The organism is Streptomyces sp. NPDC001220 (assembly GCF_053597895.1).
In genome coordinates this window covers 348,362-460,718 of record NZ_JBSFJE010000001.1, presented here as the reverse complement: position 1 = coordinate 460,718, position 112,357 = coordinate 348,362, and the positions used below count along the sequence as shown (strand labels likewise).

At 71.8% G+C, this 112,357-nt stretch carries 102 protein-coding genes, 3 pseudogenes and 2 riboswitches (1 of these 107 only partly in view); of the genes and pseudogenes, 36 read left to right on the top strand and 69 right to left on the bottom strand.

The window, feature by feature from the left end; genetic code table 11:
- Both sdhA and ACWDGI_RS02225 read left to right on the top strand, forming a co-directional pair.
- Nucleotides 1–775, top strand: the 3' portion of a protein-coding gene (sdhA, locus tag ACWDGI_RS02230) for a succinate dehydrogenase flavoprotein subunit (RefSeq protein ID WP_450754458.1). 980 nt of this gene lie to the left of the window's left edge; only the last 775 of its 1,755 coding nucleotides appear in the window; the start codon falls outside the window, past its left edge; it ends in the stop codon at nucleotides 773–775.
- Nucleotides 775–1,554 carry a succinate dehydrogenase iron-sulfur subunit gene (locus tag ACWDGI_RS02225; protein WP_450754456.1) on the top strand — a complete coding sequence of 260 codons (780 nt, stop codon included), beginning with the start codon at nucleotides 775–777 and terminating at the stop codon, nucleotides 1,552–1,554. The genes sdhA and ACWDGI_RS02225 overlap by 1 nt, the downstream gene beginning before the upstream one ends.
- A 16-nt stretch (nucleotides 1,555–1,570) precedes the next feature.
- Here the strand turns inward: ACWDGI_RS02225 and ACWDGI_RS02220 are convergent, their stop codons facing one another.
- Complete coding sequence (locus tag ACWDGI_RS02220; protein ID WP_450754454.1) at nucleotides 1,571–2,047, bottom strand: hypothetical protein; 477 nt, start codon at nucleotides 2,045–2,047, stop codon at nucleotides 1,571–1,573.
- Between the two features lie 135 nt (nucleotides 2,048–2,182).
- Between ACWDGI_RS02220 and ACWDGI_RS02215 the strand changes: the two genes are divergently transcribed.
- The 4 genes from ACWDGI_RS02215 to ACWDGI_RS02200 all read left to right on the top strand — a co-directional run bounded on the left by ACWDGI_RS02215 (nucleotide 2,183) and on the right by ACWDGI_RS02200 (nucleotide 4,327).
- The gene (locus ACWDGI_RS02215; protein ID WP_450754452.1) at nucleotides 2,183–2,593 is read left to right on the top strand and encodes a VOC family protein; all 411 of its coding nucleotides are present in this window, start codon (nucleotides 2,183–2,185) and stop codon (nucleotides 2,591–2,593) included.
- 94 nt (nucleotides 2,594–2,687) lie between these two features.
- Nucleotides 2,688–3,095, top strand: a complete 408-nt coding sequence (locus ACWDGI_RS02210; protein WP_450754450.1) for a hypothetical protein — start codon at nucleotides 2,688–2,690, stop codon at nucleotides 3,093–3,095.
- Entirely contained in the window at nucleotides 3,092–3,586 is a 495-nt protein-coding gene (locus tag ACWDGI_RS02205) for a thiol-disulfide oxidoreductase DCC family protein (RefSeq protein ID WP_450754448.1), read from the top strand. The genes ACWDGI_RS02210 and ACWDGI_RS02205 overlap by 4 nt, the downstream gene beginning before the upstream one ends.
- A 9-nt stretch (nucleotides 3,587–3,595) precedes the next feature.
- On the top strand, nucleotides 3,596–4,327 hold the full coding sequence (locus ACWDGI_RS02200) for a TetR family transcriptional regulator (protein WP_450754446.1): 732 nt from the start codon (nucleotides 3,596–3,598) through the stop codon (nucleotides 4,325–4,327).
- Between the two features lie 21 nt (nucleotides 4,328–4,348).
- On the opposite strand, the gene ACWDGI_RS02195 is transcribed toward ACWDGI_RS02200, so the two are convergent.
- A complete protein-coding gene (locus ACWDGI_RS02195) occupies nucleotides 4,349–6,757 on the bottom strand; it encodes an MMPL family transporter (RefSeq protein ID WP_450755262.1) in 2,409 nt (802 codons plus the stop codon).
- A 175-nt stretch (nucleotides 6,758–6,932) separates the two neighbouring features.
- On the opposite strand from ACWDGI_RS02195, the gene ACWDGI_RS02190 reads away from it, so the two are divergent.
- A complete protein-coding gene (locus tag ACWDGI_RS02190) occupies nucleotides 6,933–7,622 on the top strand; it encodes a response regulator transcription factor (protein ID WP_450754444.1) in 690 nt (229 codons plus the stop codon).
- On the top strand, nucleotides 7,619–9,055 hold the full coding sequence (locus ACWDGI_RS02185) for a sensor histidine kinase (RefSeq protein WP_450754442.1): 1,437 nt from the start codon (nucleotides 7,619–7,621) through the stop codon (nucleotides 9,053–9,055). The genes ACWDGI_RS02190 and ACWDGI_RS02185 overlap by 4 nt, the downstream gene beginning before the upstream one ends.
- Before the next feature lie 75 nt (nucleotides 9,056–9,130).
- Here the strand turns inward: ACWDGI_RS02185 and ACWDGI_RS02180 are convergent, their stop codons facing one another.
- From ACWDGI_RS02180 to ACWDGI_RS02170, 3 genes are all read right to left on the bottom strand, one after another.
- On the bottom strand, nucleotides 9,131–9,532 hold the full coding sequence (locus ACWDGI_RS02180; protein WP_450754440.1) for an ATP-binding protein: 402 nt from the start codon (nucleotides 9,530–9,532) through the stop codon (nucleotides 9,131–9,133).
- 61 nt (nucleotides 9,533–9,593) lie between these two features.
- Nucleotides 9,594–11,150 (bottom strand): ABC transporter substrate-binding protein, encoded by a 1,557-nt coding sequence (locus ACWDGI_RS02175; RefSeq protein ID WP_450754438.1) that lies wholly within the window; start codon nucleotides 11,148–11,150, stop codon nucleotides 9,594–9,596.
- A 251-nt stretch (nucleotides 11,151–11,401) separates the two neighbouring features.
- A complete protein-coding gene (locus ACWDGI_RS02170; protein WP_360487833.1) occupies nucleotides 11,402–11,641 on the bottom strand; it encodes an SCO4848 family membrane protein in 240 nt (79 codons plus the stop codon).
- Nucleotides 11,642–11,732: 91 nt separating this feature from the next.
- Between ACWDGI_RS02170 and ACWDGI_RS02165 the strand changes: the two genes are divergently transcribed.
- Complete coding sequence (locus ACWDGI_RS02165; protein WP_450754436.1) at nucleotides 11,733–13,025, top strand: D-alanyl-D-alanine carboxypeptidase family protein; 1,293 nt, start codon at nucleotides 11,733–11,735, stop codon at nucleotides 13,023–13,025.
- On the opposite strand, the gene ACWDGI_RS02160 is transcribed toward ACWDGI_RS02165, so the two are convergent.
- From ACWDGI_RS02160 to ACWDGI_RS02145, 4 genes are read right to left on the bottom strand one after another with little or no spacing between them, the layout of a single operon-like run.
- Entirely contained in the window at nucleotides 12,973–13,878 is a 906-nt protein-coding gene (locus ACWDGI_RS02160; protein ID WP_450754434.1) for a YihY/virulence factor BrkB family protein, read from the bottom strand. The two genes, ACWDGI_RS02165 and ACWDGI_RS02160, sit on opposite strands and share 53 nt — an antisense overlap.
- Entirely contained in the window at nucleotides 13,866–14,291 is a 426-nt protein-coding gene (locus ACWDGI_RS02155) for a GtrA family protein (protein WP_450754432.1), read from the bottom strand. The genes ACWDGI_RS02160 and ACWDGI_RS02155 overlap by 13 nt, the downstream gene beginning before the upstream one ends.
- Nucleotides 14,288–15,442 carry a decaprenyl-phosphate phosphoribosyltransferase gene (locus ACWDGI_RS02150; RefSeq protein ID WP_450754430.1) on the bottom strand — a complete coding sequence of 385 codons (1,155 nt, stop codon included), beginning with the start codon at nucleotides 15,440–15,442 and terminating at the stop codon, nucleotides 14,288–14,290. The genes ACWDGI_RS02155 and ACWDGI_RS02150 overlap by 4 nt, the downstream gene beginning before the upstream one ends.
- Entirely contained in the window at nucleotides 15,439–15,963 is a 525-nt protein-coding gene (locus tag ACWDGI_RS02145) for a phosphatase PAP2 family protein (RefSeq protein WP_450754428.1), read from the bottom strand. Before ACWDGI_RS02145 ends, ACWDGI_RS02150 begins: the two co-directional genes overlap by 4 nt.
- A 150-nt stretch (nucleotides 15,964–16,113) precedes the next feature.
- Here ACWDGI_RS02145 and ACWDGI_RS02140 point away from each other — a divergent pair, with 150 nt between their 5' ends.
- Nucleotides 16,114–17,514, top strand: a complete 1,401-nt coding sequence (locus ACWDGI_RS02140) for an FAD-binding protein (RefSeq protein ID WP_450754426.1) — start codon at nucleotides 16,114–16,116, stop codon at nucleotides 17,512–17,514.
- Between the two features lie 15 nt (nucleotides 17,515–17,529).
- Nucleotides 17,530–18,285 (top strand): decaprenylphospho-beta-D-erythro-pentofuranosid-2-ulose 2-reductase, encoded by a 756-nt coding sequence (locus ACWDGI_RS02135; protein ID WP_450754424.1) that lies wholly within the window; start codon nucleotides 17,530–17,532, stop codon nucleotides 18,283–18,285.
- A 117-nt stretch (nucleotides 18,286–18,402) separates the two neighbouring features.
- Here ACWDGI_RS02135 and ACWDGI_RS02130 read toward each other — a convergent pair whose 3' ends face one another.
- From ACWDGI_RS02130 to ACWDGI_RS02120, 3 genes are all read right to left on the bottom strand, one after another.
- Nucleotides 18,403–18,981, bottom strand: coding sequence for a 2'-5' RNA ligase family protein (locus ACWDGI_RS02130; RefSeq protein WP_450754422.1), 579 nt, complete (start codon nucleotides 18,979–18,981; stop codon nucleotides 18,403–18,405).
- A 266-nt stretch (nucleotides 18,982–19,247) separates the two neighbouring features.
- Nucleotides 19,248–20,261: a tryptophan--tRNA ligase gene (gene trpS / locus ACWDGI_RS02125; protein ID WP_450754420.1), complete on the bottom strand. Its 1,014-nt coding sequence runs from the start codon at nucleotides 20,259–20,261 to the stop codon at nucleotides 19,248–19,250.
- 141 nt (nucleotides 20,262–20,402) lie between these two features.
- On the bottom strand, nucleotides 20,403–21,881 hold the full coding sequence (locus ACWDGI_RS02120) for a glycine hydroxymethyltransferase (protein WP_450755260.1): 1,479 nt from the start codon (nucleotides 21,879–21,881) through the stop codon (nucleotides 20,403–20,405).
- A riboswitch (ZMP/ZTP riboswitch) is annotated at nucleotides 21,881–21,970 on the bottom strand. (Overlaps the previous gene by 1 nt.)
- A 102-nt stretch (nucleotides 21,971–22,072) precedes the next feature.
- On the opposite strand from ACWDGI_RS02120, the gene rocD reads away from it, so the two are divergent.
- Nucleotides 22,073–23,278, top strand: a complete 1,206-nt coding sequence (gene rocD / locus ACWDGI_RS02115; protein ID WP_450754418.1) for an ornithine--oxo-acid transaminase — start codon at nucleotides 22,073–22,075, stop codon at nucleotides 23,276–23,278.
- Between the two features lie 120 nt (nucleotides 23,279–23,398).
- On the opposite strand, the gene ACWDGI_RS02110 is transcribed toward rocD, so the two are convergent.
- Together ACWDGI_RS02110 and ACWDGI_RS02105 are read right to left on the bottom strand one after the other, a co-directional pair.
- On the bottom strand, nucleotides 23,399–24,607 hold the full coding sequence (locus tag ACWDGI_RS02110; protein ID WP_450754416.1) for a glutathionylspermidine synthase family protein: 1,209 nt from the start codon (nucleotides 24,605–24,607) through the stop codon (nucleotides 23,399–23,401).
- A 7-nt stretch (nucleotides 24,608–24,614) separates the two neighbouring features.
- A complete protein-coding gene (locus tag ACWDGI_RS02105) occupies nucleotides 24,615–24,965 on the bottom strand; it encodes a hypothetical protein (protein WP_450754414.1) in 351 nt (116 codons plus the stop codon).
- 334 nt (nucleotides 24,966–25,299) lie between these two features.
- Here ACWDGI_RS02105 and ACWDGI_RS02100 point away from each other — a divergent pair.
- The 4 genes and pseudogenes from ACWDGI_RS02100 to ACWDGI_RS02085 all read left to right on the top strand — a co-directional run.
- Nucleotides 25,300–26,226, top strand: a pseudogene (locus ACWDGI_RS02100) (hydrolase); the annotation flags it as partial.
- A gap of 115 nt (nucleotides 26,227–26,341) precedes the next feature.
- Entirely contained in the window at nucleotides 26,342–27,169 is an 828-nt protein-coding gene (locus ACWDGI_RS02095; protein WP_450755258.1) for a DMT family transporter, read from the top strand.
- Between the two features lie 67 nt (nucleotides 27,170–27,236).
- On the top strand, nucleotides 27,237–27,728 hold the full coding sequence (locus ACWDGI_RS02090; protein WP_450754412.1) for a DUF2975 domain-containing protein: 492 nt from the start codon (nucleotides 27,237–27,239) through the stop codon (nucleotides 27,726–27,728).
- Nucleotides 27,728–27,949, top strand: a complete 222-nt coding sequence (locus ACWDGI_RS02085; RefSeq protein ID WP_450754410.1) for a helix-turn-helix domain-containing protein — start codon at nucleotides 27,728–27,730, stop codon at nucleotides 27,947–27,949. The genes ACWDGI_RS02090 and ACWDGI_RS02085 overlap by 1 nt, the downstream gene beginning before the upstream one ends.
- A 75-nt stretch (nucleotides 27,950–28,024) precedes the next feature.
- On the opposite strand, the gene pdxR is transcribed toward ACWDGI_RS02085, so the two are convergent.
- The gene (gene pdxR / locus ACWDGI_RS02080; RefSeq protein WP_450754408.1) at nucleotides 28,025–29,455 is read right to left on the bottom strand and encodes a MocR-like pyridoxine biosynthesis transcription factor PdxR; all 1,431 of its coding nucleotides are present in this window, start codon (nucleotides 29,453–29,455) and stop codon (nucleotides 28,025–28,027) included.
- 46 nt (nucleotides 29,456–29,501) lie between these two features.
- Between pdxR and ACWDGI_RS02075 the strand changes: the two genes are divergently transcribed.
- Entirely contained in the window at nucleotides 29,502–29,999 is a 498-nt protein-coding gene (locus ACWDGI_RS02075) for a carboxymuconolactone decarboxylase family protein (protein ID WP_450754406.1), read from the top strand.
- Between the two features lie 97 nt (nucleotides 30,000–30,096).
- On the opposite strand, the gene ACWDGI_RS02070 is transcribed toward ACWDGI_RS02075, so the two are convergent.
- From ACWDGI_RS02070 to ACWDGI_RS02060, 3 genes are all read right to left on the bottom strand, one after another.
- Nucleotides 30,097–30,708, bottom strand: a complete 612-nt coding sequence (locus ACWDGI_RS02070) for a chaplin (protein WP_450754404.1) — start codon at nucleotides 30,706–30,708, stop codon at nucleotides 30,097–30,099.
- 264 nt (nucleotides 30,709–30,972) lie between these two features.
- Entirely contained in the window at nucleotides 30,973–31,248 is a 276-nt protein-coding gene (locus ACWDGI_RS02065; RefSeq protein WP_450754403.1) for a hypothetical protein, read from the bottom strand.
- Between the two features lie 74 nt (nucleotides 31,249–31,322).
- Entirely contained in the window at nucleotides 31,323–31,979 is a 657-nt protein-coding gene (locus ACWDGI_RS02060; protein WP_450754401.1) for a hypothetical protein, read from the bottom strand.
- 464 nt (nucleotides 31,980–32,443) lie between these two features.
- Here ACWDGI_RS02060 and ACWDGI_RS02055 point away from each other — a divergent pair, with 464 nt between their 5' ends.
- The 3 genes from ACWDGI_RS02055 (at nucleotide 32,444) to ACWDGI_RS02045 (ending at nucleotide 33,945) form a co-directional block, all read left to right on the top strand.
- Nucleotides 32,444–32,929, top strand: coding sequence for a hypothetical protein (locus tag ACWDGI_RS02055; RefSeq protein WP_360487770.1), 486 nt, complete (start codon nucleotides 32,444–32,446; stop codon nucleotides 32,927–32,929).
- Nucleotides 32,930–33,135: 206 nt separating this feature from the next.
- On the top strand, nucleotides 33,136–33,423 hold the full coding sequence (locus ACWDGI_RS02050; protein ID WP_360487767.1) for a hypothetical protein: 288 nt from the start codon (nucleotides 33,136–33,138) through the stop codon (nucleotides 33,421–33,423).
- Nucleotides 33,424–33,657: 234 nt separating this feature from the next.
- Nucleotides 33,658–33,945, top strand: a complete 288-nt coding sequence (locus ACWDGI_RS02045; protein ID WP_450754398.1) for a hypothetical protein — start codon at nucleotides 33,658–33,660, stop codon at nucleotides 33,943–33,945.
- A 62-nt stretch (nucleotides 33,946–34,007) separates the two neighbouring features.
- Here the strand turns inward: ACWDGI_RS02045 and ACWDGI_RS02040 are convergent, their stop codons facing one another.
- The 17 genes from ACWDGI_RS02040 to ACWDGI_RS01960 form a co-directional block, all read right to left on the bottom strand.
- Nucleotides 34,008–34,352: a hypothetical protein gene (locus tag ACWDGI_RS02040; protein WP_450754396.1), complete on the bottom strand. Its 345-nt coding sequence runs from the start codon at nucleotides 34,350–34,352 to the stop codon at nucleotides 34,008–34,010.
- A 299-nt stretch (nucleotides 34,353–34,651) separates the two neighbouring features.
- A complete protein-coding gene (locus ACWDGI_RS02035) occupies nucleotides 34,652–34,975 on the bottom strand; it encodes a hypothetical protein (RefSeq protein WP_450754394.1) in 324 nt (107 codons plus the stop codon).
- 96 nt (nucleotides 34,976–35,071) lie between these two features.
- Complete coding sequence (locus ACWDGI_RS02030) at nucleotides 35,072–35,437, bottom strand: hypothetical protein (protein ID WP_450754392.1); 366 nt, start codon at nucleotides 35,435–35,437, stop codon at nucleotides 35,072–35,074.
- 7 nt (nucleotides 35,438–35,444) lie between these two features.
- Complete coding sequence (locus ACWDGI_RS02025) at nucleotides 35,445–35,690, bottom strand: hypothetical protein (protein WP_450754390.1); 246 nt, start codon at nucleotides 35,688–35,690, stop codon at nucleotides 35,445–35,447.
- 228 nt (nucleotides 35,691–35,918) lie between these two features.
- Complete coding sequence (locus ACWDGI_RS02020) at nucleotides 35,919–37,331, bottom strand: condensation domain-containing protein (RefSeq protein WP_450754388.1); 1,413 nt, start codon at nucleotides 37,329–37,331, stop codon at nucleotides 35,919–35,921.
- Nucleotides 37,332–37,455: 124 nt separating this feature from the next.
- Complete coding sequence (locus tag ACWDGI_RS02015) at nucleotides 37,456–38,406, bottom strand: ABC transporter substrate-binding protein (protein ID WP_450754386.1); 951 nt, start codon at nucleotides 38,404–38,406, stop codon at nucleotides 37,456–37,458.
- Nucleotides 38,407–38,408: 2 nt separating this feature from the next.
- Entirely contained in the window at nucleotides 38,409–40,343 is a 1,935-nt protein-coding gene (locus ACWDGI_RS02010) for an ABC transporter permease (protein ID WP_450754384.1), read from the bottom strand.
- Nucleotides 40,343–41,683: a betaine/proline/choline family ABC transporter ATP-binding protein gene (locus ACWDGI_RS02005; protein WP_450754382.1), complete on the bottom strand. Its 1,341-nt coding sequence runs from the start codon at nucleotides 41,681–41,683 to the stop codon at nucleotides 40,343–40,345. Before ACWDGI_RS02005 ends, ACWDGI_RS02010 begins: the two co-directional genes overlap by 1 nt.
- Entirely contained in the window at nucleotides 41,683–43,209 is a 1,527-nt protein-coding gene (locus ACWDGI_RS02000; RefSeq protein ID WP_450754380.1) for a GMC family oxidoreductase, read from the bottom strand. The genes ACWDGI_RS02005 and ACWDGI_RS02000 overlap by 1 nt, the downstream gene beginning before the upstream one ends.
- A gap of 115 nt (nucleotides 43,210–43,324) precedes the next feature.
- Nucleotides 43,325–44,836 (bottom strand): aldehyde dehydrogenase family protein, encoded by a 1,512-nt coding sequence (locus tag ACWDGI_RS01995; RefSeq protein WP_450754378.1) that lies wholly within the window; start codon nucleotides 44,834–44,836, stop codon nucleotides 43,325–43,327.
- 164 nt (nucleotides 44,837–45,000) lie between these two features.
- Nucleotides 45,001–45,744: a DUF2637 domain-containing protein gene (locus ACWDGI_RS01990; protein ID WP_450754376.1), complete on the bottom strand. Its 744-nt coding sequence runs from the start codon at nucleotides 45,742–45,744 to the stop codon at nucleotides 45,001–45,003.
- 23 nt (nucleotides 45,745–45,767) lie between these two features.
- Nucleotides 45,768–45,932, bottom strand: coding sequence for a hypothetical protein (locus tag ACWDGI_RS01985; RefSeq protein ID WP_360487727.1), 165 nt, complete (start codon nucleotides 45,930–45,932; stop codon nucleotides 45,768–45,770).
- 190 nt (nucleotides 45,933–46,122) lie between these two features.
- Nucleotides 46,123–46,848 (bottom strand): hypothetical protein, encoded by a 726-nt coding sequence (locus ACWDGI_RS01980; RefSeq protein WP_450754374.1) that lies wholly within the window; start codon nucleotides 46,846–46,848, stop codon nucleotides 46,123–46,125.
- Nucleotides 46,823–47,218 (bottom strand): hypothetical protein, encoded by a 396-nt coding sequence (locus ACWDGI_RS01975; RefSeq protein ID WP_450754372.1) that lies wholly within the window; start codon nucleotides 47,216–47,218, stop codon nucleotides 46,823–46,825. Before ACWDGI_RS01975 ends, ACWDGI_RS01980 begins: the two co-directional genes overlap by 26 nt.
- 52 nt (nucleotides 47,219–47,270) lie before the next feature.
- Nucleotides 47,271–47,621, bottom strand: coding sequence for a hypothetical protein (locus ACWDGI_RS01970; protein ID WP_450754370.1), 351 nt, complete (start codon nucleotides 47,619–47,621; stop codon nucleotides 47,271–47,273).
- Complete coding sequence (locus ACWDGI_RS01965) at nucleotides 47,611–49,365, bottom strand: hypothetical protein (protein ID WP_450754368.1); 1,755 nt, start codon at nucleotides 49,363–49,365, stop codon at nucleotides 47,611–47,613. Before ACWDGI_RS01965 ends, ACWDGI_RS01970 begins: the two co-directional genes overlap by 11 nt.
- A gap of 303 nt (nucleotides 49,366–49,668) precedes the next feature.
- The gene (locus ACWDGI_RS01960) at nucleotides 49,669–49,818 is read right to left on the bottom strand and encodes a hypothetical protein (RefSeq protein ID WP_450754366.1); all 150 of its coding nucleotides are present in this window, start codon (nucleotides 49,816–49,818) and stop codon (nucleotides 49,669–49,671) included.
- A gap of 198 nt (nucleotides 49,819–50,016) precedes the next feature.
- On the opposite strand from ACWDGI_RS01960, the gene ACWDGI_RS01955 reads away from it, so the two are divergent.
- Complete coding sequence (locus ACWDGI_RS01955) at nucleotides 50,017–50,703, top strand: siderophore-interacting protein (protein ID WP_450754364.1); 687 nt, start codon at nucleotides 50,017–50,019, stop codon at nucleotides 50,701–50,703.
- A 9-nt stretch (nucleotides 50,704–50,712) separates the two neighbouring features.
- Here ACWDGI_RS01955 and ACWDGI_RS01950 read toward each other — a convergent pair whose 3' ends face one another.
- From ACWDGI_RS01950 to ACWDGI_RS01915, 8 genes and pseudogenes are all read right to left on the bottom strand, one after another.
- Nucleotides 50,713–51,360: a hypothetical protein gene (locus ACWDGI_RS01950; RefSeq protein ID WP_450754362.1), complete on the bottom strand. Its 648-nt coding sequence runs from the start codon at nucleotides 51,358–51,360 to the stop codon at nucleotides 50,713–50,715.
- Between the two features lie 1,023 nt (nucleotides 51,361–52,383).
- A complete protein-coding gene (locus ACWDGI_RS01945; RefSeq protein ID WP_450754360.1) occupies nucleotides 52,384–53,373 on the bottom strand; it encodes a malate dehydrogenase in 990 nt (329 codons plus the stop codon).
- Nucleotides 53,374–53,748: 375 nt separating this feature from the next.
- Nucleotides 53,749–54,795 carry a DUF2690 domain-containing protein gene (locus ACWDGI_RS01940; RefSeq protein ID WP_450754358.1) on the bottom strand — a complete coding sequence of 349 codons (1,047 nt, stop codon included), beginning with the start codon at nucleotides 54,793–54,795 and terminating at the stop codon, nucleotides 53,749–53,751.
- Between the two features lie 344 nt (nucleotides 54,796–55,139).
- Nucleotides 55,140–55,601 (bottom strand): helix-turn-helix domain-containing protein, encoded by a 462-nt coding sequence (locus ACWDGI_RS01935; protein WP_450754356.1) that lies wholly within the window; start codon nucleotides 55,599–55,601, stop codon nucleotides 55,140–55,142.
- Nucleotides 55,602–55,880: 279 nt separating this feature from the next.
- A pseudogene (locus ACWDGI_RS01930) lies at nucleotides 55,881–56,036 on the bottom strand (LuxR C-terminal-related transcriptional regulator); the annotation flags it as partial.
- Between the two features lie 9 nt (nucleotides 56,037–56,045).
- Complete coding sequence (locus ACWDGI_RS01925) at nucleotides 56,046–56,387, bottom strand: DUF7134 domain-containing protein (protein WP_450754354.1); 342 nt, start codon at nucleotides 56,385–56,387, stop codon at nucleotides 56,046–56,048.
- Between the two features lie 354 nt (nucleotides 56,388–56,741).
- Nucleotides 56,742–57,170 carry a DUF3017 domain-containing protein gene (locus tag ACWDGI_RS01920; RefSeq protein ID WP_450754352.1) on the bottom strand — a complete coding sequence of 143 codons (429 nt, stop codon included), beginning with the start codon at nucleotides 57,168–57,170 and terminating at the stop codon, nucleotides 56,742–56,744.
- Nucleotides 57,160–58,014 (bottom strand): bifunctional methylenetetrahydrofolate dehydrogenase/methenyltetrahydrofolate cyclohydrolase, encoded by an 855-nt coding sequence (locus ACWDGI_RS01915; protein ID WP_450754350.1) that lies wholly within the window; start codon nucleotides 58,012–58,014, stop codon nucleotides 57,160–57,162. Before ACWDGI_RS01915 ends, ACWDGI_RS01920 begins: the two co-directional genes overlap by 11 nt.
- A gap of 230 nt (nucleotides 58,015–58,244) precedes the next feature.
- Here ACWDGI_RS01915 and ACWDGI_RS01910 point away from each other — a divergent pair, with 230 nt between their 5' ends.
- Nucleotides 58,245–58,841, top strand: coding sequence for an RDD family protein (locus tag ACWDGI_RS01910; RefSeq protein ID WP_450754348.1), 597 nt, complete (start codon nucleotides 58,245–58,247; stop codon nucleotides 58,839–58,841).
- 96 nt (nucleotides 58,842–58,937) lie between these two features.
- On the opposite strand, the gene purH is transcribed toward ACWDGI_RS01910, so the two are convergent.
- Both purH and purN read right to left on the bottom strand, forming a co-directional pair.
- Entirely contained in the window at nucleotides 58,938–60,503 is a 1,566-nt protein-coding gene (purH, locus tag ACWDGI_RS01905) for a bifunctional phosphoribosylaminoimidazolecarboxamide formyltransferase/IMP cyclohydrolase (protein WP_450754346.1), read from the bottom strand.
- The gene (gene purN / locus ACWDGI_RS01900) at nucleotides 60,500–61,129 is read right to left on the bottom strand and encodes a phosphoribosylglycinamide formyltransferase (RefSeq protein ID WP_450754344.1); all 630 of its coding nucleotides are present in this window, start codon (nucleotides 61,127–61,129) and stop codon (nucleotides 60,500–60,502) included. The genes purH and purN overlap by 4 nt, the downstream gene beginning before the upstream one ends.
- Before the next feature lie 375 nt (nucleotides 61,130–61,504).
- Here purN and ACWDGI_RS01895 point away from each other — a divergent pair, with 375 nt between their 5' ends.
- A complete protein-coding gene (locus tag ACWDGI_RS01895) occupies nucleotides 61,505–62,254 on the top strand; it encodes a hypothetical protein (RefSeq protein WP_450754342.1) in 750 nt (249 codons plus the stop codon).
- A 431-nt stretch (nucleotides 62,255–62,685) separates the two neighbouring features.
- Here the strand turns inward: ACWDGI_RS01895 and ACWDGI_RS01890 are convergent, their stop codons facing one another.
- Nucleotides 62,686–64,200 carry a cell division protein PerM gene (locus ACWDGI_RS01890; protein ID WP_450755256.1) on the bottom strand — a complete coding sequence of 505 codons (1,515 nt, stop codon included), beginning with the start codon at nucleotides 64,198–64,200 and terminating at the stop codon, nucleotides 62,686–62,688.
- On the opposite strand from ACWDGI_RS01890, the gene ACWDGI_RS01885 reads away from it, so the two are divergent.
- Nucleotides 64,102–65,292, top strand: a complete 1,191-nt coding sequence (locus ACWDGI_RS01885) for an RNA polymerase sigma factor (RefSeq protein WP_450754340.1) — start codon at nucleotides 64,102–64,104, stop codon at nucleotides 65,290–65,292. The two genes, ACWDGI_RS01890 and ACWDGI_RS01885, sit on opposite strands and share 99 nt — an antisense overlap.
- A 297-nt stretch (nucleotides 65,293–65,589) precedes the next feature.
- Here the strand turns inward: ACWDGI_RS01885 and sucD are convergent, their stop codons facing one another.
- The 7 genes from sucD to ACWDGI_RS01850 form a co-directional block, all read right to left on the bottom strand.
- Nucleotides 65,590–66,474, bottom strand: coding sequence for a succinate--CoA ligase subunit alpha (sucD, locus tag ACWDGI_RS01880; protein ID WP_351318330.1), 885 nt, complete (start codon nucleotides 66,472–66,474; stop codon nucleotides 65,590–65,592).
- 27 nt (nucleotides 66,475–66,501) lie between these two features.
- Complete coding sequence (gene sucC / locus ACWDGI_RS01875) at nucleotides 66,502–67,680, bottom strand: ADP-forming succinate--CoA ligase subunit beta (protein WP_351742053.1); 1,179 nt, start codon at nucleotides 67,678–67,680, stop codon at nucleotides 66,502–66,504.
- Nucleotides 67,681–68,107: 427 nt separating this feature from the next.
- Complete coding sequence (locus ACWDGI_RS01870) at nucleotides 68,108–68,248, bottom strand: hypothetical protein (protein ID WP_450754338.1); 141 nt, start codon at nucleotides 68,246–68,248, stop codon at nucleotides 68,108–68,110.
- Between the two features lie 558 nt (nucleotides 68,249–68,806).
- Nucleotides 68,807–69,688, bottom strand: a complete 882-nt coding sequence (locus ACWDGI_RS01865) for a hypothetical protein (protein ID WP_450754336.1) — start codon at nucleotides 69,686–69,688, stop codon at nucleotides 68,807–68,809.
- A 581-nt stretch (nucleotides 69,689–70,269) separates the two neighbouring features.
- Nucleotides 70,270–71,454, bottom strand: a complete 1,185-nt coding sequence (locus ACWDGI_RS01860; RefSeq protein WP_450754334.1) for a VWA domain-containing protein — start codon at nucleotides 71,452–71,454, stop codon at nucleotides 70,270–70,272.
- On the bottom strand, nucleotides 71,451–73,862 hold the full coding sequence (locus ACWDGI_RS01855) for a DUF5682 family protein (RefSeq protein ID WP_450754332.1): 2,412 nt from the start codon (nucleotides 73,860–73,862) through the stop codon (nucleotides 71,451–71,453). Before ACWDGI_RS01855 ends, ACWDGI_RS01860 begins: the two co-directional genes overlap by 4 nt.
- A complete protein-coding gene (locus ACWDGI_RS01850; protein WP_450754330.1) occupies nucleotides 73,859–74,977 on the bottom strand; it encodes an ATP-binding protein in 1,119 nt (372 codons plus the stop codon). The genes ACWDGI_RS01855 and ACWDGI_RS01850 overlap by 4 nt, the downstream gene beginning before the upstream one ends.
- A 132-nt stretch (nucleotides 74,978–75,109) precedes the next feature.
- On the opposite strand from ACWDGI_RS01850, the gene ACWDGI_RS01845 reads away from it, so the two are divergent.
- On the top strand, nucleotides 75,110–76,465 hold the full coding sequence (locus ACWDGI_RS01845; protein ID WP_450754328.1) for an SWIM zinc finger family protein: 1,356 nt from the start codon (nucleotides 75,110–75,112) through the stop codon (nucleotides 76,463–76,465).
- Nucleotides 76,466–76,691: 226 nt separating this feature from the next.
- Complete coding sequence (locus ACWDGI_RS01840; protein ID WP_450754326.1) at nucleotides 76,692–78,284, top strand: DUF5691 domain-containing protein; 1,593 nt, start codon at nucleotides 76,692–76,694, stop codon at nucleotides 78,282–78,284.
- A 239-nt stretch (nucleotides 78,285–78,523) separates the two neighbouring features.
- Here the strand turns inward: ACWDGI_RS01840 and ACWDGI_RS01835 are convergent, their stop codons facing one another.
- Nucleotides 78,524–78,940 carry a cobalamin B12-binding domain-containing protein gene (locus ACWDGI_RS01835; RefSeq protein ID WP_450754324.1) on the bottom strand — a complete coding sequence of 139 codons (417 nt, stop codon included), beginning with the start codon at nucleotides 78,938–78,940 and terminating at the stop codon, nucleotides 78,524–78,526.
- A 316-nt stretch (nucleotides 78,941–79,256) separates the two neighbouring features.
- Between ACWDGI_RS01835 and ACWDGI_RS01830 the strand changes: the two genes are divergently transcribed.
- Both ACWDGI_RS01830 and ACWDGI_RS01825 read left to right on the top strand, forming a co-directional pair.
- Complete coding sequence (locus ACWDGI_RS01830) at nucleotides 79,257–80,111, top strand: esterase/lipase family protein (protein ID WP_450754322.1); 855 nt, start codon at nucleotides 79,257–79,259, stop codon at nucleotides 80,109–80,111.
- 268 nt (nucleotides 80,112–80,379) lie between these two features.
- Nucleotides 80,380–81,900 (top strand): M23 family metallopeptidase, encoded by a 1,521-nt coding sequence (locus ACWDGI_RS01825; RefSeq protein ID WP_450754320.1) that lies wholly within the window; start codon nucleotides 80,380–80,382, stop codon nucleotides 81,898–81,900.
- Nucleotides 81,901–82,039: 139 nt separating this feature from the next.
- Here the strand turns inward: ACWDGI_RS01825 and pcrA are convergent, their stop codons facing one another.
- Complete coding sequence (gene pcrA / locus ACWDGI_RS01820; protein ID WP_450754318.1) at nucleotides 82,040–84,526, bottom strand: DNA helicase PcrA; 2,487 nt, start codon at nucleotides 84,524–84,526, stop codon at nucleotides 82,040–82,042.
- 323 nt (nucleotides 84,527–84,849) lie between these two features.
- A riboswitch (cyclic di-AMP (ydaO/yuaA leader) is annotated at nucleotides 84,850–85,023 on the top strand.
- An 8-nt stretch (nucleotides 85,024–85,031) separates the two neighbouring features.
- On the opposite strand from pcrA, the gene ACWDGI_RS01815 reads away from it, so the two are divergent.
- Nucleotides 85,032–86,189 carry an NlpC/P60 family protein gene (locus ACWDGI_RS01815; protein ID WP_450754316.1) on the top strand — a complete coding sequence of 386 codons (1,158 nt, stop codon included), beginning with the start codon at nucleotides 85,032–85,034 and terminating at the stop codon, nucleotides 86,187–86,189.
- A gap of 217 nt (nucleotides 86,190–86,406) precedes the next feature.
- On the opposite strand, the gene ACWDGI_RS01810 is transcribed toward ACWDGI_RS01815, so the two are convergent.
- A complete protein-coding gene (locus ACWDGI_RS01810) occupies nucleotides 86,407–86,760 on the bottom strand; it encodes a hypothetical protein (RefSeq protein ID WP_450754315.1) in 354 nt (117 codons plus the stop codon).
- 564 nt (nucleotides 86,761–87,324) lie between these two features.
- On the opposite strand from ACWDGI_RS01810, the gene ACWDGI_RS01805 reads away from it, so the two are divergent.
- Complete coding sequence (locus ACWDGI_RS01805; protein WP_450754313.1) at nucleotides 87,325–88,383, top strand: NlpC/P60 family protein; 1,059 nt, start codon at nucleotides 87,325–87,327, stop codon at nucleotides 88,381–88,383.
- A 44-nt stretch (nucleotides 88,384–88,427) separates the two neighbouring features.
- Here the strand turns inward: ACWDGI_RS01805 and ACWDGI_RS01800 are convergent, their stop codons facing one another.
- Nucleotides 88,428–89,141 carry a LuxR C-terminal-related transcriptional regulator gene (locus ACWDGI_RS01800; protein WP_450754311.1) on the bottom strand — a complete coding sequence of 238 codons (714 nt, stop codon included), beginning with the start codon at nucleotides 89,139–89,141 and terminating at the stop codon, nucleotides 88,428–88,430.
- Complete coding sequence (locus tag ACWDGI_RS01795; RefSeq protein ID WP_450754309.1) at nucleotides 89,138–90,430, bottom strand: ATP-binding protein; 1,293 nt, start codon at nucleotides 90,428–90,430, stop codon at nucleotides 89,138–89,140. Before ACWDGI_RS01795 ends, ACWDGI_RS01800 begins: the two co-directional genes overlap by 4 nt.
- A gap of 183 nt (nucleotides 90,431–90,613) precedes the next feature.
- Here ACWDGI_RS01795 and ACWDGI_RS01790 point away from each other — a divergent pair, with 183 nt between their 5' ends.
- Together ACWDGI_RS01790 and ACWDGI_RS01785 are read left to right on the top strand one after the other, a co-directional pair.
- Nucleotides 90,614–92,041: a PspC domain-containing protein gene (locus tag ACWDGI_RS01790; RefSeq protein ID WP_450754307.1), complete on the top strand. Its 1,428-nt coding sequence runs from the start codon at nucleotides 90,614–90,616 to the stop codon at nucleotides 92,039–92,041.
- On the top strand, nucleotides 92,028–92,237 hold the full coding sequence (locus ACWDGI_RS01785) for a hypothetical protein (protein ID WP_450754305.1): 210 nt from the start codon (nucleotides 92,028–92,030) through the stop codon (nucleotides 92,235–92,237). Before ACWDGI_RS01790 ends, ACWDGI_RS01785 begins: the two co-directional genes overlap by 14 nt.
- Before the next feature lie 15 nt (nucleotides 92,238–92,252).
- Here the strand turns inward: ACWDGI_RS01785 and ACWDGI_RS01780 are convergent, their stop codons facing one another.
- Nucleotides 92,253–92,783 carry a DoxX family protein gene (locus ACWDGI_RS01780; protein ID WP_450754303.1) on the bottom strand — a complete coding sequence of 177 codons (531 nt, stop codon included), beginning with the start codon at nucleotides 92,781–92,783 and terminating at the stop codon, nucleotides 92,253–92,255.
- Between the two features lie 201 nt (nucleotides 92,784–92,984).
- Entirely contained in the window at nucleotides 92,985–94,262 is a 1,278-nt protein-coding gene (locus tag ACWDGI_RS01775) for a hypothetical protein (protein ID WP_450754301.1), read from the bottom strand.
- Nucleotides 94,263–94,450: 188 nt separating this feature from the next.
- Here ACWDGI_RS01775 and ACWDGI_RS01770 point away from each other — a divergent pair, with 188 nt between their 5' ends.
- Nucleotides 94,451–95,338, top strand: coding sequence for a DUF4429 domain-containing protein (locus tag ACWDGI_RS01770; protein ID WP_450754299.1), 888 nt, complete (start codon nucleotides 94,451–94,453; stop codon nucleotides 95,336–95,338).
- A 5-nt stretch (nucleotides 95,339–95,343) separates the two neighbouring features.
- On the opposite strand, the gene ACWDGI_RS01765 is transcribed toward ACWDGI_RS01770, so the two are convergent.
- Nucleotides 95,344–96,138, bottom strand: a complete 795-nt coding sequence (locus ACWDGI_RS01765) for a class II aldolase/adducin family protein (RefSeq protein ID WP_450754297.1) — start codon at nucleotides 96,136–96,138, stop codon at nucleotides 95,344–95,346.
- 139 nt (nucleotides 96,139–96,277) lie between these two features.
- Here ACWDGI_RS01765 and ACWDGI_RS01760 point away from each other — a divergent pair, with 139 nt between their 5' ends.
- Entirely contained in the window at nucleotides 96,278–96,781 is a 504-nt protein-coding gene (locus tag ACWDGI_RS01760) for a pyridoxamine 5'-phosphate oxidase family protein (RefSeq protein WP_450754295.1), read from the top strand.
- A gap of 11 nt (nucleotides 96,782–96,792) precedes the next feature.
- On the opposite strand, the gene guaA is transcribed toward ACWDGI_RS01760, so the two are convergent.
- Nucleotides 96,793–98,373, bottom strand: a complete 1,581-nt coding sequence (guaA, locus tag ACWDGI_RS01755; RefSeq protein WP_450754293.1) for a glutamine-hydrolyzing GMP synthase — start codon at nucleotides 98,371–98,373, stop codon at nucleotides 96,793–96,795.
- Between the two features lie 285 nt (nucleotides 98,374–98,658).
- On the opposite strand from guaA, the gene ACWDGI_RS01750 reads away from it, so the two are divergent.
- Nucleotides 98,659–98,964 (top strand): chorismate mutase, encoded by a 306-nt coding sequence (locus ACWDGI_RS01750; RefSeq protein WP_450754292.1) that lies wholly within the window; start codon nucleotides 98,659–98,661, stop codon nucleotides 98,962–98,964.
- Nucleotides 98,965–99,653: 689 nt separating this feature from the next.
- Here the strand turns inward: ACWDGI_RS01750 and ACWDGI_RS01745 are convergent.
- Nucleotides 99,654–100,799, bottom strand: a complete 1,146-nt coding sequence (locus ACWDGI_RS01745; protein ID WP_450754290.1) for a hypothetical protein — start codon at nucleotides 100,797–100,799, stop codon at nucleotides 99,654–99,656.
- Between the two features lie 206 nt (nucleotides 100,800–101,005).
- Between ACWDGI_RS01745 and ACWDGI_RS01740 the strand changes: the two genes are divergently transcribed.
- Nucleotides 101,006–102,037 (top strand): LAETG motif-containing sortase-dependent surface protein, encoded by a 1,032-nt coding sequence (locus tag ACWDGI_RS01740; RefSeq protein WP_450754288.1) that lies wholly within the window; start codon nucleotides 101,006–101,008, stop codon nucleotides 102,035–102,037.
- A gap of 123 nt (nucleotides 102,038–102,160) precedes the next feature.
- On the opposite strand, the gene ACWDGI_RS01735 is transcribed toward ACWDGI_RS01740, so the two are convergent.
- From ACWDGI_RS01735 to ACWDGI_RS01710, 6 genes and pseudogenes are all read right to left on the bottom strand, one after another.
- The gene (locus ACWDGI_RS01735; RefSeq protein WP_450754286.1) at nucleotides 102,161–103,936 is read right to left on the bottom strand and encodes a GMC family oxidoreductase N-terminal domain-containing protein; all 1,776 of its coding nucleotides are present in this window, start codon (nucleotides 103,934–103,936) and stop codon (nucleotides 102,161–102,163) included.
- Between the two features lie 79 nt (nucleotides 103,937–104,015).
- Nucleotides 104,016–105,641, bottom strand: a complete 1,626-nt coding sequence (locus tag ACWDGI_RS01730) for a succinic semialdehyde dehydrogenase (RefSeq protein ID WP_450754284.1) — start codon at nucleotides 105,639–105,641, stop codon at nucleotides 104,016–104,018.
- Between the two features lie 137 nt (nucleotides 105,642–105,778).
- Nucleotides 105,779–106,717, bottom strand: coding sequence for a serine/threonine-protein kinase (locus tag ACWDGI_RS01725; RefSeq protein WP_450754282.1), 939 nt, complete (start codon nucleotides 106,715–106,717; stop codon nucleotides 105,779–105,781).
- A gap of 253 nt (nucleotides 106,718–106,970) precedes the next feature.
- A complete protein-coding gene (locus ACWDGI_RS01720; RefSeq protein WP_450754280.1) occupies nucleotides 106,971–108,575 on the bottom strand; it encodes a serine/threonine-protein kinase in 1,605 nt (534 codons plus the stop codon).
- Nucleotides 108,576–108,663: 88 nt separating this feature from the next.
- Entirely contained in the window at nucleotides 108,664–110,412 is a 1,749-nt protein-coding gene (locus ACWDGI_RS01715) for a serine/threonine-protein kinase (RefSeq protein ID WP_450754278.1), read from the bottom strand.
- A gap of 177 nt (nucleotides 110,413–110,589) precedes the next feature.
- Nucleotides 110,590–112,357: pseudogene (locus tag ACWDGI_RS01710) on the bottom strand (protein kinase); the annotation flags it as partial.

Here is a 112,357-nt window from a genome sequence, read left to right as displayed (position 1 = left end):
GGACATCACCGAGTTCGCGCGCACCTACCTCGGTATCGAGCCGTACACGGACCCGATCCCGATCCAGCCCACCGCGCACTACGCGATGGGCGGCATCCCGACGAACGTCCAGGGCGAGGTCCTCTCGGACAACACCACGGTCGTTCCCGGCCTGTACGCGGCCGGCGAGGTCGCCTGCGTGTCGGTGCACGGCGCCAACCGGCTGGGCACGAACTCCCTGCTGGACATCAACGTGTTCGGCCGCCGGGCGGGCATCGCGGCCGCCGACTACGCGCACACCGTGGACTTCGTCGACCTCCCGGAGAACCCGGCCGAGTTCGTCGTCTCGCAGATCGAGCAGCTGCGCACCTCCACGGGGAACGAGCGGGTCGCCACGCTCCGCCGGGAGCTGCAGGACACGATGGACGCCAACGTCATGGTGTTCCGCACCGAGCAGACGATCAAGACGGCCGTGGAGAAGATCGCGGAGCTCCGCGAGCGCTACCTGAACGTCTCGATCCAGGACAAGGGCAGGCGGTTCAACACCGACCTGCTGGAGGCCATCGAGCTCGGCAACCTGCTGGACCTGGCCGAGGTCATGGCGGTCTCCGCCCTGGCCCGCAAGGAGTCGCGCGGCGGTCATTACCGCGAGGACTACCCCAACCGCGACGACGTCAACTTCATGCGCCACACGATGGCGTACCGCGAGGTGGGCGACGACGGCGCCGAGTCCATCCGTCTCGATTACAAGCCGGTCGTCCAGACCCGCTACCAGCCGATGGAGCGTAAGTACTGATGGCAACCCCCGTTCTGGACAAGGCGGACGCGGCCGGCCGGCCCGAGCCCGGCTTCGCCGACTCCCCGTACATCACGGTCACCTTCCGGATCCGCCGCTTCAACCCGGAGGTCTCCGCGGAGGCCGTCTGGGAGGACTTCCAGCTGGAGATCGACCCGAAGGAGCGCGTCCTCGACGGCCTCCACAAGATCAAGTGGGACGTCGACGGCACGCTGACCTTCCGCCGCTCCTGCGCGCACGGCATCTGCGGCTCTGACGCGATGCGGATCAACGGCAAGAACCGCCTCGCCTGCAAGACGCTGATCAAGGACATCAACCCCGAGAAGCCGATCACGGTCGAGCCCATCAAGGGCCTGACGGTCCTGAAGGACCTGGTCGTCGACATGGAGCCGTTCTTCCAGGCGTACCGGGACGTGATGCCGTTCCTCATCACGAACGACACCAACGAGCCGACGCGCGAGCGTCTGCAGTCCGCCGAGGACCGCGAGCGCTTCGACGACACCACGAAGTGCATCCTGTGCGCCGCGTGCACCTCGTCCTGCCCGGTCTTCTGGAACGACGGCCAGTACTTCGGCCCGGCGGCGATCGTCAACGCGCACCGCTTCATCTTCGACTCGCGGGACGAGGCGGGCGAGCAGCGCCTGGAGATCCTGAACGACCGCGACGGCGTGTGGCGCTGCCGCACGACCTTCAACTGCACGGACGCCTGCCCGCGCGGTATCGAGGTCACCAAGGCGATCCAGGAGGTGAAGCGAGCGCTCATCACGCGCCGCTTCTGATCTCCACGCCCCTGCCTCAGGGCCCGGTTTCCGCTCGGGAAACCGGGCCCTGCGGTGTTCCGGCAGGTCTGTGCCACTCCCTGGCGCCCGCCGCGCGCATCAGGGCCAGCGCCGGGTCCGGGGCGCCGGAGACCAGGGGGTGGACGAGTTCGACGTAGCGGATCTGGCCGGTGAGGGATCTGCGCAGTTGCCGGAGGCTGCGAGCCCCGAAGGAGACGCCGCGCCGGCGGTCCACGACACCCGCCGCGCGGGCCAGTCCCTCGACGCCGACCTTGCACACGGTCGACGCGGTCTCCCGGCAGGCGTGGATCTCGAGGTCGCCCTGCCACAGGCCGAGGACCACCTGGTAGGTCACTCCGGACCCGGTGTAGGTGGCCACCGCGAGATGCCGGTCCGGCTCGCCCGCCCCCGGCCCGTCCAGTCCCAGTCGCTCCGCGACCTCGGCGAAGGCCACCCGCACCTCGCCGAAGAAGGCCTCTGTCCCCGGAGTCATCCCCGCCCCCCTCTACGCAGCCGCCGTGCCGACGGCCGCCCAGCGTAGCGAGGCGGCGGGCGCCGTCTCGGCCCAATGAGTGACCCCGCGGTCTGCCCGCACCGCAAGTGTCATCTCCGCACCTAATCTGATCGCATGTCAGATGACGAGTCGTACGAACTGCTCGGGTTCGACAACGCGCTGTTCCCCGTCGGGGATCTAGCGGATGCCGTCGGCTTCTACGAGCGGGCCGGGTTCACGGTCGGGTTCCGGTTCGACGAGGGCGGGATCGCCCTGCTGAAGGTCGGGGGCGAGACGCCCGGGATCCTGTTGCGGGCCGAGGCCGGACTGGGGCGGCGGACACCGGTGTGGGCCGCGCCGCGGCTGTGGCTGGAGGTGCCGGACGCACGGGTGGCGGCGCGGCGGCTGGCCGAGGCCGGGATCGCCGTGCTCGACGCACCGTTCTCCGTCGCCACCGGATGGACCGTCGAGATCGCCGACCCCTGGGGGAACGTCCTCGGGTTCACCGACTACAGCAAGCGGCCGGAGTTGGCGCGGCGGGCGTGAACGGGGTCACTCCACCCTTGAGTTGAACACGTTCAAAAGCAGGGCTACAGTCATCCCTGTCAGCGTTTTGAACGCGTTCAAGAAGGGGTGGGGCATGGACCGCACGGTCATCGCCTACGTCATCTACCTGCTCGTCAGCATCGGACTGACCATCTGGGTGGCCCGCACACTCAGCCGCAACGGGCGGATCTTCCTCGCCGACGTGCTGCACGGGAACGAACAGCTCGCCGACGCCGTCAACCACCTTCTGGTCGTCGGCTTCTACCTCGTCAACCTCGGCTTCGTCGCGCTGTACCTGCACACCAGCGACAACGTCGACGACACCCGGGGGATCTTCGAGACCCTGTCGGCCAAGCTCGGTGTCGTGCTGCTGGTGCTCGGCGTGATGCACCTCGGCAACGTGTACGTCCTCAACCGGATACGGCGGCGCGGGGCCATGGAGAAGGAACAGCTCCCGCCCGTTCCTCCGCAGGGCTGGACCGCGCCGGCGGCCGGGGCGTGAGCACCGTGCCGGCCACCCACGACCGGGGCGCCGCGCGCGTCCCGGTCCGCGGGCTCACCGTTCTCTACGACGCCGAGTGCACCCTCTGCACCCACCTGCGCGACTGGCTCGGGCGCCAGCCGCAGCTGGTACCGCTCACCCTGGTCCCGGCGGCGTCGGACGAGGCCCGTGCCCGCTTCCCCGGGCTCGACCACTCCGCCACCCTGGACGAGGTCACCGTCGTCGGCGACTCCGGACAGGTCTACCGGTCCACCGCCGCCTGGATCGTCGTCCTGTGGGCACTGCGGGAGCACCGGCCGCTCGCCCACAAGCTGAGCACCCCGGCCGGAGCCCGGCTGGCCCGGGGCGCGGTGCTCGCCGCCGCCCGGTGGCGGGGCGCCCAGTGGGGCGGCAAGGTCTACCGGCGTGAGGACGGGTGGACGTACGACCCCGGGCTCGGGTGGGTGTACGACCCTCCGGGCTGTGCCGGCGGCGTCTGCGCCACTCGTTAGGCTCTGTCCGTGTCCGCGAAGAACGACGGTCCCGTCGAGGCCGATACGCCGAGCAAGTCCGAGCAGACCCGCGCGCTGATCCTGGAGACGGCGATGCGGCTGTTCCGGGAGCGCGGCTACGAGAAGACCACCATGCGGGCCATCGCCACGGAGGCCGGGGTCTCCGTCGGCAACGCGTACTACTACTTCGCCGGCAAGGAACACCTGATCCAGGGCTTCTACGACCAGCTCGCCGCCGAGCACCGGGTGGCGGTCCGCGAGGTCCTGGACCGGGAGACGGACCTGGAGGCGCGGCTCGCGGGCGTCCTCAAGGTGTGGCTGGACATCGCCCTGCCCTACCACGAGTTCGCGGTCCACTTCTTCAAGAACGCCGCCGACCCCGACAGCCCGCTCAGCCCGTTCTCCCCGGAGAGCGAGCACGCGCGCGTGGAGGCGATCAGCGTGCACCGGGAGGTGCTGGCGGGGGCGAAGACCAAGGTCGCCCCGGAACTGCGGGACGTCCTGCCCGAGTTGATGTGGCTCTCGCAGATGGGCCTGGTCCTGTACTGGATCTTCGACCGGACCGAGGGCCGGGAGCGCAGCTACCGGCTCGCCGAGCGGGGGGCCCGGCTGACCGCGCGAGGCGTCTCCCTCGCGCGGTTCCGGGTGCTACGACCGCTCGTGCTGGAGGTGCACGAACTCTTCACGGACTTCCTGCCGGGGATGACCCGGGTGCTGCCGGACCCGTCGGGCAGGCCCTGACGGCGACGAGGTCCCCGGGGGCTAGTTGACCGCGTCCACCTCGTCACCGGTGAGTTCCACGTCGTACACCAGCGGCCCCTCCGCCACCACCACGTGCCGGGCGCGGGAGCCGTACGCCGTCGACGTCACCGCCAGCAGGTAGGAACCCGGCGCCGGGACCGAGAGGATGTAGGAGCCGTCCGCCAGGGACGTCACGCGGTCCAGCTGGCGGCCGCCCTTGGACATCAGGGTCACCGACGCGTCCTCCACCGGGTCACCGTCCGCGGTACGGACGAAACCGTGGACCGCCGTGGCCGGGCCGGCCGGCTCGGCGGGCTCCGGGGCCGCCTCCTCCGACGGCTCCACCGCCAGATGCGGCAGCCGCTTCTCCAGCCAGTCCGGCAGCCACCAGTTGGACGTGCCGAGCAGATGCATCGCCGCCGGGACCAGTGCCGTACGGAGGATGAACGCGTCGAGCGCCACCGCCGCCGCCAGACCCACGCCCGCCATCGCCGCGCCCGAGTCGCCGCTCAGGACGAAGGCCAGGAAGACACAGACCATGATCAGGGCCGCGCTGTTGATGACCCGGCTGGTCTCGGCCAGGCCGACCCGGACCGCCCGCGCGTTGTCCCTCGTGTGCACCCACTCCTCGTGCATCCGGCTCACCAGGAACACCTGGTAGTCCATCGAGAGGCCGAACAGGAGGGACAGCATGATGACGGGGAGGAACGCGTTGATCGGGCCCTCCTTGCCGAGGCCCAGCAGGTCCAGGCCCCAGCCCCACTGGAAGACCGCGACCAGGACGCCGAAGGAGGCGGCCGCCGCGATCAGGTTCATCACCGCCGCCGTCAGCGGGACCACCAGGGAGCGGAAGGCGACCAGGAGGAGCAGGAAGCCCAGGCCGATGATCGTGGCGATGAACAGCGGCAGACGGTCGCCGGTGACCGAGGCGAAGTCCTTGGAGACCGCCGTCACGCCGCCCACGTGGGCCTGGGCGCCCGCCCTCGGGATCACCTGGTCGCGGAGGGTGTCGATGAGGTCGTCGGTCTCCTTGGACTGCGGGGAGGTGGTCGGGATCACCTGGATGACGGTGACGCCCCGCGCGGGCGGCAGCGCGGCGGCCCGGGCGACTCCCGAGGTCGCCTCGATGCCCTGGACCAGCTTCGCCGTGTCACCGCCCGCGCTGACCACCTGGAGCGGGCCGTTGAAGCCGGGACCGAAGCCCTCGGCGAGCAGGTCGTAGGCCTTCCTGGTGGTCGTGGACGCGTCGTCGTTGCCCTGGTCGGTGGCGCCGAGGCGCAGGGACAGGACCGGGATGGCGAGGACCGCCATGACGACCACGGCGAGCGCGGCGATGCGCCTCGGGCGCTTCTCGACGTTCACCGACCAGCGGGCGGCGAGGCCGCTCGCCCTCTCCGGTTCGGGGCCCTCGGCGGCCAGCCTGCGGCGCTGGCGGCGGCTGAGGACGCGCGGGCCGAGGAAGCCGAGCAGGGCGGGCAGCAGGGTGGTCGCGGCCAGCACACTGAGCACCACCGTCAGGGAGGTGCCGATGACCACGCCGTCCAGGAACCGCAGCCGGGTGACCAGCATGCCGGCCAGCGCGATGCAGACCGTGCCGCCCGCGAACAGCACCGCCCGGCCCGAGGTGTTGAGGGCGGTGACCGCCGACTCCTCGGGGTCCATGCCGCGCAGGATGCCCCGGCGGTGCCGGGTGACGATGAACAGGGCGTAGTCGATGCCGACGCCGAGGCCGATCAGGGAGGCGAGCAGCGGGGCGATGTCCGGGATGTTCGTGGTGTGGCTGAGGAGCTGGGTGGAGAACAGGCCCATGCCCACGCCGAAGACCGCGATCGCGATCGGGAGGGTCATCGCGAAGAACGAGCCGAAGGCCAGGAAGAGGACGACCGCGGCCGCGATGATGCCGACCATCTCGGAGAGGCCCTGCGGCGGCTCCTGGACGCGCTGGATGGCCTGGCCGCCCAGCTCGACCTGCAGACCGCCGCGTTCGGCGGCCTGGGCGGTGTCGACGACCTCCTGGACGACGTCCTTGGGGATCTCGTTCGCCCGCTGGACGAAGGTGAGCTGGGCGTAGGCGATCTTGCCGTCCTGGCTGATCTGCGCGGCTCCCCGGGCACCTTCGTACGGGCCGGCGACCGCGCCGACGCCCTTCAGCTTCGCGATCGTGTCCAGGGCCGGCTGGATGCGGCTCTGGACCGCCCGGTCCCTGACCGAGCCGTCGGTGACCTTCCAGACCACGGTGTCCGTGTCGCCCGAGGTGTTCGGGAAGGCCTTCTGCATCAGGTCGTACGCACTCTTGGAGTCCGTGTCGGGGAGGGAGAAGACGTTCGCGTAGTCCGTGCCCGCCGACGAGGCCGAGAAGCCCACGCCGAACAGCGCCCCCACCCACAGCAACAGGACCACCAGCCGGTGCCGATAGCACCACCGTGCCAATGCCGTCACGCTCAACAGCTCCTTGAATCAAGTCGGTTCGGTCGGTTGGTCCCCCAGGTCCTGGGCACCAGGATTGGCGGCGACGGGCACGCCCGGACACGGGGCGCGCATGACTCTCAAGGAACTCCAAAGCTGTGCGCCCCCGGCTGTCGGCGGTCGCGCCGATACTGGGGGCATGACGGCTCCAGGCAGCACCGTGCTGATCGTGGAGGACGAGCCGAGCATCGCGGACGTCCTCGCCATCGCCCTGCGCTACCACCGGTTCGAGGTGATGACGGCCGGTACGGTCCGGGACGCCCTCGCGCTGGCCGAGCGCACCCGCCCCGACGCGGCTCTGCTGGACGTGATGCTCCCGGACGGGGACGGCCGGGCCCTGGCACGTGAACTGCGGGCCCGGCAGCCGGACCTGGCGCTGGTCTTCCTGACCGCGCGGGACGCCCCCGCCGAGATAGTCGGCGCGCTCGGGTACGGCGACGACTACATCACCAAGCCGTTCAACATCGACGAGGTCGTCGCCCGCATCGGCGCGGTGCTGCGCCGCACCCGCCCGGCCGACGTCATCCAGCAGCGCCCGCCGCTGCGCTACGGCGACCTGGAACTGGACGAGACGACGTACTCGGTGCACCGGGCCGGCCGCACGGTCGAGCTGACCCCGACCGAGTACGCGCTGCTGCGCTTCCTGGTGCGCAACGGCGGCCGGATCGTCCCCAAGGAGCAACTGCTCAGACACGTCTGGCAGTACGAGCACGTGCCGTCCGAGTCGACCGTCGTGGAGACCTACATCAGCTATCTGCGGCGCAAGCTGGACACCCTGGGAGCGCCGGTGATCACCACCCGGCGGGGCGTCGGATACGGCCTGGCATGAACGTCGGGAAGCGGCGCCGGCACCGCCACGGCACGCACTCACTGCGCGGCAAGCTGACCCTCGCCAACGTCGGCCTGCTCGCCGTCGGCATCGTGGCGGCGACCACGATCAGCATCATGGGCATGCGGCTGTACCTGCTCGACCAGGTGGACTCCTCGCTGCTCAAGATGCGCACCTCGCTGGGGAGTTCGGGGCTCACCCTGCGGCAGGTCGACTCGCTGGGCACGCTCGGCGTCATCCGCGACCGGGTCGTACCGGCGGAGTCCGACCCGGCACCGGGCTCGATCTTCGCCGTGGTCGACACCGAGGGCAGCGCCGTCGAGGTCTTCGACATGGCGCCGACCGAGGCCCAGCGCGGACTGGCGGCCGCCGTGCACGACCCGCGCGCCCTCGCCGCCGCCCCCGACCCGGACGATGTCACCGTGCACGGCGCGATGTACCGGGTGACGGCGACCCGGCTCGCCGACGGCCCCTACATCCTGCTGGCCACCTCGACCGAGCTGCTGCACGAGGGCATAGCCAAGGCGCTCCGGCTCGACTTCGCCGTCGGCGCGCTGCTGCTGGCGCTGCTGGCCTGTCTGACCATGTTCAGCTCGCGGCGCTGTCTGCTGCCGCTGGAGGACATGGTGGAGACGTCGTCGGCGATCGCCGAGGGCGACCTGACCCGTCGGGTGCCGTCGAGCCAGCATCCGACGGAGGAGGTCGAGCAGCTGCGGCTGGCCCTCAACTCGATGCTGCACCAGGTGGAGACGGCGTACCGGACCCGCGAGCGCAGCGCGGCCCAGCTGCGCCGGTTCGTCGCCGACGCCTCGCACGAGCTGCGGACGCCGCTCGCCGCCATCCGCGGCTATCTCCAGCTGTACGACAAGGGGATGCTGCGCGAGCCCGGGGAGCGGCGGCGGGCCTGGGACCGGATGCACGGCGAGGTGGACCGGATGGGCCGGCTCGTCGACGAGCTGCTGCTGCTGGCGCGGCTCGACCAGCGGCCCGAGATCCGGCTCCGGAACGTCGACGTGAGCCGGCTGGTGCGGGACGCGGCGGAGGATCTGCGGGCCCAGCAGCCGGCGCGGCGGGTCGCGGTGAGCGCCGAGGGGGCGGTGCTGGTGCGGGCCGACGAGTCGGGGCTGCGGCAGGTGCTGGGGAACCTGGTGGCCAACGTCCGTACCCACACGCCGGTCGAGGCGGCGGTACGGCTGGGGGTGGAGCGGTCGGACGGGGTGGTGCGGGTCTGTGTCGCCGACGAGGGGCCCGGGCTGGCGGAGGAGGACGCGGCGCGGATCTTCGACCGGTTCTTCCGGGTGGGGAGCGCGGAGGGGAGCGGGCTGGGCATGGCGATCGTGCAGGGGGTGGTGGACGCCCATGGCGGGGAGGTGGCGGTGAGTACCTCGCCCGGGGAGGGGCTGGCCGTAACGGTGACGTTGAGGTGCGGGTGAGAAGGGGTGAGGCGGGGCGAGGAGCGGGCTAGACGGGGTGGGGAGCGGGTGAGGCGGGGGTGCCGCGCACTGGTTCTAGGAACCGGCCGGCACCAGCGCCCACACCGTCTTCCCGTGGGAGCCCCTGCTCCACACCCCCCACGCCGCCGCGACCGTCTCCACCAGGTGCAGACCCCGGCCTGCCTCGTCGTCCTCCCGGACGATCCGGAGCCGCGGCTCCACCCGGCCCTCGTCGGAGACCTCGATCAGGCACGAGCCGTCCGCCAGTGCCGTCACCGCGACCTCGAACTCCCGCTCGAGCAGCGGGCCGTGCCGTACGACGTTGGTGGCCAGCTCGGACACCAGGAGCACGGCGTCACCGACCGCCGGGTCGTCCGGGCCGTGGCCCCAGTCGGCCAGATGGTCCCGGACCCGGTGCCGGGCCAGCCCCACGGACGCCGGATGCCGGGGCAGCCGGAAGGAGTTGCGTCTCAGCACGTCTGCTCCTCACCCCACGCACACCTCCGTCACATGGTGCCGCGCCGGGTGTCCGCCCCCGTCAGATCCAGTCCAGACTCCACAGGCGGAACAGGCCCGTGCTGTCCGTGAGGTACTGGGTGCCGCCCACGTCCTCGCTGCTGACGACGTAGTCCGTGCGCTGCCAGAGCGGGATCAGCGGAACGTCGTTCGCCACGTCCGTCTGGATGTTGCGGAAGTCCGAGTCGACGCGGGCCCGGTCGGCGTACGTCTGGCTGTGCTTGATGAGCGCGTCGACGGCCTTGTTGCTGTAGCCGGTGCTCATCGTGGAGTCACTGCCGACCAGGGAGGCGCCGAAGGTGTCCGGGTCGGGGTAGTCGGCGACCCAGCCGACCGCCCAGGCGTCCATCTTGCCCGTGGCCCATGACTTCTGGAAATCGGTCCACTCGTATCCCTTGACGTCGACCTTGAACAGGCCGCCCGCCTCCAGCTGCTTCTTCAGCGCGGCGGCCTCCTCGGCGCCCGCGCCGTGGCCGATGCCGTAGCCGAAGGTGAACTCGACCGGGGTGCTGACGCCGGCCTGCTCCAGCAGCGCCTTCGCCTTGTCCACGCTCTGCGTGGGGTACTGGTCGAAGAAGGACGTGGTGTGGCCGGTGAGACCGGCGGGGATCAGCGAGTACAGCGGCTCCACCGTCCCGTCGTACACGGTGGCGGCCAGCTGTTCGCGGTTGACCAGCCAGGCCAGTGCGCGGCGGACCAGGACGTCGTGCAGGGCCGAGTTCTTGCGGGTGTTGAAGTACAGGTTGCGGGTCTCGGCGCTGTCGGACTCCGAGACGCGCTGGTCGGGGTCGCTCGGCGAGAGCTTGGACACCATGGTCGGCGGCAGCGTGCGGGTGGCGACGTCGATCTGCTTCGCCTTGTACGCACTGCTGAGCTTGGCCGAGTCGGTGTAGTAGTCCAGCTTGATGGGACGGCCGGTGCCGTCGAGGCCGCCCTTGTAGTCACCGTTGGGCTGCAGGTCCGCCTGCTTGCCCTTCGTGTACGACGTCAGGCGGTACGGGCCGGTGCCGTCCACCGAGTTGTCGGTGCGCAGGCTGTTCGCCGGGTACTTGTCCCTGTCGACGATCGAACCGGCGCCGGTGGCCACCTTGAACGGGAACGTGGCGTCCCCGTAGGCCAGATGGAAGGTCACGGTCTTGCCGGAGGCGGTGACCGAGGACAGCGTCGAGAACAGCGAGGCCGGACCGGTGTCGGAGTTGATCTTCTTGACCCGGTCGAAGGAGAACTTCACGTCCTCGGCGGTCATCGCCCGCCCGCTCGGGAAGGTGATCCCGTCCCGGAGCACGCAGCGGTACGTCTGCAGACCGGTGTCCGTGAACCGACAGCTCTGGGCCGCGTCCGGGACCGGCTGGACGCCGCCCGGCTCGAAGGTGAGCAGTGACTGGAAGACGTTGTTGAACAACGCCCACGAACCGGCGTCGTAGGCGCCCGCCGGATCGAGCGCGGTGACGGCGTCGGTCGTACCGACGGTGATCGTCTTGTTCTTGTTCTCCTGCGACGGCAGAAGCTGCCAGCCGCCGATCCCCACGATCGCCAGTACGAGAAGCGTCACGAGAATCCGCATGCGAACAGATCGCATGGTTGGTGCCCTCCCCAAGGCCCTCACGGGCCCGTTCCAGGCCCTACCCAGGCCCTCCACAAGTGCCACTCCCCTAAGTGACGCGGCTCACCTAACCACAGGAGTTTCATGTGGGGGAAGAGTGATCTGGCTAGATGAGGAAGAACTTACCCAGCACTTGTTTCCCCGGGATTTCACAGCCTCTCCACAGGCACCCGGAGTTCAGGCCTGCTTCGACGCGGGCTCGACGACCGCGGCAGGCGCCCCTCTTGCTATGACGTTCGGCGCAGTGCGCGTACTCCGCGCAACCCGATGCCCCCGATGACCGTCCCCAATACGAAGGAAACGACGGCCAGCGTCAGGTGGACCCAGAAGTAGGCCGTGGGGTGGCCGTCGTCGAAGGCGAGCCCGCTGCCGTCCTTGACCAAGTTCTTGATGAAAGTGATCCAGATGAACCAAGACCACACTCCGAACGCGAGCAGGAACCAGGACACCGGGCGGCTGAGCTTCATGGGTTCAGTATCGCCTTCGGCTGTCCGGTTCCGTGTCCGGGGTGGGGTCGGTGGCGGGACTTCGCCCTCCGTGCCGGGTACGTTCTCGTCCGTGTCCGCTCCGAAGTCCCATGCCGGCCGGTCTCTGCTGGTCGCCTCCGCCGCCCTGCTGTCCGTGTCGCTCACCGCGCCGGCCGCGCTCGCCGCGCCCAAGCCCTCGACCAGTCCGTCGGCCACTCCCCCGGCGCGCATGTCGTCGGTCGGCGGCACCCGGCTCGGGCAGCCCGGTACCCAGGTCGATCTGGCCGCCGGGGCGCCGGTGCTGCCGAAGGACATCACGGCCCGTTCCTGGATCGTCTCCGACGCCGAGTCGGGCGAGGTGCTCGCCGCGCACAACGCGCACTGGCGGCTGCCCCCGGCGAGCACCCTGAAGATGCTGTTCGCGGACACGGTGCTGCCGCGGTTCCCGAAGTCGACCCCGCACAAGGTGGTGCCGACCGACCTCGCGGGCATGGGCGCCGGTTCCAGCCTGGTGGGGATAAAGGAGGGCCAGACCTACACGGTCCACGACCTCTGGCTCGGTGTCTTCCTTCGCTCCGGCAACGACGCCGTGCACGTGCTGTCCGCGATGAACGGCGGTGTCGAGCAGACCGTCAAGGACATGCAGTCCCACGCCGACGACCTCCAGGCGCTGGACACGCATGTGGTGAGCCCGGACGGGTACGACGCGGCCGGCCAGGTGTCGTCGGCGTACGACCTGTCGCTGTTCGCCCGGTCCGGACTGCAGAAGAAGGACTTCCGGGAGTACTGCTCGACCGTGCGGGCCGCGTTCCCGGGGGACACGACGAAGAACGCCAAGGGCAAGTCGGTGCGTCAGTCCTTCGAGATCCAGAACACCAACCGGCTGCTGAGCGGCGACACCGACGTGCCGGTCTACCAGGGCATCGCGGGTGTGAAGAACGGCAACACCACCAACGCGGGCGCCACCTTCACCGGGGTCGCGGAGCGGGGCGGCAGGGTGCTGCTGGTCACGGTGATGAACCCGGAGAAGAAGGAGCACAACGAGGTCTACAAGGAGACCGCCCAGCTCTTCGACTGGGGTTTCCAGGCGGCCGGCAAGGTGACTCCGGTGGGCGAGCTGGTCCCGCCGAAGGGAGCGGTGGACTCCAGCGCGCAGCCGGGGGCGACCGCCTCGGCCTCCGGGTCCGGTTCCGACTCCGGGTCCGGTTCCGGGAAGAACTCCGGGTCGAAGCCGGTGGCCGCCGCCTCCACCGACGGCTCCAGCGGGGTCGGCGTCGCGCTGGGGATCGCGGGCGGGGCGCTGGTGCTGCTCGTGGGCGCGGCGTTCCTGGTCAACCGCCGTTGGCCGCTGCCGGACCTGGTACGTCGGCGGCCTCGTCCGTGACCTCGGTGCCGCTCTCGGTCGCCGTCCAGGCGGCACAGAACAGGACGAGTTTCGAGGTGAAGTTGATCCACAGCAGCAGGGCGACCGGCACGCCGAACGCGCCGTACATGCTCTTCGTGGCGACGCCCTGGATGTAGCCGCTGAGCAGCAGCTTGAGGAGTTCGAAGCCGACCGCGCCGATCAGCGCCGCGACCAGCAGGCGGCGGCGCGGCGGTTCGACGCCGGGCAGCAGGGTGAGGAGGTAGAGCAGCACCAGGAAGTCGGCGACCACCGCGACGACGAACGCGATGATCCGCAGCAGCAGGCTGCCCCAGCTGTGCCTGTCGATGCCGAGCTGTCCCGCCGTCCAGCCGACGGCCGCCGTGGCGACCGCGGACACGGCGAGGGTGACCATCAGCGCACCGCCGAGACCGATCAGGATGCCGGCGTCCTTGGCCTTGGCGACGATCGGGTTCTGGTCCTTGTCGGGCAGTTCCCACACCGTGCGCAGGCAGTCCCGCATCTGGCCGACCCAGCCGATGCCGGTGAACAGCAGGACGGCACCGGCGATCAGACCGACCGTGCCGGCGTTCTGCACCAGCGAGTTGATGTCCAGCTGGTCGGAGATCCCCGGGAACTGGTCCGCGATCTTGCTTTCGAGAGTGTGCTGCCGTGACTCGCTCAGGGTGGCGGCGGCGATCGCGGCGGCCACGGTCAGCAGCGGGAAGAGCGAGATGAAGCTGATGAAGGTCATGGCGGCGGCCAGCCGGGCCCACTTCACCCGGTCGAGCCGCTCGTACGACCGCCACGCGTGCGTGTGCATCAGCCAGCCGACGAGCGGGCCGACGACGGGAAGTTTTCTCAGCCAGTCCATGATCCGACTCTGCCCTCCGCGCGGAAGACAAATGTACGGGTACCCCAGAAGCGCAGAACCGTGGCAAGCGCCATGCCGACGACCGCGCCGGAGACGGTGTCGGCGCGCTGCGAGGTGAGACCGAGGCCGTAGTGGCTGACAGCGAGGCAGAGCAGCTGGACCAGGGCGCCTGCGAGGTTCACGGCGACGAAGACGGCGTAGGGGCGCAGCCCCGACAGGCGCGCGTTGCGGTAGGTGCCGCGCGCGTTGCCGACGTAGGCGACCGTGCAGCCCGCGAGGAAGGACAGGGCCTTGGCGGTGAGCGGGTCGAGGGCGGCCGGGCCGCGCAGACAGCTGAAGAGGGTGAGGTCGGCGGCGTACGCGAGCAGGCCGACGGCCGCGAAGCCGATCAGCTCGCGCTGGTGCGCGGTCACCAGTGGGCCACCGCGAGCCCGTACATCGCGAGCCAGGCCAGGCCGATCAGGGCGAGGGCCCGGTCGCGCAGGACGACGTCCTCGGGTTCGCCGGCGGTGCCCCGGTCGGCGAAGACGGCGTAGCGCAGGATCGCCAGGATGAAGGCGACCATGGACAGCTGACGCCAGGGCAGCAGGCCCGCGGCCGGGGTGCGGTGGCCTTCCAGGGCCCACAGGCAGTAGGCGAGGACGGCGACCCCGGCGGCGAGCTGCCAGACGAAGCGGAGGTAGCCGGTGGTGTATTCGGTGAGCAACGCGCGCGTGGCGCCCGCCTTGCCTGCCAGTTGCACGGCCTCGGAATAGCGCTTGGCCGACACCATGAAGAGCGCGCCGAAGCCGGTGGTGATCAGGAACCAGCGGGACAGCGGGATGCCGAGCGCGACCCCGCCGATCACCGCCCGCATCAGGAAGCCGGTCGTGACGACGACGAGGTCGACCACCAGGACGTGCTTCAGGGCGACGCAGTACGCCAGTTGCATGCCGAGGTAGGCGATCAGGAGGGCCGGGACGAGGGGCGGGGTCAGCCGAACCGCGAGCAGCGGTCCCAGGACCGCCAGGACGCCTCCTGCCACGTAGGCGACGGGGACCGGGACCTGGCCCGCGGCGACCGGGCGGCGGCACTTGGTGGGGTGGGCGCGGTCGGCGTCCGCGTCCCGGGCGTCGTTGATCAGGTAGACGGCGGCGGCGCAGGCCGTGAAGAGGAGGAAGGTGAGGGTGAGGATGAGGAGCGCGTGCGTCGCGAAGAGCCGGCCGGCGGCGGCCGGGGCGGCGATGACGAGGGTGTTCTTGACCCACTGCTTGGGGCGGGTGGTCTTCAGCAGCCCCTTGAGCAGACCACCGGGGGTGACCCGCGCGCACACCGGCCCGTGCGCCGGTGCGGTCGTCGGCCCGTGCGCCGGTGCGGTCGTCGGCCCATGCGCCGGTGCGGTCGTCGGCCCGTCCGCCGGTCCGGTCGTCGGCCCGTGCGCCGGTTCGTGCGGCCGGGCCGGGTGGCCGCGCTGCTCGTGCAGATTCGTTTCAGCAGTGCCGTCGGCCGTCGCTTCGGTGGCACCGGCCGACGCTGCGATGGAGTCGGCGGTCGCTTCGCTGGCGGCGTGCGCGGTCTCGGTCATCCACGCCTCCCCGCGCCCGCGAAATCCAACACTCCCCCGTGCATCCATCGCGCCCCGGCGCGCGCCGTGAGCGCCCCCAGGGCCGCGCCCGCGGCGACGTCCGACGGGTAGTGCACGCCGACGACGAGCCGGGAGAGGCACATGGCGGCCGCCAGGGGCGCGAGGGCGGGCGCGCCGAGCGCCCCGAAGGCGACCGCGGCGGCCGCGGCGGAGGTGGCGTGCGAGCTGGGGAAGGAGTGCCGGCCCGCGGTACGTACCCGGGGCCGCACATGCGCGGGGCGCGCACGGCGCACGAGCCGTTTGACGCCCATGCTGCCGAGGTGCGCGCCCGCGACGAGCGCCGTTCCGCGCAACCAGGCGCCGCGTCGCGCGCCGTCCACGGCGGCCCCCGCGAGGCCGGCCGCGAGCCAGAGCGCGCCGTGCTCACCGGCGACGGAGAGACCGCGCGCGGCCGACGCGACGCGTGGATCGGCACCGCAGGCGTGCAGCGCGGAGAGGATCCGGTGGTCCATGTCGTCCATTGGACTCACTGTTCACCTTGACCCCGCCAAAGCTACGACCATATTGAGCGACATTCCGATAATCACCCGTTTCGGGGAGTCAGGTGATCTTCCGTAACCAATCACCAATAGCACCCATAACACCCATACGGCAGCGATACGGTCGTCCTCATGCCTGGAAAGCCTGGCGGGCCCGCAGGTCCCGCCGAGTCCGCACCCCCCGGAACCACCGTCTCCGTCACCGGCTGGGGTCGCACCGCCCCGACCGCCGCCCGCCTGATCCGTCCCCGGACGTACCAGGAGGCGGCGAACGCCATCCGGAGCTGCGGGGAACGCGGCGGCATCGCGCGGGGCCTGGGGCGCGCGTACGGGGACGCGGCGCAGAACGCCGGCGGCGCCGTGCTCGACATGACGGGCCTCGACCGCATCCACGCCATCGACGCCGACGGCGGCACCCTCCTGTGCGACGCGGGGGTCTCCCTGCACCGCCTGACGGAGGTGCTGCTGCCGCTCGGCTGGTTCGTCCCGGTGACCCCGGGGACCCGCCAGGTGACGGTGGGCGGCGCGATCGGCGCCGACATCCACGGCAAGAACCACCATGTCTCGGGATCCTTCTCCCGTCACGTGCTGTCCTTCGAACTCCTCACCGCGGACGGCCAGGTCCGTACGGTGAGCCGCGGCACCCCGCTGTTCGACGCGACGGCCGGCGGCATGGGTCTGACCGGAGTGATCCTCACGGCGACCGTCCGCCTCCTCCCGGTCGAGACGTCGTACATGACGGTCGACACCGAACGCGCCACCGACCTCGACGACCTGATGCACCGCCTGACCACCACGGACCACCGCTACCGCTACTCGGTCGCCTGGATCGACCTGCTGGCGCGCGGGGCGGCGACCGGCCGCGCGGTGCTCACGCGGGGCGACCACGCGCCCCGGGAGGCGCTCGGCGAGGACTCGCGCGCCGGGCGTGCACCACTCGCCTTCCGCCCCCGTCAGCTCCCGGCCGCCCCCGCGTTCGTCCCCGAGGGCCTTCTGGGCCGCACCACCGTCGGTCTCTTCAACGAACTCTGGTACCGCAAGGCGCCACGCGCGCGTACCGGCCAACTCCAGCGCATCTCCGCGTTCTTCCACCCCCTGGACAGCGTCCCGTACTGGAACCGCGTCTACGGCCGCGGCGGCTTCGTGCAGTACCAGTTCGTCGTCGGCTACGGCCAGGAGGACGCCCTGCGCCGGATCGTGGCCCGCATCTCCGAGCGCCGCTGCCCGTCCTTCCTGGCCGTCCTCAAGCGCTTCGGAGACGCCGACCCCGGCTGGCTCTCCTTCCCCGTGCCCGGCTGGACCCTCGCGCTCGACATCCCGGCCGCGCTGCCCGGCCTCGGCGCGTTCCTCGACGAGCTGGACGAGGAGGTCGCGGGCGCCGGCGGCCGTGTCTACCTCGCCAAGGACGCCCGGCTCCGCCCCGACCTGCTCGCCGCGATGTATCCACGGCTCCCCGACTTCCGCGCCCTGCGTGCGGAGTTGGACCCGCGCGGGGTGTTCGTCTCCGACCTGTCCCGCCGTCTCGGCCTCTAGGAGCTGATCGCTGTCATGAAGGACGCCTTCGGAATGCCCCAGTCCCTGCTCGTGCTCGGCGGTACGTCCGAGATCGCGCTGGCCACCGCACGCCGGCTGATCGCCCGCCGCACCCGCACGGTCTGGCTGGCCGGCCGCCCCTCCCCCGCCCTCGACCACGCCGCCGGACATCTGCGCACGCTCGGCGCCGACGTCCGCACCGTCCCCTTCGACGCGCTCGACCCCGAGTCCCACGAGGCCGCTCTCGGGAAGGTCTTCGCCGAGGGCGACATCGACATGGTGCTGCTCGCCTTCGGCGTCCTGGGCGACCAGGCGACCGACGAGCGGGAGCCGGTGCAGGCCGTGCGGGTGGCGCAGACCAACTACACGGGCGCCGTCTCGGCGGGCCTGGTCTGCGCGCGGGCCCTGCAGACGCAGGGCCACGGCTCACTGGTGGTGCTGTCCTCGGTGGCCGGGGAGCGGGCGAGGCGCTCCAACTTCATCTACGGCTCCAGCAAGGCCGGCCTGGACGCGTTCGCCCAGGGCCTGGGCGACGCGCTGCACGGGACGGGCGTGCACGTGATGGTCGTACGGCCGGGGTTCGTGCGGTCGAGGATGACGGCCGGGCTGGCGGAGGCGCCCCTGGCCACGACTCCGGAGGCGGTGGCGACGGCGATCGAGACGGGCCTGCGCAGGCGCTCGGAGGTGGTGTGGGTGCCGGGGGCGCTGCGGGTGGTGATGTCGGCGCTGCGCCACGCACCACGGTCGGTGTTCCGACGGCTGCCGATCTAGTACCGGCCGGCTGTCGGTCTGGTTCCGGCGGCTGCCGATCTGATTGGGGCGGCTGCCGGTCTGGTTCCGGTCGGCTGTGACGCCCCTTCAGGGGTGCGGGGCCGTGCCGATGTGCGGCTACCGACTGGCGATGGTCCCGCGCTCCGCGTGCCCCACCTGAGGCGGCACGACGGAGCCCCCGAACACGTAGTCGTGCAGCTTCCGCCACACACCGTCGGAACCCTGCTCGTAGAGCGCGAACCCCATGCAGGGCCACGCGGCCTCGTACCCCGCCAGCTCCGCGAAGGCCCGGTCCATCGCCGCCTCGTCGATCCCGTGCGCGACGGTGACGTGCGGGTGGTACGGGAACTGCAGCTCGCGGTCGAGCGGCCCGGACGCGGCGCGGACCCGCTGCTGGAGCCAGGCGCAGTCGTCCGCCCCCTGGACCACCCGGACGTACACGACCGGCGAAAGGGGCCGGAAGGTGCCCGTGCCGCACAGTCGCATCGGGAACGGCCGGCCCACCGCGGCGACCTCGCCCAGGTGGGCCCGGACGGCGGCCAGCTCGCCCTCGGCGATCTCCGTCGGCGGCAGCAGCGTGACGTGCGTGGGGATGCCGTGGGCCGCGGCGTCGCCGAAGCCCGCGCGCCGCTCCTGGAGCAGGCTGCCGTGAGGCTCCGGGACCGCGATCGAGACGCCGATCGTTACGGTCCCCACGTCATCTCCTGTCGGTCGTGATGGTCGGACGTGTGTCGGGTTCGTACCCGGCCGTCCGGCTATCGACTGTACGGCCACGGCCGCCTTCCGGGCAGCCGTGGCCGAAGTGATGTGCAGCGCTCCCGTGCGCTCCCCGGAGCCCCCCGAGCGCCCCGAGCGCCCCCGGCGCGCCGCTCGGTACCGTCGGCGCCCCGCCCGGTGCTCGGCGGGTCAGCGCTCGGCGGGCCCGGGTCGGTGCTCGGCAGGTCGGTGCTCGGCGGTCCGGGTCAGTGCTTGGCGGGCAGGAAGCCCACCCGGTCGTAGGCCTGGGCCAGGGTCTCGGCGGCGACGGCGCGGGCCTTCTCCGCGCCCTTGGCGAGGATCGAGTCGAGCGTCTCCGAGTCGTCCAGGTACTGCTGGGTGCGCTCCCGGAAGGGGGTCACGAACTCGACCATGACGTCGGCGAGGTCGGTCTTGAGCGCGCCGTACATCTTGCCCTCGTACTCCTGCTCCAGCTCGGCGATCGACTTGCCGGTGAGGGTGGAGTAGATGGTGAGGAGGTTGCTGACGCCCGGCTTGTCCGCCACGTCGTAGCGGATGACCGTGTCGGTGTCGGTGACCGCGCTCTTGACCTTCTTGGCCGTCGCCTTCGGCTCGTCGAGGAGGTTGATGAGGCCCTTCGGCGTGGACGCCGACTTGCTCATCTTGATCGACGGCTCCTGGAGGTCGTAGATCTTCGCCGTCTCCTTGAGGATGTACGGCTTCGGGATCACGAAGGTCTCGCCGAAGCGGCCGTTGAAGCGCTCGGCGAGGTCGCGGGTGAGCTCGACGTGCTGGCGCTGGTCCTCGCCGACGGGCACCTCGTTGGCCTGGTAGAGCAGGATGTCGGCGACCTGGAGGATCGGGTACGTGAACAGGCCGACGCTGGCGCGGTCCGCGCCCTGCCTGGCCGCCTTGTCCTTGAACTGGGTCATCCGGCTGGCCTCGCCGAACCCGGTGAGGCAGTTCATGACCCAGGCGAGCTGCGCGTGCTCGGGGACGTGGCTCTGCACGAAGAGGGTGCAGCGGTCCGGGTCCAGGCCGGCGGCGAGCAGCTGGGCCGCGGCGAGGCGGGTGTTGGCGCGCAGGTCGGCGGGGTCCTGCGGGATCGTGATCGCGTGCAGGTCGACGACCATGTAGAAGGCGTCGTGGGATTCCTGGAGGGCTACCCACTGGCGGACGGCGCCGAGGTAGTTGCCGAGGTGGAACGAGCCGGCGGTGGGCTGGATACCGGAGAGCACGCGGGGTCGATCAGAGGCCATGCCCCCCATTCTCTCAGAGGGTGGGGGTGGGATTGGTCTCCGAGGCGGAGGGTTGTCCGGTGCGCGGGGACTGCGGCGCCGTTGTGGCTGGTCGCGCAGTTCCCCGCGCCCCTCGGGGGGCGCTGCCCCCGACGGCGTCGATCAGCCCAGGTCGATCTCGGGGTACAGCGGGAAGCCCGCGACCAGGTCCGTCGCGCGCTGGGCGATCTCCGTCGACACCTTCTCGTCCAGGACGTGGGAGGCCTTGCTCGGGGCGCCCGACTTCGTCGTGCCCGGCTCGGTCGCCGTCAGGACGCGGTCGATCAGGGCCGCCACCTCGTCCATCTCGGCCGTGCCCAGGCCGCGCGTGGTCAGGGCCGGGGTGCCGATGCGGATGCCGGAGGTGTACCAGGCGCCGTTCGGGTCGGCCGGGATCGCGTTGCGGTTGGTGACGATGCCGGAGTCGAGGAGTGCCGTCTCGGCCTGGCGGCCGGTGAGGCCGTAGGACGACTCGACGTCGATCAGGTTGAGGTGGTTGTCGGTGCCGCCGGTGACGAGCGTGGCACCGCGGCGCGTCAGGCCCTCGGCCAGTGCGCGGGAGTTGTCGACGATCCGCTGGGCGTAGTCCTGGAAGGCCGGCTGCCGGGCCTCGGCGAGGGCGACGGCCTTGGCGGCCATGACGTGCGGGAGCGGGCCGCCGAGGACCATCGGGCAGCCACGGTCGACCTGGTCCTTCAGGGAGTCGTCGCACAGGACCATGCCGCCGCGCGGGCCGCGCAGCGACTTGTGGGTGGTGGTGGTCACGATCTGGGCGTGCGGGACCGGGTCGAAGTCACCGGTCAGGACCTTGCCTGCGACCAGGCCCGCGAAGTGCGCCATGTCGACCATGAGGGTCGCGCCGACCTCGTCGGCGATCTCCCGCATGATCCGGAAGTTCACCAGACGGGGGTACGCGGAGTAGCCGGCCACCAGGATCAGCGGCCTGAACTCACGGGCCTGGACGCGCAGCGCGTCGTAGTCGATCAGGCCGGTCGCCGGGTCGGTGCCGTAGGAGCGCTGGTCGAACATCTTGCCGGAGATGTTCGGGCGGAAGCCGTGGGTGAGGTGGCCGCCGGCGTCCAGGGACATGCCGAGCATCCGCTGGTTACCGAAGGCCTGGCGCAGCTCGGCCCAGTCGGCCTCGGAGAGGTCGTTGACCTGGCGGGCGCCCGCCTTCGCCAGGAAGGGGACCTCGACGCGGTCGGCGAGGACGGCCCAGAAGGCGACCAGGTTGGCGTCGATGCCGGAGTGCGGCTGGACGTAGGCGTGCCGGGCGCCGAACAGCTCGCGGGCGTGCTCGGCGGCGAGCGCCTCGACGGTGTCGACGTTGCGGCAGCCGGCGTAGAAGCGGCGGCCGACGGTGCCCTCGGCGTACTTGTCGCTGAACCAGTTGCCCATCGCGAGCAGGGTGGCCGGGGAGGCGTAGTTCTCGGAGGCGATCAGCTTGAGCATCTCGCGCTGGTCGTGGACCTCCTGGCCGATGGCGTCGGCGACCCTCGGCTCGACCGCGCGGATCACGTCGAGGGCGGCGCGGTACGCGGTCGACTCGGTGGAAAGGGGCTCGGACATTCGGGACCTCCGGACATGGCGTTCGGCGTTCACGGTTCGGCCCAGGCGCACGGCACTCGATCAGACGCGGGCCGCTCCCCGATGGTCGGTCCCATCCCAGCGCGCCAGTCACGGCCCGCTGGTCAGACTACCCGGCACGCCGGGCCCGGGGGCCGTGGCGTCCACCAGTCGGGCAGCGGCAGAGGGTAGTAAGGGGGCACCTCGCCGCGTTCTCTGGAGTCGCCGTGACCACTACGGAAGCCCTCATCGCCGCCGCCGACGCGCACAGCGCGCACAACTACCGGCCGCTGCCGGTGGTGATCGCCACGGCCGAGGGGGCGTGGATGACGGACGTGGAGGGGCGCAGGTACCTGGACTTCCTGGCGGGCTACTCGGCGCTGAACTTCGGGCACGGCCACCCCCGGCTGGTGGCGGCGGCGAAGGCGCAGCTGGAGCGGGTGACACTGACGTCGCGCGCCTTCCACCACGACCGGTTCGCCGCGTTCTGCACGGAACTGGCGGAGCTGTGCGGGATGGAGATGGTGCTGCCGATGAACACGGGCGTGGAGGCGGTGGAGACCGCCGTGAAGACCGCCCGGAAGTGGGGTTACCGGGTCAAGGGGGTGCCGTCGGAGAGGGCGAAGGTGGTGGTCGCCGGCGGAAACTTCCACGGCCGTACGACGACGGTGATCAGTTTCTCGACCGATCCCGAGGCACGGGCGGACTTCGGGCCGTACACCCCGGGCTTCGAGATCGTGCCGTACGGCGACCTGACGGCCATGCGGGCCGCGCTGACGGAGAACACGGTCGCGGTGCTGCTGGAGCCGATCCAGGGCGAGTCCGGGGTGATCGTGCCGCCGGAGGGCTATCTGGCGGGGGTGCGGGAGCTGACGCGCGAGCGGGACGTGCTGTTCGTCGCGGACGAGATCCAGTCCGGGCTCGGGCGGACCGGGCGGACCTTCGCGTGCGAGCACGAGGGGGTCGTACCGGATGTGTATGTCCTCGGGAAGGCGCTGGGCGGCGGGGTGCTGCCGGTGTCGGCGGTGGTGGCGCGCGCCGAGGTGCTGGAGGTCTTCCGGCCCGGCGAGCACGGGTCCACCTTCGGCGGGAACCCGCTGGCCTGTGCGGTGGCGCTGGAGGTGATCGCGATGCTGCGCAGCGGTGAGTACCAGGAGCGGGCGGCCGAGTTGGGGGAGGTCCTGCACCGGCGGCTGGCGGAGATCGCGGGCAGTGGGCGGGTGACCGCCGTGCGGGGGCGGGGGCTGTGGGCGGGCGTGGACGTGGATCCGGGGGTGGGGTCGGGGCGGGTGGTGTCGGAGCGGTTGATGGAGCGGGGGGTGCTGGTGAAGGACACGCACGGGGCGACCGTGCGGGTGGCTCCGCCCTTGGTGGTGGCGGAGGAGGATCTGGAGTGGGGGGTCGAGCAGCTGTGGGAGGTTCTGGGCACCTGAGGGGGAGCCGCCGCCGGACGAGCGCGAGTGCCGGTGCGTGGTGCCTTGCCGCACCCGCGGGCGGTGGCCTCGGATCCGGTACCGCCCCGCGCCCCTAAGGGGGGCTCCTGTGCGCGGCGTTCAGAGAATCACGTGCGGCAGGAAGCGCGCGTAGTCGTCCGTCACCAGGCCCGCCGACTCCCTGATGCCCAGGCCCGCCGGCTCGTCCCCCACCACCCACGCGCCCAGCACCACGTGGTTGCCGTCGAAGACCGGCAGGGGGGCCAGCTCCTGGTAGCAGCAGGCCTCGTCGCGTGTGCCTGACGGCATTGCTTCGTTGCCGGCGGCCGCCGCGCCCGGCGGGTGCACCCGCACGCCGGCTCCCTCCCGGCCCAGCAGCGGCTTGCTGACGTACCCCTTGCCGGCCGCCAGCTCCCGCGGGCCGTCGACGTAGGCCGGCAGCAGGTTCGGGTGTTGCGGGTACAGCTCCCAGAGGATCGCCAGCAGGGCCTTGTTGCTCAGGAGCATCTTCCAGGCCGGCTCTATCCACATCGTGGTGCCCGTACCGCCGCCGTTGTCCAGGGTGTCGAGGACGTGGCCGGCGAAGGCGTCGGTGGTGAGCCATTCCCAGGGGTAGAGCTTGAAGCAGCTGCGGATGAACCGCAGCCGGTTGTCGACGAAGCGGCCGGAGAGGGTGTCCCAGCCGATCTCCTCCATGGAGATCCACTCGGTGTCCAGGCCCGCCTGCTCGGCGGTCTCCTTCAGGTACGCGACCGTCATCAGGTCCTCGCCGAGTTCGTCGGCGGAGGAGTGGGCGAAGTGGAGGGGGATGCCGGGCGGGAGCAGCCGGGCCTGGCGCCGCCAGGCGTCGACGAGGCGTTCGTGGAGGCTGTTCCACTGGTCGGCGCCGGGGAAGCGGTCCTCCATCCAGAACCACTGGGCCGAGGCGGCCTCCACCAGTGAGGTGGGGGTGTCGGCGTTGTACTCCAGGAGTTTCGCCGGGCCGGTGCCGTCGTGGCGGAGGTCGAAGCGGCCGTAGAGGGAGGGGAGTTCGGAGCGGCGGTGCCAGGACTCGGCGACGGCGGCGCGGATGCGGGGGTCGGTGATGCCCAGTTCGCCGAAACGATCCTGCGCCACGATGTGGCCGGCCGCGGCCAGACACATGGCGTGCAGCTCCTCGACCACCTCCTCCAGCGCCTCCACCTCTTCCAGGGTGAAGACGTAGTACGCGCTCTCGTCCCAGTACGGGCGCAGGACGCCGTCGGGATGGCGGGTGAGGGGGTAGATCAGGCCCTGCTCCTCGACGGTCCGCTGCCAGTCGGGGCGGGGTGCGACGGTACGGCGCTCCATCGCGGGGTCAGCCGCCGGAGCTGCCGTGGCCGCCGCCGTGCCCGAACCCGCCGCGGTGGACGCTGTGGCCGCCGCTGGACGCGCCGCCGGAGCCCTTGGCCGGCTTGGTGAACGAGCCGCCGCTGACCCAGCCGCTCTTCTTCTTGCCGCCGTAGTAGTAGACGCCGTTGACAGCGGTCTTGGTGGAGCCGCAGTTCTTGTCGGAGACGACCTGGTAGCCCTTGGTGGCGGTGTAGCTGTTGCGGTCGACGCAGCGCTTGTCGGGGTCGGAGGAGCAGGCGGTGAGGGCGGCGGCCAGAAGGCCCATGCCGCCGAGGATCACGGTGCCCGAGCGGAGTTGTCGGCGTGCGTCAGCCATGTTCGTGTTCCCCCGTGTGGTGTGCGGCGGGCCGACGGCAGTCGAGTGATCGTCGGCCGGGTGTCCGGCGACAGCTTAGACGAACGGCCCCAGCCACCCTCGGCTTGTCATGTCCCGGTAAGAAAATCCTGTGAAGCCACCGGGAATCCTGCCGCGCGCCGGGCGCCACGGGTACCGTCCAGCCGTTCACAGGTGAACGATCAACTGCGGACTCTACGCGCGCAGAACCACGGACCAACCCCACCGCACCACACCCGTGTCCACGCGCGAAGACAACCGCCGCAACACCCGCACCGCCATCCCTCTCGCACCCCCACCGATGGAGGAATGACAGATGCCCGGCATCGCCACCTCGCGCCGCACACTCACCGCGGCCCTGACCGTGCTCGGCCTGCTCACCGCAGGAGCCGCGCTCCAGGCCGCCCCCGCCCATGCCGCCACCACCTACCGCGTCCTGTTCGACGACGGCCACGCCGAGGAGGCCGGCAACGCGGACTGGATCATCTCCACCGGCAAGCCCGACCCGCTCTCCCAGGACTCCTCGCCCTCCTCGGAGACGGACTGGACCGGCGCGCTGTCCTCGTGGGGCGTCGCCCTGCAGCAGACCGGCGACTACAGCCTGAAGACGGCCACCAGCGCGCTGACGTACGGCGGCTCGTCCTCGACCGACCTGTCGAAGTTCGACGCGCTGGTGCTGCCCGAGCCCAACACCAGGTTCACCACCGCCGAGAAGACGGCGATCATGAACTTCGTGAAGGCCGGCGGCGGGCTGTTCATGATCTCCGACCACACGGGCGCCGACCGCAACAACGACGGCTACGACGCGGTCGAGATCCTCAACGACCTGATGACGAACAACAGCGTCGACTCGACCGACCCGTTCGGCTTCTCGATCGACTCCCTCGACATCGGCTCGGGCTACCCGAAGGCCGTCAGCGACAGCGGCGACGCCGTGCTGCACGGCGGCTTCGGCACGGTCACCAAGAGCCTGATCGCCGACGGGACGACGGCGACCCTCAAGCCCGCCGACAACGCGAACGTCAAGGGGCTGGTGTACCGCAGCGGTTACTCCGGCAACACCGGCGCCTTCTTCGCCACCAGCACCTTCGGCAGCGGGCGGGTCGCCTTCTGGGGTGACAGCTCGCCCATCGACGACGGCACCGGCCAGTCCGGCAACACGCTCTACGACGGCTGGAACGACAGCGGAGCCACCAACGCCGCCCTCGCCCTCAACGCCACCGCCTGGCTGGCCGGCGCCAGCTGACGCACCGGGTGCGGCGGCGGGTCCGGGCACCGTCCCGGGCCCGCCGCCCTGCCGTCCCCCGATCACTTCACTCCTCACCCCCCTCCCCTACAGTCCCTTTGTGCTCTTTGGAATGGTGTGCGCGCTCGCCGCGGCGCTCTGCTTCGGTACCGCGACGGTTCTGCAGGCGGTGGCCGCCCGGGCGGCGGGTGACGGTACGGGCGGGGAGGCCGCGCTGCTGCTACGGGCCGTCCGGCAGTGGCGGTACCTCGTCGGGCTGGGGCTGGACGGGCTGGGGTTCGTGTTCCAGATCCTGGCGCTGCGCTCGCTCCCCATCTACGCGGTGAGCGCGGCGCTGGCGTCCAGCCTCGCGGTGACCGCGGTGGTCGCGGCCCGGCTGCTGCGGGTGCGGCTGAGCGGGCTGGAGTGGGGCGCGGTGGGGGTGGTGTGCGCGGGGCTCGCGATGCTGGGGCTGGCGTCGGGCCCGGAGGGCGACCGGGCCGGGTCCGACGCGCTGAAGTACGCGATGCTCGCGACCGCGGTGGGCGTGCTGCTGCTCGGGCTCGTCGGCGGTCGGCTGTCCGGTCGGTGGCGGGCGCTGCTGCTGGGCCTCGGGGCGGGGTTCGGGTTCGGGGTGGTGGAGGTGTCGGTGCGGCTCATCGACACCCTGTGGCCGGGCGGGCTGCTCACCAACCCGGCGGCCTACGCCCTGCTCGTCGGCGGCGGCGGCGCCTTCCTGCTGCTGACCTCGGCGCTGCAGCGCGGCTCGGTGACCACGGCGACGGCCGGGATGGTGATCGGCGAGACGATCGGCCCGGCGGCCGTCGGCGTGGTGTGGCTCGGGGACCGCACCCGCGAGGGGCTCGCCTGGCTCGGGGTGCTCGGCTTCACCGTGGCCGTCGCGGGGGCGCTGGCGCTGGCCCGGTTCGGGGAGGCGCCGGAGAGGGTCGAGGAGGGCTGAGCCCCACTCTTGCCACGCCTATCGAGAAACGATAGATTCCCATCGTAAGTCGATGGAGGGATGGGTCGTGGGGAAGCTGACAGTCCGTGCGTTGCGCGCCGTGCTCGCGGTGGTGCTCACCGGCACCGTGTTCGTACAGGCGGGAATGGTGTGGACGCTGGCCAGTGGGAACGATCCCGAGGACGGGTCGCTCCCGCTGACCGCGTTCCGCGTGATCACGATCCTGGGCATGGTGTGCGCTCAGGTGGCCCTGGTCTGCGTGTGGCGGCTGGTGACGATGGTGCGACGCGGAACCGTGTTCTCCGACGCGGCCTTCCGGTACGTGGACAGGGTGATCGGCGCGATCGTGGCGACCGCCCTGTTGTGGTTCACGGTCACGGCCCTCAACGCGCCCGGCCAGCGGGACGACCCGGGCGTCACCGTCATCATGGGCGGGGTGGGCCTGGCCATCCTCGGGGTCGCGCTCATCGTGCTCGTCCTGCGGATGCTGCTCGCCCAGGCCGTCGCGCGCGACGTCGAAGCGGCGCAGATGCAGGCCGAGCTGGACGAGGTCATCTGATGCCGATCGCCGTCGACATCGACGTGATGCTGGCCAAGCGGAAGATGTCCGTGGGCGAGCTCGCGGACCGGGTGGGGATCACGCCCGCCAACCTGGCCGTGCTCAAGAACGGCCGCGCCAAGGCGGTACGGTTCGCGACGCTCGCCGCGCTCTGCGAGGTGCTCGAGTGCCAGCCGGGCGACCTGCTGCGCTGGGAGGCCGAGGACGCCGCCGGCGGATGACGTGCCCCCGGGCGGGCGAGAAGGCGCCTCCGCAGGTCAGTTCCGGGCCGTCGTACCGGAACTCGGTCCGGGGATTCATTCGACGCCGGTCACGGCCGGGTCCGACAGCACCGTGCACAGCACGTCCAGCGCCCCCGACCAGGCGTGGTCGGCGGGCGTGCCGTAGCCGAGGACGAGGGCGTCCAGGGGTGCGGTGACCGCGTCGGGGTGGCGGTGGCGCGGGGTGAGGCCGTCGAGGGCGAGGCCCTGGGCGGCGGCGGCCCGGATCACCCGGTGCTGGGTGCCGGGCGGGAGCCGCAGCAGCATGTGCAGGCCGGCCGCGATGCCGGTGACCCGGATCTCCGGGGCGCGCTCGGCGAGGGCCGCGACCAGGGCGTCCCGGCGGCGCCGGTAGCGGGAGCGGGACGCGCGGACGTGCCGGTCGTAGGCGCCGGAGGTGATGAACTCGGCGAGGGTCAGCTGGTCCGGTGCCCCGCAGGTGTCCACGCCGCCCTTGACCGCCGTCACCTCCCGGGCCACACCCGGCGGCAGCACCATCCAGGCCAGCCGCAGCCCGGGCGCCAGGGACTTGCTGGCCGTGCCCAGGTAGACGACCTCGTCGGGGGCGAGGCCCTGGAGGGCGCCGACGGGACGGCGGTCGTAGCGGAACTCGCCGTCGTAGTCGTCCTCCAGGACCAGGCCGCCGGTGCGCCGCGCCCAGTCCACGACGGCCGCCCGCCGGTCGTGGTGCAGCGGCGCGCCCATCGGGAACTGGTGGGCGGGGGTCAGCAGCACCGCGGCCGGCCCCTGCGCCAACCCCCTCGTGTCCGTGCCGCGTTCGTCGAAGGGCAGCGGGCGGGTACGGAGTCCGGCCGCCGTCAGCAGCTGCCAGTGCTCGTCGAGGCCGTACGACTCCACGGCGACCGTGTCCGCCCCGCGGGCCCGCAGCAGCCGGCCGAGCAGGCCGAGGCCGTGCGCGAACCCGGCGCAGATCACGATGCGTTCGGGGTCGGCGCGCACCCCCCGGGCGCGGGCGAGGTAGGCGGCGAGCGCGGTGCGCAGTTCGACGCGGCCGCGGGGATCGCCGTAGCCGAAGGCCTCGTTGGGGGCGGCGGTGAGGGCGCGGCGGGCCGCCCTGAGCCATTCGGTGCGCGGGAAGGCCGAGACGTCGGGGTGGCCGGCGCGCAGGTCGTAGGCAGGGTGGTGGGCGGTGGTACCGGTGGCGGGCGTCGTTCCGTGCCGCCTGGACGTCGACGCCGTCGGCTCCCTGGTCGCGACCCGGGTGCCGGAGCCCTGGCGGGCGGTGAGCCAGCCCTCGGCGACCAGGTCGGCGTAGGCGTCGGCGACGGTGTTGCGGGCGATGCCCAGGTCGGCGGCGAGGGAGCGAGAGGAGGGCAGCCGGGTGCCGGGGACCAGCCGGCCGCCGCGGACGGCTTCGCGCAGGGCGTCGGTCAGGCCCCGGCGCAGCCCCGGACCGGCCGGTTCCAGATGGAGGTCGAAGCCCAGAGTGGCCCATGTTTTCCCCATGGAAATGGACCATACTCCTGGGCTGCCTGGCTCCTAGGGTCGAGATATGACCACAGAACACCCGACTGAGTACGCACCGGAACACACTCCCCGTCTGGCCTGGTCGGAGCTGGTGCCCGACGTCTACCGGGCGATGGTCCGGCTGGACACCGCCGCCCGGAAGGGCCTCGACCCGAAGCTCCTGGAGCTGGTGAAGATCCGGGCCTCACAGCTCAACCGCTGTGCGCTCTGCGTGGACATGCACAGCAAGGACGCGCTGGCGCAGGGCGAGAGCGTCGAGCGGATCATCCAGCTCAGCGCCTGGGAGGAGTCCGAGCACTTCTACACCGAGAAGGAGCTGGCGGCGCTGGGGCTGACGGAGGCGGTGACCGTTCTGACGGACGGCTTCGTGCCGGACCACGTCTACGAGCGGGCCGCCAAGCACTTCGAGGAGGCGGAGCTGGCACAGCTGATCGCCGCCATCACGGTGATCAACGCCTGGAACCGGTTCGGGGTGACCTGCCGGCTGGTGCCGGGGCACTACACGCCGGGGCAGCACGCCTGAGCAAGGCCGGTGACGTCCGGGCCGGGGCTCCGGCGGGGGGCCGCGGCGGCGGTCCGGGAGATCGCCGCCGGGGCTCCGTCGGACGGGGCGGCCGGGATCACCTCACGTGGCTGACCGTCCTCGGACGGAAGCGCCGGTACAGCACCACTCCGGCCGTCAGCGAGGCCAGGCTCGCGGCCGCCGGCGCCCAGGGGTTGCCCGTTCCGGTGTGCGCGAGCGTGCCGGTCGTCCGCTGCCGGACGACGGTGGCGGGCGGCTTCGGCGCCGGGTGGGCCTTGGCCGGGTGCGACGGCTGGTGGCGGACGGGCGGCGCGGGAGGCGTGGACGGGCCGGGCTCGTCGGGATGGCCGTTGACGGACTCGTTTCCGAAGACGGGATTGCCGACACCCACCACGTTCACGCTGTTGCCGACGACGTTCAGGGGAACGTCGATCGGAAGCTGGACGTCGTTGCCGGAGAGGACGCCCGGCGAGTCGTGGGCGCTGCCGACGGCCGTCGCTCCGTGCTTCTCCGCGGACTTGCCCCCCTCGTTGGCGCACCGGTTGCCCATCGCGGGGTTGAGGAGCCCGACGACGTCGACGGTGTTCCCGCACACGTTCACCGGGATGTTCACCGGCAACTGGATGTCGTTGCCGGACACCAGCCCGGGCGAGCCGGCCGCGGAACCGTCCGCGGCGGAGTCGGCCCACGCGGGTCCCGCGACCGCCATCGCACCAGACGCGACGGCGAAGGCGATCACACTGTTTCGGGTAGCCCGTTTCATGGGTTCCCTGCCCTTCCAGACACGTCGCGGGCACTCACCCGCGATCGGTGAAATCCAAGTAAAGCGAAATACGTAGTACTTTTTTGACCGGTATCGGTGCGATACGGGCGTGCCGGGCTGGAGCGTGCGGGCCCGCCTGGCCGTCGACGAGACGAGGCGTGCCACGGTCGTCCGGTCCGGCGCCCGCCGACGTCTCGCTGCGCCGAGGTGTCAGAGCGCCTGGTTGTTGCAGCCCATGTCCGAACCGAGGTGGCTCTGCTGTGCGCCCGGGTTGCCCTCGCCGTTCAGCAGGTTGCCCGCCAGGCCGGTGATCGCGCCGACGCTGCCGATCACCTCGATGTTCATGTCGTGCGAACGGCACTCGGTGGCCTGGGTGATGTCGAGGTCGCGGCCCAGGTCGTCGTGAGCGGACGCGGTGTTGGCGCCGAAGGAGCCGACACTGCCGAGCATGGCGCCCACGAGGACTGCCTTCTGGAACTTGCGCATGGGTTCTCCATTGGTCTGCGGATGGAATCTGCAAGAGGTCGTGCGGGACGTGAGGATGTTCGCCGGCGCGGCCGTCAGCCGAGCCGGGGAAGCCCCAGCTGGCCGACCGGAGGTGCCGCGACCTGCCCGAGGCCGACCGGGGAGAGCTGCGGCGCGCCCGGCGATCCGAGCTGCGGGCTGAGGAGCGGGTTCACCTGCGGGTTGATCTGGGGGTTCACCTGCGGGGCGACGATCGCCGGCGCCTGCGGGGCGAAGCCCTGGGGTACCTGGGGCATGGCCAGCTGCGGGGCGACCTGCGGCATGACCTGAGGCATGACCTGCGGCACCACCTGGGCCGGCTGCGCGGGAGCGGCCTGGGCCGGCTGCTGCGGGGCGGCCTGCTGCGGATACTGCGGCGCGGCCTGCTGCTGGTACGGGGCAGGGGCCTGCTGCGGGTACTGCGGGGCGGCCTGCTGCGGGTACGGCGTCGTGGCGGCCTGCGCGACTCCCTGGGAAGAAGCCGTGCTGGAGGCGTAACCGGTCGGCTGGGGCGCGGGCGCGGGCGCGGCCTGCTGGACCGGCTGGGGCGCGGGTGCCGGGGCCGCCTGGGGAGCGAATTGCTCGGGAGCCGGAGCCGGAGCCGGGGCGGGACTGCCCTGTCCGACGGGAGCGGCATAACTGACACCGCCGCCGAGTGCGGACAGACCGCTGGCCGCCACTGCAAAAAGCGCGGCCTTGTGAAGCTTGCGCATGAAACCCTCGGCCCTTCGATACCTGATGGGGAAGTCCATTGCATTCAGCTCGGTCACACGTGCAGTCGGTGTGATACTCGTACCGCATCACAGGCAGCAGTAATTCCGATAAGCACGCGGACTTCGCATTCGGAGCCGACAGCGATTGCCTCACCCTCTTCAGGTCCACGGTCGCTGCCCTCTCCTCGTCGGAACGACGATCGACCGGCCGCGGTCACGGGATTCAAAAGCCCGTCACCCATTTGCCTTCCGATGGGGCGCACTTCACCACTCGCACACCCTGCGGCAAATGGGTGACCACGACCCGGCGACCGTTTCTGGTTCTGCACGCGTCTCGTTGCCCACGGGGCAAGAACGATGGTTCACCGCAGCCGCGCAGGGGCGGCAGGAACAGCGACAACTGCGCTGCCTCATCAGCATTTCATCAGATTCCGTGCACAGGTCAATGAAGGGCCGAGAATTCCATGCGCAAGCTTCGTAGGGTCGCGCTCGTCGTCGCAGCAGCCGGAGGTCTCACCGCCGTCGGCGCCGCCCCAAGCTCCGCCGTCACTCCCGCCGCCTACAACGGGGCTGTGCCGCCTCCCGTTTCACAGCCGGACGCCCAGGCCGCCTCGGCCGCCTCCGCCCAGGCCACCGCACAGTCCTACGGCTCGCCGGCCCCGCAGCAGGCACCCCCGCAGCGTGCCACCGAGGTCGCCCCGCAGATCAACCCGCAGCTGAACCCGCAGATCAACCCGCAGCTTTCGTCGCCGGCCCCGCAGCCGGCGCAGGGACAGGCCGCCCCGGTGAGCCAGACCAACATGTTCCGTCCGTCCCAGGAGTGCAGCCCGCAGAGCCTGCTCGACGCGAACGTCCCGGTCGCCCTGCTCGCCGCTTCCCAGACCCGCGGCATCGACTGTTCCCAGGCCAACAGCCAGTCGAACTCGCTTGCCAACGCGCGCCAGGGATGACGGCCAAACGTCGTCGCGCGAACGGGAGTTGTCGAAAACCGCGACCGGCGGGACCGTTCCGACGCGATACGACTTTCGGGTGCTTTCGCCTTTTGATCGCGAAATCGGCGCGTCGCCGCCATCTTTGGCGTATTTCGTACTAATCTCCCGTAACTGTAATAAGTCGATCTCCCGCAGATCGCACCCACTCACTCCCCGGAGATGACATGCGTAAGCTTCGCAACGTTGCCGTCCTGATCGCCGCAATCGGCAGCATCGGACTCGTCGGCGGCACGGCCCACGCCGACCAGGGCGGTAAGGGCGGCGAGCACGGCGACAAGTTCAACATCCAGCAGAGCTCCAACTGCAAGTCGCACGACCTGAACCTGGACGTCCTCGGCGAGGTCGGCCTGCTCAACGGCGTCCTGGGCAACGCGCTGAACGGCGAGGGCAACCCGGGCGCCCAGGCCACCGACATCGGCTCCACCATGGGCTGCAACAACAGCGCCTTCTGAAAATCTGATCGGCGGGAAAACGTCGGTTGACAAATGGTCCCGGCGCCGGGCTTCAATCCTGCGCCGGGACCATTTGTGTGCGTCGGACGACCGCAGAGGTGGCGAAAATCAGGCGAGTTCGGCGCGCCGCTGGATTATCTCGGTTATTTCGTATCAACCTTCAGGTCAAGAATGCCGATCTTTCACAGATCGCCTCTACCGCACCTCAGCTCACCCCACCTCACCGGAGATGAAATGCACAAGGTACGCATGGCTGCCGTCCTCTTCGCCGCGTTCGGGAGCATCGGGCTCCTGGGCGCCGGCGCCGCCCACGCCGACCAGGGCGGGCACAAGCGGGGCGACAGCTTCGACATCCGGCAGAGCAGCACCTGTACGTCGCACGACGGCAACGTCGACATCCTCGGCGAGGTCGGCATCGGCAACGGCCTGGGCGGCAACCTGCTGAACGGCGAGGGCAACGCCGGCGCCCAGCAGAGCCACCTCGGTTCGGACATGGGCTGCAACAACAGCTTCGGCAAGTAGGCAGAAACGACAGATCCCGGTGTCCCGGCAACGGCCGGGGCACCGGGATCTGTCAATGGCGCTCAGAACTCGATGTGCGGCTTCTTGAAGCCCTTGGGCAGCTCCGCCGTGTTGGAACAGTCCACCTCCGGCCCGGCCTTCGTGGATCCGCTGCCCAGCAGTCCGTCCTCCGGATACACCGCGCTCGGCCGGTCGGTCGTCTCGCAGTTCTGTGTCTGCCTGATGATGTGCGTGCCGTCCTTGTCGGAGTGGATCTCGCTCTTGCGGACGCAGACGGTGTCGCCCTGCGCGTTGGTCTTGCAGTCGCCCGAGTGGCCGTCCGCGTACGCGTGTCCGGCGCCGACGCAGATCGCCGCGAGACTCCCGACGAGGCCCGTGACGGTGGCAATCTTCTGCCGAGTGAACATGTGCTGCTTTCCTTTGCAAAAGAGGCCCGGTCGCGTGCCGTTACCGGCGTGCGTCCGGGCCCGAGAAGGTCGAATCAGGGCATCCTGCGCCTGGACGCGGTGGAGACCGCTACCGACGACAGGATGGCGGCAGCCCGGACGCGTGCCCCGAGGGAGCGGTGCGTCCGGGCTGCCTTCGCCACGGGGTGTCACTCAGCAAGCCGCTTAACGGACCCCGGAGTTCGTGCGATGTTCCTGGGCTTCCGAAGGAGGCCGATGCGCTCGTGACGGCGCCGAGAGGACAAGTCCTCGGTACGCCGTTACTCGCCCTCGCCGCCCTGCTGCTGGCCGTACCCCTGCTCGGGCTGCTCAGACTGGTCGGGGCCGGCCTTCTGCTCCTCCGGCTGACCCTCCGGCTGGCCCTCCGGCTGACCCTGCGGCTGCGCCTCGGGCTGACCCTGAGGCTGCGCCGCCGGGCCGTAGTAACCGCTGCCGACGGCAACGGCGTTGGCCGACGAGTTGGCCACGGCGGTGACGCCCTGGCCCGCGTCCTCGCCGCCGGCGGCGAAGCTGGCCCCGGCACCGACGAAGGACAGGCCGGCAATCGCCGCCGCTACGACCGCGGCGCGCTGAAACTTACGCATGATGTGACCCTTTCTTGTCCGGGCAGGACAGCCCGGCTTGACTACACAATGTGAGCATATACACACATTTCGTAGTCATTCAGGATCTACACTCGCTCATGTCGCGTCGTTCTCGCCTCGCGTCGTCGCCCGCCACCGCCCCGCGTGCCGGTCCTCGCGGGTGCCGGTCGACCCCCACGTCGAGGGGGAACAGGTCACCTCGGGCCCGAGCCGCGCCCTCCCGTTGCCCAGGACCGCGGGCACCTCCAGGGGCTGCACGGTCTGGCAGGTGTCCTGATGGGGCGGGAGTTCGCCTTCGGGGACCTCGCCCTTGAACCGCTGGGTGCAGGTGAGGTTGCCCAGGAGGTCACGGGTGCAGTCCCCCGGGTCCACTGCGGCATACGCCTGGCCGATACCGGCGCCGGACGCGACGAGGCCGCCGACGAGCACCGAGAGGGCCGCGATCTTCTTCCTGTTCACCATGTCAAGCTCACCCTGTGAAAGCGCTGTTGTACTGGCCACAGGTGGTGTCGGTAGTGCCCGCGAGACCGAGCACACCGATCGGGACGTCGTTCTCGGCGACCGTCTGCGGACTGCACTCCTGGTAGGGGCGGTACAGGTCGGACACGTGCAGCCCGTTGCCGGAGCTGTCGGCGACAGCGGTGCCGGCCCCGAGGGCGGACAGGCCGCCGGCCGCCGCCACCGCCGCGAGCACGACCTTCTGAAGCTTGCGCATGGAAACCTCGATTCTTTTTCTGTACATCGAGACCGATTGCCTAGCGTGACCGCGCAAACACTAGCAGTAGCCGCGTGCGACTTTCCGCACGGGAGATCCGTGTTCCCATGGGGCATATAGCCCGACGAAATCACCAGACGGACGCCAATTGACGGGACGAGGCCGCGAGTTGCGGTTGTCCGCATAAAGACGCCGATACCAATACGGTCGTATCAGCGGGAAGTTGGGTCAGAGGAGTTCCGGCTGCGCGGCCCGCAGGTGATCGCTCGCCGGCACGGAGGCGATCAAGTCCCGCAACTTCTCGGCATATCGCCGCACGTTCTTGTAGGCGGCCTCGGTGTCCGGGTAACGGCAGGCGAACCACAGCCCCTCGTGCAGTCGGCTCACCCAGGCACACACCTGGTCGCCGTACGACACCCGGATCAGCCCGTACGTCTTCTGCTCGCTCCAGTCGGCCGAGCCGGGGGTGAGGCGGGCGTCCACGTACGAGACGATCGAGTACATGTCGGGCGAGGTCGGCCGGAAGTCCGCACCGAGCAGACGCAGTACGCGGGCCAGCGGAATGCGCGCCAGCGACCGGTTGGCCCGCAGCTCGGCGCGGACCGTGGCGAGCGCGCCGTCGAAGTCCCGTGCCGCCGGCACCTCGATCGGTGCGCCGCCGACGTACCAGCCCACGGAGTCCGACCACTCGGACTTCAGCCGGGTGTGGAACGGCACGACCGTACGGTAGACCGGCTGCCCGCCCAGCTCGTGGACGATCAGACTGGTCGCGGCCAGGATGCCCACCAGGCTGCCGCCGTAGGGGCGGCAGTGCGCCTCGAACGCGGCGGCGGTGTCCGCGTCGACGAGCGGCTCGCACATCAGCTTCTGGGCGGGCAGCGCGCCACCGGGCTGCAGACCGAGGTCGACGGGGAACTCCGGAAGCCTCCCGTCGCACCGGGCGATGAACTCCCGCCAACGCGCGACGATCGCGTGCGTGTCGTCGATCCCGTCCGCGTTCGCCCGCTCGTGCCGGCAGAAGTCGACGTAACTTCCCACCGGCGTACCGGTGACGGGCCGCCCCGTGACGCCCGACGTGTACAGCCCGTGGATCTCGTTCGAGGTGAGCTGGAGGGAGTAGGCGTCGACATTGGTGTGGTCGAAGGCCATGTACACGCTGGTGGAGTCGTCACGGACGACCGCCGCGTAGATGAGGTTCGGCCAGTCGAGCGCGTCCGCCGCGACGTCGAACCGGTCCTGCAGGTACCGGGTCAGCACCTCCGCGTCGGCGAAGTCGCCGACCACCTCGCGGTGCAGCGTCACGTCGTTCGCGTCGAGCGTGAACCGGTGCATGTCGTCGCCGACCCACCGGAAGCCGCTGCGCAGCGTCTCGTGACGCAACGTCCAGCCGCGCAGGGCCTCTTCCAGCGCGTCGAGGTCGGCCCGGCCCGGCAGGTCGAACGCCGTGCCGAGCCAGGTCGGTACGAACAGCCCGTCCTCGCGCACCGCCCGCGCCGTTCTGATGTGCGACTCCTGGATGTACGCCGGCGGCCGCGGATCCGGCGGCAGCGCTGTCGCGGCCGCGACGGTCGCCGGGCTGAACGTCCACTCGACTAGCCGTCCGGGCCGGACCTCGCAGCGCTGAATGTCAGAAATTCGCACGATGGCGTCTCCTTCACAGAAGACACCAGCTTGATCAAGTCGAAGCCGTGCGCGAGCGATGGCCGCTGTGTCGCCCACTTTTCAGCGAGACGTGTGACACCTCGAACGAGTTGACGGAAGCGGCTCAGGACAGCCACTTCTCCCACACCGAAGGGTGGTCGTCCACCCACTTCTTGGCGGCCTCCTGAGGGCTCAGCTTCTGGTCGGCGATCATCAGCGAGACCTCGTTCTGGTCCTCGGTCGTCCACTTGAACTTCTTCAGGAAGGCCGCCGCCTTGCCGCCGCTCCTCGCGAAGTCCGCGTTGAGGTACTTCTGCAGCGGGGTGTGCGGGTAGGCGCAGGCGATCTTGGCCGCGTCGGCGTCACAACCCTCCCGGTACGCCGGGAGCTTCACCTCGGTCATCGGCACCTTCTTGAACAGCCACTGGGGTGAGTACCAGTAGGTCAGGAAGGGCTTCTTCTCCTTGGCGAACTGCTTCATCTGGGTGATCTGGGCGGCCTCGGAACCGGCGAAGACGACCTGGTAGTCCAGCTTCAGGTTGTTCACCAGCGCCTTGTCGTTGGTGACGTACGACGGTGACCCGTCCAGGAGTTGGCCCTTGCCGCCGCTCTCCGCGGTGCGGAAGAGGGAGGCGTACTTGTTGAGGTTCTTCCAGTTCGTGATGTCGGGATGCTGCTTGACCAGGTAGGTCGGCACGAACCACCCGATGTGCCCGGTGACCCCGAGGTCCCCGGCACGGCCGATGGTCTTCTTGTCCTCGACGTACCGCTTCTCCTGGTCCGGGTGGCCCCAGTCCTCCAGGATCGCGTCCACGCGTCCCTGGCTGAGCGCGTCCCAGGCGGGCACCTCGTCCACCTGCACGGTGTCGACGCGGTAGCCCAGTTTGTGTTCGAGGAGGTACTGGGCGACGGCCACGTTGGACTGCGCGCCGACCCAGGACTGCACGGACAGGGTCACGGTCTTCGATCCCTGCGCGTTGGCGAAGGGCGAGGCCTGCTTGGTCATGTCGGCGGCACCGCAGCCGGTCGCGAGGACCAGCACGGAGGCGGCGGCCACGAGGGTGGTACGACGCATGGTCAGGCTCCCTTCCCGGTACGGCGTTCCGTGGGCTGGGTGACGCGGTCGAGCATCAGGCCCAGGCAGACGATGGCGGCACCGGCCACCAGCCCGGTCGCCAGGTCGCCCTGGGCGAGTCCGAAGGCGACGTCGTAGCCGAGGGCACCGCCGCCGACCAGGCCGCCGATGATGACGACGGCGAGGACCAGCACCACGCCCTGGTTGACGGCGAGCAGCAAGGCGGGCCGGGCGAGCGGCAGTTGGACCTGCCACAGCTGCTGACGGCCGGTCGCGCCGAGCGACCGCGCGGACTCCAGGGCGGCGGGGTCGACCTGCCGCAGCCCCTGGGCGGTGATCCGTACGACGGCGGGCAGCGCGTAGACGACGGCGGCCGCCACGGCCGGGGCGCGGCCGACGCCGAACAGGGCGACGACCGGGATCAGGTACACGAACTGCGGCATGGTCTGGAACACGTCCAGGACCGGACGCAGGGCACGTTCGACACGGTCGCTGCGGGCTGCCGCGATACCGGTCGCGAAGCCGAGGACGAGGGTGACGGCGACGGCCGCGAGGACCTGGGACAGCGTGTCCAACGACGGCTCCCACACGCCCAGCACACCGATCGCGGCCATCGCGAGGACGGCGGTGAGCGCGGTGCGCCAGGTGCCGATCAGCCAGGCCAGGGCGGCGACGACGAGCAGCACCGACCACCAGGGCAGCCACTGCAGGCCCGACCGGACGGGGTCCAGGATCCAGGTGGTGAAGTGGGCCGCCCAGTCGGCGGTACCGCCCACGACCGGGACGCCCGAGTACAGGTGGGCGGTCATCCAGTCGACGGCGCGGTTGACCGGTTCGGCGAAGTTCAGGGTCCAGGCCGCGGGCCAGTCCAGGCCGCCGAGGAGACGGGCGGCGACGGCGACGGCCACGGTGGCGGCGAGGGCGTAGAGGAGGCCGAGCGGGGCGGGGCGGGTGTCGCCCCGGTCGCCCGCCGCGGCGGTGATGCGGTCCAGGACGACCGCGAGGAGCACGATCGGGATGCCGGCCGCGAGGGCCGCGCCGACGTCGACCGAGGCGAGGGCCTGGTAGACGCGGTCGCCGAGGCCGCCGGCGCCGATGACGGAGGCGATGACCGCCATCGACAGCGCCATCATGATCGTCTGGTTGAGACCGAGCAGGAGTTCCTTGCGGGCGAGCGGGATACGGGCGGTCAGCAGCCGCTGCCCGCGGGTGGCGCCCAGGGAGTCCACGGCCTCCAGGACTTCCGGGTCGGCGCCGCGCAGGCCGAGGGCGGTGAGCCTGGCCATGGGCGGGGCGGCGTAGACGACGGTGGCGAGCACGGCCGCGGGGACGCCGATGCCGAAGACCAGGACGACGGGGAGGAGGTAGGCGAAGGCGGGGAGCACCTGCATGGTGTCCAGGACCGGGCGCAGCGCGCGGTGCAGCCGGTCGGAGAGACCGGCGCCGAGGCCGAGGACCAGGCCGACGGCGACGGACGCGAGGACCGCCACGACCATCAGGGCGAGGGTCTGCATCGTCGGCACCCACATGCCGAGGGCACCGCAGGCGAGGAACGCGGCGGCCGTACCGGCGGCGAGCCGGAAGCCGGCGACGCGGTGCGCGACGGCGGCGGCGAGCACGGTGACGCCGGGCCAGCCCGCGGCGAGGAGCGCGAGGTAGACGACGCGGACGGTGAGGACGACGGCGTTGCTGATGTAGCCGAGGAAGTAGAGGAAGAGGGGGTGCGTGTCGCGGTTGTCGATGACCCAGTTGCTGGCGGAGGTGAGCGGTGCGGAGAGGTCGACGGTGAGGGTGTGGGGCCAGGCGGCGCTGGTCCAGTGGGAGTTGGCGAGGGGGACGAGGACCGCGGCGACCACGGCCAGGGCGAGGAGCTTGCGCACGGCCTGGCTGGCGGGCAGGGCTATTCGACGGGGGCTCGGGACAGTGATCGTCGCCATCAGACACCCTCCGGACTGGTGCGGGGGGCGGGGGGTTTCACTTGCCCGCGCTCGCGGGGAACCCCATCGGCCGGGGGACTCTGTGACGGACGGTGCGAGTCCCCACCCAGGGGCGCGGGGAACTGCGCGACCGGCCCACCGCTGCCCGCGGCCGGACGACTGCCCGCGGCCGGCTCGGCTGCGGGACCTTCCGACGGACGATCCGCATCCCCACCCAGGGACGCGGGGAACTGGGCGCCCGGCTCCCGCTCGGCCGCAGACAGGGTGCTGCCCGCAGCCCCCTTCGCCACAACCCCCAGCAAGGTCTCCGCGTCGACGACCCCGACGCACCGGTCCCCGTCCACGACCCGCGCCGGGGCGCCCGCCGCGGCCACCACGTCGATGGCCTCGGCCACCGTCGACCGCACGCCGACCACCGGGCCCGTCCCGGTCTCCCCCGCCTCCGGCGCCCGCATCGCGGAACGCACCGTCAGGACCTGCTCGCGCGGCACGTCCCGCACGAACTCCCGGACGTAGTCGTCGGCCGGGGAACCGACGATCTCCTCCGGCGTCCCGAGCTGCACCACCTGCCCGTCCCGCATCAGGGCGATGCGGTCGCCGAGCTTGAGCGCCTCGCTCAGGTCGTGCGTGATGAAGACCATCGTGCGGCCCTCCTCCTGGTGCAGGCGGACCACCTCCTCCTGCATGTCCCGCCTGATCAGCGGGTCGAGCGCGCTGAACGGCTCGTCGAAGAGGAGCACCTCGGGGTCGACGGCGAGCGCCCGCGCCAGCCCGACCCGCTGGCGCTGGCCGCCGGACAGCTGGCCGGGACGGCGCTGCTCCATGCCCTCGAGACCGACCTTGGCGACGACCTCGGCGGCCCGCCTGCGCCGCTCGGACCTGCCGACGCCCTGGATCTCCAGGCCGTAACCGACGTTGTCGAGGACGGACCGGTGCGGCAGCAGCCCGAAGTGCTGGAAGACCATCGCCGCACGGTGGCGGCGCAGCTCCCGCAGCCGGCCCTTGTCCATCGCGCGGACGTCCTCGCCGTCGATGGCGATCGTGCCGGAGGTGGGCTCGATGAGCCGCGTCAGGCACCGGACCAGCGTCGACTTCCCGGAGCCGGACAGGCCCATCACCACGAAGACCTCGCCCTTGCGCACGTCGAAGGAGACGTCACGGACGGCGGCCGTACAGCCGGTGCGGGCGCGCAGCTCGGCGGGGGCGAGCCCGGTCAGCTCGGGGTCCGCGGGCACGCGTCCGGCCTTCGGGCCGAAGACCTTCCACAGGCCGTCGACGGAGAACACCGGGGTCGAGGCAGGAGATGTGGCAGGGGTCGTCACAGGGGTCGTACTACTCATCACGCACCGCCCTTCAGCAGGTCCACGGCCCTCTCGCCGACCATCAGCACTCCGATCATCGGGTTCACGGCCGGCATGGTCGGGAAGACGGACGCGTCCGCGATACGGATGCCGTCCAGGCCTCGAATCCTCAACTCCGGGTCCACCACGGCCTGTCGGTCGTCCACCGCGCCCATCCGGCAGGTGCCCGCCGGGTGGTACACCGTGTGCGCGACCTTGCGGGCGTACTCGCTGAGCTCGGCGTCGCCGAGGATCTCCGGCCCGGGGCACACCTCGCGCTTCAGCCAGCCGGCCAGCGGCTCGGTCTTCGCGATCTCGCGGGCGATGCGGATGCCGTCGACGAGGGTGCGGCCGTCGTAGTCGTCCTCGTCGGTGAAGTAGCGGAAGTCCAGCGCGGGCTTCACGGACGGGTCGGCGCTGGTGAGGTACAGCCGGCCGCGGCTGCGCGGCTTGGGGATGTTCGGGGTCATCGAGACGCCGAACTCCGGGCGCCGGTAGCCCAGTCGCTCCGGGTTGTCCGTGAACGGGATCTGGTAGAAGTGGAACATCAGGTCCGGGCCCGCGTGTTCGGGGTCGCGGCGTACGAACAGGCCCGCGTCGGAGTCCATCGCGGAGTTCTCGGGGATCGGGCCGTTCGTCTCCCAGACGATCACCGACTCGGGGTGGTCGAGGAGGTTCTCGCCGACGCCCGGGAGGTCCAGCACGGCCGGGATGCCGAGCGCTTCGAGGTCCTGGGCCGGGCCGATGCCCGAGTGCAGGAGCAGGCGCGGGGAGTCGACGGCGCCCGCGCACAGCACCACCTCGTTGCGGGCCCGTATCAGCAGGTCCTCGCCGTCCTTGGTGCGGACGTGCACGCCCTCGGCGCGGGTGCCGTCCAGCTCCAGCCGGTGCGCCCAGGTCTCCAGCAGGATCGTCAGGTTGGGCCGCTCGTCCATCACGGGGTGGAGGTAGGCCACCGAGGCGCTGGACCGCTTGTTGTCCTCGGGGTGGTAGGCGAGGTCGAAGAAGCCGACGCCCTCGGTGAACGGCTTCTGGTTGAAGCCCTCCACGCGCGGGACGCCCAGCGCCTCCTGCGCCGCGTCGACGAAGTCGCGGGCGATGGCGTTCCGGTCCTTCTCGTCGACCGGGACGATGTTGTTGAGGAGGCGGGCGTAGTACGCCTCCATCGGGACCGCGCCCCAGCCCTTGGCGCCGGCCTCCTCCCACTCGTCCCAGTCGGAGGGCAGCGGCTTGAAGGCGATGAGCGTGTTGTGGGACGAGCAGCCGCCGAGGACGCGGGCCCGGCTGTGCCGGATGTGGGAGTTGCCGCGCGGCTGCTCGGTGGTCGGGTAGTCGTAGTCCAGCTCGCCGCCGAGCAGGCCCATCCAGCGGCGCAGGGTGAGGACGTCGTCGCGGCCGACGTCGCTGGGACCGCCCTCGATCACGGCGACCGTGACGTCGGGGTTCTCGGTGAGACGGGAGGCTATGACGGAACCCGCGGTTCCGCCGCCTATCACGACGTAGTCGTAGGTGTGGGACTGGGACATGGGGGGTGCTCCAAAAGGCTTTCGAAGACCTCGGTGAGGCTTCTCGCGTAGCCGCTCTTCTCGTCCGGCGGCTCTTCTCGCGTCGCTGCTTCCTGCGTACGGCGGCCGGGTGGGCTCAGCCGGCGAACCAGCGCACCGGCCGCGGTGCGAGGTTCTGGTAGACGTGCTTGGTCTCGCGGTACTCGGCGAGCCCGGCGGGACCCAGCTCGCGGCCGGTGCCGCTCTTGCCGAAGCCGCCCCACTCCGCCTGCGGGAGGTAGGGGTGGAAGTCGTTGATCCAGACGGTGCCGTGCCGCAGCCGCCCCGCGACCCGGCGGGCGCGTCCGGCGTCGGCGGTCCAGACGGCGCCGGCCAGGCCGTACTCGGTGTCGTTGGCGAGGGCGACCGCCTCGTCCTCGGTACGGAAGGTCTCGACGGTGAGGACCGGCCCGAAGACCTCCTCGCGTACGACCTTCATCTCCCGGTGGCACTGGTCGAGGACGGTCGGCTCGTAGAAGTAGCCGCCGGCGGGGCGGTCGGCGGACGGCTCGGGGCGCTTGCCGCCGGAGCGCAGCACCGCTCCCTCGGCCAGCGCCGACGCCACGTACGCCGCGGTCTTGGCGCGCTGCTGCTCGGAGACGAGCGGGCCGCACTCGACGCCGTCCGCGGTACCGCGTCCGAGGCGGATCCGGGCGGCGCGGCGGGCGAGTTCGGCGACGAACCGTTCCCTGAGCGGCTCCTCGACGATCAGCCGGGCGCCGGCCGAGCAGACCTGGCCGCTGTGGATGAAGGCGGCGTTGAGGGCCTGGTCGACGGCGGTGTCGAAGCCCTCCTCGGTGGCACAGGCGTCGGCGAAGACGACGTTGGGGTTCTTGCCGCCGAGTTCGAGGGCGACCTTCTTGACCGACACGGCGGCCGCCTGGGCGACCTTGACCCCGCTGGCCAGTCCGCCGGTGAAGGAGACCAGGTCGACATCGGGGTGCTCGGCGAGGCGGGCGCCCACGCTGTGCCCGGGGCCGGTGACGAGGTTGGCGACTCCGGCCGGCAGCCCGGCCTCCACCAGCAGCTCGATCAGCGCGACGGTCGTCAGCGGGGTGATCTCGCTCGGCTTGATCACGAAGGTGTTGCCCGCCGCCAGCGCCGGAGCGATCTTCCAGCTCGCCTGCAGCAGCGGGTAGTTCCAGGGGGTGATCAGGGCGCAGACACCGACGGGCTCGTGGACGACGACGCTGTGGATGTCGGGCGAGCCCGCGTCCACCACCCGGCCGGCGCCCTCCGCCGCCACCAGGTCGGCGAAGTAGCGGAAGGCGTCGGCGACACAGTCGATGTCGACCCGGCCCTCCTCGACGGTCTTGCCCGCGTCCCGGCTCTCCAGGAGGCCGAGCTTCTCGCGGTCGCGCACGAGCAGGTCGGCCACCCGGCGCAGCAGGGCGGCGCGCTCGGCGACCGGGGTGCGGGGCCACTCGCCGGCGTCGAAGGCGCGCCGGGCGGCGGCCACCGCCGCCTCCGCGTCCTTCTCGTCACCCTCGGTGACCACGGCGAAGGGCAGGCCGTCCGCGGGGTCGATGATCTCGCGTGTCGCGCCGGAGACGGCTTCCAGCCACTCGCCTCCGGCATGGATGGTCGCTTGTGCCGTTCGGTCCGCCATGATCGGTTTTGCCTTCCGTTCCTGTTCAGTGCCCCTGTGTGACAGAGGAGTCACACTCGGGGACCGTCACCGCCTGCCCTCGGTCGGGGATTGCATGCGCAATCCGTGGCCGAAAGTGGGCTGCCTCACTGAACAGGCGGACGAAACGGGGCAAAAAATACCTCTCAGGGCGTGGCACCCGCCGCCTCGGTGTGCGTGGCGTGCCGGGGCCTGCTCTTGGCCGAGATCTGGCCGACGAGTTCCCAGAAGCACACCAGGGCAGTCACCGGCGGAATCCCGAAAATCACTAACGACAACAGCGCATGCGACGAGTGGCTGGCGCACAGCGCCACGGCCAGGACGGAGGCGGCCAGCACCACACACCAGGACCGGCGCGCACTCCGGCGCTGAGCGGTGGCCCGCAGGACGGAGAGCGCCGCCACGAACCAGGGCCCGTACACCGTCAGCGGCCAGTACTGCGCCAGCCCCGCGGGCAGCACGCCCGAGGCGATCCCGCGCAGCTGCCCGTAGGAGTAGCAGACGGACCAGGTCAGCATGCACACCGCGCACAGCGAGACCGCCGCGATCAGGAACGTGATGTGCGTGACGCGCCGGCCGCCGTCGAGCAGGTGAGGCTCCTGGCGGGGCCGCCGACGGCTGCCTCTGCGCTGGGTCGGCACGTCCAGCAGGGTGGGAGCCGCGCTCGCACTCACGCCGGTCGGCGCGGACAGCATCTGCGCCAGCTCCTCGACCGGATCCCAGTCGTTCGGCGCGACACCCGGCTCGGGTGCGCCCCAGCCGTGCTCGTAGCGACCGGTGTGGTCGTAGAGACCAGAGTGGTCATAGAGGCCGGCGTGATCATAGAGACCAGGGTGGTCGTACAGACCGGTGTGATCATAGAGACCGGCGTCATGCTGAATCCCGTCCATCGGTAAAACCTCCGCACCCAGCCTCAGAACGCTCTGTAGAGATCCGCCAGCGTCCGCCGATATTCATTTTCCATCATGTTGATTCTCTTCAGGAAATCATCGAGCAGGTCCGAGCATGAGGTGATATCCATACTTCCGGGCCAGCGGAGCACGGCCGTCGGATGATCTTCTGCTGCATGCCAGTCCAATCGCGTCACGGTGACCTAACGACCATCGCCCGGGCCGGGACTTGGGGCATTCGGGGGATTCACGTCACCCGGAAGAGAAGCTATAGAATGCCCATCGACACACAATTGAAGAAATTGCGCATTCACGTACGGATATATCCCGTGAATACGGAAAGTAAATGAACGAAGATGTGACCGGTCGGGCCGGCGCTCAGTCCACGGCGGGGTCCGCGTCACAGAGCGTGTCCGGCGGGCAGAACCAGTCCACCGCCGTCGTGAGCTGGGCGAGCTCGTCGTCGCGGCCGTCGGAGTCGGGGCCGTAGGAGGCGACGGCATAGATGTTGCCGTCCGGTGCGACGAACCGCTCGTCGACGACATGCCAGGTACCGACGTCCGGCTCGCCGCCGATCCGGCCGGCCAGGTACTCCAGGCGGGAGCCGGTGAACCGGCCGTCGTCCAGGTCGGTCAGGCCGAGTTCCCGGAAGCCGTCCGGCTTGGGGGTCTCGGCGGAGAGGTAGAGCGCGAAGGAGGCGGCCGGGGACTCCTCGGCGACCTGGTAGACCTGCAGCCGGTGCTCGCGGTCGGGGCTGCGGTAGCTGACCACGGCGATGCCGTAAGAGGAGTCGACGGTGGACCGCGACCAGCCCTCGGGGACGGCGATCCGGAAGCCCTCAGTGTCGTGGCGCAGCTCGTATCCGGCGGGAGGCGCGGAGGCCGACGGGGACGGGGAGCCGGTGTCCGTGGGTGACCCGGACGCCTCCGTCGGCCGCGCGGAGGGAGTCGGGGTGACCGAGGCGGCGGCCGTGGCGGGCCCGTGGCCGTCGCCCCTGCCGACCACCAGGCTCAGGACCAGGCTCGCGGCCACGCCGACGACGGCGGCCCCCACGACGACGGACCAGGCCAGCCTGCGATCACGCCCCCGGGAAGTCCCCTGCACCGGGGGCTGCTCGGGGGGCGCCCAGCCGCTGCCCGCACCCGACCACCACTCCGCCTCCGGAGCGGGCGCCGGACGCTCCGAAGCGGGCGCCAGATCCTCCGGAGCCGTCGGAGTCGGAGCCGGTGCCGTCGGAGGCGGAGTCGGAGCCGGAGCCGGTGCGGTCGGTGTCGTCGGAGTCGCTGTCGTCGGAACCGGTGCGGTCGGAGTCGGTGCCGTCGGAGCCGCTGTCGTCGGAACCGGTGTCGTCGCAGTCGCTGTCGTCGGAACCGGTGTCGTCGGAGTCCCTGTCGTCGGGGGATGAGTCTGGGGGCCGCCTGTCGGAGGTCGTGGTGGGGCCGGCTTGGTGGCGGGTCGGAGGGCGTCCTCCCACCGCTGTGCGTCCTCGTTCCAGTGCCGCGCTCCCCCGCCGGTCATCGGCTCCCTCACCGCCCCAGCAGGCCGGCCAGTGTGCCTGCCGAGGCCAGTACGTTGATGAGGGCCTGGGAGTCGGTGAGGAGTTGGCGCAGCCGTTCACGGCGGGTGGGGCCCGCCTGGCCGGTGCGGGCGATCTCCTCCTCGGCCTCGGCGAGCGCCGCGCCCAGCGCCGCCGTCTGCTCGGTGCCCCGCACCCGCTCCAGGTCGGCACGCAACTCACGTACCGCCGCAAGGAGTTCCTCGTCGGCCGGGGTGCCGGCGGTGCCGTGGTGGTGGCTCTCGGCGTGCGCGTGGCTGCCGATGGCGAACGTGCTTCCGGAGATGTTCCCCAGGGTGACCTGCGGCTCGTCACTTGCCATTGCTGTCGGGCCCCTTCTGCGTCGTGTGGCTGGTGGCGGTGGCGTGGCTGCCGAAGGCGAGCGTGGAGCCCTCGACCCGGTCGATGCTCACGTTGGTGCTGTTGTTGACGGTCTTCTGGACGAACTCGCCGGTCTGGTAGCCGGCTTCGGCGAGCGCGGCCCGTACGCCGTTCGTCACCCGGTCCTGGATGCTGCGCAGGTACCGGACGACGTCCATCTCCTGGAAGTGGGAGCCGACGTCCACCGCGCCCAGTTCGCGCACGGACAGCGCGGGCCCCTCGGGCAGCGCACCCGCGTGGCCGCCGGTCAGCAGCCGCCAGAGGTACACCGCGCCCCGGCCGAGCTGGCCGAGCGAGCGGCCCACCGAGCCCGGGACCAGGGCGATCGCGGCGGCGGTCTTGCCGGCCCAGTTGTTGTTCCGGAACCGGTGGGCGGTGCGGTCGGCGCCCTTGAAGTCCGCGCGGACCGGGGTCAGTACGTGCGGGGCGATCTCCAGCACGAGCATCCGGCCCTGGGTGTGGATGCGCACGAACACCGTGACGACCACCTCCTCCTCCCAGCCGCCGACGCGGATCCGCAGGAAGTGCCGGCGCTTCTCGGCACCCTCCTCGACGGCCCGCGCCCGGTGCTCCTCGAAGGCCTGCGGGACGTAGGGCGCCTGGTCCCGGGTGAGCAGTCCCTCGGTGGGCAGGAACACGCACTCGTCGATCTCCAGCTGGCGCAGCCGGTCGCGGTTGCCGGGTCCGGCGTACTCGGCGGGGACGCGGAGCTGCTCGAGCAGCGGGCGGATCCTCTCCAGGATCGCCCGGTTGCTGAGCGGCTGCTGCTCCTTCTTCAGCTCGTCGGGCTTGAGTTCGACGGCGAGCACCCACGTGTCGTAGGCGGCGCCCGCCCCGCAGAACGGGTCGGCCTCGTTGTACATGATCAGCGGTGCGTGCTGTTCGATCCGGATGCGCTGCTTGAGCCGCTGGAAGCGAGGGTTCTCGGCCTTCTCGGCGGGGTCGCTCGCCGCGTCCGGGAAGCGCTGCGGGGAGAGTTCACCGGCCAGTGCCCGGCTGAACTGGGTGCGCTGGGCGTGCGCGCACAGGGCGATGCCGGCGAACACGGCGAGCGTGAGCCAGGCGTGCCAGGCCTGCGCCAGACCGCCGAAGTCGCCGAGGCCCGGGGCGAACAGGTCGCCGGCGCTGGTCGAGTCGGAGTAGCTGGAGCCGTAGCCGTCGGAGCTGTACGGGTCGTACGAGGAGCCGTCGTCGGAGCCGCCGCCGAACGCGACGGCGAGGGTCGCGATCAGGGCCACCGCGTAGAAGGACCGGCCCCACCAGCGGACCAGGAAGGCGGCGATCACCCGGTACAGCGGCGGCCGGGCGGCGCGGCCCCTGATCCAGGGCGCGACGGCGAGCGCGATGCCCGGCACCAGGAAGAACACGAGCAGCCCACCGCTGAGCGGCAGCCCCACCAGCCACAGGCCGAGGATCGCCGCGGCCCACAGCAGTTCCTGGCGGCGGGCGCGCAGGGCGTGGGCCAGGACCCGGGCGGCGTCGAAGCCGAGCGAGGGCGCCGCGATCCGCTGTTCGTTGAGGTGGAGTTCCTCGATGACCCGGTCCCGGTACGCGGAATCCAGATAGGTGCCCGCGCACAGCAGCCGGGTGGCCTCACTGGCGTACGGCGGTGTGGGCGGCAGCGCGGGCGGCGCCCCGGCGGGCGGTCCCGGCTGCGGTTGTTGCGGCACGTAGGCGGTGCTCACGACGATCCCCCGATGCGTGTGACGTGCGGTGCTGGAAATGCGTTACTGGACGTCGAGTTGACGAACCATCAGCATAGGGTGACGGCCGTGGCCGGTGATACGGAATTGCCCGAAGTCACCGCAGGTCAGAAGTCGGCCGGCCGGACTGCGACGCATCGCCGGCAATGACACCGGGCCGGTCGGCGGTCATCAACTCCCTTACGCGGCCCCGGAGCCAGGCGTGTGGCGGGTCGGCGTCGTGACGGCGGCGCCAGGCCAGTCCGACGCCGATCGGCGGGAGGTCGAGCGGCATCCGCTCGGGGGTCAGCTCGCGTCGAGGGGCGGGTGTCCGGCCCGTACGGCACCGAGCACGCGGTCCTCGTGGAGGTGCTCCACATGCACCTCGGGGAGGTCGGTGTGGACCACCCCCACCTCCGGGCCGGCGGTGCCGTGCCGCAGGAACGGCGGGTCCACGTGGCTCTCGGCGAGGAATCGGACGCGGATGCCGGGCGCCTCCTCGGCGGCCCGGGTGCGGCGACGGTGCTCGTGGTGGCCGGTTACCGCGACCGCACCCCGACACGCACTATCGCGTCCGACCGGGAACACGTACTATCGCGTTCATCCGGTGCCTGAGCAACTCCCCTCACCATACGGCCCGTTGAGGAGCCTCCCATGCCCGCCCTGCTGAATCCCGTCCTCGACCTGCTGACCCTGCGCGGCACCGTCACCGAGGCGGAACAGATCACCGCCCGCATACGCCGGCTGCGCATCGACGGCGACCAGCTCGCCGGTCTCGACGTGCGGCCCGGTCAGCAGGTGCGCGTCCTGGTCACCGGCCTGACCCTGCGCACGTACTCGGTGTGGCACTACGACCCGTCCGGTGTCGTCGAGTTGTGCGTGCTGGACCATCCCGAGGGCGGGCCGGGGGCCCAGTGGGGGCGCACGGTCGCCACCGGCGAGCAGGTGCGGCTGCGCAGGCCCGAGGGCACGTTCACGCTGCGCCCCGAGGCCGCCCACCATGTCTTCGTCGGCGACGAGACGGCCTCGGTCGCCTTCGGTGCGATGCTCGCGGCGCTGCCCGAGGAGGCCGCCGTCTGCGGCTGCGTGGAGACGGCGACCGCGGCGGACCGGCTGCCCCTCGCGTACGCGGAGCGCCTCGACTGGGTGCTCCGCGGCGAGACCTCCCTGCCGGAGGCGGTCCGCCGGCTGGCCCCCGAGCCCGGCGGGATCGCGTATGTCGCCGGGGAGGCGCGGGCCGTGCAGGCGGTACGGAAGGTGCTCGTCCAGGAGGCGGGGTGGGACCGGCGGGCGGTGCTCACCAAGCCGTTCTGGGCGCCGGGCAGGAAGGGGATGGAGTGACGACGACGCTCACGAACACCGGGCGTCGGCAGGGCAGAAGGAGTCGAGCGCCGTGGTGAGCGGCCCCCGGACCAGCGCGGCGGGAAGACTCCCGGGGCCGCTGGAGCGGATCGCGTACAGGGTGCCGTCGGCGGCCTGGAAGCGGTGGTCGATGACCTGCCGGGTGCCCTTGTCCTTGTCGTCGTAGCGATACGACAGCTCAGCCCAGGTGTCGCCTGAGGTACGGTCGCCTGCCTGGTAGCCGGGTTGCTTCGCGTACCCGTACCCGGGGTCGTTCTCGGCGAGGTCGAGGGACTCGGCCGGGGTGGCCTCGGAGAGCGCGAAGATCTGCAACTGGCGCCCGTCGGACGGGGAGTCGTAGTACACCACCGGCGCCTTCTCCCCCTGCTGCTGCCGCCGGGTCCACCCCTCGGGCACGTCGAGGGTGTACCCGACGGGATCGCGCACGACGCGGTATCCGGCGGCGGCGGAAGGGGTGCGGGTGGGGCTGACCGTGGGCTCGGGAGACTCGGGCGCCGACGACTTGGCACTGACGCTCACGCTCACGGACGGGGTCGTACCGGCACCGGCGCCGGTACCGGAGCGATCACCGCCGTCCCGGCCGAAGTACCAGAACCCCAGCCCGGAGAGACCGGCGACCAGAACCAGACCGACCACCGCGGCCAGCACCCGACCGGACCGCCGCCGCGGGGTGTACCCGGCCGGCGGGGGCGTGGCCGCAAGCCGCTGTCCCGAGGTCGGGGCAGCGGACCAGGGAGGCGGCGTGTAGCCCCGCCGAGCCTCACCCGGTGACGGGGGCAGGGACGGTCCTGGACGGCGCCCACCGGGCGGCGCCGAGACGGGCACCGTGGGGGACGCCGCCGACGCCTCGGGCAGGTTCGGGGAGGGGGGCGAGGACCGCGCGAACGCGGCAGGCAGGGTGGGGGACGGAGTCCGGGGCGGCGCCGACGGGACGGGCAGGGTCGGCGACGGCGACGGCGACGGCGACGAGAACGCGGTCGGAAGCGGGGGCAGGCCAGGAGGTGGCGTCGGGGGCCAGGCCGGGCGTCCCTGGTCCTCACCCGGTACCCGCCCGGGACCGTACGGCTCGTCACCCCCGCCCTGTCGCGGGGGCAGCGCGCCGGGCACGAAGCGCTCCGTGCGCCGCGGTTTCTCCAGGGACACCGGCCCCTCGGCCTGCCGCGAACTCTCCGACGTGGGCGGCCACTCGGGCTGTCGCGGGCCCTCTGGCGTGGGCGGCCACTCGGGCTGTCGCGGGCTCTCTGGCGTGGGCGGCCACTCGGGCTGTCGCGGGCCGTCTGGCGTGGGCGGCCACTCGGACCGCCGCGAACTCTCTGGCGTGGGCGGCCACTCGGGCTGTCGCGGGTCCTCCGAATGCCAGGAGTCCTCCGGCTGCTCGGGGCGTTCCCGCTGCCACGGGCTCTCCGGGACCCCCGTGTGCCGCGGGGTCACCGTCGGCCATCTCTGCGTGCTCGGCTCCTCCTCCGATTCCTCCGGATCCGCCGGCCGTGGGCCCTGCGGCGGCTCGCTCGCCGTGCTGTCCTCGGACCAACCGCTCCTGTCGCTCATCGCGAACCCCCCGATTCACTCCACCGCTTACCTCTTCCGACGGTAGCGGCGGAAACGGGAACGGGCCCCGTTCCGGACGAAACCGGAGCGGGGCCCGTGGGCGCGGGAGGCTCAGATGAGGCCGAGGGCGCGGACCGCGTCGCGCTCCTCCGCCAGCTCCTGCACCGAGGCGTCGATGCGGGCGCGGGAGAACTCGCTGATCTCCAGGCCCTGGACGATCTCGTACACGCCGTCCTTGGTGGTGACCGGGAAGGAGGAGATCAGGCCCGCCGGGACGCCGTAGGAGCCGTCCGAGGGGATACCCATGGAGGTCCAGTCGCCGTCGGCGGTGCCGTTGACCCAGGTGTGGACGTGGTCGATGGCGGCGTTCGCGGCGGAGGCGGCGGAGGACGCGCCACGGGCCTCGATGATGGCCGCGCCACGCTTGGCGACGGTCGGGATGAACTCCTCGGCCAGCCACTTCTCGTCGTTGACGACCTCCGCGGCGTTCTTGCCGGCGACGGTCGCGTGGAAGATGTCGGGGTACTGGGTGGCGGAGTGGTTGCCCCAGATGGTCAGACGCTTGATGTCGGCGACCGTGGAGCCCGTCTTCTTCGCCAGCTGGGTCAGCGCGCGGTTGTGGTCGAGGCGGGTCATCGCGGTGAAGCGCTCGGCCGGTACGTCCGGCGCGGCGGCCTGCGCGATCAGCGCGTTCGTGTTGGCCGGGTTGCCGACGACCAGGACCTTGATGTCGTCCGCGGCGTGGTCGTTGATGGCCTTGCCCTGCGGCTTGAAGATGCCGCCGTTGGCCTCCAGGAGGTCACCGCGCTCCATGCCCTTGGTGCGCGGGCGGGCGCCCACGAGCAGGGCGACGTTCGCACCGTCGAAGGCGACGTTCGGGTCGTCGGAGATGTCGATGCCCTGGAGGAGCGGGAAGGCGCAGTCGTCGAGCTCCATGGCGGTGCCCTCGGCGGCCTTGAGCGCGGGGGTGATCTCCAGGAGGCGGAGCCGGACCGGCACGTCCGCGCCGAGCAGCTGGCCGGAGGCGATGCGGAAGAGCAGGGCGTAACCGATCTGGCCGGCCGCGCCGGTGACGGTGACGTTCACGGGAGTGCGGGTCATGGCGTTCTCCGTATGACAGCTGGCGGTGGGCGTCCTTGCCCTGGGGTGCGGACGTACAAATGATCGATCTCTCGGTATCAAGAGATCCACCGGTCAGGCTATCGCGCATTCCGGATGCCGGACGTGGAGGGGTCGGTGTGGCTCACCCCACAGACGCGACCTACAGACGTGACCCACACATGTGACCCACACACGTGACCCACACACGTGACCCTACCGACGCCGGTCGTAGGCCACATACGGAAAAGGCGGCCGCCCGTCCGGGAGAGGTGAGACGGAGCGGCCGCCACCGGGGGTACCGGAATCCGGACTCCCGTGGGGGGTACGGTTCGCGTGCCCAGGAATCGTGACGGCATTCCTGGACACGCGGAGTTTCTACGAGGTGCACCCCGTCCGCCCCGACGCCAGCGTCGCGCACGCCTTGGCCTGGGCCGCGTCCCGTACCGCGACCATCGGCGTGTAGGCGATCGTGTCGCCGACGGCCGTGATGTCGCCGGTCTTCGTGGTGGTGCCGGCCGTGACCCGCACCGAGTCGCCCCGCGCCGCGCCGGTGATCCGGCCCCAGGCGGCGCCGCAGGTGCTGCTGTAGCGGACCTCCAGGGTGGTCGCGCCGACCGTGGCGGTCCTGGCGGTGGTCACGAGGTCGCCGCTGCACCCCATGGCCTCCGCGTCCTTGCCGGTGCACCCGGCGCCCGCGCACTTCACGCCGGCCGGCAGGTCGGTGCCTGCGCTGGTGGACGGGGCGGACGAGGTGGCACCGCTCCGGTTCTTCTTCCCGTCGCCGCCGCTGCCGGTGAGGAAGAAGACGGCGGCGACGACCACGGCCACGCCGACCAACCCCGCGAGGAACATCGTCAGCCGCCGCCGGCCGCCGCCGGGGGCACCCGGCCCCCCGGGCGCGGCCGGCCCGCGGGAGCCCGTGCCCTCCCGGCGGTTGGCGTCGGGTGCCGTCGGCTGGGGCGGGATGGTGGGCGAGACGCCCGCCGGCCCGGCGATCCCCGGCGTCGCGACGGCGCTGCCCGTCCGGCGCGGCACCTTGCCCCCGGCCGTGGTGGTGGACGTGGATGTGACCGGCGGCCCCCCGAACTCCCCCAGCGCGGCCCGCGCCTGGGAGATCCGGATCGCCTCCATCGTCATGTCGTGGCGCTGCTCCGAACGGCTCCAGGCCCGTTCGGCCAGCTCCCACATGGTCGTCAGGTGGACGGGATTGGCGCCGGTGACCTCGGCGAGCGCGACGATCGCGCCCTTGGGCGCCAGCAGGCGCCCGCCCAGGTACCGCTCCCAGGACGTCCTGCTGTAGCCGGTGCGGTCGGACAGTGCCGCGACACTCAGCCCGCTGCGGTCCACGAGCCGCCGCAGCTGCGTCGCGAACTCCTTGACCTGCGGATCGAGTTCATCCGGCAGGGCCTTCCAACGAGGCATTGCTTCCCCCTCATTCCCCCGGTCCTCTCGCCCCCGGTTCGGTGGCGTGTCTTCCCCCGCGTTCCCCTTGCGCGTGGTGCCCCCGCGCCGGTCCCGTTCTGGTTACCCAGCGGACCGCGGCGCCCCCGGAACCCAGTCCCCCGGCAGGGGGCGCACAGGAGCACTGGCCCGCCCGCGCGCACCGTCGCACGCCGACCGCGAAGCGGTCCAACGGGCCCTCGGCTCGCCCCGATTGGACACGTTAGCCCGCTTGTGAGTCGGCTTCGTGACATATCCGCGAACTTGTCAACACATCGACACACCGATCATCGGGCCGTGACCTCGCAGGTCACGGGAGACCCGGCTCACCCGAGGGCCACGGCACCGACGACCGTCACGAGAAGCAGGACGAGCAGCAGCAGGACCGCGGCCGGCAGCAGCCGGCCGTGCGAGCGGGCCGTCCCCTCCTCTTCCGGGCGGTCCCACCAGGGAAGGGTGGGGTCGTCCTCGTACTCCCCGGTTCCGGGCGGCGGTTCCGGCACGTCGGCCGGGCGCGGCCAGGCCTGGACGGCCAGCTCCCAGCGCACGGTGTGCCGTTCGGCGTCGGCGCCGGTGAGTCCCGCGACCCGGCACAGCGCGGCGACGGCCTGCCGCGGCGGCGGCTGAACGGCGTTGAGGTACCGCTGCCAGGAGGACTTGCTGTACGCGGTGCGGGCGCCCAGCGCGACCAGGCTGAGACCGGTGTCGTCCTTGAGGAGCCGCAGTTGCTCCACGAAGTGCCGCACCTCCGCCGGGAGCCCCTCCGGCAGCGGCTGCCAGCCGCCCATGACACACCTCCACGGCTTCCCGCGTTGCCAGTTCGTTGCCAGTTCAGACCGGGTGACGACGGGGGGCGGTCCGACGGTTCCCGCAGGCTGTGGCAGTGCGGACGGTCCGTAGCGGAACTGTCACCTCTGTGCCACAGCCGGCGGACAGCCGTTGAAGAGCCACCGCGCGACGGGAAGGCTGAAACCCGACGGCGGTCCGTCCTGCTCGGGGGAGGGGACGGGCCGTCTTTCAGCCGCTTTCCATCGCTGTCCGCCGCAGTCAGCCGCTGTCAGCCGCTGTCAGCCGCCGAGGCCTGCCGGGCCGCCCAGCCCGCCCGGCGTCACCAGTCCCGTCTCGTACGCCACCACCACCGCCTGTGCCCGGCTGCCCAGGTCGAGCTTGGTCATCGTGCGGTTGAGGTGGGTCTTCACGGTGGCCTCGGGCATGCGTGAGCGGGCCAAGCTCTACGGCGGGACGATCAGCGTCGGCCCGACGGCGATCCGGACCGGCCGCACCGACGCGACCGTGTACAGCCCCAGCAGGGAGCCGAAGGTGCACACCACGGGCCAGAAGCCGAGGCCGATGTAGACGATCGACGCGCACTGCATCACGGCGAAGACCGCGACCGGCCACCGCCCGCGCAGGGCGACGGGCAGCTGCGCCAGCACGATCAGCATGTACGCCCGCGCGTCGAGCTGCGGCCACCCCTGGGCGGGCGACTCCCGCCCCAGCAACACGGCCATCACGACCGTCCCGCACGCGATCAGCGTGTCGACGGCGAGTGAGGGCGGGTTCCGCAGTCGCATCGCCGCAGCGTAACGCGGGGGTCCGGGGCCGGGAGTCAACCACCGGGGGTACCGCGGAAGTTGTAGTGCGTTCAACCGGGGGTGGGATTCGCGGACGAGGCCGGATCCCTACCTTCGAAACCGGGGGGAGGGCCCGCACCCACCGGGGGAGGTGCGGGCCGTTCTTCAATCGCGGGGCATTCTTCGATCGCGGGGCATTCTTCGATCGCGGGGCATTCTTCGATCGCGGGGCGCACCTTCAAGCGCCCGCACTGGAAGGTCCCGTAAGGGGGGCGGGGCCGTGTCGACGCGCGGGTACCGTCGCGCGGGCGCGACCAGCCCGCACACACCCGCAGCCGACCCCGAACGAACCCGCTAGCTCCTCATCGTGAAGTGCAGCGTGTCCTTCAGATACGGGATCACCAGCCACGGCTTCGGCTGCGCCATCAACGCCAGCAGCACGATCGCCAGCCCCAGCACCCCGTACGTCGCGATGTCCGTGAACCGGGAGCGCACCGCCAGCATCCCCACGCTCGGCAGTATCCAGCGCATCACCGCCCCCGCGAGCAGCGCCGCCCCGATCAGCAGCGCACCCACCCGGAACTGGTCCAGCGAGGTCAGCAGCAACCCCACCGCGACGGTCGCCAGCACCACCAGCATCGGCCACTGCCGAGCCGGCGCCGGCAGGTCTCCCGACGCGGCCCTGCCGCCCCCCTCGGGGCGTGCCGTGTCCCGTGTGAACAGCGGGAAGCGCCGGGTCGTACGGCGCCCCGCGTCCTGTCCGTGACCGCCGTCAGCCGACACTGCGCTCCGCCGCCTCGACCACGTTGACGAGCAGCTGGGCCCTGGTCATCGGTCCGACACCACCGGGGTTCGGGGAGAGCCACCCGGCGACCTCGGCGACGCCGGGGTGCACATCGCCGACGATCTTTCCCTCGGCGTTGCGCGAGACGCCGATGTCGAGGACGGCCGCGCCCGGCTTGACGTCCTCGGCACGGATCAGGTGCGGGGAGCCGGCCGCCGCGACGATGATGTCGGCGCGCCTGAGGTGGGCGGAGAGATCACGCGTGCCGGTGTGGCACTGGGTGACCGTCGCGTTCTCGCTGCGCCGGGTGAGCAGCAGCGGCATCGGGCGTCCGATGGTCACGCCACGGCCGACGACCACGACCTCGGCGCCCTTGATCTCGACGCCGTGGCGGCGCAGCAGGGTCAGCACGCCGTTGGGGGTGCAGGGCAGCGGCGCGGGCTCGCCGAGCACCAGCCGGCCCAGGTTCATCGGGTGCAGGCCGTCCGCGTCCTTGTGCGGGTCCATCAGCTCCAGGATGCGGTTCTCGTCGATGCCCTTGGGCAGCGGGAGCTGGACGATGTAGCCGGTGCAGGCGGGGTCGTCGTTGAGCTCGCGGACGACGGCCTCGATCTCCTCCTGGGTCGCGGTGGCGGGCAGCTCACGCTGGATGGAGGCGATGCCGACCTGCGCACAGTCGCGGTGCTTGCCGGCGACGTACTTCTGACTGCCGGGGTCGTCCCCGACCAGGATCGTGCCGAGGCCGGGCGTGACGCCCTTCTCCTTCAGCGCCGCCACGCGGGCGGTCAGATCGGACTTGATCGCGGCTGCGGTGGCCTTGCCATCGAGAATCTGGGCGGTCATGGCTCCATCCTCGCGGATGCCGGTCTCCCGGTTCCAATCGGGTGTGCGGTCATGATCAATGATGTTGCACTTGCACAACACCTCGCGAATCGGACTGGACAACAACTCGCCCTTACTAAACGATGAGCGGCGCAGTATCGCGGTCCGGTTGGGGGGCAAACCGCTCAGAACATGACGTACCTCCGTCCCTGTCCGCGTCGTCCCCGCAGGTCCAACGGAGGAATTCGGCCATGAGTTTCGGCTCGCCCAACAGCCCCTACGGTCAGCAGCCGCAGAACCCGCAGCAGGGTCAGCCCGGCTACGGCTACCCGCAGCAGCAGCCCGGCTACCAGCAGGCCCCGCAGGGCGTGCCGCCGCAGCAAGGGTACGGCTACCCCCAGCAGCCCGGTTTCCCGCAGCAGGGCGGCTACGGCTACCCGCAGCAGGGCTACGGCGCCACCCCGCCGTACGCGAACTGGGGTCAGCGCTTCCTCGGCACCCTCGTCGACGGCCTGGTCTTCCTGGTGCCCTACATCCTGGTGATCGTCGGCAAGAACACCCCGGCGCTGGCGCTCATCGGCGGTCTCGCGCTCATCGGCCTGGCGATCTGGCAGCTGATCATGGAGGGCCGCACCGGACAGACCGTCGGCAAGAAGGCTCTGGGCATCCGCCTGGTGAAGGAGGCCACCGGCCAGCCGATCGGCGTCGGCATGGCCTTCGTGCGCCGTATCGCCCACTTCCTGGACAGCCTCGCCTGCTACCTGGGCTGGCTGTGGCCGGCGTGGGACGCCAAGCGCCAGACGTTCGCCGACAAGGTGTGCGGCACGATCGTGATCCGCAGCAACTGAACGACCTGAACCTCCGGCCGACTCCCGCACACTCCAAGGGCCGTGCCCCCCGCGCAGGGGGACACGGCCCTGGTGTCTGTCCGCTTCACCCACGGCTCAGTGGAAGAAGTGCCGCGTCCCCGTGAAGTACATGGTCACGCCCGCCTTCTTCGCGGCCTCCACGACGAGTTCGTCACGCATCGAACCGCCCGGCTGGGCCACGGCCCGCACGCCGGCCGCGGTGAGGATCTCCAGGCCGTCGGGGAAGGGGAAGAAGGCGTCGGAGGCGGCGTAGGCGCCGCGCGCCCGCTCCTCCCCCGCCCGCTCGACGGCGAGCTTCGCGGAGTCGACGCGGTTGACCTGGCCCATGCCGACGCCGACCGAGGCGCCGTCCTTGGCGAGCAGGATGGCGTTGGACTTCACGGCCCGGCAGGCCTTCCAGGCGAAGGCGAGTTCGCGGAGTTCCTCCGGGCTGAGCGCCTCGCCCGTCGCGAGGGTCCAGTTGGCCGGGTCGTCACCGTCGGCCTGGAGCCGGTCGGTGACCTGGAGCAGCACACCGCCGTCGACGGGCTTGACCTCCACCGGGTTGGCGGGGGCGCCCGGGGCCTTCAGCACCCGGATGTTCTTCTTCTTGGCGAGGGCCTCCAGGGCCCCCTCCTCGTAGTCGGGCGCCACGATGACCTCGGTGAAGATCTCGGCGACCTGCTCGGCCATCTCCTTGCTGACCGGCCGGTTCACGGCGATGACCCCGCCGAACGCCGACAGCGGGTCGCAGGCGTGCGCCTTGCGGTGCGCCTCGGCGACGTCCGAACCGATCGCGATCCCACAGGGGTTGGCGTGCTTGATGATCGCGACGCACGGCTCGTCGTGGTCGTACGCGGCACGGCGCGCGGCGTCCGTGTCCGTGTAGTTGTTGTACGACATCTCCTTGCCGTGCAGCTGCTCGGCCTTGGCGAGGCCACCGCCACTGGCGTCGACGTAGAGGGCGGCGGGCTGGTGCGGGTTCTCGCCGTAGCGCAGGGTGTTCTCGCGCTCCCAGGTGGCGCCCAGGAAGTCGGGGAACCGCGACTCGTCCACGGGCGCGTACTCGGAGGCGAACCAGCTCGCGACCGCCACGTCGTACGACGCGGTGTGCTGGAAGGCCTCGGCGGCCAGCCGCTTGCGGGTGGCGAGGTCGAAACCGCCCGCGGCGACGGCGGCGAGCACGTCGGCGTACCGCTCGGGGCTGGTGACCACGGCGACCGAGGGGTGGTTCTTGGCGGCGGCGCGGACCATCGAGGGGCCGCCGATGTCGATCTGCTCGACGCACTCGTCGGGCGAGGCACCCGAGGCGACGGTCTCTCGGAACGGGTAGAGGTTCACGACGACGAGGTCGAACGGCTCGACACCGAGCTCTTCGAGCTGCCCTCGGTGGCTCTCCAGACGCAGGTCGGCGAGGATGCCGGCGTGCACCTTGGGGTGCAGGGTCTTGACCCGGCCGTCCAGGCACTCCGGGAAGCCGGTGAGCTCCTCCACCTTGGTCACGGGGACCCCGGCGGCGGCGATACGGGAGGCGGTGGAGCCGGTGGAGACGAGTTCGACGCCCGCCTCGTGCAGCCCGCGCGCGAGGTCTTCGAGGCCCGTCTTGTCGTAGACGCTGACGAGCGCCCGTCGGATGGGCCGCTTGTTGCTCTCGGCGGTCACTGGATAACTACCTTTCGTCCCTCGATGCGATAGCCGTTGCGGGCGATCCGCCCCACGACCTCGACGAGCAGGCTTCGCTCGACTTCCTTGATGCGCTCGTGCAGAGCGCTCTCGTCGTCCTCGTCCCGGACCTCCACCACGCCCTGAGCGATGATCGGCCCGGTGTCGACGCCGTCGTCGACCAAGTGGACGGTGCAGCCGGTGACCTTGGCGCCGTACGCGAGCGCGTCCCGTACGCCGTGGGCTCCCGGAAAACTGGGCAGCAGGGCGGGGTGGGTGTTCACGGTCCGCCCGCCGAACCGCGCCAGGAACTCCTTCCCGAGGATCTTCATGAACCCGGCGGAGACGACGAGGTCGGGCTCGTGGGCGGCGACGGCGTCGGCCAGCGCCCGGTCCCACTCCTGCCGTGTCCCGAAGTCCTTCACCCTGGTCACGAAGGTCGCGATCCCGGCGCGCTCGGCGCGCGCGAGCCCCTCGATGCCGTCGCGGTCGGCTCCGACGGCGACGACCTCGGCGCCGTAGGCCTCGACGCCGGTCTCGGCGATCGCGTCGAGGAGCGCCTGGAGGTTGGTGCCGGATCCGGAGACCAGCACGACGAGGCGCTTGGCCACGGGCTTGGCGGCCACGGTGGGGCCCTTTCTCGGGGGAGCGTCGGTACGGCGGCCGGACCCGTACCGGCTTTGTACATTCGTACGAGTGCTTCGCGCCCCGGGATACGGGGAAGTCTACGAAGCGGCCGACCGTCAGCAACGATACCGGCACACCGGACGGCCCCCACGGGACGGGGGCGTGGCCGGAAGGTAGCGTCTGGGAGGTACCGAGGCGGGAACGCGTCCGGGATACGACGCGTTCACGAAGTAACCAGCCGTTTCGCCCGCTGTATCGATCAGCCGTAGCCATCAGCTGTATCCGTGCAGTCGTATCCGTAAGCCAGCCGTATCCGTAAGCCACTCGTAGCCATCAGCTCTGTTCATCTTGATCTAGGGGAAGACGCTCACTTGATGCCGGACCGCAGCCTGGGACTTCGTATGCTCCCCCCGCAGTCGGTGCAGGGAGGGCCGCGTTTCGCCGTGCTGTTGCGGGAGCGGCCGGCCTCGCCGCCGGAGGCGCCCTCGGACCGGCCGAAGGGCGACCAGCAGGACGACAACCCCTTCGCCCCGCCGCCGGAGGGCTCGCCGGACAAGCCGTGGCAGCCGCGCCGCCCGGCCGGTGACGGAGACCAGGAGTCGCCCTGGGGCAGCCAGTGGAGCGACCGCCAGCCCGGCCGGCAGTCCGGCGGCTTCGGCCAGCGTCCCGACGAGAGCGGTCCGGGCGGCGGCGGTCAGGGCGGCCCCGGTGGCCCGGGGATGCGCTGGGACCCGACGGACCCGGCGCAGCGCCGGGCGCGGTACGCCCTGCTGAGCGGCATGTGGGCCTTCCTCTTCGCCCTCTTCGGCTGGCCCTACGTGGCCCTGCTGCTGGGCGCCCTGGGCATCTACTGGGGTGTCAGCGCGATCCGCGCCAGGCCGCGCAGCCCCGAGGAGGCCGCGGCCAACGCCAACGCCGGCCGCCCGCAGACGACGGCGGCGATCAGCGGCCTGGTCACGGCGTCGCTGGCGCTGGCCCTGGTGGCGGCGACGTTCACGGCCCAGATGGTCTACCGCGACTACTACACGTGCGTCTCGGACTCCCTCACCAACGAGGCCAAGCAGTCCTGCGACCACCTGCTCCCGAAGGAACTCCGCACCATCCTGGGCACCACGAACAGCTGAGGAACTACCCGCACGCGGCCCGGACGCCCCACTGACGGGCGGTCAGGTCCCGTCGGGGGCCGTCCGCCGCGCAGGCTGCGCCGCGGCCGCCCCACACTCAGGCCCCGTCGGGAGCTGTCCGACGCTCACGCTTTGTCGGGGCCGACCGACGCTCACTCCTCGTCGGGAGCTTTCCGACGCTCACGCTCCGCCGGGGCCGTCCGATGCTCAGGCCCCGTCGGGAGCTTTCCGACGCTCAGGTTTCGCCGGGGCCGTCCGGCGCTCAGGCCTCGTCGGGAGCTTTCCGACGCTCAGGTTTCGTCGGGAGCTTTCCGACGCTCAGGCCCCGTCGGGGCCGTCCGACGCTCACTCCTCGTCGGGAGCTTTCCGACGCTCACGCTTCGCCGGGGCCGTCCGGCGCTTGATTTCCGTCGGGAGCTGTTCCGACACGGTCAGGCTTCGTCCGGGCCGGTCGGTGGCTCGGGTGACTCCTGCGGTGCCGGCCGCCGGGCCTCGCGGGTCGTCTCGTTCTGCCAGGTGTCGGACGGCGGCGGGGCGGCCGGTGGCATCTCGTACGGCTCGGCGGGCAGCGCCTCGTACGGCTCGAACGTGTCGCCGTCGCCCTGGTCGGGCAGGAGGACGGCCACCGGGGCCGGGGCCGAGGGGGGCCCGCTCCTCTTCTCCGCCGGCGGCTCCTCCTCCGGCCGCTGCTTGCCGAAGCCCAGCCATGCCGCGAGCGAGCCCGGGCCCGTCCCCCGCCAGGCCCGCAGCGCCAGGGCCGCCGGTACGCCCACCGCCAGGAGCCAGCCGCCGGCCGCCGCGCCCGTCTGCCACCAGACCGGGCCGAAGCGGGTGAGCGCGGCGACGCCCAGGGGGCCGCCCGCCAGCTCGGCCAGGGCCGCGAGCAGCAGCGCGCACAGCAGGGCCGCGAGCGCCATCACCCCGGCCGTACGACCGGCCGGCCAGCGCCGTCTGGTCGCCCTGCCCACCACGAACCAGGCCATCGTCACCCCGGCCGCCAGCGGCACCGCCCCGGCCAGCCAGTTCGACGGCGTGCCCGGCCCGTGCGCCGGCACGGCCGCGAGCAGCGGAAAGGGCGGCAGCAGCGGGGCCGGGTCGGCGGCCAGGAGGTTCACGACATGACCGGCGCCGAGCGCGAAGCCGGGGCCGACGGCGTACGACGCCGACCACACCGCCGCGTTCGGGATCAGCGAGACGCAGAGCAGCAGGACCGCGAACCGGCCGGTCCACCCCTCCGTCAGCTGCAGGAACGACGTCCGGGCCGGCTCACCGTGCAGCACCAGCGACACCGCGAGCAGCAGCGTCCCGCCCCCGAAGAACACGGCGACCCCGGCCAGGGAGGCGCGGAGAGCCGTACCCCACCGTGCCCGGGTGTCCCGGCCCAGGAGCAGTCGCCGTACCGGCCCCGGGACCACCCCCACCAGGCTCAGCAGCGGCTCGCGGGGACGGCCGTACGCCGTCCACACCCCGGCGCCCGCCGCGACCGCCGCGAGCAGCGGCAGACACACCGCCACCCACCCCCACACGGGCCGCAGTTCGCCGCTGGACGCGTACAACGCGGCGCAGCCGCCGACGCCGAGGTAGCCGGCCACGACGCCGGTCCACGCCGTACGGGCCCGGACCGGCGGCGGTGCGTCCACGTCGGCACCGTCGCCGTGGCCGTCGCCGTGGCCGTCGCCGTCGGTGTCCGGGGCGTCCACCGCCTCCCGCGCTCCCCGGTACACCAGCAGCGCCGGCAGCACGAGGAGCAGCAACGGCGTCACCCCGACCGGGGCCGGCACCCCGGACAGGGTGTCGGTGCGGACCAGTTCGATCCCGTGGGCGAGCAGCCACAGCGCCGCCGCGAGATGCAGCGCGCCGCCCGGCCCGCTGTCGGGGTACGGCGAACTGACCCACAGCGCCATCACCAGCACGGAGAAGCAGGCGAGTCCGAGCCCGGCCGCGATCGCGCCGCCCAGGAGGCTCGCGCCCAGCCCGGGGGATCGGTCGCGCAACCGGGTGAGCAGGAGCGACAGAAGCGGCGGGCGCGGCGGGCGCGACGAGCGCGACGGAGGTGCCGACGGCGGCCGGTGGGCGGGCATCCGAATCACGACGGCCATGCTCCCAACGACACGCGCTTTCCCGTCGTAACAGGCGAACTACCGAAGTGTCGCCCAATATATGTTTATGTGTTTTTTCGAAGGAAGGTGCGCCCGGTGACGCAGAGCCCTGTCCCCGCCGACGAGGCCGTACCGTCCGCTGCCCTGACGCCCACTCAGGCCTTCGACGCGCTGTACGCGTTCTGCGCCCCGGCCCTGGTACGGCAGACCTACCTGCTCACCGGGCGCCGGGAGCTGGCGCGCGAAGCCGTCGAGCGGGCCTTCCAACTCGCCTGGCAGAACTGGCCGCAGGTGGCCCGCGACCGGGACCCGGCAGGCTGGGTGCGGGCAGTGGCGCACGAGTGCGCGCTCTCCCCCTGGCACCGGTTCCGGCTGCGCTACCGTCAGCCCGAAGCCCTGCCGGCCGACGCGGCCGACCGCGCGCTGCTGGAGGCACTCCTCGAGCTCCCGCCGTCGTACCGCCGCACGCTCCTCCTGTACGACGGTGTCGGCCTCGACCTGCCGGAGACGGCGGCGGAGACGGAGGCGAGCACCCCGGCGGCGGCGCGGCGGCTGACCCATGCGCGGCGGGCGGTCGCCGACCAGGTTCCCGAGCTGGCGGACCCCGCCGCGTTGCACCGGCGGCTGGCCGAACTGGCCTCGACGGAGCGGCTGCAGGCGGCCCAACCGCCCGCTGTGCGGACCTGCGCCGAACACCGGACACGTTTCTGGACCCGGTCCGCGCTGGCGTTCACCGCGACGATCATCGCGGCGACGACGCTGACGCTGCGGACGGCACCGACGCACTACGAGGCGCCGATCGGCCCCGCGCAGGCGATCAGCGGGGTACCGGCGGAGGTGGGGCTGGGGCCGTTGTCGGCAGGGGAGCGGGCCTTGCAGGCGAAGCTGCGGAGGATCACCGAGAAGGGACCGGAGAGGCTGGTGCCGGTGGCGAGGTAGCGCGTTCGGGTGCGGGCCGGTGGGAGCGGGTGCGGGCCGGTGAGGGCGGGTGCGGGCCGGTGGGGGCGGGTGCGGGCCGGTGGGGGGCTGGTCGCGCCCACGCGGCGGCAGCCGCACATCGACAGAGCCTCGCGCCCATTATGGGGCTTACTGAGCTGCGGGCAGTCGTGCCGCTGGGCGGCACGGGTGGGCGCAGCGGCACCCCGCAGGCGCGGGCCGGCGAAAACGCCGGTAGGCCCGCCCCCACCCCGGGGACGGGCCTACCTGCGTTCAGTCAGCCGGCGTCGAGAACGACGCTCAGCCGGCGAGCAGCTCGCGCGCCAGCTTCGCCGTCTCGGTCGGGGTCTTGCCGACCTTGACGCCCGCGGCCTCCAGGGCCTCCTTCTTCGCCTGGGCGGTGCCCGACGAACCGGAGACGATGGCGCCGGCGTGACCCATGGTCTTGCCCTCCGGCGCGGTGAAGCCCGCGACGTAACCGACGACCGGCTTGGTCACGTTCTCCTTGATGAACGCGGCCGCACGCTCCTCGGCGTCGCCACCGATCTCACCGATCATCACGATCAGGTCGGTGTCGGGGTCGTCCTGGAACGCGGCGAGCGCGTCGATGTGCGTGGTGCCGATGATCGGGTCGCCACCGATGCCGACGGCGGTCGAGAAGCCGATGTCACGGAGCTCGTACATCATCTGGTACGTCAGCGTGCCGGACTTCGAGACCAGGCCGATACGGCCCGGCTTGGTGATGTCGCCCGGGATGATGCCGACGTTCGACTGGCCCGGGGTGATGATGCCGGGGCAGTTCGGGCCGATGATCCGGGTCTTGTTGCCCTTCTTGCCGGCGTACGCCCAGAAGGCCGCCGAGTCGTGCACGGCGATGCCCTCGGTGATCACGACGGCCAGCGGGATCTCGGCGTCGATGGCCTCGTCGACCGCGGCCTTGGTGAACTTCTCCGGCACGAAGATGACGGAGACGTTGGCGCCGGTGGCCTCGATGGCCTCCTTGACGGTGCCGAAGACCGGTACCTCGGTGCCGTCGAAGTCGACCTTCTGACCGGCCTTGCGCGGGTTGACGCCGCCCACGACGTTGGTGCCGTCGCCCAGCATGAGCTTGGTGTGCTTCATGCCCGTGGCGCCGGTCATGCCCTGGACGATGACCTTGCTGTCCTTGTTGAGCCAGATAGCCATGGTGTGTTCTGTCCTCGTCCTGAGTGCTTACTTGGCGGCGTGGGCCAGCTCGGCGGCCTTGTCGGCCGCGCCGTCCATGGTGTCGACGCGCTGCACCAGCGGGTGGTTGGCGTCGGTGAGGATCTTGCGACCCAGTTCGGCGTTGTTGCCGTCGAGACGGACGACCAGCGGCTTGGAGACGTTCTCGCCGCGGTCCTCCAGGAGCTTCAGGGCCTGCACGATGCCGTTGGCGACCTCGTCGCAGGCGGTGATGCCACCGAAGACGTTCACGAACACGGAGCGGACGTCCGGGTCGCCGAGGATGATCTCCAGGCCGTTCGCCATCACCTGGGCGGAGGCGCCGCCGCCGATGTCGAGGAAGTTGGCGGGCTTGACGCCACCGTGGTTCTCACCGGCGTACGCGACGACGTCCAGGGTGCTCATGACGAGACCCGCGCCGTTGCCGATGATGCCGACCTCGCCGTCGAGCTTGACGTAGTTGAGGTTCTTCTCCTTGGCGGCCGCCTCGAGCGGGTTGGCCGCGGCCTTGTCGTGCAGCTCGTCCCAGTCGTGCCGGAACTCGGCGTTGTCGTCGAGCGACACCTTGCCGTCAAGGGCGAGGACCTCGCCGGAGACGACCTTCGCGAGCGGGTTGACCTCGACGAGGAGGGCGTCCGACTTGATGAAGGTGTCCCACAGCTTGACCAGGATGTCGGCGACCTGGTCGGCGACATCGGCCGGGAACTTCGCCGCGGCGACGATCTCCTTGGCCTTGGCCAGGTCCACACCGTCGATCGCGTTGATCGGGGTCTGGGCCACGGCCTCCGGACGGGTGGCCGCCACCTCCTCGATCTCCATGCCGCCCTCGACGGAGGCGATGGAGAGGAAGGTGCGGTTCGCACGGTCGAGGAGGAAGGAGACGTAGTACTCCTCGACGATCTCCGGGGCGGTCTCGGCGATCATCACCTTGTGGACCGTGTGGCCCTTGATGTCCATGCCGAGGATGTCCGTCGCACGGGCGACGGCCTCGTCCGCGGAGGCGGCCAGCTTGACGCCACCGGCCTTGCCACGACCACCGACCTTCACCTGCGCCTTGACGACGGACTTGCCGCCCAGACGCTCGGTGATCTCGCGCGCCGCCTCAGGCGTGTCGATGACTTCACCGGCCAGCACCGGTACATCGTGCTTGGCGAAGAGGTCCCTCGCCTGGTACTCGAACAGGTCCACGCGCTTCCGTCCCTATCAGTGATCTCGCGGTTCGTTGGATGCGTGGGCGTGCCGCGAAGGGCAACGTGACGTCCGCAATGTGTCACAAGGGGGGCGCACACGGTGTCCGAGCGCGCGGCATGTCCGTCTCGCAGATTATCGCCGCTCGCGGGGGGTCTCTAAATCAGGGGTCACACCTGAGCGGTGATACCTGTCACATGATGCCGGGTATCCGTGGTTCTGGTGGCACGGCGTGCCGTCTTGCGAACGATGTGCGAGGCCTCACCGGGCTGGGGTTTGCCCGGTGAGGCCTCCGCCCGGAGGCTGCGCGCCTCCGGGGTGGACCGCCGCTCCCCGCCCCACGGGGATCGGCCGGCCCGGACCGCGGGGGTCCCGGCGGGGGCGAACCGACGGTGTTCGGCCGCCCACCCCGAGTCACCCCGCGGAGTCAGACGGGGTAGGCCCTGGCCTGTGGGCCGTGGCCGTACTCCGGGGTCATGGGGGCGCGGCTGGATCCGGCCCCGCCGCCCCCGTCGAGGCCGGTGAAGAGCACGGAGGCCGTTTCGGGGCCGGTGTCGGAGCCGATCATGGCGGCCGCCCGCCTCTGCAGGGCCCGGGCGTGCGCCCTGGCGATGGCCTGGGCCTCGGCCGTGGCCTGCGCGGCCCGCGCCGCCCGGGCCCCCTGGATGGCCTGCGCGGTACGGATCCTGGCCGCCCGGCCGGGACCCTGCCGACGTGCGGCGTCCTCGGCGGGTATGGCTGTGGTTGCGGCGTTGGCAGTGCCTGTGGCTGTGCCTGTGCCTGTTGTGGCTGTGCCTGTGCCTGTTGTGGCTGTGCCTGTGCCTGTTGTGGCTGTGCCTGTGCCTGTTGTGGCTGTGGCGAGGGGGCCACTGATGTTCTGGGGGCCGCTGATGTTCTTGTTCATGCGTACGTCAGTCCTTCGGGGCTCCGGTGCGTGTGTCACGCACCCGCGGAGCCGGGAGTGCCTCCGGTGAGCCGGAAGCGCGGCTGGGGACATCGCCGTCCGAGGCGGTGGGAGGGGACTCCGCAGGGGGATCCGAGGTGCGGGATCCGAAGGGTCCGGACGGGCGGGCAGACCTGTTCCGCCCCCGCGCGACAGGTCTGTGGCGGGGGGGGGCCGGCCGTCCTAGCCGGGGAAGACGGGGATGTCCCGGTGCCTGTCCCGGGTCCCGGCCACGCCGACGTGCGCGGCGGCGCCGGGCACCAGCCGCAGCGGCGCCCGGTCGTCGAAGGTCACGGCGTACGCGTCACCGTGCCTGGAGGAACTGCCGTCGACCACCGACTTGCCCAGCGCGCCGTCCGGGTCTCCGGTGGGCGCGGGGCGGCTCGGGCCGTCGAAGGCGCGGGCGGCACGGTGGCCGCCGGCGTGCGTGTGCGCCGCCGTCCCGGAGACGGGCGCGAGGGCAAAGGTGGTGCCCCGCGGCCCGTACGACCCGTCCGACCGGTACGACCCGACGGTCGCCGCCGGCTTCTTCGTACGGGTGGCCTGCGGCCGGCCGCCCTCCGTCACCGCGGGCCGCGCCTCGGTGGTGCCGGGCGCCGAGGTGACCGGCGGCGGGACGGTTCCACCGGGCGGTTCCGACACCGGCAGGGTGGCGGACGTACCCGGCAGCGCCGGAAGCGCGGGCAGCTGGACGGGCAGCGTGACCAGCTCCGTCGGCAGCTCCGCCACCTGCTGCACCACGTCACCGAGCCCCTGCACCACGGCCGCGGTCACCGTCACGGTCGTCGTCGTGGTCGCGGTCGCGGTCGCGGTCACCGAGCGAACCGTTTCCCCCACGACCGGCACGAGCTGGACCACCGGCGCGGTGGGCAGCACGGGTGCGGGGGATGCCGTACGGGACACGGGTGCCGTGGGGGCCACGGGTGCCGTGGGGGCCACGGATGCCGTGGAGGTGGAGGAGTGCGCAGAGCTGGAGGAGTGCGTGGAGGCGGAGGCGTGTGTGGAGGGCGCCGAGGTGAAGGGGCTGACGCGCTTGCGGGGTGTTGCCTCGCGGGGTGTGGTCACGCGGGGCGCTGCCTCGCGGGCCGTGGTCCCGTGGGGCGCTGCCTGGCGAGGCGTGCTCTCGTGGGGTGCCGTCTCACGGACCGTGGTCTCGCCAGGCGCCGTTCTTCCGTCAGGCGCTGTTCTCCCGTCAAAGCCCGCTCCGCCGTCCCGCGCTGTCTCACTGGGCGGGAGGATCCTGTCCGCGCCCAGCCGACTCACCAAGGACGTCAACGGCGGCGTGGACGACGTCGGCAGCACCGACTGCGCCCCTTCGGCCGCCTGCGCCCGCCCTCCGCAGAGGAGGCCGAGCGCGAGCAGTCCGCCGGCCACCAACGCCAGTTGCAGCGCACGACGCCCCGCCGCCGTACGCGACTCACGCGCGGCGGAACCGGGCAGAACGGCTGGCGAGGTCAAGACGGGGAGGATCCTCCGGTGCGGCGGAACGCGGACACGAAGCAGGGGTGCGGCGCGAAAGCCCGGAGAACACGGACCGCCCCACGGGCGTTGATCCTCGCACGCCCGGCCCACCGCCGCGCAAGCCCCCCAACCGCCAAATCATCATGTCCGGTTCACAAGACCTCTTTGACTTGATGCGGTCTCCTTCACAAGGTGTCCGGTACCGGGATCGGCCGCTTCTCGATCGCCGCGGCCATCACCTCGGGAAAGAGATCGGGCGTACAGGCGAACGCCGGTGCCCCGAGCGCGGCGAGCGCGGCCGCGTGCTCCCGGTCGTAGGCCGGCGCCCCCTCGTCCGACAGCGCGAGCAGCGCCACGAACTGCACCCCCGACGCCTTCATCGCCGCGACCCGCTTCAGCATCTCGTGCCGTATCCCGCCCTCGTAGAGGTCGCTGATGAGCACGACGACGGTCTCGGTCGGCCGGGTGATCTGCGACTGGCAGTACGCGAGCGCCCGGTTGATGTCCGTACCACCGCCCAGCTGGGTGCCGAACAGGACGTCCACCGGGTCGTCGAGCTGGTCGGTGAGATCGACCACCGCCGTGTCGAAGACGACGAGCCGGGTGTCGATGGACCGCATGGACGCCAGCACCGCCCCGAACACCGAGGCGTACACCACCGAGGCCGCCATCGATCCGGACTGGTCGATGCAGAGCACCACTTCCTTCTTCACCGACTGTGACGCCCGCCCGTACCCGATGAGCCGCTCCGGCACGATCGTCCGGTACTCGGGCAGGTAGTGCTTGAGGTTGGCCGCGATCGTGCGGTTCCAGTCGATGTCGTGGTGGCGCGGCCGGCTGATCCGGGCGCTGCGGTCCAGGGCGCCGGTGAGGGTGGCCCGGGTGCGGGTGGCCAGCCGCTTCTCCAGGTCCTCGACGACCTTGCGTACGACCGCCCGTGCCGTCTCCTTCGTCGTCTCCGGCATCGCCTTGTTGAGCGAGAGCAGCGTCCCTACCAGGTGCACATCGGCCTCCACCGCCTCCAGCATCTCCGGTTCCAGCAGCAGCGCGGCCAGCCCCAGTCGGTCGATGGCGTCGCGCTGCATGACCTGGACGACGGAGGACGGGAAGTACGTCCGGATGTCCCCGAGCCAGCGCGCGACCGACGGCGCCGACGCCCCCAGCCCCGCCGAACGCTCCCGTCCCGACTGCGGTCTGTCCCCCTTCCCGTAGAGGGCGGCCAGCGTCCCGTCCATCGCCGCGTCCCGCCCGGACAACGTGCAGCCGGTCCCGTCGGCGGCCTCGCCCCCGAGCACCAGCCGCCAGCGCCGCAGCCGTTCCCGGGCCGTGTCGTCGAGGCCGGTGGTGCCGTCCGTCAGGCCTGCTGTCATCTCCCCACCCCCACGAGGTCGTTGTCCGGTGTTGGCTCGTCGAGGCCGAGCAGCAGCCGCAGCACCGGCAGTACGGCGGCCGCGCGCTCCTCGTCCGCCTCGGCGCCGAAGCCCGGTGTCCCGCCGGCCTGCCCGGGCGCATCCGACCGCTCCCCCGGCCCGCGGCGCACCAACTCGCCGATCGTCCTGCGCACCCCCGGCTCGTACGCCGAGAACGTCCGCCGCAACAAGGGCAGTACGTCCGTGAACGCGTCCGCCGGCACCCCTGTGAGCCAGGTGTCGACGAGGCCGAGCAACCGCTCGTCGTGGACGAGCAGCATTCCGCCCCCGCCGCCCCCGACGAACCCCTCGACCCAGGCGGCCGCGTCCGCCGGCGGAGTCCCCGGCGAGAGCACCAGCCCCATCAGCCGAGCCGCCTCCTGTGGCTCCAGCTCTCCCTCGTCCAGCAGAATCCGTACCGCCCGCCCTCGCAGCACCCCGGGCACGGTGTCCCGCCCCGCCAGTGTGCGCAGCACCGCCCGCCAGCGACCCCGCAGATCACGGCCGCCGGAACCGGGCCCCGTCCCGGGCTCCCCGAGCAGTCCCACCGCCGTGTGCACCGCGTCCACATGGCCGCGCATCTCCTCCGCCGCGTCCGGGTCGAGAGCGGCGCAGGCCGGCGGGAGCCCGACGAAGACCCGCTCGGCGAGGCCCGCGGCCACCTCGGCGAGCGCTCCGGTGTCGGTACCCCGTACATCGCCGTAGCGCAGGGACCGGACCAGGGCCGGCAGGGCCTGGGCGAGTTGGCCGACGTCCGTGTCCAGCGCGGCCCGGTCGGCGAGGGCCCGCATCACCACCGGCAACGCGTCCGGCAGAGCGGCGAGCAGGCAGTGCTCGGCGAGCGCGGTGACGTCGGCGAGGGCGGTCGCCTGCGCCGCGTCGGTCTCGGCCCTGGCCGTCGCCGCACCCTCGACGGTCGTCCCCCATACCCCGGCCTCGGCGACCCGCACCGACAGCTCCGGCTCCCAGCGCAGCCGCCAGGTCTCCCGGAACGTGCCCGTGCTCCCCCGCGACTGCGTCTGCTCACCCCACCCGATGCCGAGCAGCCGCAGCCGGTGCAGGAGCCGGCTGCGCCCGGCGTCGGTCTCCTTGCGCAGGTCGAGCTCCAACTCCCGTTCCAGTGCTTCCGGCTTGAGCCTGAGCCGGCGCTGTTCCCGGGCCAGGTCGCGCTGCAGCGGCACCGCGGGCGCCGTCTCCGGCACCTCCCCGAGCACGTCCCCGACCACCAGCCGGTCGTGCACCAGCGCCAGCGGAACGTCCGAGCCCTCGCAGAGCACCGCCCGCACCGCGTCGGTGGTCTCGCCCAGGCCGGGCAGCGGGCGGCCACGCATCACCGCGAGCGTCTCGGCCAGCCGTACCGCCTCGATGACATGGGCCGAGGAGACGATCCGGTCCTCCTCGCGCAGCAGTCCGGCGACTTTGGTGAGCCACCGCTCGACCGGCCGGTCCGGGGCCCGGAACAGATGCCCGTACCAGCCCGGTGAGTCGATGCCCGCGCCGTATCCGCTCGACCGCGCCAGCCTGCGGTTGGTCCACGGCACCCAGGTCAGGTCCGTCTTGACCTTGGGCAGTCCTTTCAGCAGCTCCTTGTCGGCCGCCACAGTGCTCCGCGCGCGCAGCGCCGGCACATGCCACGCCCCGCACACCACCGCCACATCCTCGCCGAACTCCCGTTGCGCTGACCGTAGTTGGAGCCGCATGTACGCCTCGCGCACCGGGTCCCGGTCGCGCCCCCCGACCCCGTACGTCTCCCGCAGCACCTCCATCGCCTCCGCCACCGCGGCGAACGGGGCGAGCACGTCCCGCTCCCGCTCCCCGGTCCCGCCCCGGTGCTCGACGACGTCCTCCCACCAGCGCTCGGGGTCGTCGTAACCGGCGGCCTCGGCGAGGGCGGCGAGCGGGTCGACCCGCAGCCGCTCATCGGCGTCGGACTCACCGCCCGCGGCCTCGGGTTCGCCGGCCTCGGTCTCGGCGTCGGGTGCACCGGTCTCGGCGTCGACAGGCGTCGCCGCTTCCTCGCCCGCCCTCCCCCAGGCCAGCGTGTGCGTGGCCGGCAGGTCGATGAAGCGGGCCGGGACCTCGTGCTCCAGGGCCCAGCGGATGGCCACCCACTCGGGGCTGAAGTCGGCCAGCGGCCAGAAGGCCGAGCGGCCGGGCTCGTCCACGGCGTGCGCGAGGAGGGCGACCGGGGGCCGCATCTGCGGGTCGGCGGCCAGCGGGATCAGCGCATCGGCCTCGGGCGGCCCCTCGATCAGCACGGCCTTCGGCCGGACGGCCTGCAGGGCGGCCCGCACCGCCCGTGCGGAGCCGGGCCCGTGGTGCCGTACCCCGAGAAGCAGCGGCCCGGTCCGCCGCGCGGAGTCGCTCACGCGCTCACCTCCCGGCAGGCGCGGTAGAAGTCCTTCCAGTCGTCCCGCTCGCGGACGACCGTCTCCAGGTACTCCTGCCAGATGACCCGGTCGGCGGCCGGGTCGCGGACGACCGCGCCGAGGATGCCGGCCGCGACGTCGCCGGCCCGCAGCACGCCGTCGCCGAAGTGGGCGGCCAGGGCGAGACCGCTGGTGACGACGGAGATCGCCTCGGCCGTGGAGAGCGTGCCGCTCGGCGACTTCAGCTTGGTGCGGCCGTCCGTGGTGATGCCGTCACGCAGCTCCCGGAAGACGGTGACGACGCGGCGGATCTCCTCGATGCCGTCCGGCACGGCGGGCAGGTCGAGGGAGCGGCCGATCTGGTCGACGCGGCGCGCGACGATGTCGACCTCGGCGTCCGGGCTCTCCGGCAGCGGCAGGACGACGGTGTTGAAGCGGCGGCGCAGGGCGCTGGAGAGGTCGTTGACGCCCCGGTCGCGGTCGTTGGCGGTGGCGATCAGGTTGAAGCCGCGGACCGCCTGCACCTCCTGCCCCAGCTCCGGGATCGGCAGGGTTTTCTCGGACAGGATCGTGATCAGGGTGTCCTGTACGTCGGCCGGGATCCGGGTCAGCTCCTCGACTCTCGCCGTCATCCCCTCCGCCATGGCCCGCATGACCGGGCTCGGCACCAGTGCCTGCCGGCTCGGGCCGTTGGCCAGCAGCTGGGCGTAGTTCCAGCCGTAGCGGATCGCCTCCTCCGGGGTGCCGGCCGTGCCCTGCACCAGCAGGGTCGAGTCACCGCTGACCGCGGCGGCCAGGTGCTCGGAGACCCAGGTCTTGGCGGTGCCGGGCACGCCGAGCAGGAGCAGGGCGCGGTCGGTGGCGAGGGTGGTGACGGCGACCTCGACGATACGGCGGGGCCCGACGTACTTGGGTGTGATCACCGTGCCGTCCGGCAGGGTGCCGCCCAGGAGATAGGTGGCCACCGCCCAGGGCGACATCCTCCAGCGGGCCGGGCGGGGCCGGTCGTCCTGTGCGGCCAGCGCGGCGAGTTCAGCGGCGAAGGCGTGCTCGGCGTGCGGTCGCAGCGCACCCTCGGTGGTCGTCGGGTCGGTCGGTTCCACGGACACAGTCATGGCTGAGGCCCCCTCCAGCTCGGCCGGTTCGGATCTGGTGTCCACCGTGCACCACGCCACTGACAATCGCTCTGACCTGCACAAACATGCTCGCAGGGTCGATTGTCAGTGGGGGGATCTACCTTCGATGGCATGACTCAGCAGGGGGTGCGCTGGAGTGCGGACCAGGTGCTGGCACTGGCTCCTGACGCCGCGTCACGCAAGGCGGGAAGCAAGCTCGGAGCGGCGGGGCCGTGGTCCGAGGCGGGGAGTTGCGAGGAGGGGACCGTATGGGGACTGTGCAAGGGCAGCGGCAGCAAGCCGTACCAGACGATCGTGGACATCGCGGACCCGGCCGGGCTCGCGTACAAGTGCAGTTGTCCCAGCCGGAAGTTCCCCTGCAAGCACGCCCTCGGGCTGCTCCTGCTGTGGGCGGGCGAGGACGACACGGTGCCGGCGGTGGCGGAGCCGCCGGACTGGGCCGAGCAGTGGATCGCGGGCCGGCGCAAGCGCGCGGAGGACAAACGGACGGCGGGCGGCGGGAGTTCCCCGGCCGCCACTGACCCCGAGGCGGCCCGGCGGCGGGCGGAGCGGCGGGCCGAGCGGGTCACGGCGGGCGCCACGGAGCTGGAGCAGCGCCTGACCGACCTGCTGCGCGGCGGCCTGGCCGCGGCCGAGCAGGCGGGGTACGGCCTGTGGGAGGAGACGGCGGCCCGCATGGTCGACGCCCAGGCGCCCGGGCTGGCCGCGCGGGTGCGGGAGTTGGGTGCGATACCGGGCTCCGGGCCGGGCTGGCCGGTGCGACTGCTGGAGGAATGCGCCCTGCTGCACCTCCTCGACCAGGGCTGGCTGCGCCGCGACCGGCTCCCGGAGAGTCTCGCCGCCACCGTCCGCTCCCGTATCGGCCTGCCCGCCTCGGCGGACGGCCCGCCGGTGCGCGACCGCTGGCTGGTCCTCGCCCAGTACGACACGGCGGACGCGAAGCTGACGACCCGCCGGATCTGGTTGCACGGCGCCGACACGGGCCGTACGGCGCTGCTCCTCTCCTACGGCGCGGCCGGCCGCGCCCCGGAGCTGGCGCTGCCCGTCGGTCTCGCCCTGGAGGCGGAGCTCTCCGCCTACCCCGGCGCGGGCGAGCACCGCGCGGCCCTGGGCGAGCGGTTCGCCACGCCCACGCCCCTCTCGATCCGGCCGCCCGGCATGACGACGGCCCGGGCGGCGGCCCGGTACGGGGAGGCACTGCGGGAGGACCCGTGGCTGGAGTCGGTGCCGGTGACGCTGGGCCGGGTGGTGCCCGTCCAGGACGGCGACTCCTGGCAACTGGCCGACGCCGAGGACGACTTGGCGCTTCCTCTCTCTCCCGCCGCCCGCTCCCGTCCCGGCCTGTGGCGGCTGGTCGCTCTCTCCGGCGGGGCTCCCGTCACGGTCTTCGGCGAATGCGGCCACCGGGGCTTCACACCCCTGACGGCCTGGGCGGAGCACACGGGCGAAGCGGTACCGCTGTGCTGACCCGACCGACTCACGGAGCCCGGTCGCCTCGCACAACCCGACCGGCTCACGGGACCCGACCGGCTCACAGAGACGGGCCGACTCACGGGACCCGACCGGCTCACAGAGACGGGCCGACTCACGGGAACCGACGGACTCGCACAACCCGACCGGCTCACGGAGCCAGGCCGGCTCAAGGCACCCGATCAACTCGCACAACCCCACCGACTCGCAGAAGGGAAACCCCGTGACCGCTTGGGAAGACCTCGTCACCACGGCCCTGCTGGGCACGGACCGGCGTCCGCCCGCGACCGGCGGGCCAGGGCGGGAGGCTCCGGTGGCCCTGCTGGACGACGCGGCGGTGGCGACCGTACGGCGACGGGCCGGACTGCGGCCCGCGCAGGCCGCGCACCGCCCCGAACCGGCGCCCGAGGACCCGCGCCCCGCGCTCCCGGCCGCGGCGGCGCGCAGGCTGGCGATGCTGCTCTCCGACCGCCCCGGCACCGGTACCGGCGGTCGCCGGGGCACCTCGCCCGACCTCATGGAACTGCTGCCCCAGTGGCTCGCGGCGGCCAACACGCGCGGATTCGCCGCGCCCCCGCAGACGCTGCCCGCGCTGCTCGACGCGGCCCGCGGCCGTACCGACCTGCGGCCCGCCGCGCTGGCCTTCGCCGGGCCGCGCGCCCTGTGGCTGGCCCGGCTCAACCAGGACTGGCGGTTCGCGCTGCGCGCGGCCCCGGGCGGCGGCGCGAGCCTGCCCGGCCCCGAGGACAGCGGCGGGATACGGCGGCTGTGGCAGGAGGGATTGTTCGCCGAGCGGGTCGCGCTGCTGGCGGCGCTGCGGGCCCGCACGCCCGACGCGGCGCGCGAGCTGCTGGCCGGGACCTGGGCGACGGAGCGGGCGGAGGACCGGCTGATGTTCCTCGACTCGCTGCGCACCGGACTGGGCGCCGGGGACGAGCCGTTCCTGGAACTGACGCTGTCGGACCGGAGCCGTAACGTGCGGACGATGGCGGCGGAGCTGCTGTCCGCGCTGCCGGGCTCGGCGCTGGCGGGCCGGATGGCGGTGCGGGCCGGGGCATGTGTGGCCGTCGACCGCACGGGGGACGGCCCGGCGATCGCCGTGGAGGCACCGCCGGAGTGCGACCCGGGCATGGAGCGGGACGGAGTGGTGGCCAAACCGCCGAACGGACGCGGTGAACGGTCCTGGTGGCTGGGCCAGTTGGTGGAGGCGGCCCCGCTCGCCACCTGGCCGGCGCGGCTCGGCGGCCGTACGCCCGGGGAGATCGTGGCGCTGCCGGTCGCGGACGGCTGGCAGGGCGAGCTGCACGCGGCCTGGTGCCGGGCCGCCGTACGGCAGGGGGACGCGGAGTGGGCGCGAGCGCTGCTGGGGGTCCCGGCGGCGCCGGAGGCGGGCGGTCCGGGCGCGGTGTCCCTGGCCGAGCGGGCCAAGCTGCTGGGCACGCTGGACGGTGCGGAGCGGGCCGGGTGGGTGGCCGGGTTCATCGCGGCGCACGGCCTGTCGGAGGCGTTCCAGCTGCTCGGTGTCTGCGCCGTGCCGTGGTCGGCACCGCTCGGCCGAGCCGTGGTGGATGCCCTCAACATCGCTCGGGACGCCGGGAGTTATCCCTGGAGCTTCAGCGGGGTGATGGGCCTGGCCGAGCGCTGCCTGGATCCCGCGGAAGCGGGCCGGCTGGACGCGTTGCTGGCGGTGCCGGACGAAGGGGAGGACGCGTCACCGGGTGCCGGCGGGTACTGGGCCGAGGCGTTCCAGCGGCTCGCGACGACCTTGAGGCTGCGGGCGGTGATGCTGGAGGAACTGGGACCGGCCGGCGACTGAGCGCCCGGTGCCGCGAGGGCTCCCGGGGGGCTGCGCCGCCGAGCCCCCGGCGACGCGAACGGTCTCGTGCCCGGACGCGTCCCGGCCGTCCCGGCCCGGTCGCCGGGGTCAGGACGGATCGGATCGGGTCCGACCGGGCCGGATCGGATCGAGTCCGACCGGGCCGGATCGGGTTCGACCGGGCCGGATCGGGTCCGATCGGGCCGGGCCGGGCCGGACCGCCGTGACGTGAACGCGGGTCACGCCTCCGTGGGCTGCCGGACGTTCTCCCGTACCCACTCCACGATCGACGTCGTCGTCGCCCCGGGCGTGAAGATCGCGGCGACGCCCTTGTCCTTGAGGGGGGCGATGTCGTCCTCGGGGATGATGCCGCCGCCGAAGACGAGGATGTCCTCGGCGTCACGCTCCCTGAGGAGGTCGATGACCGCGGCGAACAGGGTGTTGTGGGCACCGGAGAGAATGGAGAGGCCGATCGCGTCGGCGTCCTCCTGGATGGCCGTGTGCACGATTTGTTCCGGCGTCTGGTGGAGTCCGGTGTAGATGACCTCCATGCCCGCGTCGCGCAACGCCCGCGCGATGACCTTGGCCCCGCGGTCGTGGCCGTCGAGCCCCGGCTTGGCGACCACCACGCGGATCGGACCGGCTGCCACACCCATCACTGCCTCCATGACCATGAAACGAACACGCCACGATGCGTGCGTAGCGACAAGTACCGCACATTCGGCGCGTTCCGCCACCCGTCTCCAGTGAACGAACGTTATCTCCAGCATCCCGCAACCGGCAGTTTCGCGGAGGTTACCGAGGGGGAAATCACACACAGTGGGACACGTCAGGGAGCCGCAGCGTGGTCCGCGGGGGCAACAGGGGCACGCGACGCGGCCCGTCGTCGTACCCTCGCCACCTCCGCTCGGCCTCCCACGAGGGCACACGGGGGACAGAGCCGTCCTCCGCGCGCCGACAGGAGGTCGGCCGATGAAGGTCACCGCGGCACTCGAGCCCTTCGTCCCGCTCTGCCGTCGTCTACTGCCCGGCAGACTCGCCGGCCTGTCGCTGGCCCTCCTGAAATCGACCGCACTGGAAGCCGCGATCCTGGCCGGGCACCTGCTGCTCTATCCCACCGGCCTGACCCCGGAGCGCCGCTCCCCCGCCCAGCCCGCGCCGCAGGACGGCACGGCCCTGCTGCCGGTCCGGACGGCCCCGCCGGTCGTGCTGCTGCACGGGTTCATCGACAACCGCTCGGTCTTCGTCCTGCTGCGCCGCACCCTCGCCCAGCACGGCGGCCAGCGCGTCGAGTCGCTCAATTACTCGCCGCTGACCTGCGACATCCGCACCGCCGCCGGCTTGCTGGGCCGGCACATAGAGGAGATCTGCCAGCGCACCGGCAGCCGCCGGGTCGACATCGTCGGGCACAGCCTCGGCGGCCTGATCGCCCGCTACTACGTCCAGCGGCTCGGCGGTGACTACCGCGTCCGCACCCTGGTGACGCTCGGCACCCCGCACTCCGGCACCCGGGTCGTGCCGCTCGCGGACGCGCACCCGATCGTGCGGCAGATGCGCCCCGGCTCGGAGGTCATCGAGGAGCTGACCTGGCCCGCGCCCGGCTGCCGTACCCGGTTCGTCAGCTTCTGGAGCGACCTCGACTCACTGATGGAGCCGGTCGAGACGGCCCGGATCGACCACCCGGACCTCGTGGCGACGAATGTGCAGGTGACCGGGATCGGTCACCTGGCCCTGCCCGTCCACCCGGCGGTCGCGACCGGCATACGGCAGGCCCTCGACGAGGTGCACTCGGAGGAGCGGGTCGCGGACGGCCTGACGGTGGCCTGACAGCACCCCGAGGACGAACCGGGTGAGTCGGGTATTCGGGGTGGTTCGGGCGGGCAACGATCGCAGGGCACCACCTATTTGGACCCCCACACTCTCGAACACTCCTCGAACACAAAGCCAAACCCGCGCCCGTCGTCCCCCGAAACACGGCCGAATGCCCGTTTCCCGAAACCACGAAACCTGTTGAAGATTGTCGCGCCCGTATACCGCCGGGTACAGTCGCCGCACTGCTCTGGCAGCCCCTGTTGTCGAGGCGAAAGAGAAGTTGGTGAACGACCGTCACCCGTCGGGGACCATGACCACCCCGGCCCCGGCTTCCGACGCCGACCAGGCGCACTACGCGCCGTACGGCACCCAGGAAGCCCAGTACGGCGACTTCACCACGTACGGCGACCACGGCGCTGCCGGCACCTCGTTCCACAGCGACCCGCTCTTCGGCCATCTCCCCGGCGAGACCCAGGCCACCGGCGCGTACGACGCCACGCAGTGGCAGACGACCGGCCACCACACGCTGAACTACGACCCGTACGCGGCCCAGCACCACGCCGCCTACGACTCCGGCGCCTACGACAGCACCGCGTGGACCATCCCGTCGCAGACCGCGCATACCGCGCAGGCGACACAGGGCACGGTCGGCGACGGCAGCGGCCACTGGGACGCGAACGCCTGGCTCCAGCCCGACCAGTCGCACCCGGCCGGCGCCACCCAGCAGTGGGAGTGGGGCACCCAGGTCTTCGACACCGGCACGTACGACGCCACGCAGTGGAACTCCGACGGCACCCCGGCGCAGCCCGCGGAGCCGGAACACGAGCACCAGCACGAGACGCGGTCCGCCGAGCCCTTCGAGCACTCGGCGACCCAGATGTTCGAGCAGGTTCCCTTCGAGCAGGTCGCCTACGACGAGTTCGAGGAGTACACGGAAGACTCCACGGATGCCGGGGAGTTGACCGCGACCGGTGAGCTACCTGCAGTAACGCCCCTGCTGGAGGACCAGGAAGAGGTCACCCCGGCCGCTCCGGCCGCGACACGCGCCGGCGCCCGCGCTGGGGCGCGTTCCCGTCGTCGTACGCCCGCCAAGCGCTCCGCGCTGCTGACCGTCGCCGTGCCCTCGGCCTGTGTGATGGGGGTCGCCGGAATCGCGGCCGCCTCCGTCGGCACCCTGACCGGCGGCGAGGGCCAGGACACCACCGCCTCCGCCTCGGACGCGCAGTCGGTGAAACCGTCCGCCGCCAACAGCAAGCTGGACGCCCAGCTGAGGACGCTCTCGGCGGGCGCCGACGACTTCGCGGACCGGGCCAGCCGGACCCAGGAACGCATCGACCTCAAGACCCAGCAGGAAGCCGAGAAGAAGAAGGCGGCGGCGGAGGCGGCCCGCAAGGAGCGACTGCGCCCCAAGTACGTCCTCCCGGTCACGCAGCGGGGGCTCAGCGCCTACTTCGGCCAGGCCGGCGTGAACTGGATGTCCGTCCACACCGGCATCGACTTCCCCGTCTCCTACGGCACGACGGTGATGGCCGCGACCGACGGCGTCGTCTCCACCAAGTGGAACAGCGCCTACGGCAACATGATGATCGTGACGGCGAAGGACGGCACGGAGACCTGGTACTGCCACCTCTCGTCGTACCGCGTCGCCTCGGGTACGACCGTGAAGGCCGGCGATCCGATCGCGTACTCCGGGAACTCCGGGAACTCGACCGGCCCGCATCTGCACTTCGAGGTCAGGCCGGCGGGAGGCTCCGCCATAGACCCGCTGCCGTGGCTGCGGAGCCACGGACTCGACCCGACCTGATCCTGAGCCTGGTCCTGATCCTGGCCTCGTCCTGGTCGGCAAGCACTGATCAGTGAGCCCCCATCCAGCAGGCCCCGATCGGTGAGCCCCGCTCGTGGCAGCGGGGCTCAGCCTTCTGTCCTCACAGCGCTCAATGCGGCTACAGCTTCTCCACCGGCGCGTACCGCAGCAGCAGCCGCTTCGGCTTGGTGTCGCCGAAGTCGATCGTCGCCTCCGCGTTGCCGCCCGTGCCCTTCACCCCGACGACCGTACCGAGGCCGAACTGGTCGTGGGTGACCCGGTCGCCGACGGCCAGTGAGACCACCGGCTTCTCCGAGGTCCGCCGGGTGGCGAAGCCGGACGCGCCGGACGCCGAGGAGCGCGAACGGGTCGAGGAGAGCGAGGCCGCCACGCCCGACACGGGCCCGGAGGACACCGGCGCCATCGCCCCGGTCCGCTTCCACTCCAGATACCCGGCCGGGATCTCCTCCAGGAAGCGCGAGGGCGGGTTGTACGAAGGCTGCCCCCAGGCGCTGCGCATCGCCGACCGCGTGAGATACAGCCGCTCCCGCGCGCGCGTGATGCCGACGTACGCGAGGCGGCGCTCTTCCTCCAGCTCCTTGGTCTGGCCGAGGGCGCGCATGTGCGGGAAGACGCCGTCCTCCATGCCGGTCAGGAAGACCACCGGGAACTCGAGGCCCTTGGCGGTGTGCAGGGTCATCAGGGTGATGACGCCGGAGCCGTCCTCGTCCTCGTCGGGGATCTGGTCGGAGTCGGCGACCAGCGCCACCCGTTCCAGGAAGGCGGACAGCCCGCCCGACGCCTCCTCCGCCCCGGACTCCTGCTCGAACTCCAGCGCCACGGAGGCGAGTTCCTGGAGGTTCTCGATCCGGGTCTCGTCCTGCGGGTCGGTGGAGGCCTGCAACTCGGCGAGATAGCCGGTGCGTTCCAGGATCGCCTCCAGGACGGTGGCCGGTCCGGCGCCGGACTCCACGACCGTACGGAGGTCCTCCATCAGCGTGTTGAACCGCTTGACCGCGTTGGTCGACCGGGCGGCCATGCCGTACGCCTCGTCGACGCGCCGGAGCGCCTGCGGGAAACTGATCTTCTCGCGCTGGGCGAGGGCGTCGATCATCGCCTCCGCGCGGTCGCCGATACCGCGCTTGGGGACGTTGAGGATCCGGCGCAGCGGGACGGAGTCCTCGGGATTGGCGAGGACCCGGAGGTAGGCCAGGACGTCCCGGACCTCCTTGCGCTCGTAGAAGCGGACACCGCCGACGACCTTGTAGGGCAGGCCGACGCGGATGAAGATCTCCTCGAAGACACGGGACTGCGCGTTGGTGCGGTAGAAGACGGCGACATCGCCCGCCTTCGCCTCGCCCGCGTCCGTCAGACGGTCTATCTCGTCGGCGACGAACTGTGCCTCGTCGTGCTCGGTGTCGGCGACGTAGCCGGTGATCTGCGCGCCCGCGCCCGCGTTGGTCCACAGGTTCTTCGGGCGGCGGGACTCGTTGCGCTCGATGACCGCGTTGGCGGCGGAGAGGATCGTCTGTGTGGAGCGGTAGTTCTGCTCCAGGAGGATCGTCGTCGCGTTCGGGTAGTCCTCCTCGAACTGGAGGATGTTGCGGATCGTCGCGCCCCGGAAGGCGTAGATCGACTGGTCGGCGTCACCGACGACGCAGAGCTCGGCGGGCGGGAGGTCCTGCTCACCCGGCGGCACGTCCGCCTCGTGCGCGCCGGTGCCGACCAGCTCGCGCACGAGGGCGTACTGGGCGTGGTTGGTGTCCTGGTACTCGTCGACCAGGACGTGCCGGAAGCGGCGGCGGTAGTGCTCGGCGACGTCCGGGAAGGCGCGCAGCAGGTTGACCGTCGTCATGATCAGGTCGTCGAAGTCGAGGGCGTTCGCCTCACGCAGCCGCGACTGGTACATGGCGTAGGCCTGGGCGAGGGTCTTCTCGAAGCCGTCGCTCGCCCGGGCGGCGAAGTCCTCCTCGTCGACCAGCTCGTTCTTGAGGTTGCTGACCTGGGCGCTGAAGGACTTCGGCGGGAAGCGCTTGGGATCGAGGTCCAGGTCGCGGCAGACCAGGGCCATCAGGCGCTTGGAGTCCGCGGCGTCGTAGATCGAGAAGGAGGAGGTGAAGCCGAGCTTCTTGCTCTCCCTGCGCAGGATCCGCACGCAGGCGCTGTGGAAGGTCATCACCCACATCGCGTTGGCGCGCGGGCCGACGAGGTGCTCGACGCGCTCCTTCATCTCGCCCGCGGCCTTGTTGGTGAAGGTGATCGCGAGGATCTGGCCCGGGTGTACGTTCCGCGCGCCGAGCAGGTGCGCGATGCGGTGGGTGAGCACGCGCGTCTTGCCGGATCCGGCGCCGGCCACGATCAGCAGCGGGGAGCCGGCGTGCACGACCGCCGCCCGCTGGTTCTCGTTCAGCCCCTCCAGGAGCGCGGCCGCGTCCAGGGCCGGGCGGGCGGCGCCGTCGCGGTAGTAGGCGTCCCGGTCCGGGGGCGCGTCGAACTGCCCGCCGAACAGGTCGTCCGGAATCGGCTCCGGTACGTGCTCGTCCTCGGGCGGCGGCGGGGGTTCCTCCTCGTGGCCGCGCGGGGGCTGGAGGCTCGCCAGGAAGCTGTCGTCAAAGAGGCTGCTCATCGCTCTCCGAGTCTAGGGCGCCCCACCGACAACCGGTCCCCACCCCGGAAACTCACCGCGGTCACCCACCAGAATCGGCCCCTCACGGTCAGCGATCACACACCGTGAGCACGGGCGTGCCCGTCAGCCGGGGGCGCGGACCACCCGGCCGCACCGGACAAGTAGCCGCATACCATCCCCGATCGACCGATCCACCCGAGCCGCAACGCCAAGGTCACGAAAATGTATCGGGCATATCGCACATCAAACTTCACACAGAGCACACGAGTTGGCTACCGTGCCGAGCAGGCCGTACGACCCCCACCGGCGAACGTCGCCGGGCCGCACGGCCTCCGCCGAGTCCAGGGTGCCACCGCGCACCCGGAGCCGGGGACCCACACCGAACCTTGGGGTGAATCGGTCCCGCCTTCCCACCGGGGAACGGACCGTAGGGCAACCCTTCCGAACCACCCGCCCGAACCCGACAGCTAACTCGGTAGGCGGAGCATGGAAGGAGTCGCCCCCGTTGGCGTCGCACCGCAAGTCACGTCCGTCCGCAACGCGCGTAGCAGGCATACGCACCCCCGCCCTGGCCACCGCCGCCCTCACCTCCGTGGCCCTGCTCTCCCAGACGGCCAACGCCGCGCCCTCCGAGGACGGCAAGCCCAGCCTGGAGGAGGTCGAGAAGAAGGTCGACGCCCTCTACCGGCAGGCCGAGTCGGCGACCGAGAAGTACAACGCGGCCAAGGAGAAGACCGGCAAGCAGCGCAAGCAGGTCGACACCCTGCTCGATGACGTCGCCACGCGCACGGACCGGCTCAACAAGGCGCGTGAGGAACTGGGTTCCTTCGCCGCGGCCCAGTACCGGACCGGGGCCAGCGCACCCGACACGGCGACCTTCCTGCTCGCGGACAGTCCGCAGGACTACTTCGACCAGACGCAGCTGATGAATCGGCTGACCTCGCGTCAGAAGGACGCGGTCGACGACTACGCCACACAGCAGTCCGCGACCATGGCGAAGCGACAGGAGGCCGCCAAGAGCCTGGAGACGCTCACCGACACCCAGGACGACCTCAGGACCGCCAAGAGCACCGTCCAGACGAAGCTGGCCTCCGCGCGGGATCTGCTGTCGCAGCTGACCGCCCAGGAGAAGGCGCGGCTGGCGGAGATCGAGAAGAAGCAGCAGGCGGAAGCGGCACGCAAGGCGGCGGAGCTCGCGAAGCAGCAGGCGGCGGCCGCGAGGGACGCGTCGTCGACGTCGACCTCCAGCGGCTCCTCTTCGTCCTCTTCGCCCTCTTCCTCCTCCCCGTCCGACTCCGCCTACGGGACGAAGGCCGCCAAGGCGATCGCCTTCGCCCGTGCGCAGGTCGGAAAGCCGTACGTCTGGGGCGCCACCGGCCCCGGCTCCTACGACTGCTCCGGCCTCTCCCAGGCCGCCTGGAAGGCCGCCGGCGTCTCCCTGCCGCGCACCACGTACGACCAGGTGAACGCCGGCACCACCGTCTCCCTCGCCGACGCCCAGCCCGGCGACCTGGTCTTCTTCTACGACGACATCAGCCACGTCGGCATCTACATCGGCGACGGCATGATGATCCACGCCCCGAAGCCCGGCGCGTACGTCCGGGAGGAGTCGATCTACTACGGCGGCGAGTCGATCATCCACAGCGTGGTGCGACCGGCCTGAGGGGCGCGCGCGCCAGGGGGGCGCGCCGCGATGGCGCGTGCGCGGAGCGCGTGTGGTGAGGGCCGGGCGCGCCCGGATGCCCACGCGCGAGCGTGCGCGTCTCCACCCCGCGCCACACCGCACCCCAACCCCTCACGCGCCCTCTCACCCTCAGGCCCGCTCCCCCGCCGGCGCGTTGGCGGTCACCCGCGCCGCGCCGGGAAAGGCTTCCTGAGGGTCACGTCCACAGCACGGCGATGAAGATGTTCGCCATGGTCAGCAGGCCCACCAGGCCGAAGGCACCCTTCTCCACCTTCTCGTCGTCCCGCTTCACGTAGACGAGGCCGAGGATCACGATCAGCAGCGCGAGCTTCACGCCGATCTTGATGGTGTTGACGTGGTGGTCGTCGGCCTCGTTGAGGCCTACCAGGATCACGCCGGTCGCGAGCATGGTGAACGCGCCGTGCAGCATCCCGGGGACGAAGCGGGCCGTGCCCTGGCCCATCGCCTTCATCTGGGTGAGGAAACCGCCGAGGAGCGCGGCGATGCCGATGATGTGCAGGCCGACGAAGAGATGGATGAGTACGCCCATGGCCCCGGAGCCTAATCAGGGTCCCCCGGGGCGCCGGGCACCGGCCCCTCCATCCACACCCACCATCGCCCTCCGCCCGCCGCCCATCGCCCATCGCCCATCGCCCGCCGCCCTCCGCCCGCCGCCCTCCGCCCACCGCCCGCCGCCCGCCGCCCGCCGCCCGCCGCCACGGCATCGCATATATGCACCCCATAGCACCCCGCACGCCCCGCTCACCCAGGAACCGCCGCTTCGGTCATCCCGCCCCGTGAAGCCGACGGCTCCGGACCGGAATCCCGGTCACATACCGTCGGGTAACGATCCGGTCACACCAATTCCGTGCATCGCGTTACCCGGCCGACACAGACCGGCCTAGCGTCCTCCCCCAGGTGACCGACTCCCCACCGCCGCCCGGGCCAGGGGCGGCAGTCGGACACCACCGCCGAGAAAGTCCGGCGGCGGCCCGCTCCCCCTGTGCGGGCCGCCGCCGGACGCGTAATCCGCACCCCTGCGGCCGTATACGCGCTTCCCCTGGCGTGCGTACGGACCCCACGGCGGTCGTACGAAAGGACGTGACCAGTCCAGGTGGCAGCGCACCGCAAGCCCCGACAGCGCTCGCTCAGCGGCAGTACGGCCCGCACGGCCGCCACCATTGCCCTGGCGGGCGCGGCCACCGCGACGGGCTTCGAAGGGACCGGACACGCCGAGCCGCAACTGACACCGGCGCAGGTGAAGACCACGGTGGACCAGCTGTACCAGGAGGCCGAGGCGGCCACCGAGAAGTACGACGGGGCGAAGGAGAAGGCCGACACCGCACAGCGGCGGCTCAAGGCGCTGCAGGACGAGACCGCCCGCAAGCAGGACAGGCTCAACTCCGCGCGGGACGCGCTCGGTCTGGCCGCGGCCGCGCAGTACCGCGACGGCGGTATCGACCCGGCATGGCAACTGGCTCTCTCCAGCGATCCCGACCAGTACCTGGACAACGCCGCGTTCGCCGAACGGGCCGGTGCCGCGCAGGCCGGCGCGGTGGCGCGGGTGCGCCGACAGCTGCGGGAGATCGAGCAGCTGCGCGGCGCGGCGCACGTCGAGCTGACCTCGCTGCGGTCCCGGCAGGCCGAGCTGAAGCGGCAGAAGACCACCGTCACCGGCAAGCTGGCCGAGGCCCGGCGGCTGCTGGACCGGCTCTCGCCGCAGCAGCGGGCGGCGGTCACGGCGGACGGCGACTCCGCGCGCGCCTCCCGTTCGGCCTCCGGCGCCCGCGCCACTCTGGCCCCGGGCGACGTCGCCGCCCCCGACTCCCGGGCCGCAGCCGCCGTGGCGTACGCATACTCCAAGCTCGGCAGCCCCTACGTCTGGGGCGCGACCGGCCCCGACGCCTTCGACTGCTCGGGACTCGCCCAGGCCGCCTACCGCTCCGCGGGCATCTCCCTCCCCCGTACCACCTACGCCCAGATCAACGCCGGCCGCCGCGTCTCCCGCTCCGAACTCCAGCCGGGCGACCTGGTGTTCTTCTACTCGGGCATCAGCCACGTCGGCATCTACATCGGCAACGGACAGATGATCCACGCCCCCAATCCGTCGGCGCCGGTACGGGTCGCCCCCATCGACGAGATGCCGTTCGCCGGGGCGACACGGGTGGTGTGAACCCCGTCGGCCACCATGCGGATCCGGGGCCTCCCGGCGCCGGCTCAGACCAGGCGGCGCGCGGTCGCCCAGCGGGTCAGCTCATGCCGGTTGGACAGTTGCAGCTTCCGCAGCACCGCCGACACATGGGACTCGACCGTCTTGACGGAGATGAACAGCTGCTTGGCGATCTCCTTGTAGGCGTAGCCACGCGCGATCAGGCGCAGGACCTCGCGCTCGCGCTGGGTGAGACGGTCGAGGTCCTCGTCTACCGGCGGGGCGTCGGTGGAGGCGAAGGCGTCCAGGACGAACCCGGCCAGCCGCGGGGAGAAGACGGCGTCGCCCTCCTGCACCCGGAAGATCGAGTCGACCAGGTCGGTGCCGGTGATCGTCTTGGTGACGTAGCCGCGGGCGCCGCCCCGGATCACCCCGATCACATCCTCGGCCGCGTCCGACACGGACAGCGCGAGGAAGCGCACCGGCCGTTCGGCGTCCGCCGCCAACGGGGCGCACCGGCGCAGCACTTCGACCCCGCCGCCGCCCGGAAGATGCACATCGAGGAGCACCACCTCGGGCCGGGTCGCGGTGATCACCGTGACCGCCTGGTCGACGTCGGCGGCCTCGCCGACCACCTCGACGCCGGTCTGCTCGGTCTGGCCGATCTCGGCCTGCACACCGGTACGGAACATCCGGTGGTCGTCGACGAGGACCACGCGCACCCGACGCCCGGCCTTCTCCGTGCCTTCCGCCGGGCCGTTCGCCTCGGTCGCGTCGCTCATGACGTGTTCTCCGCCCTCTCCATCTCCAACTCGACCTCCGTGCCGCCGCCCGGAACGGACCGCAGCCGTGCCGTACCGCCGTGGCGCTCCATGCGGCCGACGATCGATTCTCTGACACCCATGCGGTCGGCGGGTATCGAGCCGAGGTCGAAGCCGGGACCGCGGTCGCGGACGGACACGAAGACCGTCCTGCCCTCGGCTTCGGCGTAGACCTGGACGGCGCCGCCCTCGCCACCGTACTTGGCGGCGTTGACCATCGCCTCGCGCGCGGCCTGCATCTGCGCGCCCGTCCGCTCGTCGAGCGGGCAGTCGCCGACCACCACGACCTCGATGGGGACGCCGTGCTTGTCCTCGACCTCCGCGGCGTTGCGCCGGACCGCTTCGGCGAGGGTGGTGGGCTCGTCGGCCTCGTCCTTGCCGGTGCCCTCGGGCTTGTACAGCCAGGTGCGCAGGTCGCGCTCCTGGGCGCGGGCGAGGCGGCGCACCTCGTTCGCGTTCTCCGCGTTGCGCTGGATCAGGGTCAGGGTGTGCAGCACGGAGTCGTGGACATGGGCGGCGACCTCGGCGCGCTCCTGGGCGCGGATACGCATCAGCCGCTCCTCGGAGAGGTCCTGGGTCATCCGCACGAGATACGGCCCGGCGAGCAGCGTGATGCCGACGAGCACGGCGAGCGAGGCCTGGAGCACCGCCCCGATGTGCGCGGCGGAGCCCTGCATCACGAAGACGCCCGAGACGCCCGCCGTGACGAGCAGGACGCCGACGCCCGCGCGCAGCAGCGAGAGCGTACGGCGCCGACTGCCCACCTCGACCCAGCGGGCCCGGCGGGCGTTGTCCGCCTGCCGCCAGACCAGCGCGACACCGGCGGCGACCAGGACCGCGGGCAGGAGATAGGCCTTGGCGCCGCTGGTGAGGTTGACACTGCCCACGAACACGAGGGAGACGACGACCATCAGCAGCAGCGCGACGATCTGGCCTCGGTCGGGTCTGCGGGCGACGAGTCTGCGGCGGCCGTCCGCCGAGGTCTCGGTGGTGACCAGGGAGGGCGGCTTCTGGTCGCCGACGCCGCCGAGACCGAGGGGCACGAAGAACCAGAACGCGGCATACAGCAGCGCGCCGAGGCCGTTGGCCATGAACAGGCCGACGAAGACGAGCCGCACCCACACGACGGGCAGGCCGAGATGCCCGGCGAGGCCCCGCGCCACCCCACCGAGCCAGCGGCCGTCGCTGCTGCGGTAGAGCTTGCGCGGCGGCCGCGGGTCGTCGAGGGGCACTGCTGCGGCTTCCGGCATGCCATCGATGTTCACACGCCACAAGTCCCCGGGCATCAGGGTCGGCCCCCGATACTCCCCTGATCTTCGGTTTTCCCGAGGCCCGGTTCGAACGCCTCCCGGCCCGGCCTCGGGGCCGATTTCAGGGTTCGGCCAGGGTCATCCCGACTGCCGTTGCGGCGGCTCGCCCGTCACCATTGACTCATGACTGATCACGAGCACGCCGCGACGGGTCCGGGACCCGGCCCCGGCCCGCGGCCCGCCCCGGGCCCCGGGCCGTCGGATGCCGCGTCCGCCGCGGCGGAGGCGGCCGGGACAGGGGCGCCCGAGACGGAGGCCGACGCCACCGGCACCGGCGCGGAGGCGCTGCCCCGGTTCCGGCGCGACCGCCGGCACAAGATGATCGCGGGCGTGTGCGCGGGGCTCGGCCGGCACACCGACCTGGACCCGGTGATCTTCCGCATCACCCTGGCCGTGCTGGCCGCGACCGGTGGCATCGGGCTCCTCTTCTACGGCTTCGTCTGGCTCTTCGTGCCCTACGAGGACGACGAGGAGAACGAGGTCCGCAAGCTGCTGACCGGAAGGGTCGACGGGCAGGCCCTGGCGGCCGTGCTGTTCGCCCTGGTCGGCTGCGGAGTCCTGCTGACGATGATCAGGAACGGCGGGGTGCTGGCGTTCGCCGTCGTCCTCTCCGTTCTGCTGGCGGGCGCCGGGTACTGGTCGCGGCGGCGCGGCGCCCCGGACCCCGACCCACTGGCCGCTCAGACGGTCGCCGACGCCCCTCCGGAGGCCCAGGCACCGCCGATCTCGATCACCTACCCGTCCTGGTGGCGCGACCCGATCGTCAAGGACGGCACGCATGTCGGTGGCACCGGCTATCTGTGGGGCCCCGCCGACGCCCGCGGCCGCAACGTCCCGGGACTCGACTTCCGGCTGAGCACCCCGTGGGTCCACGGCCAGGACATACGCGCCCGGCAGAGCACGCCCCCGAGGCCGCGCGGACCGCGCTGGATCGGCGGCTGGATCTTTCTGTTCGCCCTGCTGGCGGGTGGCCTGGGCACGGGCCTGACCTGGGACGCACACCCGCTGGGCACCAGCCTCCAGGCTGGTCTGGCCGGTGCGCTGATCGTGTTCGGCCTGGGCACGGCGGTCAGTTCGTTCCTGGGACGCACGGGGGCCGGCTCGCTGTTCCTCGCGCTCGTCACGGCGGGTCTGCTCGCGGCGTCGACGGCCCTGCCGTCCGACATCAGCACCCACTGGACGCGCGAGTCCTGGACCCCGGCGACGGCGGCCCAGGTGGAGTCGGGGTACGACCTGGGGACCGGGGTGGCCACCCTGGACCTGAGGCACATACGCGTCGCCGAGGGGCAGACGGTGTCGACGGCCGCCGAGGTGGGGGCGGGCCGGCTGAAGATCGTCGTGCCGGCGGACGTGACCGTGCGGATGAGTATCGACGTGGGGGTGGGCGACATTCAGTTGCCCGGTGACGACAAGAAGGACGTGGACGTGGAACCGGGCAAGCACAAGGACGTGACGCTGCGGCCGACGGGCGGCGCGAAGAAGACGGGCACGCTCGACCTGGATCTCCAGGTCGGCGCGGGACAGGTGGAGGTGAGCCGTGCTGCGGCATGAGTTCCAGCCCGGACGGCTGATCGTGGGCGTCTTCCTGACGGCGACGGGGGTCGCCTACGCCGGTGACGCGGGGGGCCTGTGGACGACCGAGTGGTTCGCGGCCATCCCGCTGATGGTGGTCGGCCTCTTCCTGGCAGGCGTGACCGCGGCCCTGACCCGGGCGATACGCAGGCGCCGCCGCGCACCGGAGAGCTGACGGAGAGCCGAAGGGCTAGCGCAGGCCGCCGGACCTTTGTCGGCGCCGGGAGCGCAGCATCGCGTCCAAGGAGAGGTAGGGGGCGCCGGCCAGGACCAGGGGCAGCCAGGCCATCAGGTAGGCGAGGTCGTTGCCGTAGTAGTACGGGGAGTTGGCCCAGCTGATGGTCAGCCAGAGGCTGAGCGAGATCAGCGCACCGCCGAGGGCGGCCAGGCGGGCCAGCAGGCCGAAGAGGGTGCCGAGGCCGACGGCGAGTTCGCCGATGGCGATCGCGGTGCCGAAGCCGACGGGGTTCTTCAGTGCCAGGTCGACCAGGGCCGGGATCGCGGCGGAGTCGCGGACCCCGCGCATGATGTCACCGACCGAGCCCGCGCCGCCCGACTTCAGGAAGGCGCTGTCGGTCAGCTTGTCCAGACCGGCGTAGATAAAGGTGACGCCCAGGAAGATCCGCAAGGGAAGGAGGGCGTATCGGGTGGCGGTATCGCGCAGTCCACGATCGCCGTCGAGATACGGGGGGTGCGTGTCCGTACGAATGCCGTGAGTCATCGTCACTAGCCGCCTCTCGCCGCTGTACCCAGGGCCCCTCAACAGACCATACGTACGACAATCGCGACCCGCTCAATCCTCCTCCGGATATTTTTAGGAATTTCGGCCGGTCCACGTCACCCACCCGCAGGCCGCCCTCACCCGGCCGCCCCACCCCGGCCGGCCGCCCACGGATCCCCTCCCCCGGTCCCCTCACTCGGTCTACTCGGTCACCTCGACCACGCACCGGTTGGTGGCCGCCCCGGCCGCCGTCACCACCTGGATCTCGACCGAGCCGGGTTCCACCTCGGCGGGTACGGGGACGGTGAGGACGCTGTCCGTGGGGTTGCTGAAGCCTCCGGTGACGGGGACCAGGGGCACGTGGACGTTGACCGCGCCGACGCGGACGACCATGCGGGAGAGGCGGTCGGCGGTCTGGGCGCCGGGCGGGACGAAGCCGCTGCCACGGATCTCGATGTCGTCGCCCGTGCGGATGGGTGCGTCCAGGTCACCGGCCTCGCGGGCGCGGACGACGGAGAGGATGACCGGGCGGCCGCCCTCGGCGTACTTGCCGGCGAGGTAGGTCGCGGCGGAGATCAGGACCACCGTCGCGAGGCCCCAGGGCAGGTCGGGAAGCTGGTCGGGGCGGCGGGCGAGGCGTACGGCGGCGAAGACGAGGGCGACGGCGCTGATCACGACGTACTGGATGTCGGCGAAGGTGCCCCGGCCGGCGTCGTCGGTGAGCAGGTCGGCCGCGCGGGGGCGATGTGCGCGCACCTTCTGCAGACGCTGGCCGAGGATGCGCAGGCCGACCACCCGGCGCACCAGGACCGCGATGCCGCTGACCACGGCGAGGACGGTCACCACACCGGCGCCGCGGGCGAGGTCGAGGCCGGAGATGAGGGAATCCCGGTCGGCGGGAGAGGAGGCGACGGCCAGGCGGCCGGCCAGCACGAGTACGGCGTAGGCGACGAAGAGGACCCAGGAGGCGGCCACGGTGCGGGAGGTGGACATGCGGTTGTCCTCGCCGATCACGGGGGCGAGCACGCCGCCGCGCGAGCGGTGGAACCAGGAGGCGGCGGTCAGCGCGAGGGCGACGACCACGGCGGCGACCAGTCCGGCGGTACGGGCGCTGGTCCAGCCGGCGCCGATCGCGGTGAGGGACTGGGCGAGCAGTGTGATCACGACGGCCGCCCAGACCGTGACCACGGTGCGCAGCCAGAGCCGGGCGAGCCAGGCCTCGCCCTCGGCCCGGCCGCGTTCGGCGACCACCTCGGCGGACTGGGAGAGTTCCTCGGAGACCCACTGGCGAGAAGCGGAGGCGGAGTGGGCCACCGCCGCCGGCAGCCCCTGGCCGGCCGCGAACTCCTCGCGTTTGAGGAGGAATTCGGCGACCGCCCGCCGATGCCCCTCGCGTGCTCCGTGCGGACAGTCCCCGCACGTACACCCGCCCCCGTGGACACCCGAAACGGCGCCCTGCCTCGCCTCCTGCACCGCCACGCCCGACGCCTGCCTTCCCCACGCCCGGGGCACGACGCGCAGGGCCCTCCCCGGGGCCGGACTACGCCGTGCAACTCCCTTGTGTCGAGAGCGAATTGTGCCCTACGCCACGCTGTCCGCGTTCAGCAGGTTGGTCACGACGGGTGAAGGTACGGCCGACAGGTTGACCCGGCTGCGAGAATTCCCCCATGGCCGAGATCATCCAGCGGGACGGGACCTGGGCCTTCGACGGCAGCACGGTCCGGATCACGCCGGGACGCCATCGCTCCGTGCCGCTGTTCCGGCAGACGTACGGGGAGATCGCCGTACCGCTGGAGGCGGTGTCGGGGGTGGTGTACGAGCCGGAGCGCAAGCGCGGGCGGCTGCGGATGCGGCTGCGCGAGGGCGCGGATCCGTTGCTGCAGGCGACGGGCGGGCGGCTGCCGGAAGCAGCGGATCCGTATCTGCTGACGGTGGACGGGGACCGGTCCGGGGTCGCGGAGTACGTCGTGGCGGAGATCCGGCAGGCGCTGCTGCTGGACCAGATCCCGACGGAGCCGACGAAGGCGTACCTGCTGCCGGGGCCGCCGGTGCCGGTGTCGGTGCGTTCCTCGGACGGCACGGTGTCGTTCGACGGTACGCAGGTGCGGATCGACTGGGCCGACACCGCCGACCGGGTCAAGCGGGCGACCGGGCCGCGGATCATCGGGCTCGGCGAGCTGGTGCAGGTGGAGTGGCTGCCCAACTCCGGTTACGAGGACGGCTTTCTGCGGTTCGTCACCCGGGAGACGGTGTTCTCGAAACTGCCGGCGGAGCGCGACCCCTACGCCCTGGACCTGTGGGGCAGTGTCCGCCGCGATCTGCTGACGGCGCTGGTCGCGGCGGCGGTCACGGCCCGGCTGCCGCATCCCTCGGCCCGCGCGGGCGCGGAGTACGCCGACCGGGACCGGCCGCCGGCGGCCGTGCCGCGCCAGTCGGCCGACCATCACGACATACTGCTGCGCAGGCTGCGGGAGTTGGGCGAGCTGCACCGGGACGGGGTGCTCACGGACGAGGAGTTCGCGCTGACGAAGGCGGCCGTGCTCAGGGGTTTCTGAGGCCGCTAGCTCAGCAGGTCCGGTTCGGCGCGGCTGATGTCCTGCCACAGCGGCTGGTAGTTGATCCAGGCCACCAGGTCGCCGCCCAGCTGTTCCCGGGTGGCGACGGCAAGTTTGTGGTCGATGAGCAGCGGGCGCCCGGCCGCCTTCGCGGTCAGCTGGACCTGCGCGGACTTCTCCATCGACAGGAACCACCAGGCGGCCGCGTCCACCGAGTCGCCGACGGTCAGCAGCCCGTGGTTGCGCAGCACCAGTGCCTTGCGGGAGCCGAGGGCGCCGGCGATCCGGCGGCCCTCCTCGGCGTCGACGGCGACCCCGGTGTAGGCGTCGTAGAGGGCGTGGTCCTCGTAGAAGGCGCAGCTCTCCTGGCTGATGGGGTCGAGCAGGTCGCCGACGGCGGACAGGGCGCGGCCGTGCACGGAGTGGCAGTGGGCGACGGCGACGACGTCCGGGCGGGCCGCGTGCACCTGGGCGTGGACGGTGAAGGCGGCCTGGTTGACGTGGTAGCGGCCCTCGATCACCTGACCGTCCTGGTTGGCCAGCACGAGGTCGCTGACGGTGACGTGCTTGAACGGCATGCCGAACGGGTTGACCCAGAAACAGTTCGAGTACTCGGGGTCGCGGGCGGTGATGTGCCCGGACACCCCGTCCTCGAGTCCGGCCCGGCCGAAGATCCGCAGCGCGCCCGCGAGCCGCTCCTTGCGATGCCGGCGCTCGTCGTCGAGCGAGTCGTGCATCGGCGGCATCGCGAACCGGAGCTGATCGGTGGGCAGCGGCAGGGGCGGAGTCGGCCCGTGCATAGGTCCTCCAGCACTGGGTTTGTGTTACGGCCGGAAGTTACCGTCGGTCAGCGCAGGAAAACAGAGCTGTTCTGTAAAGATGACGCGCGCGAGCAAATCACGACAGAAGATGTCGGGTATGGGCGGCACAGTGGCTCGTATGACACGTACAACCCCCACGAGCGGAACAGCCGGTACCGACTGGGCGGCGTTCGTCGCCGCCGCGCCCGACCTGGCGCGCACCGTCGAGGAACGCTTCGCCGCCCACCGCCACCACGTCCTGGCCACCCTCCGCAGGGACGGCTCCCCCCGCACCTCGGGCCTGGAGGTCCGCTTCCTGGCCGGCGAGGTCTGGCTCGGCATGATGCCGGACTCGCTGAAGGCGCTCGACCTGCTGCGCGACCCGCGGTTCGCGCTCCAGGCCAATCCGGGGGCCGGCACCGACATGGGCGGCGGGGACGTACGGATCGCCGGACGGGCGTACGAGGTCGTGGACGCGGCGGTGAAGGGGGCATACACGGAAGAGGTGGAACCGCCGGAGCCGTTCCACCTCTTCCGTACCGAGCTGACGGAGGTCGTACGAACCCGCGTCGAGGACGACACCTACCTGGTCGTCGAGAGCTGGCGGCCCGGCGAGCCCCTGCGCACCGTCAGGCGCAGATAGGCCCTACGCGTCTACTCCCACTCGATGGTGCCCGGCGGCTTCGAGGTGACGTCGAGGACGACCCGGTTGACGTCACGGACCTCGTTGGTGATCCGGGTGGAGATCTTCGCCAGGGCGTCGTACGGCAGGCGGGACCAGTCGGCCGTCATGGCGTCCTCGGAGGAGACCGGGCGCAGCACGATCGGGTGACCGTAGGTGCGGCCGTCGCCCTGGACGCCGACCGAGCGGACGTCCGCGAGCAGGACCACCGGGCACTGCCAGATGTCGCGGTCGAGGCCGGCCGCGGTCAGCTCCTCGCGGGCGATGGCGTCGGCATCGCGGAGCAGGTCGAGGCGGTCCTTGGTCACCTCGCCGACGATCCGGATGCCGAGGCCGGGGCCCGGGAAGGGCTGGCGCTGGACGATCTCCTCCGGCAGGCCGAGCTCCTGGCCGACCATCCGGACCTCGTCCTTGAAGAGCTTGCGGAGCGGCTCGATGAGCTTGAACTCCAGGTCCTCGGGGAGACCGCCGACGTTGTGGTGGGACTTGATGTTGGCGGTGCCGGTGCCGCCGCCGGACTCGACGACGTCCGGGTAGAGCGTGCCCTGCACCAGGAACGCGACCTCGGGACCCTCGTCCGCGATGATCTCGGCCTGGGCCTGCTCGAAGACCCGGATGAACTCGCGGCCGATGATCTTCCGCTTCTGCTCCGGGTCGGAGACGCCGGCGAGGGCCTTCAGGAACCGCTCCTCGGCGTCCACGACCTTGAGCTGGACGCCGGTCGCGGCCACGAAGTCCTTCTCGACCTGCTCGGTCTCACCCTTGCGCATCAGGCCGTGGTCGACGTAGACGCAGGTCAGCTGGGCGCCGATGGCCTTCTGGACGAGGGCGGCGGCCACCGCGGAGTCCACACCGCCGGACAGACCGCAGATGGCGCGCTTGTCGCCGACCAGCTCGCGGATCGCGGCGACCTGCTCCTCGATGACGTTGCCGGTGGTCCAGTTCGGCTCCAGGCCCGCGCCCCGGTACAGGAAGTGCTCCAGGACCTGCTGGCCGTGCGTGGAGTGCATGACCTCGGGGTGGTACTGGACGCCGTAGAGCTTCTTCTCGTCGTTCTCGAAGGCGGCGACCGGGACGACGTCCGTGGACGCGGTCACGGTGAAGCCCTCGGGGGCGGCGGAGCAGGCGTCGCCGTGCGACATCCACACGTGCTGCTCGCCCGGGGTGCCCTCGAAGAGGGTGGACGAGGTCCTGGAGACGTGCAGGTCGGTACGGCCGTACTCACGGGCGCCGGTGTTGTCCACCGTGCCGCCGAGCGACTGTGCCATCAGCTGGAAGCCGTAGCACATGCCGAAGACGGGGACGCCGGCCTCGAAGAGCGCGCGGTCCAGACGGGGGGCGCCCTCCTCGTACACGGACGAGGGGCCGCCGGAGAGGATGATCGCCGCCGGGTTCTTGGCGAGCATCTCGGCGACCGGCATGGTGCTGGGCACGATCTCGCTGTAGACCCGGGCCTCGCGGACGCGGCGGGCGATGAGCTGGGCGTACTGCGCGCCGAAGTCGACGACCAGGACGGTGTCGGGGGTGGCGGCAGCGGGAGTCGCTGATGACACGGGGTGCCTTCCGGCGGTGGGGCGGGGGTCTGTGACTACCGATTCTAACGGGGCGGGCGCGGGACACCCCGACGAGGTGCTGTGGCATACTCGCCCCCATGCTCACGCAGACGACCTTCTTCTTTACCTATGGCAACCGGCCCGCCGGCTGCCATGGTCGTGCCGCTTGAGCAACTGACAAGCGACTTCCCCAGGCGCCCCGGGCCGACAAGGTCCGGGGCGCCTGGTGTTTCTCCGGATCATGCCGGTCCGGGGCTCCCCCTTCAGAGAACGAGGAGCCCCGACATGACCGTCAGCCCCGCCGAGCACATCAGCCCCGCCGAGAGGACCGGAGCCCGTACCGCCGAGGCCGCCGAGGTGATCGCCGGTGCGCGGGAGCGCATCGACGCGCTCGACGACCGGATCATCGGTCTGATCCAGGAACGGATGGCGGTCTCCGCGGTCATCCAGGAGGCCCGGATCACCTCGGGCGGCCGCCGGGTGAACCTGTCCCGGGAGATGGAGGTCCTCGGCCACTACAGCGAGGCGCTCGGCAGGCCGGGCACCTCGCTGGCCATGACCCTCCTCGAACTGTGTCGCGGGCGGATCTGAGCGGTCGTATCCGAGCGGTCGTATCCGAGTCGGGCGGATCTGAGTTCGGGGCCTTCTCACCCGTACGGCACGTGACCGGCACGGGAACCGCTTCGTTGGTGGGGTGTCCGTGCCAGCCAGGGGCGGGCCCGAAAGAACCACGCGTGGCTCACTGGAGCGATGAGGCGTACGGATCGTGCCGTGCGCCGTGGGACCTCGCTCCAGTCACGTGACCGGACGGCAGGGGACAGCAGCCCGGTCACACCAGAGACGGTCGGCTCCGGGGACGCCCGGGGTCGACCGGCGGAAAATTGCAAAAATGCATAAGGGCTGGGTCAAACGGTTGCGAAGGCCCCGTGCATCCAGCACGATGCCTAGAAGGCTCCCAAAGCCTTCGGAAGTCCCCAAGTCCCAGTTCAGGCAACGGAATTGCCGTGTGCCGACCGTCCGTCGAAGGTCGAGACCTGCCGTACGCCCCGAGTGCGCCGGGGCGCCGACCCGGGGCACGGACGGTGGCACAGGGCACAGAGACCAGCGGCGCAACCCCCCGGCGCCGCTCCCCGGCACCGACGCTGCCCTGACGTCGGTGCTGACGGAAGAAGGGCCCCGCGGCTCCGTCCCGCGGGGCCCTTCGCCTTCCCGCAGGGACCTACTCCCAGAGAGCCGGCCCGCGGAGGGCCGGCCACAGGGAGCCGGCCCACAGAGAGTGGCTAGGTACGGCTCACCGTGCCGCACCCCTCCGGTCTGTCCCCGAGTTTCCGGCTGCGGTCGTAGGGGTCGATCGACGGGCCGGTCGGGGCGGCGCTGCCCGTCGGCGCCTGGGACGGGAACTGCGGGTGCAGGAAACCGTCGTTGACGTCGCAGGCCGAGTTGCCGGCGTCCTCGTCGTACCTCAGGAGGGTCAGGCGGCCGGGGGTCACCTGGTAGCGCGTGGGGTCGGGGAGTTCGGTGTCGATGACCCGGCGCACGATGGTGCGGGTGACCTCACCGGAGCCGTCGACGGGGACGACCGGGTAGACGAAGGTGAAGTCGGCGTGCACGGCCACGCCCGCGAACTTGCCCTTGGCGAAGGTGATCCGGCCGCGTGTCTTGATGACCTTGCCGGCCGGCATCACGTCCTCGGGGTCGAAGCGGCTGAAGAGGGACAGCGGGTCGTGGGCCTCGCTGGGGGTGTGCAGCGCGGTGTTGAGCTCGTCGAGCAGGCGGGGCTGCTTCGGGTCGAGCACCGCGAGGGCGGCATCGGGGTGGGCGCCGGCCACGACCCGGGGGTTGAGGTTCGCGTCGACCAGCAGCTTCTTGGTCTGCCGCAGGGCCAGTTCGACGCGGTCCTTGGGGATCGAGCCGAGCGCGGTGGCCTTCGGCAGCACGATGCCGTCGGCGCCGTCGGCCCAGCGCAGCGCCGGGGAACCGGCGAACGGGTGGGCCAGGGTGGGCGTGCCGGCGGCGACCGCGGACGGCGGCGCGGTCGGGGCGGCGGTCTCGGCGGGGAGCGGCGAGGTGGCGGTGTCCGCGTGGGACGCCGAGCCGAAGGGATCGCCGGGAATCAGCGAGGGCCGCATGGCCACGACGGCCACGGCGATCGCCACCGGGAGTCCGACGACCGCCCAGATCCTGCGGCGCCGGGCGGCCCGCCCGTCCATCTCCTGCCAGGCGGGCCCGGTCCGCCAACCCTCCGGCTCCGGCTGCCCCTTGAGCCGCTCGGTCACCTGACGGGCACGCGCGGAGGGCTCCTTCGGAGCGGACTTGCGGATGTCGCGCTCGGTGTCGCGGATGAACTGCTCCCACACCTCATCGGGTATGGAGGAGGACGACGACGGCTCGTCCCCCGACGACTGCTCGGACCGTCTGTCAGACATGGCACTCTCTCGCTCGGCCGTTCGACGGGGGCGAGAATAGCCTTGGAATCCGTTGTGGACATGCCCACACCTGTGGACGCCCTGAAGTGACGACCGTCACATAAGAATCCCGTGAATGTGGAGGCAACCATTCACAGGATTCGCGGGTCACTTCACCGGAACCAGCGGTTACATCCATCTGCCGCACCAGAGTCACGGGGGTCCTGATGAAGCTTCGCCGCGCCATGGCCGTGGCAGCCGCCACGGCTGTCATCGCGCCGGTCGCCCTGCTGTCCGCGCCGGCCGCCTTCGCCGAGGACACGCCCGCCACTCCCGCGTCCGAGAGCGCGCCGAGCGAGATCCCGAGCGATACCGCCTCGGCCTCGCCGTCGGACTCCGCCGCGCCGAGCGACAGCGCCTCCGCGTCCGCGTCCGAGTCCGCCTCGGAGTCCGCCTCGCCCAGCGACAGCGCGAGCGCCAGTGCCAGCGCCAGCGCGTCCGCCTCGGCCGAGCCGTCCGAGTCGGCGGAGCCCAGCGAGGACCCGTCCGACCCGGACGTCCCCTACTGCGAGGACCTCGACGAGAACTTCGGCGACGCCAAGGTGTCCGCCGACATCAAGGGTCTGCCCGGCAAGATCGTCGCGGGTGACGGCTTCCACGGCTTCCGGCTGGTCGTGACCAACGAGTCCAAGACCGACGTCGAGGGTGTCGCCTTCTACGCCGAGATCGAGAACTACGAGCTCAGCGAGTCGAAGTACCTCAGCCCGTACGTCGACCTGGAGTTCAGGAACCCCGACAGCGGCTCCTGGGACCGGATCGGCAGCGACGACTGGGCCGGCGACTACTTCTTCTACGTCGACAAGCTCAAGTCCGGTGCGAGCAAGTCGGTCGACCTGCGCGTCTCCATCGACGCCAAGGCGCCCGCGGGTGACGCCTACTCCTTCGGCTCCGGCGCCTACCTCGACAAGGTCGACGGCCAGGACTGCATCGCCGAGGGCTGGGCCCAGTACGACTTCACGGTCCTCAAGGCCGGCTCGTCCAACCCGGACCCGGGTACGGCCACGCCGAGCGACGACGGCGGCAAGGACTCCGTGAAGAAGCCGCAGGGCGAGGTCTCCGACCTGCCGACCGGCAACCTCGCCGAGACCGGCTCCAGCTCGGCGCTCCCGGTCATCGGCCTGGTCGGCGGGGTCGCCGTCGTGGCCGGCGCCGGTGCGGTGTTCGTGGTGCGGCGCCGCAAGGCCGGGGCGGCCGCCTAGCCATGTGAACGAGGTCGCGCGGACCGTCGTCGTACGGCGGCCGCGCACACCGGACGAAGAGGGACCTGGGCTCGGAGGGGGGCACAGGTCCCTCTTCGACGTCCGGACCCTCGGACGCCCGGGTTACTTCTTCGGGGGTACGGCCGGGATGTCAAGGAGCGGCAGGCGCAGCGCGCCGAAGGCCTCCGCCGGGACCGCGGGGCGGTGCGGCTCGACCGGCCGGAGACGCTCGTACGCCTCGCCCTGCCGTGGCCGCGGGTCCGTCTCACCCTTGTTGGGCCAGTACGACATCGCGCGCTCGGCCTGCGCGGTGATGGTGAGCGACGGGTTCACGCCCAGGTTCGCGGAGACGGCGGCGCCGTCCACCACCGAGATGCCCGGGTGGCCGTAGAGCCGGTGGTACGGGTCGATGACCCCGGTCTCGCGCGAGTCTCCGATCGGGCAGCCGCCGAGGAAGTGCGCGGTGAGCGGGGTGCCCATCAGCTCACCGACGTTGCTTCCGGCGAAGCCGTTGATCTCGGCGGCGAGCACGGTGGCCGCCTCCGAGGCGGCCTTGATCTGCTTCGGGTTGGGGGCACCGTGTCCCTGCCGGGCGGTGAGCAGGCCCTTGCCGACGCCGTCCGGTTTCAGGTACGTCGTCAGCGAGTTGTCCAGCGACTGCATCACCAGGCCGATGATGGTCCGCTCCGACCAGCGCCGGTTGGAGAGCGAGCGCAGCACGAGCAGGGGGTGGCGGGCCGCGTTCGCCAGCCAGCCGAGGACGCGGGAGGAGCCTTCCGCGTACGGCACCTGGAGGATGGACATGCCGCCCATCGCGTTGGAGCCCTTGCCGTAGCGGACCGGCTCGATGTGCGTGTTCTCGTCCGGGTGGATGGAGGACGTGATGGCGACGCCCCTGGTGAAGTCGGCCTTCGGGGTGCCGTGTGCCCTGCGGTAGCGCCGGTCGTCGGTCTGGGCGCCGACCAGGGCCTCGGAGTTGGTACGGGTGAGGTCGCCCAGCCGGTCGGAGAGGTACGGCAGCTGGCCGCCGGCCTTCATCCGGTGCAGCAGCGTCTGGGTGCCGTAGGTGCCGGCCGCGACGACGACCCGGCGCGCCTTGAGGACGCGGCCCTTCGCCTTCTTGTCGTCGGTGGGGAGGGTCGCGATCGCGTAGCCGCCCCGGGAGTCGTCGGTGACGGAGACGACGGTGGTCATGGGATGCACGACCGCGCCCGCCCGCTCGGCGAGGTGGAGGTAGTTCTCGTTGAGGGTGTTCTTCGCGCCGTGCCGGCAGCCGGTCATGCACTCGCCGCACTCGGTGCAGGCGTTGCGGGCGGGGCCGGCGCCGCCGAAGTAGGGGTCGGCGACCTGGTCGCCTGGCACGGCCTTCGCCTCGCCGTCGGCGTCCTTGCCGTCGCCGAAGAAGACGCCGACGGGGGCGAGGTGGAAGGTGTCGCCGACGCCGAGTTTCTCCGCGGCCGCCTTCAGGTGGACGTCGGAGGGGGTCATCGTCGGGTTGAGCCGTACGCCGAGCATGCGCTGTGCCTGGTCGTAGTACGGCTTCAGCTCCTCCTGCCAGTCCGTGATGTCACGCCACTGGGGGTCGTCGAAGAAGGCCTTCGGCGGAACGTAGAGGGTGTTGGCGTAGTTGAGCGAGCCGCCGCCGACGCCTGCGCCGGCCAGCACCATGACGTTGCCGAGGAGATGGATGCGCTGGATGCCGTAGCAGCCGAGCGCTGGGGCCCAGAGGTAGTTCTTGATGTCCCAGGAGTTCTTGGGGAGGGTGGTGCGGGTGAAGCGGCGGCCGGCTTCCAGGACGCCGACGGTATAGCCCTTTTCCGTCAGGCGCAGTGCGGTGACGGAACCGCCGAATCCTGAGCCGACGACGATGACGTCGTAGTCGTAGGCATCCTGGGGCACGATTTCTCCTCTTTGAGCGTACGTGCGGGTTGGGTGTGGTCGCTCGCGCAGTTCCCCGCGCCCCCGGAAGACGGGTCGGCTATCGCAGCCTCAGTGCCTTCATCACCCGGAGACTGGTGGACATGAAGGCGGCGTACTTCTCGTCGTCCATGCCCAGTGAGGGGGCCATGGGGAGAAGCCGCTGCTGCGCCACGGTCTGCGCCTCGGTGTACTTGAGGATGCCCTCCGAGCCGTGCCGGCGGCCCAGGCCCGAGTCCTTCATGCCGCCCATCGGGGACTGGACGCTGCCGTAGGCGGGGGCATAGCCCTCGTTGACGTTGACCGTGCCGGTGCGCAGGCGGGCGGCGACCTCACGGCCGTGACCCCCGTTCTTCGTCCAGACCGAGGAGTTCAGGCCGTACGGCGTCGCGTTGGCGTGCTCGACGGCCTCGTCCTCCGTCTTGAAGCGGTAGATCGAGACGACCGGGCCGAAGGTCTCCTGCGCGCAGACGGCCATCGCGTCCTCGACGCCGTCGAGAATGGTCGGCTCGTAGAAGTAGGGGCCGATGTCGGGGCGGGCGGTACCGCCGGCGACGAGGGTCGCGCCCTTCTCGACGGCCTCCTCCACATGCCGGGTGACCGTCTCCAGCTGGCGCTCCCCGACCAGGGATCCCATGTCCGCGCCGTACGCGAGGGACCTGCCGAGGCGCATGGCCTTGGTGCGGGCGGCGAACCGCTCGACGAAGGCGTCGGCGATCGACTCGTGGACGTACAGCCGCTCGATGGAGATGCAGAGCTGCCCGGCCGAGGAGAAGCAGGCACGGACCGCGCCGGCGGCCGCCTTCTCGATGTCGGCGTCCTCGAGGACCAGCATGGCGTTCTTGCCGCCGAGTTCGAGGGAGACACCGACGAGCCGGGCGGCGGCGCCCTGGGCGACCTCGCGGCCGGTGCGGGTGGAGCCGGTGAAGGAGACGTAGTCGGCGTGCCTGACGACCTCGGGACCGACGACCGGGCCCTCGCCGAGGACGACCTGGAAGACGTCGGCGGGCAGCCCGGCCTCGATGAGGATGTCGCGGGCCCACAGGGCGGTCAGGCAGGTCTCGGTGTCCGGCTTCATGACGACCGCGTTGCCCGCGACGAAGGCGGGCAGCGCGTCGCCGACGGAGAGTTCCAGGGGGTAGTTCCAGGGGGCGATCTGGCCCACCACGCCCCGCGGGTGGCGCAGTTCGGTGACCTTGGTGAGGGTGGGCATGGCGCCCGCGTGCCGCTTCGGCCTCAGGTAGGAGGGGGCCTTGCGGCCGTAGTGGCGGGCGGCGACGGCGACGGCCTGCACCTCCTCGTGCGCGTGCAGGCGGGCCTTGCCGGTCTCCAGCTGGATGAGGTCGAGGACCTCCGCCTGGCGGGCCAGCACCAGGTCGTGGAAGCGGAGCAGGACGGCCGCGCGCTGCCGGACCGGCACCTTCGCCCACACGGCCTGCGCGGCGCGGGCCGCGTCGAAGGCCTTCGCCACGTCCTCGGGCGTGGACTCGGGCAGGTCGGCCAGCTTCTCGCCGGTGAAGGGCGTGTGGTTGGCCGTACGACCGGATCCGACGACGCCCTTGGTGAGCTGGGCGACCAGCTCGGGCGTGACCACGTCGGCGGCGGTTCGGGCCCCTGCGGGGGCGGGGGCGAGCGGGTTCGTGCCGGTGGTGGCCGGTGCCTGGGCCGGGGCCTGCGAGTCCGTCATGAGCCGCAGGGTATTCGGGAGCGGGGCCTTTGGGTACCCGTGGGTAACCCGGATTCACCGAGTGCACACATAGTGCCAGTGATCACTGGCGGGGAATGTGCTGATCAGGGTGTCGGACGGGGGACGACCAGCGCAGGTCAGCCGCGTTCAGGTTTTTTGGCGAGAAGGAGGCCGAGGGCGGCGAAGGGGGTGAGGCGGCGGGGTTCGGGGGCCGTGGCGGGCGGTGCGGCCGGAGGGGGCGACGGTGCCGGTGCCGGGGGTTCCGTGACCCACTTCGGCAGGGCCGTCCCCGCGGCCTCGGCGAGGATCTCGGCGGCCTCCGGGGCGGTCGGCCGGGCCTCCGGGTCGGCGGCGAGGAGCCTCTCCAGCAGCGGGCCGAGGGGTCCTGCGTCCTGCTCGGTGGCCGCCCGCAGCAGCGCGCCCAGGGACCACAGGTCGGAGGCGGGACCGGCGCCCCGCCCCGCGGCACACTCGGGCGCGACGAAACCGCCGGAGCCGTCGGAGCCGTCGGATGCGCCAGAGCCGCCAGAGCCGCCGGCGGCGGTGTGTCCCTGCTGCCCCTGCTGCCCCGCGCCGATGCCGAAGTCGGTCAGTACGACCCGCTCGCCCCCGGCCTCCAGGAGAACGTTGGACGGCTTGAGGTCACGGTGCACGATGCCGACGCAGTGGGCGGCGTGCAGGGCACCGAGCACCGCGAGCCCGATCCGGGCGGCCTCGGCGGGTGCCAGGGGGCCGTCCGCGGCGAGCGCTTCCTGGAGAGACGGGCCCTGCACCAACTCCATGACGACCCAGGGAAGTTCGCCCTCCTGGAGTACGTCGAGGATGGCGACGGCGGCCGGATCGTCGACGCGGGCGGCGGCCCGGGCCTCGTGCAGCAGGCGGTGTGCGGCGCGCTGCCGTTCCTCGTCGTCCGGCTCGCCGGTCAGGCGCGGCTCCTTGACGGCGACCTGCCGCCCGTCCTGCTCGTCGCGGGCGCGCCACACGGTGCCGCTCGGCCCGGAGCCGATGCGCTCGGCGAGCCGATAGCGCCCGCCGATCAGACGTTCCCCGACCGGCCGTTCGCCGTCTTCACTCATGCCACATGAGTACCTTGCGCACCATGCCCTTGTCGAAGCGGCACGGTCAGCGGACCGCACGGCACGGGCCCCTTCCTGTGAAAGGGGCGCGGGAGGGGCCCGGAAAGGCATGGAAGGGGCCCGGGAGGGACCCGTGGCCGTCCTGCTGGTCGGCACCTGGCCGAGCGGAGGACGACCACGACTCCCGTCCCCCGCCTCGCCTTTGGCACTCGCCCCGAACCGTGCGGGACGGCCGCCGAGGCACCCCGCGGCCTCAGCCCGCCACGAACGTGTCCACCGCGACGTCGAAGTACTCCCGTGCCTCCCGTACCTTGCCGACCGGCGCCGACACCCACACGTCGTACATCCGGCCGCCCTCCTCCCAGCACAGGTCGTAGGTGTGCCGGGGGCCCTCCGTCGCGCTGAAGCCGTTCCAGGTGAACTCCCAGAAGGCGGCGGGGTGTCCGGAGTGCGTGGTGTCGGAGACGCGGCCGTCGTGGTACCCGGGGTTGGTGGTCGGCCCTTCCGCCGCCGCCCGTCGCATCGCCGTCCCCGGTCCGCCGGTCGGTGGCTCGGAGACCTTGATGCCGAGCCGGAAGGCCTGCCCGGGCGACAGGTAGAAGACGCGCTGGCCCTGCGGGTCGCGGGTGAAGCCGTCCGGCACGGCGAGGGAGAAGCCGCCCGGGTCCCGCGCGAGACGGTAACCGGAGGGCGCGGTGCGGGAGTCGCCGGCGGAGGGTGACGGCGAAGAGGGCGACGGGGACGGAGTCGGACCGGTGGGCGCCGGGTGCGACGTGGAGACGGTCGCCGTGGGCCCGGGAGCCGGGGTGCCGCCGCCTCCGCCAGCGTTGAACAGCAGCGCGGCCGCCGACACACCGGCTCCGGCCATCGCCGCGACCAGCAGCGCGGCGACCAGCACCCCGCGGGGCGAGTACCGGGGTGACCCGCCCGGCGCCGGCTCCGGGGCCGGTGGCCAGGGCACGTCCCGCTGGGTCGGCGTGTACGCGGAGACGCCGGCCCTCTCCGCCGCGCTCGGGACCGCGACGGCCCCCGTCTCCAGGAACCCGCGCAGCATCCGCTCGGCCTCCGCCGCGCCCAGCCGCCGTTCGGGATCCCGCTCCAGCAGCCCCCGTACGACCGGCAGCAGCGGCTCCGCCTGGGCGGGTGGCCGGATCTCGTCGGAGACCACGGCGTGCAGGATCCCGCCGAGCGAGTCGCGCCGGAACGGCGACTCGCCGCTGAGCGCCGTGCACAGCAGCGCGCCCAGCGACCACAGGTCGGAGGCGGGACCGGAGCGGGAGCCGGACATCCGCTCGGGCGCGGTGTACTCGGGCGACCCGACGAAGGAGCCGGTCTCGGTGAGCGTGGTGGCGCCCGCGACCTGCGCGATCCCGAAGTCGGTGAGGACGACACGCCCGGTGGCCGACTCGACGAGCACGTTCGCCGGCTTGATGTCCCGGTGCAGCACGCCGGCCGTGTGCGCCGTCCGCAACGCGCTCAGCAGGGCGATCCCGATCCGCGCGGCCTCCCCGACGTCCACCGGACCGTTCCGCGAGATCCGGTCGGCGAGCGAACCGCCGACGATCAACTCCATGACGATGTAGGGCCGTTCACCCTCCTCCACCACGTCGTGCACCACGATGATGTGCGGGTGGTGCAGCTGTGCGACGGCCTGCGCCTCCCGCAGGGTGCGGTCACGGCGCAGCCGGGCGTCGTCGTCCGGGAGCGAGTCGTCGACGGTGAGTTCCTTCACGGCGACCTGCCGACCGAGTAACTGATCGGTCGCGCGCCATACGACACCCATCCCGCCCCGCCCGAGCCGCGTTTCCAGGCGATAACGCCCCGCGATCAGACGGACGGCTTCCCCGTCGGTCCCCATGGCCCCATGATGCCGCACCGGACGCCCGCGTTCCGGACGGTGACCGGCCAACAAACGCGCCCGGAGCGGCGCACGGGAGCGCGCGGCGTCAGCCGGCCGTCCCCGGATCCCAGCTCCGCAGCACCCACTTGAACTGTTTGCTCGCGGTCGCCCAGTCCTTCGCCGGCGACGACATGTAGATCGCGTACTCGACGCCGTCCCGTGAGTAGTAGGTCTCCTCGATCGCGCGCCGCGGCCCGGCGGCGTTCGCCCCGTCCTTGGCCAGCGCGGTCCAGGTGTACTCCCACACCGACCCGTCCCGGTCCCGGTACAGGTTCTTCTCCATGGTCACGCGGTGGTATGCGACCAGCCGCTGCAACTGCTGCTCCAGGTCCAGTTGGTGCGCGAGGGCGTCGGAGAAGTCGGGCGAGCTGTCGATGGCGATGCGGAGGAAGTGGCGGCCCTTGTCGGGCGTGTAGTCGATCTGCTTGAGGTCGCCGTCGATGCCGTAGACGCTCCGCTTCCAGCCCTTGGGCAGGGAGAGCTTGAAGCCCAGCGGATCGTTCACGGACTGCCAGTCGGTGGGGACCGCGCCGTCCGGCGCCGAGCTCGCGCCGCCGGAGGAGGAACCGGACGTGGCGGGCGCGGCCACGCTGCCGGCGCCGTCCTGCTGCCTGAAGTCCCACTTCTGCAGGGCGACCGCCGCGCCACCGCCGAGCAGCGCGGCCATGGCGACGACGAGCGCGAGCGTACGCAGCCGGCGCCGCCGGGGCTGGACGGATCCGGAGCCGGACGGCGGCCCGATGGTCGTCGCCGGGTCCGTGGAGGAGCCGCCCGAGGGACTCCGCCCCTGGTACGAGCCGCCGTACGAACCGCCCTGCGAGCCGCCGTACGAACCACCCGGTGAGCCGCTGTACGGGGTGCCGTACGACGCCGAGTCCCGCGAGCTGTCGAACGAGCCCTCGTGCGGTGTCCCGGCGTCCGGCCGTGGTCCCCCGGTGACCTGTGACCGCGTCGGTACGTACGCCTGCGCCCCGCTCGGCCGCCGGCCCTCCGCCGCCTCGGCGAGCATCTGCTCGGTCTCCTCGGGGCCGGGCCGCTGGGCCGGTTCCTTGCGCAGCAGCGCGGTGATGACCGGCTCCAGCGGGCCCGCGTTGCTCAGCTCGGCGGCCTCGTCCTCGACGACGGCCTGCATCGTGGTCAGCGGTGAGGTGCGGCGGAACGGCGAGCGCCCCTCCACCGCGGTGTACAGCGTCGCGCCCAGCGCCCACAGGTCGGAGGACGGCCCGGGGTCGTGCCCGCGCACGCGCTCCGGCGCGAGGTAGTCGACGGATCCGACGACTTCCCCGGTCCGGGTGATCGTGGTGTCGCCCTCGATCTGCGCGATGCCGAAGTCGGTGAGGAGCACCCGGCCGTCCCGGCCGAGCAGCACGTTGCCCGGCTTGACGTCCCGGTGCAGCACGCCGGCGCTGTGCGCGGCGCGCAGCGCGCGCAGTACCCACAGCCCGATCCGCGCGGCCTCCCGCGGCTCGATGCGCCCCTGTTCCTTGACCGCGTCCGCCAGCGAGTGGCCTTCCACCAGCTCCATGACGATCCACGGGCGGCCGTCGTGTTCGAGGACGTCGTGGACGGTGACGACGGCGGAGTGGTTGATGCGCGCCGCGGCCCGGGCCTCCGCCCGGGTGCGGGCCAGCAGGACGGCCTGGTCGCCCTCGGAGACGTAGAGCGCGGCCGTCAACTCCTTGATGGCGACAGCCCGGTGCAGCACTTCGTCGTGGGCGCGCCACACCCGGCCCATGCCGCCGCTGCCGATGATGTCGGCCAGCCGGTAGCGGCCCGCGATGAGCAGGCCCTGCATCTGATTCACGTTGCCCCGCAATGGTCTTGTCAGGGCCAGACTAAGGACCGGCCTGCGGTCATGGAACCGCCGGGGTCCCACGGAGACAGCACTGTGACGGTTTTCGCTTTCCGCACGGAAAGTGAACAGAATCCGCCCACCGTAATGGGAACCATTCCACTCACACCGGCGTTGACGTCACCCCGTGTACTTGTAGGTCGACGACGCCTGGTCGTACAGCCGGGTGACCTCGTCCCGTTCCGACTCCGGGCCGCGGACCTGCACGATGTGGTACCGACCGTCGATCAGGAAGACCATGTTCCGTACGAACAGGTCGCCCTGTCGGCTGTCCGTCCAGGTGAACTGCCCCTCGGCGGACACCTTCTGGCCCACCGTGATGGTCCGCAGCCCGCCCGCGGTGGCCCAGCTGGAGTCCCGGTACGGCTGCAACTCCTGCTCCTTGTCCCGCTGGTACGCCATCGGATCGTCACCGTAGGTGGCCGCACTGTCCCGGCCGGCCACGACGATCAGCTCGAACTTCCCGTGCGAGTAGATCACCTGGCCGCTGCCGTTGCGCGGCGTACGGCTCCAGCCCTTGGCGACGGCGACCTGGAAGCCGTCCGGGTCGTTGCTCAGGGTGAAGCCGTGAGCGGTCGTGGCGCCGCCCGTCGAACCGGCGGTGGTCTGCGTCTCGGTGGACGGGGGCGCCGTCCGCGACGGGGTCTGCCTGGGGGTCGGGCTCGGACTCGGCGCGCTGCTGACCTCGCCGGCCGTGCCCGTCCGGTCGCCGTTCGACGCGGCGCCGTTGTCCGCGCCGTCCTTCTTCGGCAGGAACAGCATCGCGTACGCGATGACGGCGGCCAGCAGGAGCAGCACCAGCAGAAGCAGCGTACGGCCCAGCCGGCGCGGGGACTTGGCGGCCTCCTGGCGGGCCCGCTTGTGCCGGCCGTGCGGACTGGTCGCCGGAAGTCCGGCCCGGCGCCAGCGCACCAGTTGCCCGCGCTTGCGGACGATCGGCAGCCGAGCGGGGTCGGCGGCGGGCGGGGCGGCGACGACATACGCACCGGCCTCCGGTTCGGGCGCGGACCGCACCAGCGAACGCAGCCAGCCGCGCAGTTCCTCGAAGTCCAGCCGCTCGGTGGGGTCCTGACGCAGCAGCGACTCCACGACCGGCCGCAGCGACCCGCACTCCTCCGCGAAGGCGGGCGGCTCCGAGCACACCAGCTGCACCAGCTCGGCCGTGGACTCCTCCGGATACGGCGCGTGTCCCTGCACGGCCCGGAACAGCAGCGCGCCCAGCGCCCACAGGTCGGTGGCCGGTCCGATGGGTGCGGCCAACTGCCAGTTCTCGTGCACGGGCCCGGCCTGTTCCGGCGCCCAGCGCTCGGTCACCGGCCCGACCACGGTCATCCGCACCTGCCGGGCCCGCTCGGCGGCCAGCGCGGTGGCGGGCCCGCGCCGCCCGGTCACGACGGCACCCGGCTCGCCCCAGCGGGGGGTCTGCGCGGGCACGACCGGTCGCGGGAGGTCGGTACCGGGGGTACCGGGGCCGACGGCCGGGAGCGCGGTGCGCTCCGCCGAGGGCGTGCCGGGGCGGGGCACGGCACCGTGCCAGGGCGAGGGTGCACCGCTCACCCCGTAAGGATCGGCGATCTGCCCGGGCGGCACACTGCCGACGGCCCGCTGCCCACCGCCGGGCGCCTCCAACTGCGCCTGCCCATCGGCGTACGACGGCTGTCGGGCCGACCCGTTGGCGTGTCCCGGGGCATACGGCGACTGGGCCGACCCATGGGCATACGGCGACTGCGCCGCACCGTTGGCCTGCCCCGGGCCATACGGCGACTGCGCCGCGCCATTGGCCTGCCCCGGCCCATACGGCGACTGCGCCGCGCCATTGGCCTGCCCCGGCCCATACGGCGACTGCGCCGCGCCATTGGCCTGCCCCGGCCCATACGGCGACTGCGCG

Excerpts from the sequence above, each read along its gene's own strand:
- ACWDGI_RS02055 (WP_360487770.1), top strand. The coding sequence starts at position 32,444 with ATGCGCAAGCTTCGTAGGGTCGCGCTCGTCGTCGCAGCAGCCGGAGGT.
- ACWDGI_RS01790 (WP_450754307.1), top strand. The coding sequence starts at position 90,614 with ATGACTGATCACGAGCACGCCGCGACGGGTCCGGGACCCGGCCCCGGC.
- ACWDGI_RS02060 (WP_450754401.1), bottom strand. The coding sequence starts at position 31,979 with ATGCGCAAGCTTCACAAGGCCGCGCTTTTTGCAGTGGCGGCCAGCGGT.
- ACWDGI_RS02105 (WP_450754414.1), bottom strand. The coding sequence starts at position 24,965 with ATGGCTGACGCACGCCGACAACTCCGCTCGGGCACCGTGATCCTCGGC.
- ACWDGI_RS01795 (WP_450754309.1), bottom strand. The coding sequence starts at position 90,430 with ATGCCGGAAGCCGCAGCAGTGCCCCTCGACGACCCGCGGCCGCCGCGC.
- ACWDGI_RS01770 (WP_450754299.1), top strand. The coding sequence starts at position 94,451 with ATGGCCGAGATCATCCAGCGGGACGGGACCTGGGCCTTCGACGGCAGC.
- ACWDGI_RS01720 (WP_450754280.1), bottom strand. The coding sequence starts at position 108,575 with ATGGGGACCGACGGGGAAGCCGTCCGTCTGATCGCGGGGCGTTATCGC.
- ACWDGI_RS01745 (WP_450754290.1), bottom strand. The coding sequence starts at position 100,799 with ATGTCTGACAGACGGTCCGAGCAGTCGTCGGGGGACGAGCCGTCGTCG.
- ACWDGI_RS01895 (WP_450754342.1), top strand. The coding sequence starts at position 61,505 with ATGCCGGACCGCAGCCTGGGACTTCGTATGCTCCCCCCGCAGTCGGTG.
- ACWDGI_RS01995 (WP_450754378.1), bottom strand. The coding sequence starts at position 44,836 with ATGGCGGACCGAACGGCACAAGCGACCATCCATGCCGGAGGCGAGTGG.
- ACWDGI_RS01955 (WP_450754364.1), top strand. The coding sequence starts at position 50,017 with ATGCCCGCCCTGCTGAATCCCGTCCTCGACCTGCTGACCCTGCGCGGC.
- ACWDGI_RS01915 (WP_450754350.1), bottom strand. The coding sequence starts at position 58,014 with ATGACCGCCCAGATTCTCGATGGCAAGGCCACCGCAGCCGCGATCAAG.
- ACWDGI_RS02170 (WP_360487833.1), bottom strand. The coding sequence starts at position 11,641 with ATGAAGCTCAGCCGCCCGGTGTCCTGGTTCCTGCTCGCGTTCGGAGTG.
- ACWDGI_RS01850 (WP_450754330.1), bottom strand. The coding sequence starts at position 74,977 with ATGACTGTGTCCGTGGAACCGACCGACCCGACGACCACCGAGGGTGCG.
- ACWDGI_RS02070 (WP_450754404.1), bottom strand. The coding sequence starts at position 30,708 with ATGGCGGTCGCGGGACCCGCGTGGGCCGACTCCGCCGCGGACGGTTCC.
- ACWDGI_RS01730 (WP_450754284.1), bottom strand. The coding sequence starts at position 105,641 with ATGACGGACTCGCAGGCCCCGGCCCAGGCACCGGCCACCACCGGCACG.
- ACWDGI_RS02000 (WP_450754380.1), bottom strand. The coding sequence starts at position 43,209 with ATGTCCCAGTCCCACACCTACGACTACGTCGTGATAGGCGGCGGAACC.
- ACWDGI_RS02005 (WP_450754382.1), bottom strand. The coding sequence starts at position 41,683 with ATGAGTAGTACGACCCCTGTGACGACCCCTGCCACATCTCCTGCCTCG.
- ACWDGI_RS01810 (WP_450754315.1), bottom strand. The coding sequence starts at position 86,760 with ATGGGCGTACTCATCCATCTCTTCGTCGGCCTGCACATCATCGGCATC.
- pdxR (WP_450754408.1), bottom strand. The coding sequence starts at position 29,455 with ATGGGGAAAACATGGGCCACTCTGGGCTTCGACCTCCATCTGGAACCG.
- ACWDGI_RS02095 (WP_450755258.1), top strand. The coding sequence starts at position 26,342 with ATGGTGTGCGCGCTCGCCGCGGCGCTCTGCTTCGGTACCGCGACGGTT.
- ACWDGI_RS01800 (WP_450754311.1), bottom strand. The coding sequence starts at position 89,141 with ATGAGCGACGCGACCGAGGCGAACGGCCCGGCGGAAGGCACGGAGAAG.
- ACWDGI_RS02210 (WP_450754450.1), top strand. The coding sequence starts at position 2,688 with ATGGACCGCACGGTCATCGCCTACGTCATCTACCTGCTCGTCAGCATC.
- ACWDGI_RS02065 (WP_450754403.1), bottom strand. The coding sequence starts at position 31,248 with ATGCGCAAGTTCCAGAAGGCAGTCCTCGTGGGCGCCATGCTCGGCAGT.
- ACWDGI_RS01940 (WP_450754358.1), bottom strand. The coding sequence starts at position 54,795 with ATGCCTCGTTGGAAGGCCCTGCCGGATGAACTCGATCCGCAGGTCAAG.
- ACWDGI_RS01830 (WP_450754322.1), top strand. The coding sequence starts at position 79,257 with ATGAAGGTCACCGCGGCACTCGAGCCCTTCGTCCCGCTCTGCCGTCGT.
- ACWDGI_RS01725 (WP_450754282.1), bottom strand. The coding sequence starts at position 106,717 with ATGAGTGAAGACGGCGAACGGCCGGTCGGGGAACGTCTGATCGGCGGG.
- ACWDGI_RS02085 (WP_450754410.1), top strand. The coding sequence starts at position 27,728 with ATGCCGATCGCCGTCGACATCGACGTGATGCTGGCCAAGCGGAAGATG.
- ACWDGI_RS02190 (WP_450754444.1), top strand. The coding sequence starts at position 6,933 with ATGACGGCTCCAGGCAGCACCGTGCTGATCGTGGAGGACGAGCCGAGC.
- ACWDGI_RS02015 (WP_450754386.1), bottom strand. The coding sequence starts at position 38,406 with ATGCGTCGTACCACCCTCGTGGCCGCCGCCTCCGTGCTGGTCCTCGCG.
- ACWDGI_RS02150 (WP_450754430.1), bottom strand. The coding sequence starts at position 15,442 with ATGACCGAGACCGCGCACGCCGCCAGCGAAGCGACCGCCGACTCCATC.
- ACWDGI_RS01945 (WP_450754360.1), bottom strand. The coding sequence starts at position 53,373 with ATGACCCGCACTCCCGTGAACGTCACCGTCACCGGCGCGGCCGGCCAG.
- ACWDGI_RS01910 (WP_450754348.1), top strand. The coding sequence starts at position 58,245 with ATGAGTTTCGGCTCGCCCAACAGCCCCTACGGTCAGCAGCCGCAGAAC.
- ACWDGI_RS01870 (WP_450754338.1), bottom strand. The coding sequence starts at position 68,248 with ATGATCGGCTCCGACACCGGCCCCGAAACGGCCTCCGTGCTCTTCACC.
- ACWDGI_RS01765 (WP_450754297.1), bottom strand. The coding sequence starts at position 96,138 with ATGCACGGGCCGACTCCGCCCCTGCCGCTGCCCACCGATCAGCTCCGG.
- trpS (WP_450754420.1), bottom strand. The coding sequence starts at position 20,261 with ATGGCCTCTGATCGACCCCGCGTGCTCTCCGGTATCCAGCCCACCGCC.
- ACWDGI_RS01990 (WP_450754376.1), bottom strand. The coding sequence starts at position 45,744 with ATGGACGGGATTCAGCATGACGCCGGTCTCTATGATCACACCGGTCTG.
- ACWDGI_RS01750 (WP_450754292.1), top strand. The coding sequence starts at position 98,659 with ATGACCGTCAGCCCCGCCGAGCACATCAGCCCCGCCGAGAGGACCGGA.
- ACWDGI_RS02030 (WP_450754392.1), bottom strand. The coding sequence starts at position 35,437 with ATGGTGAACAGGAAGAAGATCGCGGCCCTCTCGGTGCTCGTCGGCGGC.
- ACWDGI_RS01935 (WP_450754356.1), bottom strand. The coding sequence starts at position 55,601 with ATGGGCGGCTGGCAGCCGCTGCCGGAGGGGCTCCCGGCGGAGGTGCGG.
- ACWDGI_RS01740 (WP_450754288.1), top strand. The coding sequence starts at position 101,006 with ATGAAGCTTCGCCGCGCCATGGCCGTGGCAGCCGCCACGGCTGTCATC.
- ACWDGI_RS02050 (WP_360487767.1), top strand. The coding sequence starts at position 33,136 with ATGCGTAAGCTTCGCAACGTTGCCGTCCTGATCGCCGCAATCGGCAGC.
- ACWDGI_RS01970 (WP_450754370.1), bottom strand. The coding sequence starts at position 47,621 with ATGGCAAGTGACGAGCCGCAGGTCACCCTGGGGAACATCTCCGGAAGC.
- ACWDGI_RS02035 (WP_450754394.1), bottom strand. The coding sequence starts at position 34,975 with ATGCGTAAGTTTCAGCGCGCCGCGGTCGTAGCGGCGGCGATTGCCGGC.
- ACWDGI_RS02215 (WP_450754452.1), top strand. The coding sequence starts at position 2,183 with ATGTCAGATGACGAGTCGTACGAACTGCTCGGGTTCGACAACGCGCTG.
- ACWDGI_RS01925 (WP_450754354.1), bottom strand. The coding sequence starts at position 56,387 with ATGCGACTGCGGAACCCGCCCTCACTCGCCGTCGACACGCTGATCGCG.
- ACWDGI_RS02225 (WP_450754456.1), top strand. The coding sequence starts at position 775 with ATGGCAACCCCCGTTCTGGACAAGGCGGACGCGGCCGGCCGGCCCGAG.
- sucD (WP_351318330.1), bottom strand. The coding sequence starts at position 66,474 with ATGGCTATCTGGCTCAACAAGGACAGCAAGGTCATCGTCCAGGGCATG.
- ACWDGI_RS02075 (WP_450754406.1), top strand. The coding sequence starts at position 29,502 with ATGACCACAGAACACCCGACTGAGTACGCACCGGAACACACTCCCCGT.
- ACWDGI_RS02040 (WP_450754396.1), bottom strand. The coding sequence starts at position 34,352 with ATGTTCACTCGGCAGAAGATTGCCACCGTCACGGGCCTCGTCGGGAGT.
- ACWDGI_RS01715 (WP_450754278.1), bottom strand. The coding sequence starts at position 110,412 with ATGCAGGGCCTGCTCATCGCGGGCCGCTACCGGCTGGCCGACATCATC.
- ACWDGI_RS02145 (WP_450754428.1), bottom strand. The coding sequence starts at position 15,963 with ATGGACGACATGGACCACCGGATCCTCTCCGCGCTGCACGCCTGCGGT.
- ACWDGI_RS02135 (WP_450754424.1), top strand. The coding sequence starts at position 17,530 with ATGAAGGACGCCTTCGGAATGCCCCAGTCCCTGCTCGTGCTCGGCGGT.
- ACWDGI_RS02175 (WP_450754438.1), bottom strand. The coding sequence starts at position 11,150 with ATGCGATCTGTTCGCATGCGGATTCTCGTGACGCTTCTCGTACTGGCG.
- ACWDGI_RS02010 (WP_450754384.1), bottom strand. The coding sequence starts at position 40,343 with ATGGCGACGATCACTGTCCCGAGCCCCCGTCGAATAGCCCTGCCCGCC.
- ACWDGI_RS02110 (WP_450754416.1), bottom strand. The coding sequence starts at position 24,607 with ATGGAGCGCCGTACCGTCGCACCCCGCCCCGACTGGCAGCGGACCGTC.
- ACWDGI_RS01885 (WP_450754340.1), top strand. The coding sequence starts at position 64,102 with ATGCAGCGCGCCGCCCGGCCCGCTGTCGGGGTACGGCGAACTGACCCA.
- ACWDGI_RS02185 (WP_450754442.1), top strand. The coding sequence starts at position 7,619 with ATGAACGTCGGGAAGCGGCGCCGGCACCGCCACGGCACGCACTCACTG.
- ACWDGI_RS02045 (WP_450754398.1), top strand. The coding sequence starts at position 33,658 with ATGCACAAGGTACGCATGGCTGCCGTCCTCTTCGCCGCGTTCGGGAGC.
- ACWDGI_RS01860 (WP_450754334.1), bottom strand. The coding sequence starts at position 71,454 with ATGACAGCAGGCCTGACGGACGGCACCACCGGCCTCGACGACACGGCC.
- ACWDGI_RS02140 (WP_450754426.1), top strand. The coding sequence starts at position 16,114 with ATGCCTGGAAAGCCTGGCGGGCCCGCAGGTCCCGCCGAGTCCGCACCC.
- ACWDGI_RS02025 (WP_450754390.1), bottom strand. The coding sequence starts at position 35,690 with ATGCGCAAGCTTCAGAAGGTCGTGCTCGCGGCGGTGGCGGCGGCCGGC.
- ACWDGI_RS01760 (WP_450754295.1), top strand. The coding sequence starts at position 96,278 with ATGACACGTACAACCCCCACGAGCGGAACAGCCGGTACCGACTGGGCG.
- ACWDGI_RS01845 (WP_450754328.1), top strand. The coding sequence starts at position 75,110 with ATGACTCAGCAGGGGGTGCGCTGGAGTGCGGACCAGGTGCTGGCACTG.
- ACWDGI_RS01780 (WP_450754303.1), bottom strand. The coding sequence starts at position 92,783 with ATGACTCACGGCATTCGTACGGACACGCACCCCCCGTATCTCGACGGC.
- ACWDGI_RS01835 (WP_450754324.1), bottom strand. The coding sequence starts at position 78,940 with ATGGGTGTGGCAGCCGGTCCGATCCGCGTGGTGGTCGCCAAGCCGGGG.
- ACWDGI_RS02220 (WP_450754454.1), bottom strand. The coding sequence starts at position 2,047 with ATGACTCCGGGGACAGAGGCCTTCTTCGGCGAGGTGCGGGTGGCCTTC.
- ACWDGI_RS02160 (WP_450754434.1), bottom strand. The coding sequence starts at position 13,878 with ATGGACTGGCTGAGAAAACTTCCCGTCGTCGGCCCGCTCGTCGGCTGG.
- pcrA (WP_450754318.1), bottom strand. The coding sequence starts at position 84,526 with ATGAGCAGCCTCTTTGACGACAGCTTCCTGGCGAGCCTCCAGCCCCCG.